This is a genomic window from Mycobacterium sp. MFM001, from assembly GCF_003402475.1.
GTDB lineage: Bacteria > Actinomycetota > Actinomycetes > Mycobacteriales > Mycobacteriaceae > Mycobacterium.
Window position 1 is genome coordinate 1 of record NZ_BFAB01000001.1, and the last position, 114,167, is coordinate 114,167.

Sequence of the window (114,167 nt, forward strand, 5' to 3'; positions counted from 1 at the left end):
TGCGGCGACTCGGCGCGGCCGGCCGGCGCCAGCGGGCGGCTCGGTGCGGCGTTGCGGCGTCCGGCCGGCGCCGGAGCCGCAGCCTGCTGCGGCACGGGGGGAAGCACCCGCAGCAGGTCGTTGAATTGGCGTACGGTGCGCAGGCCTTCGTCCCACTGGGCGCGGGTACTGGTGATCGGCATGCTGACCAGCGTCCAGTTCTCTTCGTTCCACATGATCTCGGCGCAGTCCGGCGCGCTGTGCGCGAAGGTGACCATCCGCCGGTCGCAGGCGCGCCGGGCGGCGTCGAGGTTGGTCGAGTACACCATCCGCGGCCCGATCGCCCCGAGTAGCCAAATGTCGTTCTCCCGAGGCTCTTTGAGGCCCTTGAGCCGCACGTCGACGACGACGTTGGTGCCCACCTTGCGGTGCAGCGCGATCACGGTGGCGACTTCTTCGAGGTCGAAGATGAACACCGCCTCGCCGCGGATCTGGCCCAGCACGACGTTGCGGGCCGGGATGTCGCCGACCGTCGACATGATGCCGCGCTTCCAGCGCTGGACGATCTCGGTGTTCTCCGGTTCGTAGTCGAAACCGTGTGAGCGCGCCCAGGACTTACGGCGACGGCCCCGCCCGCGGCGCCGATCGATGTCGACGTACAGCAGCACCACCGCGCCGACAAAGCACAGCGCGGACAGCGTGAACCAAAGCGGGACCATCGGGCCTAGCGTACTTGCTACTGCCCCGGAATCACGAATGCTTGCAGGTCACAACCCCGTCACACCGAACGTCGACTTGTTGGGCGATTTCCGTGGGAAATGCCGCAACAAGTCGACGTTCGCGCTCAACCCAGGATCAGCGACTCGCCGTCCGGGCTGACGTTGACCGGCACGGTGTCGCCGTCGTGGACGTCGCCGGACAGCAGCATCTTGGCCAGCTGGTCGCCGATCGCCTGCTGCACCAGCCGCCGCAGCGGACGCGCCCCGTACACGGGGTCGAACCCGCGCTGCGCCAGCCAGCGCTTGGCCTGCAACGAGACCTCGAGGGTCAGCCGCCGCTGCGCCAGCCGCTTGCCCAGCTGCTCGAGCTGGATGTCGACGATCTGCACCAGCTCCTCGGGATTCAGGCCCTCGAAGATCAGCACGTCGTCGAGCCGGTTGATGAACTCCGGCTTGAACGTCGCCCGCACCGCGGCCATCACCTGCTCCTCGGTGCCGCCCGACCCCAGGTTGGACGTCAGGATCAGGATCGTGTTGCGGAAGTCGACCGTGCGGCCCTGCCCGTCGGTCAGCCGGCCCTCGTCGAGAACCTGCAGCAGCACGTCGAACACGTCCGGGTGGGCCTTTTCGACCTCGTCGAACAGCACCACCGTGTAGGGCCGGCGGCGCACCGCCTCGGTCAGCTGACCTCCCTGGTCGTAGCCGATGTAGCCGGGCGGCGCGCCGACCAGCCGGGCCACCGAGTGCTTCTCGCCGTACTCGCTCATGTCGATGCGGACCATCGCGTGCTCGTCGTCGAACAGGAAGTCGGCCAGCGCCTTGGCCAGCTCGGTCTTGCCGACGCCGGTGGGGCCGAGGAACAGGAACGATCCGGTGGGCCGGTTGGGGTCGGCGACCCCGGCCCGGCTGCGACGCACCGCGTCGGAGACCGCCTGCACCGGCTTCTTCTGCCCGACGACCCGCTTGGCCAGCTCGTCTTCCATCCGCAGCAGCTTGGCCGTCTCGCCTTCCAGCAGCCGCCCGGCCGGAATGCCCGTCCACGCCGACACCACGTCGGCGATGTCGTCGGGTCCGACTTCTTCCTTGAGCATGACCTGCTCACGGGCCTCGGCCTGCGGCAGCGCGGCCTCGAGCTTCTTCTCGACCTCGGGGATCCGGCCGTAGCGCAGCTCGGCGGCCTTGGCCAGGTCGCCGTCGCGCTCGGCGCGCTCCGACTCGCCACGCAGGGTCTCGAGCTGCTCCTTGAGCTCGCGGACGGTGTCGATGGCGCTCTTCTCGTTCTGCCAACGGGTCGTCAGCTCGGCCAGCTTTTCCTTGTGGTCGGCGAGCTCGGCGCGCAGCTTCGCCAGCCGCTCCTTGGACGCCTCGTCCTCTTCTTTGGCCAGCGCCATTTCCTCGATCTCGAGGCGCCGGACCAGTCGCTCCACCTCGTCGATCTCGACGGGCCGCGAGTCGATCTCCATCCTCAAGCGCGACGCGGCCTCGTCGACCAGGTCGATCGCCTTGTCCGGCAGGAACCGCGCGGTGATGTAACGGTCGGACAGGGTGGCCGCCGCGACCAGCGCCGAGTCGGTGATGCGCACACCGTGGTGCACCTCGTAGCGGTCCTTCAGCCCCCGCAGGATGCCAATGGTGTCCTCCGCCGACGGCTCACCGACGTAGACCTGCTGGAAGCGCCGCTCCAACGCGGCGTCCTTCTCGATGTGCTTGCGGTACTCATCGAGCGTGGTAGCACCGACCAGCCGCAGCTCGCCGCGGGCCAGCATCGGCTTGATCATGTTGCCGGCGTCCATCGCGCCCTCGCCGGTAGCGCCGGCGCCGACGATGGTGTGCAGCTCGTCGATGAACGTGATGATCTGCCCGGCCGAATTCTTGATGTCGTCGAGCACCGCCTTGAGCCGCTCCTCGAACTCACCGCGGTACTTCGACCCGGCCACCATCGAGCCGAGGTCCAGCGCTATGACCTTCTTGTCGCGCAGGCTCTCCGGCACGTCGCCGGCGACGATGCGCTGCGCAAGGCCCTCGACGATCGCGGTCTTACCGACACCGGGCTCACCGATCAGCACCGGGTTATTCTTGGTGCGACGGGAGAGCACTTGCACGACGCGACGAATCTCGTTGTCGCGCCCGATAACTGGGTCCAGCTTCCCTTCACGGGCACGCGCGGTCAGATCGGTGGAGTACTTCTCCAGCGCCTGGTAGGTGGCCTCCGGCTCCGGGCTGGTGACCCGGGCGCTGCCGCGCACCTTGACGAACGCCTCCCGCAGCGCTTGCGGGGAGGCGCCGTGGCCGGTCAGTAGCTTGGCGACGTCCGAGTCGCCGGTGGCCAGCCCGACCATCAGGTGCTCGGTGGAGACGTATTCGTCGTCCATCTCGGTGGCCAGCTGCTGGGCGGTGGTGATCGCCGCCAGCGACTCGCGGGACAGCTGCGGCTGCGTGGTGGCCCCGCTGGTCTGCGGCAGCCGGTCGAGCAGGCGCTGCGCCTCGGCGCGGATGGTGGCGGGCTCGACGCCGACAGCCTCCAGCAGCGGCGCGGCGATCCCGTCGTTCTGCGTCAGCAGCGCCAACAGCAGATGAGCGGGCCGGATCTCGGGGTTGCCGGCAGCCGATGCCGCCTGCAGCGCCGAGGTCAGCGCCGCTTGAGTCTTGGTTGTCGGGTTAAAAGAGTCCACGACACCTCCATTCCGTACAGGTAAAAAATGCTTGTCGCGATGTTCAACGCCGTCAAGGTTGAGTCTGTTCCGCTCAAGTCTAGCTATTTTGACACGATGTGGGCCTTCGCTGCGGATCGCGGGCGATGCCGCAGAATGAATCGCTATGTCGAGCTATCCGCCGCCGATGCCACCCCAAGGGCCGCCGATGCCACCTCAGGGGCCGCCGGCTCCATATCCGCCGCAGGGGCCCTACCCGCCGCAAGGCCCGTATCCGCCGCAGGCGGGATACCCGCCCCAGCCGGATTGGCAACAGCCGCCTGCGTGGCCGCCGGCGCCGTCGGCCGCGCCGGACTGGATTCCCAGCCCCGCCGGATGGCGGGCGCCGCCACCCGGTGTGCGCCGGCGGAACCGGATCGTGTGGATCGTCGGCGGCATCGTCGCCGTCCTCGCGGCGGTGGCCGTGGCCGTCGCGCTCATTGCAACGGTCGGCTCCTCCAAGCCGAAGTCGGACGACGAGCAGATCCGCGCGTTGATCAGCCAGGCCGCGGACACCAACAGCTCCGACGTCTCGGCGTTTCGCCGTCTGTGGTGCACCAAGATGCAGCAGATCATCGACCAGGTGAGCCAGGCCCATCCGGACATGAAGCCGCCCGGCGGCGGCACATCGCACGGACCGATCACGGTCAAATCCGTTCAGGTCAACGGCGATAAGGCCACCGCGGTGATTACCGGCACGGTGAACGGCAGAACCCGCGACTCCCAGATGACCTTCGCCAAAGAAAACGGCGAATGGAAGCTTTGCCTGTAGCCGAGTCGGGTTAGCCGTCGAGCACTTCCCCCAGTTGGGCCGCAATGCGTACCCAGCCCTTGCCCATGATGGCCCGGGAGCGCTGCTGCACATCGTCGTCGGGATCAAATCCGCTGTGCCGCAGGATGACCCGCGTGCCGCGGCCTTCGGGACGCAACGTCCAGGTCACCAACCACGCCGCTGGTTGGTCCGAGCGCGCGTCGGCCCAGCTGATCGCAAGCTGTTCACATTCGACCACGCCGAGCACCTCGCAGACGATCTCGCCGGAGAACCCCACCGACGGCATTGGCTGGCCGTGAAAGCTGAACCGCGTGCCGACCACCGGCGCGAACCCACTCGGCTCCATCAGCCACCGCGCCATCAGCTCCGGCGTCGTCAGTGCCTGCCACACCCGCTCGGGCGGATGAGCGTAGAACTGCTCCACCTCGATCACCCGTGTGCCGTCGGCAATCTCCGTCATCGATCCTCCTCGGCCATCTCGTCGAGCACCCCACCCAGCGCGGTCAACCGGTTGCGCCAGAACCGTTCGTAGGGGCTCAGCCACGTCGAAATCGCCTGCAGTGGTTCAGGATTGACCCGGTAATGGCGAAACCTGCCATGCTTGTCCTCGGTCACCAATCCGCAGTTCCGCAACACCTTCAGGTGCTCGGACACACTGGGCCGGGCCATGTCGAAACGCTCAGCGAGGGTGACCACACTTCGCGGGCCGTCGAGCAGGATGTCGAGGATGTCGCGACGGGTCGGGTTGGCCAGCGCCGCGAAGACGACGTCGGTGCTGCTTGCCTTGGCGCGTGACGGCATGCGCCGATGTTAGGTAGGATTTTTCCTACCTGTCAATGGTAGGGTTCTGACGTGGCAGGCGGCTGGGGTTCGGAGCTGACCGGTCTGTTCTCGCTGGCCCTGGTGATCGCTCTCTCGCCGCTGTCAATCATCCCTGCCGTGCTGATCCTGCAGACGCCGCGGCCGCGGCCGAGCAGCCTGGCGTTCCTCGGCGGCTGGCTGCTGGCCTTGGCGGCGCTGACGGCCCTGTTCGTCTCTCTATCCGGTCTGCTGGGCGGGCTCCACAAGTCTCCGCCGGTGTGGGCGTCGTGGCTGCGGATCGTGGTGGGCGCCGCGCTCATCGTCGTCGGCGTCATCCGGTGGCTGACCCGTCATCGCCACACGGATGCGCCTCGCTGGATGCGATCGCTCGCCAACCTCACTCCCGGGCGGGCGGCAATCACCGGGGCGCTGCTGGCCGTCGTGCGCCTCGAGGTGCTGTTGCTTTGTGCCGCAGCCGGTTTGGTGATCGGCAGCGCCGGGCTGGGGCTCGCCCGGGCTTGGACGGCTGCGGCCTTCTTTGTCGCCGTCGCCGCGTCGACGGTGGCGATACCGGTGCTGGCCTACGCCGCGGCGGGCGATCGCCTCGACGACCCGCTGGCTCGGCTCCAGGACTGGATGGAGCGCCACAATGCGGAGATGCTGGCGGCCCTCCTGCTGGTGATGGGATTGTTAGTGCTGTACAAAGGAATTCACGGCATCTAGCCGGCGGGGGCCGGCTGATCCGGCGCCTCGTGGCGGGCCGTTTTGACGGGTTCCTGGCGCTGGCCGAACAGATATGGATAGGCGATGCCGGCGATCGCCCCACCGACCAGTGGCGCCAGCCAGAACACCCACAGCTGTGCGGGCGCGCCGTCGCCGTTGAAGAAGGCGACGCCGGTGGAGCGGGCCGGGTTGATCGACGCGTTGGAGATCGGGATCGCCACGATGTTGGCCAGGGCCAACGTGAGTCCGATGGCCAAGCCTGCGAAGCCGTTTGGCGCCCGGTTGTCGGTAGAGCCGAGAATCACGAACAGGAACATCGCCGTCAGCACGATCTCGGCAAGTATCACGGCACCCAGCGAGTAGCCGCCGGGCGAGTGTTCGCCGTAGCCATTTGCGGCCATGCTTCCCTTCGCGGTGAAACCGGCCGTGCCGCTGGCGATGAAGTAGATCACCAGGCCTGCGAGCAGGCCGCCGATCACCTGAACGACCCAATACGGAAGCAGCGCTTTCCATTCCATCCGGCGTGCCAGCGCCGCGCCCAGCGTGACGGCCGGATTGAAGTGTCCACCGGAGATGTAGCCGAACGCGTACACCCCGGTCAACACCGTCAGACCGAACGCGAGCGCCACACCGAGATAGCCGATCCCGACCGATATTCCGTCATCGAGGACTTCGGCGGCGAAAACCGCGCTGCCGCACCCGCCGAGCACCAGCCAGAAGGTCCCGAGTAGCTCCGCCAGTAGCCTCTGGAGCATCGTTGAACCAGACATGTGATACCGCCTTCGCCATTGAACGGGTATGCCTTTTCGGCAGGATCACATAGTTCGGTGGCGGCGCACTCGGCCGTGGCCGAATCGTTCTTCGATAGATACGAAAAGGGTCGGTCGGCGAACGCGCCTAAAATCGTCGCCCGTGGGCCTAGAAGACCGGGATGCGCTGCGGGTATTGCATGCCGCCTTCAACGAGGAGGCCGCACGCGATGCCAGCAGCCTGATCGGCCGCTTCTACACCCGCTGGTTTTCCCTCGACGTCGCGCTGCGGGACATGTTCCCGCCGGACATGGCGGGTCAGCGGGCCGCATTCGCGCACGCGATGGACTGGGTATACGGCGAACTCGTCGCGCAGCGGGCGCAGGCGCCGGTGGCGTTTTTGGCTCAGCTCGGCCGTGATCACCGCAAATACGGCGTGGCTGCCCAGCATTACGAGACCTTGCGGCAGGCGTTGTATGCGACGCTGCGCGACGAGCTGGCCGAGGCCTGGACCGACGCGGTCGACGAGGCGGCGCGGCAGTCGCTGAACCTGATCACCGGGGTGATGAGCGGCGCCGCCGACGCCGAAGACGGCCCGGCGTGGTGGGACGGCACGGTGATCGAACACCTGCGGGTGTCGCGCGACCTCGCAGTGGTGCGGCTGCAGCTGGACCGCCCGCTGCACTACCACCCGGGCCAGTACGTCAACGTCGCCGTGCCGCAGTGCCCGCGGCGGTGGCGCTACCTGACGCCGGCCATCCCGCCGGATGAGGGCGGCGCGATCGAATTCCACGTGCGGGCAGTGCCGGGCGGCCTGGTCAGTACCGCAATCGTCGGCGAAACCCAGCCCGGTGACCGGTGGCGGCTGTCCAGCCCGCACGGCGCGCTGCAGGTCGACCGCGACGGCGGCGACGTGCTGATGGTGGCGGGCAGCACGGGCCTGGCGCCGCTGCGCTCGATCGTGATGGACCTCGCCCGCTGGGCGGAGAACCCGCGGGTGCACATGTTCTTCGGCGGGCGCTATCCGTGCGAGCTCTACGACCTGCCCACGCTGTGGCAGATCGCGGCGCACAACCCGTGGCTGTCGGTGTCGCCCGTTTCGGAGTACACCGCCGACCCGCAGTGGGCCCGGGACTACCCGGACGTGACACCGCCGCGGGGTCTGCACGTGCGCCAGACCGGCCGGCTGCCCGAGGTGGTCACCCGATACGGCGGCTGGGGTGACCGGCAGATCCTGATCTGCGGCGGGCCGGCGATGGTGCGCGCCACCAAGGCGGCGCTGATCGCCAAAGGGGCGCCGCCGGAGCGCATCCAGCACGACCCGCTCTCCAGCTAGCCTGGGCTGCATGCAGATCGTCACGTTGCGCGACCCGTCGGCGCCTGTCGAGGCGCAGTTCGTGCCGGAGGCCGGGATGATCGGCGTCTCGCTGACCGACTCCGGAGTGCAGCTGCTCGGCCAGCGCCGCGGCCTGGACGCCTACGTCGCCGACGGAAAGACGATGGGTATCCCGCTGCTGTATCCGTGGGCGAATCGGTTGAGCGGACGCAGTTACGACGTCGACGGCGAAGAAGTCACGTTGGCGCCCAACACGTTTCGGACCGACCCGAACGGGTTGCCCATCCACGGAATGCTGGCCGCCTATCCGCGCTGGCGTGTGGTGGCGCAGACGGACAACGAGCTCACCGCCGAAGTGGATTTCGGCGCCGACCCAGATCTGCTGGCCAGCTTCCCGTTTCCGCATCTGCTGGCGCTGACCGTGCGGTTGTCGGAGCGTACGCTCACCGTGCGCACATCGGTGACTCCCACCGCGGACAAGCCCGTTCCGCTGTGCTTCGGCTTTCACCCTTACTTGCAACTGCCCGACGCGCCGCGCAGCGACTGGATCATCGAGACCCCGCCGCTGCGCCACCTGGGGCTCGACGAGCGGGGACTGCCCACCGGCGAGTCGACTGCCCAGCAAGCTCTCACGGAGCCGTTGGGCGACAAGACATTCGACGACGGCTACGACCAGGTTCCCGACGGTGCGGTGTTCGCAGTGTCCGGCGGCGGTAGGCGCATCGAGGTTCGCTTCGACCAGCGGTATCCGGCGGCGCAGATCTTCGCGCCGCCGGGCGAGGACGTGGTGTGCTTCGAGCCGATGGCCGCGCCCACTGATGCGCTGCGCCGCGGCGGTTATCGGGTGGCGCGGCCGGGCGACTCGGCCGTCGCCCAGTTCTCGATCCGAGTGTGAGGGCGCGAGGACTTCCCCCGCGAGACAGAAGTAGTGGTTGTGCAAATGGGAAAAGCACAACCCTGGCTTCTGTTTCGCGCCCGAAGCGGGCGCAAGTTAGCGCCGCGGCCGCCAGACCACGACCGCGGTGCTCTTGGGCACCACAGCCAGGTCGCGCCGCTGGTTGGCGCGCAGCGCCTCGATCTCGGCGGCCATCTCCTTGAGACGGGCCTGTAGCGCCTCGACCTGATTGGTCAACTCGATGATGCGTTTGATGCCGGCCAGGTTGACACCCTCGTCCTGGGAGAGCCGCTGCACTTCGCGGAGCAGTTCGACGTCTCGCTGCGAATACCGCCGTCCCCCACCGGAACTGCGCTGCGGGCTGACCAGGCCGAGCCGGTCGTAGGTGCGCAGTGTCTGCGCATGCATGCCGGCCAGCTCGGCGGCCACCGAGATCAGAAATGTCCGGGAGTCTTGCTCTTTGGAGTTCTTGGCCATCAGCGATTACCTGCCCATCCGGCCCGCGGGTCGAAGCCGCTGGCCCGCTCGGCAGCGGCATAGGCCTCCAACGCTTCCTTCGCGGAACTGTCCAGATTCGGTGGGACTGCGACCTTTACCGTGACCAGCAAGTCGCCGTTGCCGCCACTGCGCTTGGGCACGCCGCGGCCACGCACCCGCAGGATACGGCCGTCGGCAGTGCCCTTGGGCACCTTGACCCCGACCCTGCCGTCCAGCGTCGGCACCGAAAGCGTTGTGCCCAGCGCCAATTCGCTGAAGCTCACCGGAATGGTCACGGTCAGGTCGTCGCCGTCGCGTCCGAACACCGGGTCCGGCCGCACGTGCACGGTGACATACAGGTCACCCGACGGGGCACCGCGCAGACCGGCCTCGCCCTGACCGGCCAGCCGGATCCGTTGCCCGTCCTCGACGCCCGGCGGGATGCGCACGTTGATGGTGCGGGTGCGGGTGGTGACACCGGTGCCCTTACATTCCGAGCAGGGGTGCTCGATGATCGACCCGCTGCCGCGGCAGTCGGTGCAGGGTTCGGAAAAGCCGAAAGCCCCTTGGTTGCGGCTGATTACCCCCGAGCCATTACAGGTGGGGCACACCTTCGGGCTGGTGCCCGGCCGCGCCCCGCTGCCATGGCAGTTAGTACACGGCGCCGGGCTGGTCAGCCGCAACGGCATCGCCACACCCTTGGTGGCCTCGACGAAGCTCAGCTCCGCTTCGGTCTCCAGGTCGTTGCCGCGCCGCGGCCGGCTCGGCCGGGGCGCCGACGCCCCGCGTCCGAACAGGCCGCCGAACAGGTCGCCGATGTTGCTGCCGCCGGTGCGGCCGGCGGCGTCGAACAAGTCGCCCAAGTTGAACTCGGCGCCGTCGCCGCCCATGCCGAAGCCGCCGAATCCGCCACCGCCGCCGCCGTTGAATCGCCGGCCAAATCCGCCGCCGGCGAACAGGCGTCGGGTTTCGTCGTATTCCTTGCGCTTGGCCGGATCCGACAGCACGCTGTTGGCCTCGGAGACCGCCTTGAACCGGTCCGCGGCGCGCGTGTTGTTCGGGTTTCGGTCGGGATGCAGCTCGGAGGCCAGCTTGCGGTAGGCCCGCTTGATCTCGTCCTGGCTGGCGTCAGGGGAGACGCCCAGCTCCTTGTAGAAGTCTTTTTCGACCCACTCGCGTTGGGCCATTCCGCGTCACCCCCTCTCACCTTCCTGGAGTTGTGTGTTTATTAAACCTTCCGTCAATTCTCCGACGGTTCCGATTCTGTGTTCTGCTCACCGCTATTGGCGTCAGCCGGCGGCTCCGATTCGACAGCGGCCTCGTCGGCGACAGTGTCGACGACGCCGACCATTGCGTGGCGCAAGATCTGGTCGCCGAGCTTGTAGCCCTGCCGCATGACGTGGCCGATCACCGGCTTGGAACCTTCGGCTCCGTCGCCCTCATGCTGGACGGCTTCGTGCAGCGCCGGGTCGAAGTCGTCGCCCTCGGCGCCGAACGCCGTCAACCCCAACCCGTTCAGCGCACTGGTCAGCTTGTCGGCGACCGAGCGCAGCGGACCCGACTCCAGATCACCGTGGCTGCGCGCACGATCGAGATCGTCGAGCACACCCAGCAATTGGCTCACCACCGCTGCTTTGGCCCGGTCGGCTGCGGCCTGCTGGTCACGCAGCGCGCGCTTGCGGTAGTTGGCGAAGTCGGCGTGCGCCCGCTGCAGGTCGGCGGTCAGCTCGGCGACCTTGTCGGCGGCGTCGGGCGCCGCCGAAGCCGTCGCAGCTTCCGGAGCCGGCCCGCTGGGGGCCGGCTCGGAAGCTGCATGACGTACCTCGCCGGTTTCCGGGTCAATCCGCCGCTTGTCGGTGACCGTTACCTGTTCGTGTGGATTGCCTTCCGTCACTTGGCCTCCCGGTCATCGTCGACCACCTCCGCGTCCACAACGTCGTCGGCACTGCCGGCCGTCGCGCCGGCTCCGGCTCCGCCTGCGCTACTGTCGGAGCCCTGCGCGGCCTGGGTGGCCTCGTAGATCGCCTGGCCGAGCGCCTGCGACTCCTGGCCGAGCCTTTCCATCGCGGACTTGATCTCCCCGATGTCGGTGCCCTCCAGCGCCTTCTTGGCGTCGGCGACCGCGGCGTCGACCTTGTTCAGCGTGTCCTCGGGCACCTTCGAGCCGCCCTCGGCCTCACGCTGCTCCTTGACGAACTTCTCCGTCTGGTAAACCAGCGTCTCGGCCTGGTTGCGGACGTCGGCCTCCTCGCGACGCTTGCGGTCCTCCTCGGCGTGCGCCTCGGCGTCCTTGATCATCCGGTCGATCTCTTCCTTGGACAGGCCGGAGCCTTCCTGGATCTTGATCGTGTTCTCCTTGCCGGTGCCCTTGTCCTTGGCGGTGACGTGCACGATGCCGTTGGCGTCGATGTCGAAGGTGACCTCGATCTGCGGCACGCCGCGGGGCGCCGGCGGGATACCGGTCAGCTCGAAGGAGCCGAGCAGCTTGTTGTGCGAGGCGATCTCGCGCTCACCCTGATAGACCTGGATCTGCACCGATGGCTGGTTGTCGTCCGCGGTGGTGAAGGTCTCGCTCCGCTTGGTCGGAATCGTGGTGTTGCGCTCGATCAGCTTGGTCATCACGCCACCCTTGGTCTCGATACCGAGGCTCAGCGGCGTAACGTCAAGCAGCAGAACATCTTTCACCTCGCCCTTGAGCACACCGGCCTGCAGCGCGGCACCCACGGCGACAACCTCGTCCGGGTTGACGCCCTTGTTGGGCTCCTTGCCGCCGGTGAGCTCCTTGACCAGATCGGTCACCGCGGGCATCCGGGTCGAACCACCCACCAGCACCACGTGGTCGATCTGCGACACCGAGATCCCGGCGTCCTTGATCACCTGCTGGAACGGGTTGCGGGTGCGGTCCAGCAGATCCTGGGTGATCTTCTGGAACTCCGCACGCGTGAGCTGCTCGTCGAGGAACAGCGGGTTCTTGTCCGCGTCGACGGTGATGTAGGGCAGGTTGATCGACGTGCTGCCCGAGCTGGACAGCTCGATCTTGGCCTTCTCGGCCGCTTCCCGCAGCCGCTGCATGGCCATCTTGTCCTTGGTCAGGTCGATGCCGCTGGTGCCCTTGAACTTGTCCACCAGCCAGCTGACGATCCGGTCATCCCAGTCGTCGCCGCCGAGGTGGTTGTCACCCGAGGTGGCGCGGACTTCGACGACACCGTCGCCGATCTCCAGCAGCGAGACGTCGAAGGTGCCGCCACCGAGGTCGAAGACCAGGATCCGCTGCTCCTTCTCGCCCTTGTCCAGGCCGTAGGCCAGCGCGGCCGCGGTCGGCTCGTTGACGATCCGCAGCACATTGAGGCCCGCGATCTGGCCGGCCTCCTTGGTGGCCTGCCGCTGGGCGTCGTTGAAGTAGGCGGGCGTGGTGATCACCGCGTCGGTGATGTCCTCACCGAGGTAGGCCTCGGCGTCGCGCTTCAGCTTCATCAGAATCCGCGCGCTGATCTCCTGCGCGGTGTACTTCTTGCCGTCGATTTCGATGGACCAGTCGGTGCCCATGTGCCGCTTGACCGACCGCACGGTGCGGTCGACGTTGGTCACCGCCTGGTTCTTGGCGGGCTGACCGACCAGTACCTCACCGTTGCGCGCGAACGCGACGATCGACGGAGTGGTCCGGGAGCCCTCGGAGTTGGCGACGACGACGGGGTCGCCACCCTCCAGAACTGAGACGACGGAGTTGGTGGTCCCGAGGTCGATGCCGACCGCACGAGCCATAGTGAATCCTCCCTGATAGTCGAGCTTCTATTGCACTACGCTGAGTGAACCCCGCTCAAGACTGCTCCCGCTGCCGCGGTGCTGTCAAGCCAGCAGTTGAGCCTGGTTCACTCAAGTTATCGATGTGGTCAACGGCGCGACCGCATGGTTTGTTCCCGGCCTGGCGACCAATACCGGACGGCGTCCGCGACACTGTCGGATACCCTTTCCACCAGCCCGTTCGGCGGGTCTGCCCACGTGGCAGCGATGCGCCCAGTCACGACGATAGGAATCCGATGCCACCGCTGCCCGACACACCGGCCCCGGCCGTACCGGAGTCGGCCGCCGATCGCCTCACACGCGAGAACGCGGGCTATCACCACGATCTGCGACCGCGGCAGCTGCAGATGATCGCGATCGGCGGCGCCATCGGGACGGGGCTGTTCCTGGGCGCCGGCGGGCGCCTGGAGTCCGCGGGACCCGGCTTGTTCCTCGTCTACGGGATTTGCGGCGCCTTCGTGTTCCTGATCCTACGGGCGCTGGGCGAATTGGTCCTGCACCGCCCGTCGCCGGGCTCGTTCGTGTCCTATGCCCGCGAATTCTTCGGCGAAAAGGCGGCTTTCGTCGCCGGCTGGATGTATTTCCTCAACTGGTCGATGACCGGGATCGTCGACTCCACCGCGATCGCCAACTACTTCCACTATTGGTCGGCGTTCCACGCGGTCCCGCAGTGGACCCTGGCATTGATCGCGTTGATCGCGGTGGTGTCGGTGAACATGATCTCGGTACGGATCTTCGGTGAGCTGGAGTTCTGGGCCGCGCTGATCAAGGTGCTGGCGCTGATGACGTTCCTGGTGGTGGGAACCATCTATTTGGCCGGGCGCTACCAGATCGAAGGCCAGGACACCGGTTTGCGGCTGTGGACCGACAACGGCGGCTTCTTCCCGACCGGCCTGTTGCCGGTGGTCCTGGTCACCTCCGGCGTCGTATTCTCCTATGCCGCAGTCGAACTGGTCGGCACCGCGGCGGGCGAGACGGCAGAGCCGGAGAAGATCATGCCGCGTGCCATCAACTCGGTGGTCGCCCGCATCGCAATCTTCTACGTCGGGTCGGTCGCGCTGCTGGCGCTGCTGCTGCCGTACACCGCCTACAAAGAACACGAAAGCCCGTTCGTGACGTTCTTCTCCAAGATCGGCTTCAACGGCGCCGGCACCCTGATGAACGTGGTGGTGCTGACCGCGGCGTTCTCCAGCCTGAACGCCGGGCTGTATTCCACCGGCCGGATTCTGCGTTCGTTGGCGATGAACGGCAGCGGGCCGAAGTTCACCGCGCGCATGTCGAAAAGCGGTGTGCCCTATGGCGGAATCCTGCTGACCAGCATGATCGGGCTGTTCGGTGTCGTGCTCAACGCGGTCAAACCGGGGCAGGCCTTCGAAATCGTGCTCAACATCGCCGCCCTGGGCGTCATGGCGGCCTGGGCGACGATCGTGCTGTGCCAGATCAGGTTCTACCGGTTGGCCAAGGCGGGAAGCATGCAGCGACCCCGGTTCCAGATGCCGTTCGCGCCCTACAGCGGTTACGCCACGCTGGCGTTCCTGGCGGGCGTGCTGGTGCTGATGATCATCGACCACCGCCGCGGCCCCTGGATCATCGGCGCCCTGGTGATGGGCGTCCCTGCGCTGATCATCGGCTGGTACCTGGTCCGCAACCGGGTGCTGGCCGCCGCCCAGGAGGTAGAGCAATGAGCCGCAACCGATATGCCGCCACTCCGCCGCTGCTCGGAATGGCGATGGTGCTGCTCGCCATCGCGGTCGTCGCAGTCACCGCGTATCTGCACGTCGGCTGGTTCTCACTGGTCGGCTACGGGACTGCCGCGGTGATCGCGGCGGCGGGCTTTGTGCTGGCGTTCCGCGACTTCTCGTGACCTGGCGTTTGTAACAGAGCATGCGCTCTGTTATGTTCACGGTGTGCCCCGCCCCCGTGTCCACGACCCCGATCGGGTGCTCGACGCTGTCGAGTCTCTGACGGCGTCGTCGGGCCCGGCCGCGGCGACCATTCGCGCGGTAGGCGCCGCTGTCGGGGTTTCCAACGGCGCGGTGTACCACACGTTCGGCTCGCGCGCCGGCTTGATGGGACAAGCGTGGCTGCGCGCCGGACGCCGATTCCTCACGCTGCAAACCACATTGGTCGACCAGGCGCTGGCCAAACCGAGCCGCCGGTCCGCTACGGAGGCCGTAGTGGCCGCGGCCGAAGCACCGGCGGTGTTCGCCGAGCAGTATCCGGATTCCGCCAAGCTGCTGTTGACGGTGCGCCGCGAGGAGTTGCTCGACTCGGACCTGCCTGACGAAATAACCGCTGAACTAAGAGATCTCGACCAGTCACTGGTCGGTTTGATGATCCGGCTCGCCGCCGGCGTCTGGGACCGCAAGGATGCCCGCGCTGTCGACGCCATCACCACGTGCATCGTCGACTTGCCGACCGCCATCTTGTTGCGCCGAGACCGCCTGGGCAACACGACGGCCCGCGAGCATCTGCGCGCGGCCGTGCGGGCGGTCCTGGCCGTCGGACCACCACCGCTGAAAGGGAAAACCGATGGGAATTAGCCTGCGTTACGAAGACAAGATCGCCGTCCTGGACCTCGGCGACGACGAAAACCGTTTCTCGCCCGGCTTTCTCGACGAGATGGACTCCCGGCTCGACGAGATCGTCACCGGCGGGGCGCAAGGTCTGGTCACGACAGCGAGCGGTAAGTTCTACACCAACGGACTGGACCTCGACTGGCTGGGCGCGCACGGCGAGCAGACCCAGTGGTATGTCGGGCGGGTGCAAGGCATGCTTGCGCGGATGCTGACGCTGCCCATTCCGACCGCGGCAGCGGTAGTGGGCCACGCATTCGGCGCCGGTGCAATGTTGGCTGTGGCGCACGACTTTCGGGTTATGCGAGCCGACCGCGGCTACTTCTGCTTTCCCGAAGTGGACATCCGCATCCCGTTTACTGACGGCATGGCGGCGCTGATCCAGGCCAAGCTCACGCCGCAGTCGGCGGTCGCCTCGATGACGACCGGTCGGCGTTTCGGCGGCACCGACGCCCAAGCCCACGGGTTGGTCGACGCGACCGCCTCCGAGGGTGCGGTGACCGAAGCCGCGCTCGAGCTGCTGCGCCCGCTCGGCGGCAAGGACGCCGGCACGCTGGGCGCCATCAAGCAGACCATGTTCGGCCCCGCCGTGCAGGCGCTGACGGCGCCGCAGTCGGGTTGAGCCTCATCGAGATCGCGACGCGGAAGCCGTCGCGCCGACGTCCTCTGGGTCATCCCACAGCAACAGTTGGCGAACCGCCGGTCGTGACCCGTAGGGCTGCAGCATTTGGCTGGCCGGACGCGGGCGTACCCGCAGCGGCCACCAGAACCATCGGCCGAGCAGCGTGGCGATCGTCGGAGTCATGAACGAGCGCACGATCAGCGTGTCGAACAGCAGACCCAGCGCGATCGTGGTTCCCACTTGGGCAAGAATGATCAACGCGCTGAAGGCGAACGACGACATCGTCGCGGCGAACACCAGACCGGCAGACGTCACCACCGAACCCGAGCCGGCCATCGCGCGGATGATGCCCGTCTTCAGCCCGGCATGGATCTCCTCTTTGAACCGGGAGATCAGCAGCAGGTTGTAGTCGGATCCGACGGCCAGCAACAGAATGACGGCCAGCGCCAACACAACCCAATACAACTGGATGCCGAGGATGTCCTGCCAGACCAGGACGGACAACCCGAACGATGCGCCAAGCGACAGCGCCACGGTGCCGACGATGACGATGGCGGCGACCAGGCTTCGGGTGATGATGATCATGATCAGCAAAATCAGGCTCAGCGCGGCGATTCCGACGATCATCAGGTCGTATTTGACCGAGTCCTGAATGTCTTTGTAGGTCGCCGCGGTTCCCGCGAGATAGATGTGGGAGCCCTCGAGAATGGTTCCCTTGACGGACTCTTTTGCCGCGTTCTTGATCAGGTCGACGTGCTTGATGCCCTCCGGCGTGGCGGGGTCACCGTCATGGGTGATGATCATTTCCGCGGCTTTGCCATCGGGCGACATGAACAGTTTCACACCGCGCTTGAAATCGGGATTGGAGAAAACCTCCGGTGGCAGGTAGAACGAATCGTCGATTTTGGCCTTGTCGAAGGCCTGTCCCATCGCGGCCGGGTTGTCGTTCGCGAACGCCGACTGGTTGTTGATCCCGGAGTTGGTGGCGTAGTTGGACAGTGTCAGCGCCAGATTCGTCATCTGGCTCTCGATCTGCGGCGGTATCAGCGCGACCAGTTGCGGCTGGAGCGCATCGAGCTTGTCCAACGACGCGGTGATGTTCTGGAACTGGTCCGTGAGTTCGTCGATGCCATCAATTGCGTCGAAGACGGACCTCAGCGCAAAGCAGACCGGAATGTCGTAACAGTGCTTCTCCCAGTAAAAGTAGCTGCGGATCGGCCGGAAGAAGTCGTCGAAATTCCCGATCTTGTCGCGCAGCTCGTCGATGACGGCGATCGTGTCGTGGAAGCTTTGGGTCTGTTCGTGTGTCGCTGCGGCACTTTGCTTTTGGAGCGCATATTGCTGTTGCAAGATGCCGACGGTTTTCCTCAGCTCGGCCGCTTGCTTGAGCAGATCGGCCGCGCGGTCCTTCTGGTATTCCAGGTTCATGACTTGACCGACGCTTTGCTGGCTGAGTTGAAACGGAATCGAGCTGTGGTCCAGCGGCGTTCCCAACGGCCGCGTGATTCCCTGCACCTTCGCGATGCCCGGAGTGTGGAAGACGTTTTTGGCCACGCGCTCCAAGACCAGCATGTCGGCCGGGTTACGCAGGTCATGATCCGCCTCGACCATCAGCAGCTCGGGATTCAGCCGGGCCTGCGAAAAGTGGCGCTCGGCGGCGGCATAACCGACCTTGGCCGGCGTCGCCGCCGGCAGGTAAGGCTTGGAATCGTAACTGGTCTTGTAGCCCGGCAACGCAAGCAGACCGATCAGCGCGACAGCGATCGTCACCGCCAGAATGGGTGCCGGCCAGCGCACGATCGCAGTGCCGATGCGCCGCCACCCCCGCGTCCGCATCAAGACCTTCGGTTCGAGCAGGCCGAACCGGCTGCCCACCGCAAGCATTGCCGGCGCCAGGGTCAGCGCGGCCAGAACCGACACCAGCATCCCCACCGCGGAGGGAATGCCCATCGATTCGAAATAGGGCTGGCGGGCAAACTTCAGACAGAATACCGCCCCGGTGATGGTCAGGCCCGAGCCCAAGACGACGTGGGCGGTGCCGTGAAACATGGTGTCGAAGGCCGTTTTTCGATCTTCCCCCGCTCCGCGCGCTTCGTGATAACGGCCCAGCACGAAGATCGCGTAGTCGGTGCCCGCGGCGATGGCCAGCAGCGTGAGGATGTTGACCGAGAAAGTGGACAGCTCAATCAGATTGAGGTTGCCCAGGACGGCCACGACTCCGCGCGCCGCAGCCATTTCGATGAGGACCGTGATGAGGACCGTCAGCGTTGTGACGACGGATCGATAGACCCAGGCCAACATCATCACGATCACCAGGAAGGTGATGAGCGTGACCTTGAGGATTCCCTTGTTGCCCACCTCGAATTGATCGGTGATCAACGGCGCCGCGCCGGTGACATAAGCCTTGACGCCCTGCGGCGAGGGGGTGTGCTCGACGACGTTGCGGACGGCGTCGACGGATTCACTGGCCAACGCGTCGCCTTGGTTACCGGCGAGATACACCTGGACCAATGCGGCCTTGCCGTCGTTGCTTTGCGAGGCCGACGCCGTGAGCGGATCCCCCCAGAAATCCTGGATGTGCTCGACGTGTTTGGTGTCCTGCTCGAGCCGGTGGATCAAGGTGTCGTAGAACTTGTGGGCATCGTCTCCCAGCGGCTTGTCGCCTTCCAGCACGATCATGGCCGCGCTGTCGGAGTCGAACTGTTGAAACACCTTGCCGATGTGTTTCATCGCCTTAAGGCTGGGCGCGCTCGGCGAACTCATGCCCACCTGGTGTGCTTGCGCAACGGCTTCCAGCCGCGGTACCGCGATGTTCGTGAAGGCGGTCAGGCCCAGCCAAAACAGGATGATCGGCACCGCGAGCCGACGGATGGTGTGCGGCAGCCGATTTCGCGGGGCGTGGTGGGTGCTCATCCGGATTTGTCGAGGCAGAAGGTGTAGGCGTTCACTGCGTTCACGGTCCTCTCGTCCTTGACCTCGTCGTTGATGATGATGCGGCAGCCCAGTGTGCTGCTGTTGCCTTGTGCCGTCAGGTTGGCGATGACGGCCGGGTCGGTGGTGATGGCCTCGTACCGCCACGGCAGCGGGACCCGGTCTACGCGCTGCGGCGCGGCATGGATGTCTTGGTAGTTGATGGTGGCCACCGACCCGGGGTCACCGAAGACCTCATAGACCACGTGTTTGGGGTTGAACGGGACGCTGTCGTTCAGCACGCCGGCCGGAGTCGACGTGTCATTAGTTCGACCCGAAGATGCCGTGCAGTCGGTAGACGCCGAATCCCGCCAGCGCCACGACTGCGACCGTGATCAGCACTATCCACCAGCGCTTAAGCACGCGGGTAAGTGAAAACCGTTTCACCCGTAGCCCTTCGACGCTGGGACCGCGACTTCTGGCGTAGACAGTACGGTACGGGACCGGACCGCACAAGAGACGATGTCGTTCACACTACGGAAACCGGAGACTTTATTTCAGCGACCGGGTCAGGCTGGGGATCATCACATTGTCGACCAGGGTCGGTACGGTTTCGGCGGTGGGCGGATTGCCGGGGATGATGGACCGGAAGATGAGATAGCCGGGCAGTAGATCCCAGAGTTCGTCGCTGATGGCGGCTTCCTGGATTTCCCCGCGCTCGACCGCCTCCCGCAACACATGACGCATCAACGCTTTGCGCTGCTCGACGAACTGCTGCTGCATGACGTCGTTGAGCGCGGGATTGCGCGAGATTTCGACCAGGACCGCGCGGATGGTGGCGGCGTGCTGGCCGACCTCCTGGCACACGATTTCCCCCAGCCGCAGCAGGTCACCGCGCAGTGTGCCGGTCTCCGGCGGAACGGCGACCTGGCGAATGCCCTCGATGAAGGCTGCCAACACCAATTCGGCCTTCGACGGCCATCGCCGGTACACGGTCGCCTTGCTGGCGCGAGCGGTGGCCGCGACGGCGTCCACGGTCAGCCGGTCATACCCGTGGTCTTGCAGCAATTGCAGCGTCACCGCCAGCAGCTCAGCCTCCCGGGACGACCACGGCGACTCGGCCGCAGCATCGGCTGACTGGGTCACAGCGCCCACGATAGAGCCGCCCCGGTAGTACCGTCCAGTACCGTACCGCCCGGACTCAGGTCGGTTCGTCGATGTCGCGCCCGGTGGCCAGGTCGCTGCAGTCGACATGCTCGACGTCGTCACGCCCGCTGAGATACGCACCCGCGCCGCTGTCCCCGCTGACGGCGGCCAACACCGCGGACCAATGCCGGCGGGCCAGCACGACGGGATGGCCGGGCCGGTCGCCGAAGTACGCCCGGGCCAGCCCTGCGCGAGATGCCAACGCGCGCTGCAGGACTCGGGCCACCACGTCGGCCCCGACATCGGGGGTGTCGACGACGTGCAGCACGGCATAGTCGGCCTGGCTGCGGTCGGCCTGCGCCAAGCCGGCGCGCACCGACGCGCTCAAGCCCTCGTCCCAATCGCAGGCGGTCACCGCGGTCACTCCGGGCGGTGCCGGGACGTCGGCCGCCCCGAGCACAAGCACGACGTCGTCGCACCCGCCGTCGCGCAATGCCCGCACGGCAATGTCGAGCCAGCCGTCGACCAGCACCTTGGGCTTGCCGTAGCGCCGCCCGGCGCCGGCGGCCAGCAATACGCCGGCGGTTCTCATGAGACGTCGTGATGGATGCGGCCGTCGACCTCGGTCAGCGGGCGCCCGCCGCCGCCCCAGCAGCGGGCGATGATCTCCGCGACGATCGACACCGCGGTCTCCTGCGGGGTGCGGGCGCCGAGATCCAGGCCGATCGGACTGGCCAGCCGGCTGAGCTCGGCGTCGGTCACTCCGGCGGCGCGCAGCCGGGCCAGCCGGTCGTCATGGGTGCGGCGCGACCCCATCGCGCCGACGTAGCCGACGGTGGGCAGCCGCAGCGCGACCTGCAGCGCCGGCACGTCGAACTTCGGGTCATGGGTGAGCACGCAGATCGCGGTGCGGGCGTCGATCGCGCCCCGCTCGGCCTGCGCGCGCAAGTAGCGGTCGGGCCAGTCGACAACCACCTCGTCGGCGGCGGGGAATCGGGCCGCCGTGGTGAACACCGGGCGGGCGTCGCAGACCGTGACCCGGTAGCCGAGGAAGGCGCCCTGGCGCGCCAGCGCGGCGGCGAAGTCGATCGCGCCGAAGATCAGCAGCCGCGGCGGCGGGGCGTGGCTGGCCACGAAGACCTCCATGCCGGCGTCCTGCCGCTCGCCGTCCGGCCCGTAGGTCAGCACACCGGTGCGCCCGGCGGCCAGCATGCCGCGAGCGTCGTCGGTGACGGCGTCGTCGGCCCGCGGCGAGCCGAGCGAGCCGTCGACCGAATCGGCGGTGATGACCAGCCGGCGTCCCGGCCAGGCCGGGTCAGGGTGGGCGATCACGGTGGCGACGGCGGTCGGTCGGTGTGCGGCGACGCGCTCGGCCACGTCCGGCAGTTGCGGAAAGGTGCTGCGCGACACCGGTTCGACGAAGACGTCGATCTCCCCGCCGCAGGTCAGGCCGACGGCGAAGGGGTCGTCGGCGCCGACACCGTAGCGCTGCAGCGCGGGCCGCCCGGTGCGCACCACCTCGGCGGCCAGCTCGTAGACCGCCGCTTCCACGCAGCCGCCGGACACCGAACCGGTCACCGTGCCGTCCGGCGCCACCACCATCGCCGCGCCCGCCGGCCGCGGCGAGGACCCGAGCGTGCGGACCACGGTGGCGACACCGGCGGTGCCACCGGCTCGCCAGATCGCCGTCAACTCCGGCAGTACGTCACGCACCGTGGCCCTCTCGACTGCGGTAACCGGACTCTCATATGATGACATTTGTCTTCTCATCATGCGATAACGGCGTTGGAGCGATAGCCATGACGGACACCGTCTCGCCCCGGTACGCGGGCACTCGGGTCCCGCGGGTGGAAGACACCCGGTTGCTCACCGGCCGCGGCACGTTCGTCGACGACGTCACCCGGCCCGGGATGCTGCACGCCTGTTTCGTGCGCAGCCCGTTCGCGCACGCCCGGATCAACGGGATCGACGCCTCGGCAGCGCTGGCGCTGCCCGGGGTGCGGGCGGTGTTCGTCGCCGCCCACCTCAACCCCGACGTCCGGGAGGCCTGGCATGCCGTCGCCGGCAAGGACGTCCCGGACACTCCCCGCCCGCCGCTGGCCGACGGCGAGGCGAAGTTCGTCGGCGACCCGGTGGCGCTGGTGGTCGCCGAGAGCCGCTACATCGCGGAGGACGCGGTCGAGTTGGTGGAGGTGGACTACGAGCCGCTGCCGGCCGTCGCCGACTTCACCGCCGCGGTGGGCTCGGAGGTGGTGGTCCACGAGGCATATCCCGACAACGTCGCCGGTGGGATGGCCGGGGCGCCACCGGACGAGGAGACGTTTTCTTCGGCGTCCTGCGTCGTCGCCGAGAACGTCTACCAGCAGATCTACCTGCCTGTGCCGATCGAGACCCGCGGCATCGTCGTCGAATGGGCCTCTGCCGCAGACGAACTCACCATCTGGGCGTCCACCCAGACACCACACGAGCTGCGCGCGTTCGCCGCACGGCTGCTCGGCATTCCGGCGCAGCGGGTCCGGGTGATCATGCGCGACACCGGCGGCGGCTTCGGCCAGAAGGTAGTGCCGATGCGCGAGGACATGTGCATCATGCTCGCCGCCCGCAAAGTGCCCGCCGCGCTGAAGTGGATCGAGGACCGCCGCGAGAACCTGATGTCGGCCGGGCAGGCCCGGCACGTAAACGGCACGGCCCGAATGGCTTTCGACGACGACGGCGCCATCCTGGCCGCCGACATCGACTTCGTGCAGGATGTCGGGGCGTATCCCACGCCGTATCCGGTGCTGACCACGGCCGCGATCGGCATGTTCTTCCCGGGCCCGTATCGGGTGCCCAAGGCCAGCTTCAACTACAAGACGGTGTTCTCCAATACCGCCGGGCTGGTGGCGTACCGCGGGCCGTGGCAGTACGAAACGCTGACCCGAGAAATCCTGCTCGACATCGCCGCGCGCAAGATGAGCATGGATCCGGTGGAGTTGCGGCGGCGTAATCTGTTGCGCCGCGACGAGATGCCGTACTTCAACCCCAACGGCATGCCGTACGACCACGTCGCGCCCAGCGAGACCTTCGAGCAGGCGGTGAAGATCCTCGACCACGAGGGCTTCCGCAAGGAGCAGCGTGACGCGCTGGCGCAGGGACGCTATCTGGGACTTGGGTTTTCGGCGTACATCGAGCCGACCGGCGCGGCCACCGGACACCTGGCCACCGAGGGCGCGACGATCCGCATCGAGCCGACCGGCAAGATCAACGTCTATGTCAACGGCGGCTCGACCGGCAACAGCATCGAGACCACTGTCGTGCAGCTGACCGCCGACGCGCTGGGCGCCGACATCGACGACGTCGCTTGCATCCAGGGCGACACCGCTGTCACGCCGTACGGGGCGGGCACCCAGGGCAGCCGCAGCGGCCCGATGACCGCCGGGGCGGTCCACGAGGCCGGCACCATGCTGCGCAACCAGCTGGTCGCAATCGCAGCGCACTACCTCGGCGTCGCGGAAACCGATGTGGTCCTGGCGAATTCGCACGCCGCTGCCGGTGAGAAAAGCGTCAGCTTCGCCCAACTGGCGTACCGGGCCTACTACGAGCCGCAACAGCTGCCGCCGGGCACGTCGGCGTCGTTGGAGGCCACCGCGCGGTTCACTTCCCAGGCGCCGATCCACTGGGCCAACGCCACCCACGCCTGCACCTGCGAGGTCGACATCGAGACCGGCCACGTCACGCTGTTGCGCTACATCGTCAGCGAGGACGTCGGCCCGATGATCAATCCCAATGTGGTGGAAGGCCAGATCGCCGGCGGCACCGTGCAGGGCATCGGCGGCGCGCTGCTGGAAAACCTGGTCTACGACGACGAGGGCAACCCGCTGTCGTCGACGTTCGTCGACTATCTGCTGCCGACCGCCACCGAAGTGCCGCCGATCGAATTCGGCCACGTCGAAATCCCCGGCCCGGGGGTCGGCGGCTACAAGGGCGTCGGCGAGGGCGGGGCCATCGGGTCGACGCCGGCGGTGATCAACGCGATCAACGACGCGCTGGCGCCGCTGGGTGTCACGCTGACCCGCCTGCCGGCCAGCCCCGCGTCGATCGTGTCGCTGATCGAGCAAGCCAGGAAAGGATTCTGAAGAGGTGGAGCTCAACAACGAATTTCGGGTCGCGGTGCCGGCGGCCAAGGCATGGGAGGTGCTCACCGACGTCGAGCGCGTCGCGCCTTGCCTGCCCGGCGCCACCCTGCTGAGCGTCGACGGCGACGAGTTCACCGGCGCGGTCAAGGTCAAAGTGGGGCCGATTACGGTGTCCTACAAGGGGACTGCGGCGTTCCTGGAAAAGGATGCGACGGCGCAGCGGGTGGTGCTCAAGGCCGACGGCAAGGAGACGCGCGGCAGCGGCAATGCCGCCGCAGTGGTGACAGCTCAGCTCAAAGACCTCGGCAACGCGACCGACGTGGTGATCACCACCGACCTGACCATCTCGGGCAAGGCGGCACAGTTCGGCCGCGGCGTGCTGGCCGACGTGGCCACCAATCTGATCGGGCAGTTCGCCAAGCGCCTGGAGGCCGACGTGTTGGGATCTGCTGAAACGTCCACTCCGGCAAGCACTTCCGCGGAGCAAGCCGATGCTGATTCGGTTGACCTGCTCAAGGTGGTCGCGCTTCCGCTGGCCAAGCGGGCGCTGCCGGTGCTGGCAGGGGTGGCGCTGGGCGCCGCGATCGGATTCGCGCTGGGCCGCCGCAGATGAAAGCCGCCCCGTTCGCCTACCATCGCCCCGACACGGTCGACGAGGCAGTACAACTGCTCGGCGAATACGGCGACGACGCCAAAATCCTGGCCGGCGGGCAAAGCCTGGTCCCGATGCTCGCCATGCGACTCACCTACTTCGAGAACCTGATCGACATATCCCGCCTCGACGAGTTGCGGTGCATCGACCTGATCGACGACGAGGTGCGGATCGGCGCGGCGACCCCGCACGCCTTCGTCGGCATGGACGACGAAGTGGCCGACTCGGTTCCGCTGTTGACGCTCGCCACCCCCCACATCGGGCACTTCCAGATCCGCACCCGGGGCACGCTCGGTGGTTCGATCGCGCACGCCGATCCCGCGGCCGAGTATGCCGCCGTCGCATTGGCACTCGACGCGCAGATGGAGGCGGTCTCGCCGCGCGGCCGTCGGCGGATTCCCGCCGCAGAATTCTTCACCGGGCTCTGGGAGACGTCGCTGGCGTCCGACGAAATCTTGACCGCAGTGCGGTTTCCGGTCTGGACCGGCCGCTGCGGCTACTCGGTCCACGAATTCGCCCGCCGTCACGGTGATTTCGCAATCGCGGGTGCGGTAGTGGCCGTCGAGGTCGACGACGACCGGGTGACGCGGTGCGCGATCGGGCTGCTGGGACTGGGCTCCACGCCGCGGCGAGCATCGACGGCCGAACAGGCCGTCGTCGGCAACGTGGTGGGCGAGTTGACACCGGAGGAAATCGGCGGGCTCGCGGTGGACGGGCTCGACGACATTCCCGCGGACCTGCAAGGGTCGGCCGAATACCGCCGCAAGGTCGGCGCCACGATGGTGGCGCGGGCGTGGACCCAGGCCAGCACGGAGGCGCTCGATGCATGAACAGTCGGTCCGGCTGTCCGTCAACGGCACTGACATCAAAGGCCACGTCGAACCGCGCATGACGCTGGCGGATTTCCTGCGCGAAAAGTGTGGCCTCACCGGCACCCACCTGGGCTGTGAACACGGCGCCTGCGGCGCCTGCACGGTCTTGTTGGACGGCCAGGCGGTGCGGTCGTGCTTGATCTTCGCGGTCCAGGTGGACGGCATGGAAGTGACGACGGTCGAGGGAGTGGCCTCCCCCGGCGGGGAGCTGTCACCGGTGCAGAAGGCGATGCGCGACTGCCATGGTCTGCAATGTGGTTTCTGCACACCGGGTTTCGTCATGTCGATCACCGCGCTGCTGCGCGACAACCCCAATCCCAGTGACGCCGAGATCCGCGAAGGGCTGTCCGGCAACTTCTGCCGCTGCACGGGGTATCAGGGCATCGTCAACGCCGTGCACCGCGCGGCCGACGCCGGATTAGCTCGTCAGACCGACGGCTGACGCGAAAGCCCTTAATTCGCGCGGGATGTCGGATCCGGCCGGCTGGTAGGCAATCTCGGTGACGCCGAGTGACGCGAGATGATCGAGCTTCTCCGTGATCTGCGCGGGGCTGCCGGTCAACGCCGTCGAGCTGGCGAACGGGAGCAGGTCGGCGACATGCGGCTCGTCGCGCGGGTTCGCCTTCACCAGATGCCCCTCGTGGATCGCGAGATGCCGCTCGTTCTCCGGGTAGGCCCCGATCGCTTCACGCCATACACGCCCACCGGGTAGCGCGTCGACGGCATCGGCGCCGCCGCGTTCGTACACGGCGTGATACATCACCACCGCCCCGGGCCCCGCGGCGTCGGCGACCCGCGGCGAGGTCAGCTCCTCGCCGTCGTCGAGCACGGTGCCGAACGCCAGCAGAGCGCGCCACGGCGACACCTTGGCCGCGTCGGGTTGGGGCAGCGCGGCGGAGAATACGCCGTCACCCAGTTCGGCCGCGACGGCCAAACCCTTTGGGCCGTCGGCGCCGATCAGGATCGGCACGTCGATCGGCCGCTCGGCACCGAAGCCGGGAAGCTGCAGCATGCGTATCGTCGCGCCCTCCCATTCGGTGGTTTGGCCCGCGAGAAGAGCCCGCAGGCAACGGACATACTCGGCGACCTGCCGCCACGGCATCGGCCGCTTGCCGAGCGCGAACCGACCGGTGAAGCCGGAGCCGATCGCCACGGCCACCCGTGCAGGCGCCTGCGCGACCAGCTCGGCGATCGCGGCAGCGTTCGCCATCGGATGACGCAGGCTGGGCACCAGGACCCCCGGCCCAAGGCCGATGCGCGACGTGCGCTCCGCGCACCGGCTGAGCACCATCCACACATCGGGGAGGATGGCCGGCGAGTCGTAGAGCCAGGCACGCTGGTAGCCAAGGGTTTCGGCCAACTCCACATGCGCCGGAGTCTCCGACGAGGTTGCGAACGCGCACGATATGTCCATTCGTCGGACACTACTGAACCGTGGCGCGCACGATGAGCGCATGAACTCTGGACTGCACACCGACGTCGACGAAATCGCCGACGGCATCTTCCGGCTGTCGACATGGGTGCCGGGTATCACCGAACACGGTTTCACGTTCAACCAGTTCCTGCTGACCGGCGAGCAGCCGTTCCTGTTCCACTGCGGCATGCGCCAGCTCTTTCCGCTGGTGTCGCAGGCCATCGCGACCGTGATCCCGCTGGAGCGGTTGCGCTGGATCTCGTTCGCACACATCGAGGCCGACGAATGCGGTGCGATGAACATGCTGTTGGACGCCGCCCCACACGCCGAAGTCATCCACGGACCGCTGGCGATCATGCTGTCGCTGACCGACATGTGCGACCGGCCTCCGGTGGTGGCCCCCGACGGCGACGCGCACGACATCGGCGGGCACCGGCTGCGGTTCATCGCGACGCCGCACGTGCCGCACAACTGGGAAAGCGGGCTCTGGTTCGACGAGACGACGTCCACGCTGCTGGCAGGCGATCTGCTCACCCACACCGGAAAGTGCCCTGCATTGACCGAATCTGATTGCGTCGCACCGGCTTTGGAAGCCGAGGCGTTGTTCCATGCCACCGGTCTCACCACGAACCTGGCACCCACGTTGGAGCAGTTGGCGCGGCTGCAGTCGACCACGTTGGCGCTGATGCACGGCGCGTCGTTCACCGGCGACGGCGCCGGACAGCTGCGCGGCCTGGCCGAGGGCTACGCCGCCATGGCCGGCTGATTCCCGCGGGAGGCGCGTCACTGCAGTCACTTGCGTCACTTGGGCCGTAGGCTGTGGCGTGAAATGTCCAGGCTTACGTGTGCACTGGCCGGCGGATGGTTGCTGACCGCCGGCCTCCTGGTTGCCGGGTGCGGTTCCACCGTCGACGGCAAGCCCGCGGCCGCCCCGGGCGCCGGGCCAACCGAGCCGTCATACCCCAAAGCCAGACCGCCGACGGCCAAGCCGTCCCAGCCGGCGTCGCCGAGCCCGTCGGCCCCGGGCGGTGCGATTCCACTGCCGCCCGGCCCGGACGGATACGTCTTCATCGAGACCAAGTCCGGGCAGACGCGCTGCCAGATCGCCAAGGACAGCGTCGGCTGCGAAGCGCCCTTCACCAACTCGCCGATGCAGGAAGGCGAGCACGCCAACGGCGTCAGCGTCACCGCCGGCGGGGACGTGAACTGGGTGCTGGGCAACCTCGGCGACATCCCCACCGTCACGATCGACTACCGCACCTACGACGCGCAGGGCTGGACGATCGCGGCCAGCCAGAGCGGCACCCGCTTCACCAATGACCGCACCGGCCACGGCATGTTCGTCAGCATCGAGAAGGTCGACACGTTCTAAGCCCGCATAGTCTGTCGGTCGTGGACTTCCGCGTATTCGTCGAACCTCAGCAAGGTGCAAGCTACAAGACCCAGCTCGCCGTCGCACAGGCCGCCGAATCACTGGGCTTCTCCGCGTTTTTCCGGTCCGACCACTACGTGGCGATGAGCGGCGACGGGCTGCCCGGCCCGACGGATTCGTGGGTGACGCTGGGTGGCATCGCCCGGGAGACGTCGTCGATCCGGCTCGGCACCCTGGTCACCTCGGCGACCTTCCGCCGTCCCGGGCCGCTGGCGATCTCGGTCGCCCAGGTCGACGACATGAGCGGTGGACGCGTCGAGCTGGGGCTCGGCACCGGCTGGTTCGAGCGGGAGCACCGGGCGTACGGGATCCCGTTTCCGCCGTCACGCGAGCGATTCGCCCGGCTGACCGAACAACTCGAACTCATCACCGGACTGTGGACGGCGCCACGCGGGGAGACCTTCGACTACGCAGGCACCCACTACGCGCTCAACGACTCGCCCGCATTGCCCAAACCGGTGCAGCGGCCGCATCCGCCGATCATCATCGGCGGCCTGGGGGCAAAGCGGACGCCGCTGCTGGCCGCGACGTTCGCCGACGAGTTCAACGTTCCGTTCGCGTCGCTGGACACCGTTCGAACCCAGTTCGGGCGAGTCGCCGAGGCGCTCGAGGCGAACGGTCGGTCGGCGGATTCGATGATCTACTCGGCGGCGTTCGTGCTGTGCGCCGGACGCGACGACGCCGAACTCACCCGCCGGGCAGCCGCCATCGGGCGGGAGCTCGACGAGATGCGGACCAACTCGCCGCTGGTGGGTACGCCCGGCGAAATCGTCGACCGCCTCGGTCCATTCGCCGAGATAGGCGTGCAGCGGGTGTACATGCAACTGCTCGACATGTCGGATCTCGAGCACCTGCACCTGTTCGCCGACGAGGTCATGCGGCAGCTCTGAGTAGGATCGACACGTGGCCCGCTACGGTCCCCAGGACGATCCGAGCAAACAGCCGACGCAGATGGCCGAGGCGCAACACCCAACCGGCCCTATCGAATCCGCCGACACATCCGAGCCGCAACCGCCTCCCCCCTGGTACCGCAAGCGATCGCTGCTGGCAGCCTGGGCCACGCTGGTCGCGATCCTGATCGTGCTGATCATCTACGGCCTGATCCAGCTGTCCACCGGTGGCGGCGGCGGTCCCGCCACCACCACCTCGACGACCACCACCACCCCGTCGACGACAGCCAGTACGACCACCACAACCACGCCCCCGTCGAGCAGCACCGAAGAGGCGCCGCCGCCGGCAACCAACGCTCCCGTCGCGCCGCAGCCCGGGCGGCCGCCACCGGCCCACCACGAGCCGCCCCACATACCCAAGCTGCCGCCGTTGCCGCCGCTGCCGTCGACGATCACCCTGCCGCACACGGTGATCACGCTGCCGCCGCACATCTGACGCGGTCGGCCCGCGTGGCACCAGCGTTTTTGCGGTCCCGATAGCTACCATCAGCGACCGTGGCAGGCTACGAACCCCCAGGCAACGGCGGCGACGAGCCGACCCAATACGGCCCCAATTACGGCCAGGGCGGCTACGGCCAAAGTGGTGAGCCGACCCAATACGCGCCGAACTACCGCGAGAGCGGCGAGCCGACTCAGTACGCGCCCGACTACGGCGGCTACGAACCGGAACCGGCATACGACGAAGGCGAACCGGAGCCGCCAGTCGAAACCGCCTCGTGGTATCGCAAGCCTGCGGCGCTGGTCGCCTTTGGTGTGGCGGTCGCAGCCCTGATCGCCGTGATCGTTTGGGGCATCCTGCAGTTGACGAGCGGACACGGGAAGGCTCCGGCCACCACAACGTCGTCGACGACCAGCACGACCACCACGACGTCGGGACCCACCACGACGACAGCTGCGCCCGTCGTTCCGCCCACCACGACCGCGCCGACCACCACGACGGCGCCGACAACGACGACGACAACGACGACAACCACCACCACGACCACGACGACCACCACGACAACGACAACAACCACGACCACCACCGCACCAACGACGACGGACACCACCACCACCACCACGGCGCCACCGGGAGCTTTCACCCCGCCGTCGGTGATCACGTTGCCGCCGATCACGCTGCCGCCCGGGCTCTGAACCGATACGATCCCTTCCCGTGAGGGGGAGTGAACCACCTGACGACGGCGGACGGGACGACTCGTTCATGCGCGCCGACGATCCGTCACCGTGGTACCTCAAACCGTGGGCGCTGGCGGGCTGGGGCCTGCTGGTCGTCTTCCTGATCGCGGTGATCATCTGGGGCCTTGTCGTGCTGGCAACCGGCGGCGGAGGCGAAGCGCCCTCCCCCACAACGACGACGACAACCACCACGACCACGTCATCGACCACCACGACGACAACAACAACCACAACCACCACAACCACCACGACCGTCGAACCGACAACCACGGCCCCGCGATGGACCACGCAAGCCCCGGCGCCGCCGCCTGTGACCAGCGCGCCGAAGCATCACTGGTGGGACGATCTACCGCCCATCCACGTCCCCGGTGTCAACCCGTAAGGCGCTGTGCGCCTTGATATTCGGCGACGATCGCCTCGGCGCTGGGCAGCAAAGCATCTCTTCGCCGTTTGACGCTGTTGGTCGCGAACGCGGACCTCGAGGCCCACGGAAAACACGAAGCGAACTCCCAAGCTGAAGAGCGTCCGGGCGGTCAACTGACGCGGCCGCAGGATTAGGAAGCCCCGCATCGGGGGAACCGGTTACGGGGGAATCGTCGATGAGGCCCGGACCCGTCCGCCGCCACTATGGGGTACCGGCGCCGACGATCACCACACAACCGATTACACAGGGGTTTTGCTGCATATGACCGACGCGCTCGGATTGTCCGTCGGGATGGCCAACCTGGTCGCGGCTCGAGTGGGCAGCGCGCCGGTGACGCGCCGATCCGTGCTGACCTTGTTCGGCCACCGGCCACCGGAAGTAGGGACTCCGGAGGACAACCCGAACCTCGCCGAACCCGGCCTGGTGTTGAGCGGGTTCGTCGAGCAGATCGGCGCCCCGACTCCGCTGATCGCTCCCGACGGATCCAGCCACAGCAGCGAGGCGCTGGCGGTCGAGGCGCTCGACGCGATGGCCCGCACCGTCGGCTACGGGGCACCGGTGGCGATCGCGGTCCCGGCGCACTGGAACCCCACCACCGTCGGCGCACTGCGAGAAGCATTGGGCACCAAGCAATCCCTTACCGGTGGTGTGCCGCCGACGGTGATCTCCGACGCCACCGCAGCGCTTGCCGCGCTGTACGCCAAGCCCGGCTTCCCCACCGACGGGATCGTGGCGCTGTGCGACTTCGGCGCCGGCGGCACCAGCGTCACACTCACCGATGCGGCGGCGAATTTCCACCACATCGGCCAAACACTTCGCTACCCGGGCTTCTCCGGCGACCGGATCGACCAGGCCATCCTCAGCCACATACAGGCACGTGTCGCCGCTCGTTCCGACGCGGCGGGGACCGCGCCGGTCGGCACGCTGTCTCGGCTGATCGAGGAATGCCGGCGCGCCAAGGAACAACTGTCTGCCGCGACGGTCGCGGTCATCCCGGCCGAGATGCCCGGTGCGGCCGACGACGTCCGCTTCTTCCGCACGGAATTGGAGCGCCTGATCGCCGACCCGCTGGGCCGGTTCGTCAGCAATGTCGAAGACATCTTGCGGCGCAACCAAATTCCGCCGGCAAGGCTGGCCGCGATCGCGACGGTCGGCGGTGGTGCGTGTATCCCGTTGGTCACCCAACAACTCGAGCAGCGGTTACAGGCACCAGTGGTCACCACGCCACATCCGGCACTGAGCGCCGCGATCGGCGCGGCGGTGCTCGCGGAGCAGAAATCGTCCGCCCCTGGGCCCAACGGCATGGCTGCTCCGACCGGCGCGCAGGCCACCGCGCTTGCCCCGGGCGGTGCCGCCGCGGCCCCGACCGACTTCGACGCCCCCGTCCCGACCGATGTCGCGCCCGCGGCGTGGGCGGCGGGCGCGGCCGCTGCGGCTGCCGGCGAATCGGTCGACGACGGTGCCCCGTCGGCGACCTACCGCGCGCTGGCCTGGTCGCAGGAGGCCTCCAGCGGCGAGGAGCCACTGCCCTACAACGGCGAGGACCACAGCGGTGAATACGGCCGCAGCATGACGGCCGCTCCGCCGCCGGTGCCGTCCGAACCCGCCCCTGCCGACTACGCCGCTGCACCCGAACCGTCGCGGCGACACAAGCGCTCGGGTGCCTTGTTCAGCATGGTCGCCACGGCCGCCTTGGTCGCGCTGCTCATAGCCGGTGTGGTGGTGTTCAAGTTGAGTTCCACCGACCACGGACCCACCGAAAAGCCCACACCCACGCCGAGCACACTGCCCAGCGTCGGCTCGCTGCCTCCCGCGCCGCCGCCGGCGACCGCCACCGAAACACCGTCGAACCCCAGTCCCACCGAGTCCGCGGTCCCCCCGCCGCCGCCCACGACCACCGAACCACCGACAACCACCAGGACCACGGTGCCCACCACCACAACCACGGTGCCCACGACGACGACCACGGTGCCGACCACGACGACCACTCGCCCGTCAACCACTTACCCCACCACGACCACAACCCCGCCGACCTTCAGCTATCCCATGTATCCGCCGGTGAGGCCGCCCAGCACGACGGCTCAGGTCCCGCCGTTGGTACCGGTCCGGCCGACCTATGGTCAGTAGTCGCGCATTGAAGTTAGGGCAACCTTCGTCGCGGTCAATACCCCGAAGATGTCACTATGAGCAGGCCAAGCAGGCCTGAGCAGGCACGGCCAGATGGTTACCAGCCAGTAACATTGGATAAGTTACCGCTCAGTAACGCCAGAATTGGAGAACCGCTCCGTGGAGACGCAGACGCTGATCAGACTGGTAGTCGGCCTCGGCATGACGGCCATTGTGCTGCTGTTCGCCGCCCGACGGGTGGGCTGGCTGACCAAACTCATCCTGTCCGGCCAACCGGCCAGCGGTCGCACCGACGAGGTCGGCGCACGCATCGAGGTCGAGGTGGCGGAGGTGCCCGGACAACGCCGCCTGCTGAAGTGGACCATTCCCGGCCTGGCCCACTTCTTCACCATGTGGGCGTTCTTCGTGCTGCTGACCGTCTACATCGAGGCATACGGTCTGCTGTTCAGCCCGCATTTCCACATCCCGCTGATCGGCACCTGGGACGGGCTGGGCTTCTTGCAGGACTTCTTCGTCGTCGCGGTGACACTGGGTATTGCCACGTTCGCGGTCATCCGCATTAAGCGGAACCCCAAGGAGCTCGGCCGCACGTCCCGCTTCTACGGTTCGCACACCGGAGGCGCGTGGCTGATTCTGTTCATGATCTTCAACGTCGTGTGGACTTACTGCCTGTTGCGTGGCGCGGCGTCATACCTCGGCAACCTGCCCTACGGCAACGGGGCGTTCCTGTCCCACCTGTTCGGCAGGATAGTGAGCCCGCTCGGGCACACCGGCAACGAGATCCTGGAGACGGTGGCGCTGCTGCTGCACATCGGCGTCATGCTCGCGTTCCTGATCATCGTGCTGCACTCCAAGCACCTGCACATCTTCGTGGCACCCATCAACGTCGCCTTCAAGCGACTGCCCGACGGGCTGGGCCCGCTGCTGCCGATCGAGGCCGACGGCAAGCCGATCGACTTCGAAAACCCGCCCGACGAGGCCGAATTCGGCCGCGGCAAGATCGAAGACTTTTCCTGGAAGGCGATGCTGGACTTCGCCACCTGCACCGAGTGTGGGCGCTGCCAGTCGCAGTGCCCGGCGTGGAACACCGGGAAACCGTTGTCGCCCAAGCTCGTCATCATGGACCTGCGCGACCACTGGATGGCCAAGGCGCCCTACATTCTCGGTGAAAAGGAAGCCGACGCGGAGGGCGGTTACATCGAATCCGGCCGCGGCGAGGGCCACCACGTCCCCGAGTCCGGATTCGGCCGGGTGCCCGGCTCCGGGCCCGAGCAGGCCAACCGTCCGCTGGTGGGCACCGCCGAGCAGGGCGGGGTGATCGACCCCGACGTGTTGTGGTCCTGCGTGACGTGCGGCGCCTGCGTCGAGCAGTGCCCGGTGGACATCGAGCACATCGACCACATCGTCGATATGCGCCGCTACCAGGTGATGATGGAGTCGGAATTCCCCTCCGAACTCTCGGTGCTGTTCAAAAACCTTGAAACCAAGGGCAATCCGTGGGGTCAGAACGCCGGCGACCGCACCAACTGGATCAGCGAGGTCGACTTCGATGTCCCGGTCTACGGCGAGGACGTCGAGAGCTTCGACGGCTACGAGTACTTGTTCTGGGTGGGTTGCGCCGGCGCCTACGACGACAAGGCAAAGAGGACCACGAAGGCCGTCGCCGAATTGTTGGCCATCGCCGGAGTGAAGTACATGGTGCTCGGCACCGGCGAAACCTGCAACGGCGACTCTGCGCGCCGGTCGGGTAACGAGTTCTTGTTCCAGCAGCTGGCCCAGCAGGCCGTCGAGACACTCGACGGGGTGTTCGAGGGTGTGGAGACCGTCGACCGCAAGATCGTGGTCACCTGCCCGCACTGCTTCAATACCCTTGGGCGCGAATACAAACAGCTGGGCGCCAACTACACGGTGCTACACCACACCCAGCTGCTGAACCGGCTGGTGCGCGACAAGAAGCTGGTGCCGGTCACGCCGGTCGACGGCAACGGCAACAGCCCTTCGATCACCTACCACGATCCGTGCTACTTGGGCCGGCACAACAAGGTCTACGAGGCGCCGCGTGAGTTGATCGGCGCTTCGGGCGCGACGCTGACCGAGATGCCGCGTCATGCCGATCGCAGCTTCTGTTGCGGCGCAGGTGGTGCGCGGATGTGGATGGAAGAGCACATCGGCAAGCGGATCAATCACGAGCGGGTCGACGAGGCGCTGGCCACCGGCGCCACTACCGTCGCCACCGCATGCCCCTTCTGCCGGGTGATGGTCAGCGACGGTGTCAACGACCGCGCCGAGGCCGCCGGACGCGAAGACGTCGACGTGCGCGACGTGGCCAACCTGCTGCTGGAGTCGATCGACCGCAGCAACATCACGCTGCCCGCCAAGGGAACCGCCGCCGAAGAGGCTGCCAAGGCCGCACCCAAGCCCGCTCCGAAGGCGGAGGCGGCGCCCGCGACCACGGCGGCACCGGCCGAAAAGCCCGCTGAGACTGCCGAACCCACGGGGGAAAAGGCGACCAAGGCAGTCACCGGTTTGGGCATCGCCGGCGGCGCCAAGCGACCCGGCGCCAAAAAGACCGCCGCGCCAACGCAATCCGCGGCAGCTCCGGCCGCCGAGGAAGCCAAAGCCCCCGCCGCACCGGCCAAAGGGCTGGGCATCGCGACCGGAGCCAAACGGCCCGGCGCCAAGAAGGCTGCTGCCCCAGCACAACCGGAGGCCGCGAAAGCGCCGGCTGCCGAAGAGGCAAAGGCGGAAGAGGCCAAAGCAGAAGAGGCCAAAGCGCCTGCCGCACCGGTCAAGGGGCTGGGCATCGCAGCGGGTGCCAAGCGACCCGGCGCCAAGAAAGCCACAGCGCCGGCTGCCGAGCCGAAGAAGGAGCCGGAAGCAAAGCCGGAACCGGAATCTCAGGCCGCGCCCGCGGCCAAGGAAGCCGACGGCGAAGCCAGCACGCCGCCGGTCAAGGGGCTGGGTATCGCGCGCGGCGCCCGCCCGCCGGGCAAGCGGTAACGCGTCTACCCAGCGCCACCGCGGAGGTCGGCGTCCGACGGCGCGTACTCTGCCGACTCCGCGATGATGGAGGACGGGTTGGCGTGTTCGACACGGTTGGCCGTGCGGACGTGTGTGAACGGCTCGTCGACGGTTTCGCGGGTTCCGAAGAACGGCAGCAACATCGGCACGTCCATGGCGTGGTTCGGGACCTCGACCACGACGAGGGTCCTCAACACCGGATGATCCGAAACCAAATCCTGGACGGCACCTATAGAGGCGAACCGACTCTCCGTACACAGGACGCGCGCTCCGCCGGGGCCCCAGCCATGAAGCTCTCCCGCCTCCGATATGAACCCGCCCGGATCCTGCCACAAGGAAACCTGAGGCGGGTAGCACGAGTGAACGTCCTGCACCATTCGATGGGTGACGACAACTGCCTCCACCGACAGCCGTACCAGCCGGACGGTTCTGGAGTCGACGTCGACCACCCGTTTGAGCTCTCCCGTTTGTCCTGGGGCAAGAAACGCGTCGTCGTAAGGCGCGGCTAAGACTGTGGCGTAGAGCAGCGTGGAATCGCGGGGCACGGCAGGCGTTTCGCGGTAGTCACCTCTTTTAATGCGCCCGTTGGGATTCAGGCTAGCGAGCAGGGTGTCGGTGGTGGCGGGCTCCGTCGGCGTCCCGACGGGATAGGAGGTGACGCGCACGAGCGCTGCATGCAGGTCCGCCTGGACCGAACCACGGTTGTGCAGAGTCACTTTCGCCAACAGGTGGACGTTCGGACCGGTCGAGCCGATCGGCGACAACTCGGTACTGACGTCGACGAGGGGACGTGACGCCTGAGGCATGTAATCGGTCTGCATCCAGAACTGCACCAGACCGATCAACGGGAAAAGCGCGACCACGACGGCAGCGCCCTTGGTGACGGCGGTACGCGCATAGCGTCCGAGGTAGAGCACCCAGATCAGCGCTATGCCGCCGATCATCAACGCAACGCCCGTTATCCCCAGCAGTTGACTCACCGGACTGCGCTGGTCGACCAGCCACACGTACGCCGCCAAACCCGCAATAAAGATCTGGCTCACCATCGCGGTGATTAAGGCGTTACCCGAGCCTCTGACGATCTGCCCGAACGCCAGCGCGCAGGTAACGCCGATCCCCAGCAAGAGCGCCGAGCCGATCAGATCCCACGCGGAGCTCGTCAGCGTCGCATTCCAGACCGCCAGTGCCAGGACGATCGCCGCGTCGACGCCAATCCAGCAAGCGAGCAGGATCCGAAGCGATCTGCGCAAGCTGCGGACAGTGACATCGGGTTCCGATGCTTGTCCGCCGACCGCCACGTGGTCGTCCGTCGCGTGATGGCCGTCTCCACCAAGGTTTGTCTCGAGTTTGAGCTTCATCGCTGCGCCTCACATGTTCGGTGATGGCGGCACTCTACGGCGGCACAGCAACCCACCGCGTGAGTAATTGGCTACCTGTTTTCCTGGGCTTATCCGGCTTTAGCAAATTTCCAGTGGACGGCCATGGCACCATGGTGGACGTGACTACGCATCAGCTGCCCTGGTCTGCCATGGGCCACCAGCCGCGGCAGCGCACGTTCGCGCAGTCGTCGAAGCTGCAAGACGTACTCTACGAAATCCGCGGCCCGGTGCACGATCACGCCGCGAGGTTAGAGGCCGAAGGCCATCGCATCCTCAAGCTCAACATCGGCAACCCGGCACCGTTCGGATTCGAAGCACCCGACGTGATCATGCGCGACATGATCCAGGCACTGCCGTACGCGCAGGGCTATTCGGACTCCAAAGGCATCCTGCCGGCGCGACGTGCCGTCGTCACCCGTTACGAACTCATCGAGGGCTTCCCGCGATTCGACGTCGACGACGTCTATCTGGGTAACGGGGTCTCGGAGCTGATCACTCTTACCCTGCAAGCGCTGCTCGACAACGGCGACCAAGTATTGATTCCCGCGCCCGATTATCCGCTGTGGACGGCGTCGACCTCGCTGGCGGGCGGCACCCCGGTGCACTACCTGTGCGACGAGACGCAGGACTGGCAGCCCGATATCGCCGACCTGGAATCCAAGATCACCGAACGCACCAAGGCGCTGGTGGTGATCAACCCGAACAATCCGACCGGCGCCGTCTACAGTCGCGAAGTCCTCACGCAGATGGCCGATTTGGCGCGCAAGCATCAGCTGCTGCTGCTTGCCGACGAGATCTACGACAAGATCCTCTACGACGACGCCAAGCACATCAGCATGGCCTCGGTAGCGCCGGACGTGTTGTGCCTGACGTTCAACGGGCTCTCGAAGGCCTATCGGGTGGCCGGGTATCGGGCCGGCTGGTTGGCAATCACGGGACCCAAAGACCACGCCAGCAGCTTCATCGAAGGCATCCACTTGCTGGCGAATATGCGGTTGTGCCCGAATGTTCCTGCGCAGCATGCGATCCAGGTGGCGCTGGGTGGGCACCAGAGCATCGAGGATTTGGTGTTGCCCGGCGGTCGGCTGCGTGAACAGCGCGACGTCGCCTGGACCAAGCTCAACGAGATCCCCGGCGTCTCCTGCGTCAAGCCGGCCGGCGCGCTGTACGCCTTCCCCCGGCTGGACCCCGAGGTGTACAACATCGAGGACGACGAGCAACTTGTGCTGGACCTACTCCTGCAGGAGAAGATCCTGGTCACCCAGGGCACTGGATTCAATTGGCCCGCACCGGATCACCTGCGGATCGTGACGCTGCCGTGGGCGCGTGACCTCTCGCACGCGATCGAGCGACTGGGTAACTTCCTGGTCAGCTACCGCCAGTGACCTCGGGGCAAAACACTTCCCTGGCGATGTCCGCGAAATCGGCTGCAGTATCAGGTGTCAGGTCCGGCGATCCTTCGACGATGTCCGCAACAACCTGCTCTTCACTTTCGCCGCGCTCCAGTCGTGAGCAAACGCGGTGCGCATCGTTGACCGCAACATCGGTCGACCGGGATAGTTCAATGCCTTCGCTGGACAGCAGCCACAGGAACCGGCCATCTTTGTCCATCGCGTGCGGCGAGGTAGCAGCCGGTGAAGTCGACGTCGACTCCGTCGGCGTGGGATGGTCACGTTTCCAGTAGGAAAACGACACTGCGCCAACGACGATGAGGGCGATGACCAGCGCAACCAGAACAGCTCCGCCGCGGATCGGCTGCGGGTTGGGTGTTGTCGTCATCCTCAGCGCTGTTCGAGCAACTGCAGCAGATAGTCGCCGTAGCCGGATTTGACCAGGCTCTCCGCGCGACGCGCCAGTTGCTCGTCGTCGATGAAGCCCATCCGCCACGCCACTTCCTCCGGCACGCCGATCTTCAAGCCCTGCCGTCGTTCCAGTGTGCGGACGTAGTCGCTGGCGTCCAGCAGAGAATCGAATGTTCCGGTGTCCAGCCAGGCCGTGCCGCGCGTGAGTACCTCGACGGCGAGCCGGCCCTGGTTCAGGTAGATCTGGTTGACCTCGGTGATCTCGTATTCGCCGCGCGCCGACGGCTTTAAGCCGCGGGCGATCTCGACCACGTCGTTGTCGTAGAAGTACAACCCCGGCACCGCGTAGTGCGACTTGGGCGTGGCCGGCTTTTCCTCGAGCGAGAGCGCGATGCCGTCGTCGCCGAATTCGACCACTCCGTAAGCCGACGGGTTGGCCACCCAGTAGGCGAAAATTGCACCACCACTGATGGTTTGGAAACGGCGCAGGTTGGTGCCCAGACCCGGGCCGTAGAAGATGTTGTCTCCCAACGCTAATGACACCGAGTCCGTGCCGATGTGGTCGGCGCCGATCACGAATGCCTGGGCCAGGCCGTCGGGCCGGTCTTGCACCGCGTAGCTGATGTTGATACCGAATGCCGCGCCGTCGTCGAGCAGCCGGTGGAAGCCAGGCGCATCGTGACCGGTGGTGATGACCAGGATGTCGCGGATACCGGCCGTCATCAACGTAGACAGCGGGTAATAGATCATCGGTTTGTCGTACACGGGCAGCAGCTGCTTGCTGACGCCCATGGTGATCGGATAAAGCCGTGTGCCCGAACCGCCGGCCAAGATGATTCCGCGCATCAGCTACTCCTCAGTCGACCAGGTCGGCCTCGGTGAGCTCGGTTGCCGCCAAAGCCGATTCCAGGTCATCATGCCGGAACACCGAGGTGACGTGATCGTGAACGACCCGAAATGCCGCCGCCGCAGCGCCGTTGGCGCCCTTGAGTTCGACGACGACGACGCCGTCGTGCACGAACATCCTGCCCAGCTCCGCGGTCTGGGCGCGCTCGGTGGCCCATTTCCGAAGCGCCTGATGGCCCTGCCCGGCACCATGCGCGTCGCCGACTTCGATGTCATCGCTGGACAGCGCGATCAAGGTGTCGATGTCCGACGTGTTGAGGGCGTCGTGCCATGCCAGCACGGTGGCGATTTCCGATGTCGTCATGATCTGCAACGTACCGCGCCGTCTAGAACGGCGTGTGGTCCAGCCAGTTCTGCCACACCGCGGAGTCGCCGAACACCGCGATATCGGTGTCGGCGACCGCAACTCGTCGAGTGACGGCCAATAGCAGGTCGGTGGCGGGTCCGCGCAGCGCCACCGTGCCCTTGCCGTGGTCGTGTGACCAGGTGATGTGTCCGCCGTCGGCGCGGAGGGTCCATTCGCCGGCCTCGCCGAGGCCGTCGTCGGTGGCGTGCAGATGCACGGTGTCGCCCGCGTGAAGAGGGGCCCCGTCACTGCCGGCTTGGAGCGTCGCCCGCTCCAGCCACTCGGTGATGGCGTCGGCCGCCAACTCGGGCGCGAGGGTGTAGTCGAGGCCCACGGCGAGCGCGGCGTCGGCGCGGTGGACGGCGGCCTCGTGCACCCGGCGGCGAATCCACCACTGCGCCGGGCGCGTCCCCAGGAATGTCCACACCGGGGTATCCGCACCGACTTGCTCGACGGCGTCGACCAGCAGCTGCGCGCCGCCGTGCAGCCAGGAGACAGCGCCGTCGGGATCCGGCGGCGGCTTACCTTCCTCGACGTCGCGGGGGTCGAGGAAGTGGTCGAGCCGGTCGCGGACGATCTGCGCCGCCCAGCGGTCTCCGCGGCCGACGTGGCGGAACAGCTGCCGCAGGCTCCACTCCGGACACGTCGGCACCGGGGTCGACGGGTCGGCGCTGCGGATCACCTCACCGAAGGCGTGGTTTTGCTCGAGCAGTGCTGCCACGTAGTCCACGCGGTCAGGTTACGCGCCGCCCCAGGCAGTACATCCGCCAACCCGCCTGCTGCCAGCGGGCGACGTCCAGGCAGTTGCGGCCGTCGACAATCACCTTGGCGCGCACCCGATCAGCAAGCTCGCGGGGGTCGAGGTCGACGAATTCGCGCCACTCGGTGAGTACCAGCACGGCGTCGGCGCGTTCGCACGCCTCGGCCACCGACACCGCATAGTTGAGGGTGGGAAACACGCGGTGCGCGTTGTCCAGGGCCTTGGGGTCGTAGACGTTGACCGCGGCGCCGTTGAGCTGGAGTTGGCCGGCGACGTTCAGCGCCGGCGAGTCACGCACGTCGTCGGATTCGGGTTTGAAGGCGGCGCCGAGCACGGCGATGTTGGCACCCAGCAGCGAGCCGCCGCAGGCGGTGGTGGCCAATTCGACCATCCGGGTGCGCCGGCGCATGTTGATGTTGTCGACCTCGCGCAGGAACGTCAGCGCCTGGTTGGCGCCCAATTCGCCGGCGCGGGCCATGAATGCGCGGATGTCCTTGGGCAGGCAGCCGCCACCGAAACCCAAGCCGGCGTTGAGGCATCGCCGACCGATGCGCGGGTCGTGCCCGAGCGCGTCGGCCAGCATCGTGACGTCGGCGCCGGCGGCCTCGCAGACCTCGGCGACCGCGTTGATGAACGAGATCTTGGTTGCCAGAAAGGCGTTGGCGGACACCTTGACCAATTCCGCGGTCTGAAGGTCGGTCACCAGAAACGGCACGCCGGCCTCCAGCAGCGGCCCATACAGGTCACGTACCGCGAGTTCAGCGCGCGTCGAATCGTCTTGCACGCCAAGGACAATGCGGTCGGGCTGCAAGGTATCGTGCACAGCGAATCCCTCGCGCAGGAACTCGGGGTTCCAGGCCACTTCGACGTCGACGCCTTGTGGTGCGATGGCGTGGGCGCGTCGGCCCAGTTCAGCCGCCGTGCCCACCGGCACAGTGGATTTGCCGACGATGACGGCGGCCCGCGTCAGTCGTGGCACCAATTCGTCGATGACGGCGTGTACATGACGCAGGTCGGCGCCGTATTCGCCCTTCTTCTGCGGGGTTCCGACGCCGAGGAAGTGCACGTCGGCGAATTCGGCGGCCATCTCGTAGTCGGTGGTGAACCGCAAACGGCCCGCGGCGATGTTGTCGCTCAACATCTTTCGCAGTCCGGGTTCGTAGAACGGGATGTCACCGCCGGCTAGCTTGGCGATTTTGCCGGGATCGATGTCGACGCCGACGACATCGTGCCCTAATTCGGCCATCCCGGCGGCGTGGGTAGCACCCAGATAGCCCGTGCCGAAGACGGTGCATCGCATAACACCGTGTGTAGGCGGCCGCGACGAGCTAACCGTGTCCGGTTACCAAGCGACAGGCGAACGCCAGATGACAGTTTGCTGCGTTCGGCCATCGCCGCGTCGACTGTGCGGTTTCATACGCCCGCGTCGGCGTGTCGCGTATGAAACCGCACAACCGGCCGGAGCTACAGGCCCGGGATGCCGGGGATTCCCGGAACGCCGGGGATTCCGCCGCCGCCACCATGGCCGCCACCATGGCCGCCGCCGTGACCTCCGCCACCACCATGGCCGCCTCCGCCGCCACCCGGGATGCCCGGAATGCCGCCGCCGCCGGGGATACCGGGAATCCCGCCGCCCCCGACCCCCGGGCCGACGGGAACTGGGACGGGGACGGGGACCGGCGCAGCCGGAGCGGGTGCCGGCGCTGGTGCCGGAGCCGCGGGCGCGGGAGCGGGAGCCGGGGCTGCGGGAGCAGGAGCGGGCGCCGCGGGAGCAGGAGCGGGCGCTGCCGGTGCCGGAGCTGCCGGGGCCGGCGCGGGAGCCGCGGGTGCCGGGGACGGCGCTGCGGGGGCCTGCGGCGCCGCGGACGGCGGAGGAGGCGCGGCCGGCGGCGACTGCTGCGGCGGCGCCTGATTGCTCGGGACCACCATCGGGTGCCCGGGATTCGGCTTCTCACCGACTGACGGGCGCATCGTCATCAGCAGCGCAACCGCCAGTGCGACGACGCCGACCACAAAGACCGCGGCCACCGCGCTCGCCACCAGCGCCGCGGGCCGGCGTCCCCGCTTACCGGCCTCGGGAAATGCGCCGGTCTGCACGTCCTGCTGGTTGGCGTAAGCGGTGGGGGCGTTGGCTTCGTCATCGGCGACGGCGCTGTAGGCGAGGGCTTCGCCGCCGTCGGGCCTGGCGGCGTCATCAAGTTCGGGGCGGTAGCCCGGCGTCACGGCATAGGGGTCGATCGCGCCGGTGCCGGGGTCTTGCGCATAGGCCAGCGCGGCGGTCGACGACGAGAACAACGGCGCATGCGCCGATGCCAGCGCCGCCCCGCGGGCCAGCGCCGTCTCGGGCTCTTCAGGGGCGTTCACCGGCAGCGACGTCGTCGCCTCCAGCTGGGGTTTGAGGGGCGCGATGTCCACTCCGGAGCCGACCATGAACAGCCCGTCGGGCCGCGATGGCAGCGTCTGCATATCGGCGACCAGGGCTGCCAATTCGCCGGCGGTGTCGCCGCTTTTCAGCGGCTCGCGGCGCACTTCGGTGATCGAGCCGTCGGCGGAATCGACGATGGCCATCGTCGCGGTGTCCGGTTCGAGGAACAACAGCCCGGTCCGGCCGTAGCCCACCGAGCTGCCGACCGATTGCGCCAGCGCCGCCGCGGCCAGAAACGCCGACACCAGCATGACGTTTTCGACCTTGTGGGCGGCCAGGGCGTCCCGCAGGGCGGCTGCCTCCGCCTGGTCCGTCCAGGTCACCCCCGTCGACATGAGCTCATAGCCGCCCTCGGCGGCGCCTTCGCGGGTTCCCAGGATCGCCGAAACGACCTGTTCGGGTGCGGTCTGCGGTGCTGAGCCGCCGTCGACGTCGAAGTCCTCCTGCTCGACGGTGACACCGTCGCCGTTTTCGCCTTCGACCAGCAGCATGCGAACCGTCGAGGGCGCCATCGACACACCAAGTACGGTCTCCATTTCCCCTCCAAATTCAATGCCGCCAAGTGTTGGGTTAGGAATACCCGTTTTCGGCGGCCAGGCGCTTAGAACCCGATGCCGAGGTTGAGCCCGGGAGCCAGCGGAACCTTGATGCCCGGGGGGCCTCCGCCGTGGCCACGGCCACCGCCGCGGCCATGGCCCCAGCCACCACCGCCGTGATCACCGCCCCACGGTTGGACCGGCGGCCCCGGCGGCGGCGGGGCAAGAATTTGGCCCAGCTGCGGCAACACCGGCGGAGGTGGAGGTGGCGGCAGCGCAGGCGGAGGCGCAGGGGCAGGAGCCGGGGCTGGCGCGGGCGCCGCCACGGGAGCCGGGGCGGGTGCAGGAGCGGGAGCCGGGGCCGCAGCCGGCGGGGGTGCCGGTGCCGGTGCCGGCGCAGCTGTCTTGGGCGGGGCGGGCGCCGCAGCCGGCGGTGGCGTCTTCGGCGGCGCGGGCGCGGCCTGTTTGGTCGGTGCGACGACGTTCTGGCCGAGGCTGGGCCGCTGGTTGACGGTCGGCCGGATGCTGACCGCCAGCGAAATCACCAGGGCCACAACGCCGACGACGAAGATCGTCAGCACGCTCATCGCGGTCAGAAACGGCTTGCGAGCGGACTGCTCGGCCGCTGCGGCCCGAAAGTCCAGCATGCCGGAGTCAAGGATCTCTTCCTCGCCGGTGAGGTCGACGTAGGCGTCTGGGCCCTCGGCGGTGTAGGCGTCGGCATCCTCGTCGGGAATGGCGCTGTAGGCGAGGGCCTCGCCACCCGAGTCGACGTCAGCCGCGGCCAGGTAGCCCGGAGAAACGGCATACGGGTCCACCGCGCCGGTGCCGGGGTCCTGCGCGTAAGCCAGCGCGGCGGTCGACGACGAGAACAACGGCGCATGCGCTGATGCCAGCGCAGCGCCCCGGGCCAGCGCCAGGTCCGGCTCCTCCGGAGCGCTGAGCGGAAGCGTCGTCGCCGCCTCCAGCGCCGGCTTGATCAGCGGGATGTCCACCCCGGAACCGACGACGAACAATCCCTCGGGCCGCGATTCCAAGCGGTCGGCGCTGGCGGCCAGCTTGGTGATCTCGGCGACGGCCTGGTCGTCGTCCTCGGGGAGGGGCCGGCGGCGCACCTCGGAGACCGACCCGTCGGAGGAGTCGACCACCGCAAGGGTGGCGGTGTCCGGCTCGATGAACAACAGCGCGGTATTGGAGTAGTTGGTGGCGGTGCCGACGGCCTGGGCCAGCGCGGCCGCGGCCAAAAACGCCGACACCAGCATGACGTTTTCGATCTTGCGGGCGGCCAGCGCGTCGCGCAGAGCGGCGGCCTCGAACTGGTCGCTCCACGTCACGCCAGTCGAGGCCAGGTGGTAGCCGCCCTCGGCAGCGCCCTCGCGGGTGCCCAGGATGGCCGAGACCACCTGATCCGCGGCAACAGTGTTTGCCGGCCTGCCGTTCGAGGTGACGTCGAAGTTGTCCTGGTCGATGGTGACACCGTCGGCGTTCTCGCCTTCTACCAGCACCATGCGGACCGTCGACGGTGCCATCGACACACCGAGTACGGTGTCCACTACTTCCTCCTAAGTAGTTTGCTAGCCGCTCGCGGTCCGGGCAGCGCAGTACATGCGTCTCTTGACCCTGATACTTCGACCCTACCTGCCGACGCTTAAAGCAACCTGGCAGCCGGCGGCCGTGCCTAGGTCGATTTGATGAAGTTTTGGTACGAGCGGGACGGCGTCGGCCCCCGCTGACCCTGGTACTTCGAGCCGGCCCGGGCGCTGCCGTAGGGGTGCTCGGCGGGGCTGGTCAGCCGCAGGATGCACAGCTGGCCGATCTTCATTCCCGGCCACAGCGTGATGGGCAGGTTGGCGACGTTGGAGAGCTCCAGCGTGATGTGTCCGCTGAAACCCGGATCGATAAATCCCGCGGTCGAGTGGGTCAGCAGGCCCAGCCGCCCCAGCGACGACTTGCCCTCCAGCCTGCCCGCCAGGTCCTCGGGCAACGTGCACAGCTCCAGCGTCGACCCCAGCACAAACTCGCCGGGATGCAGCACGAACGGCTCGCCGTCGACGGGCTGCACCAGGCTGGTCAGCTCGTCCTGCTGCTGGGCCGGGTCGATATGCGTGTATCGGGTGTTGTTGAACACCCGGAACATGCTGTCGAGGCGGACGTCCACGCTGGACGGCTGAACCAGCGTGTCGTCGAACGGGTCGATGCCCAGGCGGCCGGCGGCGATTTCGGCTCGCAGGTCGCGATCGGAGAGCAGCACGCGACGAGCGTATCCCCGGCATCCCTGGTGTGGATGAGCGACGCCGCGCTGGATGCTAGCCTTTCCGATCAATCGCGCCGATGTAGTTCAATGGCAGAACATCAGCTTCCCAAGCTGAGAACGCGGGTTCGATTCCCGTCATCGGCTCCAAGTTGAGCCGGGCGAACGGCGTTCGATTGTCCCCGATTGAAACTGTTGCCGGCTGCTTCAAAGTATCGCCTTTCGGTGTGGCCGCCGCGAGATGCCCGTCAGCGGCGAATCGGCGACCCACCATCGCGAATGCTCCGGCGGTAGGTCGGGCAGCGACCGTCTACTGGGTTCTCCCAGACCACACCGACCTAAGCGAGCGACAGCAAGGTGTATTGGCGCAGGAATACCTCGCTGACAGGGGCGTTGTGTTTTTTGTGTTTATGCAGGAGGATAGTTCCATGGAGACAATGCTTAAGACAGGTGAAGTCGCTCGGTTGCTCGGCGTCTCGCGCCAGCATGTCGCCAATCTGTGTGACCGCGGCGAGCTCGACTACGTTCGTGTAGGCGCTCATCGACGTGTCCCGCGCCGCGAAGTCGACCGTCTCGTGGGCAACCAACTCACGCGCGAAGAAGAAAAGTCGTTGCGGCTACATCAGGCGTTGTTGACACAAATGCTCGCTGAACCAAACGCTGTGATATCGAAGGCTCGCGACAACCTCGATCGCTGGACCAGCATGCATCGTCCTGACGGAATGACCGTGCGCTACTTCGAAGAGTGGAAGCGAGTGCTCGACGACGGTTTAGACGCGATTGTGGAGGTCATTAACAGTCCCTCGCAGGAGGCGCGGGAACTACGCCAAAACTCTCCGTTTGCCGGCGTATTGCCCGAGGAGACGAGACTGCGAGTCCTGCGAACCTTCAAGGATCACTGGAATCGGGAGCACAAGCGGGCGCTAGCAGGGTGAACCGACAGCAACTGGCTCATCTGCTCCGTTCGGCATGCAATATCGCCCATGATGCGGATGTGCTTGTGCTTGGCTCGCAGTCGATCCTTGGGTCGTTTGACGAAGCGGACCTCCCTCCAGAAGCCACGGCCTCCCAAGAGGCTGACATAGCCTTCCTTGATGATCCGGGGAGGAACAAGGCGGATGAGGTCGAGGGCGCCATCGGCGAGATGTCAACGTTTCATGAAGAACATGGCATCTACGCCGAGGGTGTCCACATCGATGTGGCCACGCTGCCCGAAGGGTGGCAGGACCGCCTCGTAAGTTGGGAGCTTCAATCCTCGAAGCCTGCTAGGCCGCGCTTTCTCGATCCGCACGACCTTGCGATCTCAAAACTTGCTGCTGGGCGGCCAAAGGACCTCGATTTCGTCCTGGCGCTGATTCGTGGCGGACTCCTAGATGCGGCGGTAATTCGGGAACGAACTTCCAGGCTTCCTGCGGAGACCGATCCGCGTATCGGCGAGCGCATTGAAGCGTGGTTGGACTATTACTGCCGTAAGAAAAAGTAGTCGGGATGCCCTGGCAAGGTTCAAGCGGTATGGGAGGTGTTCGGGCCGTCCCGAAGCGCGCTTTTCGGAAGGTCGATTAGATCGAGCGGCCGCTTCGTCCGGCCCCAGTTCCAACGTTGTTCGCCGTAGCCGAAACGTGACGAAGCCTTGACCGAATTGCTAACGCGCCCTTGCGCTTCCGCCCGCCAGGCCAGCCCTACCATCTATTACAACTTTGTCAAATGAAAAGGAATGGGGCCATGCGTGCGGGTCTCCGGTGCGTTCTTGCGCTGATCGGGACCGCTGCGACGGTGGTTGCCGGGCCGGCCGACGTAGGCCTGGCGGCGACGAGCCAGTCGTATCGGTTCGCGGTCGCATCGGTTCTACCAACTGGGGGCCAAACCGTGGGTGTCGCCCACCCCGTCGTGGTGACTTTCAGCGCGCCCGTTGCCAATCGACCCGCTGCCGAGCGCGCCATTCAAGTCAAGTCGGCGCCCGCGATGAGCGGCCATTTCGATTGGCTCGAGGACGACGCGGTGCAATGGGTGCCCGACCGATTCTGGCCGGCGCACAGCACCGTGGCGCTGTCGGTCGGCGGCGTGGCCACGGAGTTCAAGACCGGCCCTGCCGTCGTCGGCGTTGCCGATATCGCGGAACACACCTTCACCGTCACCATCGACGGAGTGGGGGCCGGACCGCCGCCGCCACGACCGGCCCCGCATCACCGGCCTCACTGGGGCGAAGAGGGAGTGCTGCTGGCCTCGATGGGTCGGCCGGAATACTCGACGCCCGTCGGCACGTACACCGTTCTGTCCAAGGAACGCTCGGTGATCATGGATTCGAGCAGCGTCGGCATCCCGGTTACCAATCCCGACGGTTACCGGCTCCCGGTGGAGTATGCGGTACGCATCACCAAGCGTGGCCTGTTCGTGCATTCGGCTCCATGGGCTGTCCAATCATTGGGCTTTGAGAATGTCAGCCATGGCTGCATCAGCCTGAGTCCCGCGGACGCCGAGTGGTACTACAACACCGTCAACATCGGCGACCCGGTGATTGTGCAGGAATCGGGAATAGAACGACCACGGCGGCTTGCCCCAGCAAGCACCGCACCGAGATGACTTACGCTGTAAGCGTTTAGCGTTTCCAAACCCGAGTGGCCAGTGCTATGCGGTTGAGCCTACTTGCCGTCTGGCGATCTGATAAGCGTTGCCAGACGTGTCCTGCACCATTGCCCGGCGATCACCATACGGGGTGTCCAGAGGCGGCTCGATCATCACCGCACCGGCATCTAGCGCCACCCTGTATGTCGCATCGACGTCGTCGACGTACACGTAGAGGAACGCTGGAAAAGGCTCTCGCTGACCGGCTTCCGACACCAGGACCAGCGAGTCCCCGATGCACACCTCCGCTGGCCGATCCGCTTCGACGTGGCCCGTCGCCCCGAACACCCTCCGCAGGAAGGCGACCACACCGGTTAGGTCGTTAACCACCATCCGCGGCGTAACCGAGTGGTACCCAGGTGGAGGAACGGACGCGGCGGCTATGGCGCTAGTCTCGCACGGGTCTCTCGGATAACCGGTAGGAGAACACGATGGACCAGCAGCAGATCGATGACGAACTGTCGACGCCCGGCGCGCAGAAGTTGCTCGCGTCAACGTCGTCCGCTCACCTCGCCTACATCGGGAACGACGAGACACCTCGGGTCGTTCCCGTCGGATTCTTTTGGACTGGAACGCAATTCGTTATCGCCACGGCCACAACTGCGCCGAAGGTCACGGCGCTGTCGGTTCGCCCGGCCGTTGCGCTGGCCATCGACACAGGCGACACCCCCGAGCAGGCGCGAGCCCTCTCGGTACGCGGGCAGGCGAACGTCCAGATCGTCGACGGCCCAGTCGAGGAATACCTCGCCGCGGCCAGGAAAGCCATGGACGCCGAAGCAGCAGCCAAGTTCGAGCAGGATGTCCGCGAAATGTACGACCAGATGGCGCGAATTGCGATCACGCCGAACTGGGTGCGCTACTACGACTTCGGCGCCGGCCGCATGCCGCGATTCCTGAAGGATCTGGCCGAACGAAATCAACCCTGAAGCAGGGCTAGCTGGCCGTGTCCGAAGGACCGGGCGCAACCGGTTGGCCGGGTACCGGCCCGCCGGCCGGCGCCGGACCAGTCGGGTCACCCTTGCCCGCGTAGGTCCCGGACATGTCGACGAGTGGAGCACCAGCTGGCGCGCCGCCAAGCGCAATCAGCGGAGCACCAGCCGGGATCACCGGAGCCACCGGCACGGGAGCACCTGCCGGAACCGGAGCACCCGCAGGCACCGGCGCGCCCACTGGGACGGGAGCGCCCACCGGAACAGGCGCACCCGCGGGGACGGGGGCACCCGCAGGCACCGGTGCCCCCACCGGCACAGGTGCGCCTACAGGAGCACCGACGGGCCCGGGCACAGCCAGCGGAACACCAGCCATGTCGGTGAGCGGAGCGCTGGCCGGGCCGCACGAACCTGCGGCACCAGCACCGGCTCCAGCTCCGGCGGCGGCCGCCGCCGGACCACCGGCCGCGACATCGCCCGACATCCCCTGGACGCACGCGTAGCCACCGCCCGTTATCAGCGGCGCCGCCGCCGCAACCGGACTCAACGCTACAGCGGTCCCCCACAACCCAGCGCTGGCAATGACTTTGATGCCCAATCGATCAAAGCGCATCATCACCGACTCCTTCATTCGCGCTCCGAGAGTTCCACAGCCAACTGGTGGTGCAGAACCGCATAGCCATACCGATGTCGCGGTTAGACGACCGTCCAATTGTTAGCAGTCGGTGTGCCACACGAAACGCGGCGCGCGGCGCCGTTTCCAAAAGGTGACCTTCGGCCGTCGTTACCGAACCGGCTGAGGCGCGCTCAGCGAATGTAAACCTCGTTGCCGGTGGGGTATCCGCCGCCGGTGGTGGTGATGTGGACGTGGTCGTAGTGGCCGTATCCGGACCCTTGCGGGCCGTTCGGTGTGTAGTACGTGCCGCGCCAGATCGCATCTTGGATCCCGAACCGGTCGGCGTTTTGGAGCACGAAAGCGACGATCTGGTTCCCCAGCGCGATGCCCTCGTCGCTGCCGGGGTTGGGAATCATCACGTCGAGCGCCAACCCGTTCGGATGCCACCGCAGCGCATCCGGTCGGACACCGCCGATGGTTTGAATCTCGGGGAAGATCGCGCTGATGGTGCGCTCCACCAAGATCGTCCTGACCTGTAGCCCGCGCTCGGGAGCCTTTCCCGGTGGGAGCAACTCCGGCGGACGCTCGTGAACCACCCGCATTCGCGATGCCGGCATCGACTCGCCGGAATCCGGCGCGCCGGACTGTGCCGACCGATTAGGCGCTGCCGCCACGACCTGCAGGCAGCATGGCGCGTCGGCAACCGGTGCGGCCTCGCCGCCGGCCCCGGGTGGGCGAGCGCTGCCGGCCACGGCAAAGAAGACGGCGGCCGGGCCGATGGCTGCAGCCATGACAGCCGGCGTCTTTCGGCGCTTCTTGGCTAATCGGTGCCTCCCCATGGTCGAACAGGATACGAGCAAATGGAGGAATAGTCACAATCGGGTAACGGTCGCCACCTGACGGGCTCTTTGCTCCACTCGCAGACCGGCCCAGCTACCGACCGTCTGCGCAGGTCAGGCGGCTATTCCGCCGGACGGGTTTTTCGGCCGCAACCCAGGTGGCACGCTCGAGGGCATGACCGAGCAGCTGCCGCAGCCCCGCTTCCTCGACGACCGGTTGGCCCACTGGACCGACACCAAGCCCGACGCCGAGGCGTTCACCTACCTCGACCGCACGTGGACCTGGCGGCAGTGGAACGACCGGGTCAGGCGGCTCGCCGGCGCATTGACTGAGATGGGCATCAAGCGCGGCGACGTCGTGGCGTTCCTCGACAAGAACCACCCGGCCTGCGTCGAGCTGACAATGGCCGCGGCATCGATCGGCGCCGCCAACGCGATCATCAACTTCCGGCTCGCCGGCGACGAGCTCGACTATGTCATCAACGACTGCGGCGCCAAGGTGCTGATCGTCGGCAGCGAGCTGGAACCGACCGTCGACAAGATCCGCGACAAGCTCACCAACGTCGAGCACATCATCGAGGTCACGCCCAACGGCGGCGACGACGACGAGTATGAGGCGCTGCTCGCGAACGCGTCACCGGTCCAACGCGGCGCCGACGTCGAACCCGACGACGTGTGCATGGTGATGTATTCGTCCGGAACCACCGGCCGCCCAAAGGGAGTCGCGCTCACGCAGGCAAACGTCTTGGCGCACACCGTCAATGCGCACGAGGGGTGGGACTTCGACGAGGGCGACAAGAACATGGTGTCGATGCCGCTGTTCCATGTCGGCGGCTCGTCCTACGTCCAGTTCGGCATCTACGACGGCGTGCCGAGCGTGATGACCCGCGACGTCGACGGCGCGTCGCTGGCCGGCGCAATCCTGCAGGGCGCCAACCGAACTTTCCTGGTGCCGGCGGTGCTGGCCAAGGTATTGGAATCCGGCGAGGACGCGATCAAGCTCTTCGGCCAACTCAAGACGTACTGCTACGGCGCCTCGCCGATGCCGCTACCGCTGCTGCGCGCCGCGTTGAAAGCGTGGCCGAACACCGACTTCATTCAGGTGTACGGGCTGACCGAAGTCTGCGGCGTCATCAGCCATCTGATGCCCGACGCGCACCGCGATGAAAGCCATCCCGAGCGGCTGGTCAGCGCCGGCACCCTGATCCCGAACGCCGAGCTGCGAGTCGTCAACCCGGACACGCTGGCCGACGTACCCACCGGCCAGCCCGGCGAATTGTGGTTCCGCACACCACAATTGATGAAGGGCTACCTAAACCGGCCGGACGCGACGGCCGAAGCAGTCACCGAAGACGGCTGGTTCCGCACCGGCGACATCGGCCGCGTCGACGACGACGGCTACATCTACGTCGAAGACCGGCTCAAGGACATGATCATCTCCGGCGGCGAGAACATCTACTCGATCGAGGTCGAGCGGGTGCTCGCCGAACACCCGGCAGTGATGGAGGTTGCGGTGTTCGGCGTGCCCGACGAACGCTGGGGCGAATCCGTGAAGGCCGTCGTCACGTTGGAAGGCGAGGCAACCGAAGCCGAGCTGATCGACTGGGCACGCGAGCGGCTGGCGCACTACAAGTGCCCGAAGAGCGTCGACATCAAGGACGAGCTGCCCCGCAACCCCACTGGAAAAATCCTGAAAAAGGATCTGCGCCAGCAATATTGGCAGGGCCGCGAGCGGGCGACCGTTTAGAAGACGCGTATCCAGTCGATGAGCATTTCCGCGGGGTAGCTCCCGCCCGCCGGGTCGCCGCCGCCCGAACCACCAACCGCGAGATTGAACACCGGAAACATCGTGTAGTCGGGGTCGTTGAACGGCCACTTGCGGATCGGATCGTTGAGATCTTCGATGCCGGTGGCCGGGACGCTGAAGTATGGCTCGGCTCCGTCGACGTAGTCTTCCCAGAAGTAGAAACCGGTTTGATTCCAGGTGACCCGCCAGTTGTGCCAGTTGCCGTCCACCCCGATCGGCTGGGTCTCGAAAGCGGTGCCGAACGGATCCGCGTGGACGGTGGTTCCGGAAGGCCATGTCCCGTTGCCATACCACTCGACGAGGTCGACTTCGCCTTCGCGGCCGGGGAAGTCGTTGGACAACCAGAAGGCGGGCCAGCAGCCGGCGGTAAGGCAGTTGAGCTTTATCCGGGCCTCCCACGTCGTCCCGATCCCTCCCCGCCAATTGCCGCTGACGAGACCGCCGAAATAGGTGTCGCCGTCATGTGTGGCGCGTAGAACCAGGTTGGACTTGCCGTCGAGGAACACGTTTTGCCGACTATCCCGGTACTGGTACCAGAATTCGGGTCGATCGAAGCCCACCGGGTTCTTGATCGGGGTCCGGTAGTTCGACACCGCCCAGTTTCCACCGGGGGCGGAACCGGCCGGGCCGTCGAACTCGTCGTGGAATAGGTAACCCCCGGTTGTGGCGCCAGGTGCCGGTGCAGTTGGTCGCGACGGATGAGCCCGGGCCTTGGGGAGAGGCGCTGCGGCTGCCACGGCGCCGATCCCGAACATCAACATCACGCTGCGACGATCCATCCCTGCACCACCCATCGATCGAGCCCACACGCCGGACGGGTACATACCCGCGGGAACAACTCTCAAACGGTGCTATGAAACCATGCGCCGGCCGGGCTGCGCATCCGAATCCGGCGGCGCGCCGCGGCCGATGTCGCCGACGTGGGGTTACGACGTCTGGTCGGAATCGTCGAGGACGCTGACCGCGATGCCGTACGGCAGGAACCGAACCCGGCGCGCCGGGTCGGTGTTGTTCTTGTTCGCGCGCAACGCATCCAACTCGGTCGCATAGACCTCTTCGACGCGGGCGCCGCCGTTGGCGTCGACGGTGTAGATCGCCCACACCCCGTCGCCTGCTTCTCCGGCGGTTTCGGGTCGTGGTCGCGCCCGTCGGGTGAACTCGTCGATGAAGCCGGTCCATCCGGCCCGCTCGTTCGTGAGCAATCTGCCAAACGCGTCCCGCAGACCCTCGGTTGCTTCGCGAAGCACTCGTTCGAAGTCTTCGGGGTCAAATCCGAACGGACCGTTCTCGCTCATGGCAGTTGCTCCTACGGTCCCGGCGGAGGCGCCGGCGGCGGTGGTGGGTTGATCGGGATCGGCACCGTGACGAACGGCAGGTGCAGATACATCGTCATCGGCGGCATCTGCGGCGCGGGCGGCGCCGGCGGCGGCGCGGCCGGGGGTGGTGGCGGCGGCGCAGCCGGGGGCGGCGCTTCTTGCGGTGCGGCCGGCGGCACGTAGGCCGGCGCCTGCCGTGGCGGCGCCTGGTGAACCGGAGCCGGGTTGGCCACCCGCTGCGGCGCCTGACGCACCACTGGCGCCGGCTCGGTGATGGTTTCGGGGGCCTGCGACGACGGTGCCGGCGGCGGTGGCGCGGCCGACGGCGGCGGAGGCGCCGGTGGTGGTGGCGCGGCCGGCGTAGAGGGCGCGGCCGCGGCAGGCGGCGGCTTGGGCGGCGCCTGCTTGGTGGGCACCGCGACGCTTCCGTTCGCGCTGGGCGGCTGCTGCCCGACGGTCGGGCGGACATCGGCGGCCAGCGAAATCACCAGCGCCACAACGCTGATGAGGAGAAGCGCGGCCACCCCGCTACCGATCACCAGCAGCGGCCGGTGCGGCCGGCTTTCGACGTCGTCGTCGTCCTGGACAGCGCTGTAGGCGAGGGCGCCGGTGTCGACCACGGCATCGGCGCACACGTCGAGATAGGCCGGCGCAAGCACGTCCCGGTTCACCTCGCCGGTTCCCGGGTCCAGCGCGTACGCCAGCGCGGCGGTCGACGAGGCGAACAACGGCGCGTTCGCCGACGCCAACGCCGCGCCATGAGCCAGCGCCATGTCCGGCTCCTCGGCGACGCTGACCGGGATCGCGGCCGCCACTTCCAGGTGGTGCTTGATCGGGAAGATGTCCACGCCGCAACCGACGATGAACACGCCGCTCGGGCGTGTCTCCAGCCCGTCCAGGCGCTCGACCATCGTGGCCAGATCGGCGGCCGCCTGCCCGGTATACGGCGAGCACGTCACCTGCTGGCGGTGCAGGTTGACGATCGAACCGTCGGAGGTGTCCACGACGGCCAGGGTGGCGCTTTCCGCCTCGACGAACAGTAAGGCGGTGTACTCGTAGCCCAGTGCGTGGCCGACGGTTTGGGCCAGCGCAGCCGCTGCGAGCAGCGGGGACACCAGCATGACGTTTCGCAGGTCGCGGGTGGACAGTGCGTTGCGCAGCGCGCCGACTTCTCTGGGGTCGGTCCAGGTCACCCCGGTCGACATCAACCGGGAGCCGCCCTCGGCGGCGCCTTCCCGGGTACCGAGGATGGCCGCAATCACCTGCTCAGGCGCACTCGCCGGCGCTGAGCCGCCGACCTCGAAGCATTCTTGTTCGACGACGACGCCGTCGGCGTCTTCGCCTTCGACGAGCACCATGCGGACCGCTGTTGGTGCCATCGACACACCAAGAACGATGTCCACGACTCCTCCAAAGTCCCTTGCTGGCCACGGTCTGGCGGAGGAGTGCGCCGCGCCGGCCGCCTACCTACTTCGTCGCCGCTGTGCTGTGCGGTGTTACTTCACGGGCTAGCTGGACGGCGTCAGCCCCGCCGAACCGGGCAATTCCACCCTACCCGGCGTCAACCGCCAGGGTTCAAGAACGGATTCTGCGGAGCCGGGGCCTGATTCTGCGGCACCTGGACCGGTATCGGGACCGGCACCAACGGAATGGTCAGGTATTCCGTGGTCATCGGCACCGTGGTCGTGGTGGTGGTCGTGGTCGACGATGGCGGCGGCGTGGTGGTTGTGGTCGTCGTCGTGGTGGTTGTGGTGGTCGTCGTCGGTGGCTGTGTGCTGGTGCTGGGCGGCGGCCGGTATGTCGTGGTCACCGGCGGCGGGGGCGGCGGAGGCGCCTCGGTGGTGGGCGGTGGCGGTGCGACGCTGGGCGTCGGTGCGGCGCTGGGCGGCGGGGGCGCCACCGGGCTGGGCGACGGCGGCTGGGAGCTCGGCGGCGGAGGAGGCGCGGAGGGGCGGCTGGTCGGCGCGGGCGGCGCCTGGTGGCCGGTGGTGCTGGTCAAGGAGTACGCCACCCCGCCGGTTGCGAACATCGCGACCAACGCGCCGAGGCCAAGCAGTAGCTGTGCCAGGCGGCCTCGTCGCCGCGGCTCGTCCGGCCGCAAGGTGGGCAGGTACTGAGACGGTGGGGCGCCCCCGTCGTCGTACGGATCGCCGGTGTAAAACAGCGGCTCGTCGCCGGCGTCGTCGGCCTCCGACCAGGCCAGTTCCGCCTTCGGAAGCGTCGATGACGGCTCCTCGTCGAAAAACGCGCCGTCGGTGGGGATTCCGAAAGAGCCGGTGCCGAAGCCGCCGGTCGGGGCGTCGAATGTGCCGGTGTTCGCGGCGAAGGTGCCGGTCGCGGTGCTCGCCGCTGCGGCCATTGCCGTCGCCGGCTCGGCTTGGTTTTCTTGCTGCTCGCCCGGCTCGCGTGAAGAAAGCATCACCGCACCGACCGCCATGGCCAGTGCCGGCTTGACCGCGGTCACCACGGACAATTTGGCATGAGACGAAAGCCGTTGGGCCACAAGAGGGATGCTGGCGCCGCCGCCGGCCATCGCCACCGCCGCGAGCTCGTCGCGGTCAATCTTGTTCCGGGACAACGCTTCGTCGAATGCGGAGAACACACCGCCCAGCCGATCCTCGATCAGCCTCTCCAGCTGGGCTCTGCTCACCTGGACAGTGGCGCGACGCCCGGGAAGTTCGGCGTCTACCGCGGTCACCGTCTCGGTGGACAACCGCTCTTTGGCTTTACGGCACGCCTCGCGCACCTGATCGAGTTGGCCCACGGCCGCAGTGCTCTCAGGGTCTGCCTGGTCGGTGTGGCCGACAGCATCCAGGACGTGAACCAGCAGTGCATCATCGATGTGCGTGCCGGAAAACTCGGCGTAGCGCAGTGTTTCACCGATGGGCGTAAAGCCGGAGCCGGCGTCGGCCAGCGTGATGTTGGTGCCGCCGCCGCCGAAGTCCAGCAGGCCGACCACACCGCGGACAGGCAGACGCGCACCAGAGTTCAGCGCAATCAATGCGGTGACGGCGTCGGAAACCAGCCGGGGAGCTATACCGCTGCGGACAAAGCCAGGGTGGGTGCGCAACGCGTCACGCAGCGCTTGCACGGCTTGCGGTTCCCAGTGTGCGGGAACGGCAATCGTGATCTCCGATGTCGAGGCGTCGGCCCCGGCCGCTGAGATCATCGCGTCCAGCGCCTCGACCAGCAACAGCGCCGGGTCGTGCGTCGATCCGTCGAGGGATACCACCGCGTCCGAGTGACCAATCCGCTCAACGAAGTCGCTGACCACTGTGCCGGTCCCGGTGGGATCCGTGTTGTCCGTGGGCACGCCGAGTTGCGGTGTGCGATGGGGAAATAGGGTCAACATGGAGCGGCGCGTGACGGGTGGACTCCCGTTACGCACCGCGACGAGGTTGGTGGTCCCGATCGATAACCCCAACGGGTCGTACATAAAGTGAATACCTTGCGTCGTGAGCGGTCGGCGGCCAGCGTTCACCATAGCTGCGGTTGGGGCCCATCAAGGCCAGCCACATCGCGGTTGGTATCCGGTCGATGCGGTTGTGTCACCGAAGTGAGACAGTGCGCACCGGTGCGGCGACGCTCATGACCACCGGGCCGCGCGGATGCAGCGTGATATCGGCGCGCGGGCGCACGACCGTACCGGGCAGCAGATCCAGGCGGGCCGACTGTGCCAGCGTGGCCAGCGCCATCGTCGCTTCCAGCTGCGCAAGGCCGGCACCCACGCAGATGCGGCGACCTCCGCCGAACGGCAAGAACACGTACCGCGGCCGTTTCGCCGCCTCGTCGGAGAGGAATCGGCGTGGGTCGAATCCCTCGGGGTTGGGCCAGAATTCGCGGTGGTGATGCAGCAGGTAGGGCGAAATCGCCACGGTGTCACCGGGGGTCACCTCGACACCGGCGATGTTGTCGGCGGCGACCGCGTCGCGCTCGATGGTCCATGCCGGCGGATACAGCCGCATGGTCTCGGACACCACCGCCTGCGTCCATTCCAGTGATGCCATGTCGTCGGCCTGCGGGTCTTTGTTGCCGACCACTTCGTCAACCTCGGCGACCAACCGGTCGCGCGCTGCCGGATAGCGCGACAACAACGTCAATGCCCACGTCAGTGTGTTGGAGGTGGTTTCGTGGCCGGCCAGCACCAACGTCATCACCTCGTCCTGAATCTCGTTGCGGCTCAATGGCTCCTCGTCCGCTTCGGCGGTGAGCAGCAGATCCAGCAGGTCGCTGGGCTCGTCGTGCGGAGTGGCGATGCGCGCGTCGACGATTCGGGTGACCAGTGAATCCAGCGTGGTCGCGGCACGACCGGCACCGGGGATCAAGTGCTCGGCCAGCCACCGCGCCCGCTGGGGCGAGCCAACGCCGGACAGCGCAATGCTGGCCATCACCGCGGCGCTCTGCAGCCGGGCAACCGCACGCCCCACGGGCTGGGCGTCGGCGGCCAGGTCGATACCGAACAGCACCCGCCCGATCACCTGCATAGTGAGTGTCCGCATTTCGTCGGCCACGTCGACGGTGGTTCCCGGCGCCCACTGGTTCGCCCGGTTCCGGGCGGCCGCGACGACGGCCGGGGCGAACGATTGCACGTGGCGGTGGCTGAACACCGGCTGGACCAGGCGGCGGTGCCGCTGCCAGGTCCGGCCCTCACTGGTCAGCAGGCCGTCGCCGAGAATCGCCTTCAGCGGGCGGTAGGTGAAGGCCTTGACGTAGCGGTCCTGGTGCGCGACGAGCAGGTGTTCGGCGTGTTCGGGGTGGCTGAGCAGGAAGTAGGTGTGCTTGGCCGTCAGGGGGATTCGCACGGCGTCGCCGTAGTCGCGGTGAAGCGCGATGTAGGCGGCCAGTGGGTCGCGCAGCATCTGCGCCCAGTACCGCAATGATTGGCGGCGTGACGGCCCGGACACCATACTTCGGTATGATACAGCTGTCTTAAGACATTTGTGCAAGGAGTTTGATGGGCAACCGCGAGGCCCTGCTGGAAGCGGCGATCGTGTGTCTTCGCGAACACGGATTCGGCGGCACCCGTGCACGCGATCTGGCGAGCACCGCCGGGGTCAGCCTCGGCGCCATCCGCTATCACTTCGGTTCGACCGAGGCGTTGTTGAATGCGGCGATCGTCGAGAGTTCTCGACGGTGGATCAAAAGCTTTCAGACCTCGATGGCGGCGGACGCAGAGACCGGTGTCGCCGATGCGGCCGACGGGTTGTACGACGTCTTCGAGGCGCACCGGGAACTGCTGGCCGGCTTCGTCGAGGCATTCGCGCACGCGCAGCGCTCCGAGCACGCCCGACGCGAATTAGCCAGCTACTACGACGAATTCCGCCGTGATATCGCGGCGGCGCTGGGTGGCGGTTCCGGCGCCGAGTCGGTGGCGTCGATCCTGCTCGCTCTTGTCGACGGGCTGATGGTGCAGTGGATCCTCGACCCGTCGCGGCGTCCGGAACCAGATGTGCTGCGACGGGCGGTCGGCGCCTTGGCGGCGGCCACGCGTTGACTCTGCGGTTATGGCGCAAAAGTTCGAGAGGCCCGCGCCGTGGACGCAGAATGAATTCAGACCACAGTGAGCGGTAGTGATCGCCGCGGCTGGAACTGGAACGTCGAACCGCCGCTGACCTTGGCCACCGACACCTCCGGCAGTTCCTTTGCCGCGGTGTCTGTTTCGGCGAATTCGGCAGTCCAGTCGGTGCTGGTCCCGCTGGCCTGCACTGCGACGTATGGGTCCACCGCGGTGGCGATCGCCTGCAGCGGCTGCGTCGACTCGGGCGAGCACAGCGACATCCAGGCACCGTCGTCGTGGGCCGGTGAATGGCGGACGACCAACCGGTCCGTCACATCTGCGTCGACGTAGCCAGCAGGATTCAGCAGCGGATGTAACTCCAACACCTTGAGAACGCCCTCGACGCCGGCGGGCAGCGACAGCGCCCGGTGAATGCGTTCGGCGCCGAGTCCGGCCACGCCGATCAACTGGCGAGTGCCCACGGAGGCGGCCACATCATCTGTGCAGCGAGCCCGCACCGCGATCGCAAACGACAGATACAACAGATGCATCTGCAGGCAGACCTCGTCGGCCATGCGCACCAGCGCCGAATGCGAAAAGGCGCCGAAGTCCAGGTCGGACACCAGCGGGCCCGAGTAGTCGGGCTGGCCTTCCTCAGACCGATTGACATCCGGGAGTTCCCATGTGGCAGCGCGGGTTTGGCGCACGACGCCCAGCGCCGGAATACCCTCGGCAGGCGGATACGACTCGTCGATGATCACCGTCCACGCACAGTGCGGATGCCGGTCCGACGGCTCCCGCGGCGGCCGATGGATCGGCCGCATCTGCGCGCGCGGGTTGGTCGCCACCGCGGTCGCGTCGAACGTCGGGTCCTCGATCGTGTGGCACATGCCGAAGACGTACTCGTCGCCCATCGGCTCCACGTCGAGCAGCGCGCCGCAGTGGTCGAGATGGAATTCGCCGTGCCAGCGGTCGTGAACGGTGTAGCGGAAATCCATGAACTGTGGCGGCGCGCCGATGTCGAGCTGCAGGCCCTTGAAGATGGTGGGCACGTCGTCGCCCTCGTACTTGAGAGCCCGCTGCATCCGTTTGGTGTAGACCGGGCTGGCGCCGGCCCACTCCTCGATCGCGATCTGCAGCATCTCCTCGCGACCGAATTCCTGGATGCACCACGCCATGCCGGACCGGTCGATCATGTGCCCGATCAACAGCAGCTCGGGAACCAGAACGGCAAGCTGCTCACGGGACAGCCGCGCATAGCGAGATCGACTCACCTGCCCAAAAATAGTCATGACTATGTTATAAAGTCAACAATGTCCATTACCGCAGGTGCCGCCCCTACCAGGCAGACGACCGCGCCACGCAAACGCGGCGACGACACCCGCGCAAAGATCATCGACGAAACGGTCCGCTGCATCGCCGAGGAGGGCTTCGGCGCCGCCACCGCCAAGCACGTCGCCGAACGCGCCGGCGTGACGTGGGGGGTCATCCAGTACCACTTCGGCGACCGCAACGGACTGCTGATGGCCGTCGTCGACGACGGCGTCGCCAAGCTGATCGAATCGCTGTCGTCGGCCGACGTCGGCGAGCTGCCGCTGCGCGAGCGCATCGAGGTCGTCGTCGACACCGCATGGAGCTGTTACGCCAGCCCCACCTCGCTGGCCGCCTTCGAGATCCTGCGGGCCACCCGCTGGAGCTCAAGGCGGCATCTCGTCGAGATGAACGACGCGATCAATCAGTTGGGCCGGCTGATTACCGACGATCCCGCCAATGACGGTGTGGCCGAGGTGATTTGGGCCGCACTGCGCGGTGTGGTGTTGGCACAGATGATCATGGGCGTGCCAGTCGACTGGCAGCGAGAACGCCGCGCGCTGATCGACATGGTGACGCACTATCTCCAGCGCTGTGCTCCAATGTCGTGATGAGCTCCCACGACGACATCGCAGCGATCAAGCAGGTCAAGTACCGGTACCTGCGCGGGCTGGACACGAAGCACTGGGACGACTTCGCCGCGACCCTCACCGAGGACGTCCAAGGCGACTACGGGTCGTCGGTCGGCGAAGAGCTGCATTTCACCAACCGCAACGATCTGGTCGACTACATGCGTTCGGCGTTGGGCCCGAACATCATCACCGAACACCGGGTGACCCACCCCGAGATCACGGTCAACGGCGACGAGGCGTCGGGTACCTGGTATCTGCAGGATCGTGTCATCGTCGCCGAGTTCGACTTCATGCTGATCGGCGCGGCGTTCTACCGCGACCGCTACCGGCGCACCGCCGACGGCTGGCGGATCTGCGCGACGGGATACGACCGCACTTACGAGGCGACAATGTCGTTGGCGGGCCTCGACTTCAAGGTGAAACCCGGTCGCGCGCTGGCTTAGACCACCGCGAGTGTGAACGACGCGACGCGACACGCCGAAAGCCTGCCGCACAATTCACAGTCGGGGGCGAAGCACCTACTTCGTGATCGCGATCAGCGCGCCGGGTCGCAACCATCGGATGATCTGCACCAGCGTGTTGTCGTCGATCGCCACGCATCCCGCGGTCGGTCCGCCGTCGGTGGTGTGGAAGAAGAACGCGGCGCCGTCGCCGGGGACCTTGGCCTTGTTGACGCCCATCACCACCGCGTGTTTGTACTGCGGGATCTCGAGATTCTCGCTGGCGTTCGTGTCGAACGGGCACTGCGCTTTCTGACAGACCTGCATGGTGTTGAAGGTCGGGCTGTGGTCGTCGCCGTTCCACCAATGGTTCGGGCCGACCTGCGTGTACGGCAGTCCACCACCGGGATTCGGTGCAGTGCCGAACGCGGAGTCCAGTGAATAGACCCCCATCGGTGTGGCGGGGTAACCGCTCTTGGCCTTGGGCGCCAAACCCGCCGACCCGACGTGAGTCGGGATCCCGACACCGATGGGCTGCCAACCGGTGGCGGTGCGCTGGTAGACGTCCATCTTGGCGTTCGAACCGCCTACTCCCACAACGGAAACCACTTGGGTGGCGTTGCCGACGGACGGCGCGAACCACGGCGTACCGACCGCAGCGCCCGGGGGTGCGCCGGCCACCATCACGCAGGTTGCGCACAGCGCAGCGCAAAGCGAGCCCAGTAGTCGGCGCATCGTTTCATCGTCAACGCCGAACAATCTCAGCGTCAAGTAAAGGTTTAGCCTCGATCCGGTCACTGCCCGGCCGCGACACAGCCGTCGCGTCCCGCCGATCCCAGCTTTCGTCTATATGATCGGCAACCGATGTCCTTGTCCAGCAATGACAAACGTTGACAGCGTCGTCTTCACAGCACATTGATCGCGAGGTTTATGAGAGCACGAGATGACGCAGTCTGACGGAGGCAACACGACCCGGCTCGCCGTGGTGAGCGGGCCGAACGAGCTGCCGCTGACGGTCTGGCTGGGCTCGGCGATGTACACCTTTCCCGCCGAACGCGACGTCATCGTCGGCCGCGATCGTGACTGCGACATCTGTCTGCACGACGGCAACCCGGCCGACCTGACGCTGATTTCGCGCATTCACGCGATTCTGCGGTTCGACGACGGGCGGTGGGTCGTCGTCGACAAAAGCCAGAACGGGGTGTACGTCGACGGCGTACGCGCCCCGCTGATCCGTATCCGCGACGGTCAGCACATCACACTCGGCAGCCCGCATGGACCGCGGCTGACATTCCGCGTCGCCACGTCCACCGCGCCGCCCGAACCCCGCAACCCCCGCACGCTACGCAGCCTGCCCACGCCGACACGGCCTCCACTACGACGCACCGGACCCCAAACCCGGACCAGCGAACCGGTTTTCAGGGAGCGCACCACGCGGCTGCGGCGAGCGCCGCGAACGGAATCCGCACCGGCGGGTTCGGCGACCATCGGCCGCGCGAAGACGAACAACATCGTGGTCAACGACGCGTTGGCATCCCGGGTGCACGCGGTGCTGGTGTCCACCCCGGCCGGCCTCGAGATCCGCGACAACCACAGCAGCAACGGCACATTCGTCAACGGCACGCCGATCACCTGCACGCTGCTGCGCGACGGCGACGTTGTCACCGTCGGCAACACCGACCTGGTGTCGACGGGTCACACCCTGGTGCCGAGAACCGCGCAGGCGCGCAGCAGCGGACTCACCACCCAGGGCCTGGCGCTGACCATTGACGGTCACCAGTTGTTGACCGACGTGTCGTTCACCGCGCGGCCCGGGACCCTGACCGCGGTGATCGGGCCATCGGGCGCGGGCAAATCCACCCTGGTCAAGCTGATCGGCGGTACGACCCAGCCCACCGCCGGCGTGGTCACATTCGACGGGCACGACGTGCATGCCGAGTACGCGTCGATGCGTTCCCGTATCGGAATGGTCCCCCAAGACGACGTGGTGCACCGCCAGCTCACCGTCGAACAGGCACTGGGATATGCCGCCGAACTGCGGCTGCCACCGGACACCTCGGCCGAAGACCGCCGTCAGGTGGTCAAACGAGTCCTCGACGAGTTGGACCTGACCCCGCACCGAAAGACCCGTGTTGACAAGCTTTCCGGCGGCCAGCGCAAGCGCGCGTCGGTGGCGATGGAACTGCTGACCGGCCCGTCGCTGCTCATTCTCGACGAGCCGACCTCGGGGCTGGACCCGGCGCTCGACCGGCAGGTGATGACGATGCTGCGCCGCCTCGCCGACGCCGGCCGAGTGGTGATCGTGGTCACCCACTCACTCACCTACGTCAACATGTGCGACCAGATCCTGCTGCTGGCGCCCGGCGGCAAGACCGCGTTCGCCGACCCGCCCGCCGAAATCGGGCCGGCGATGGGCAGCACCGACTGGGCCGACATCTTCGCCCGGGTCAGCACCGACCCCGACGGCGTCCACCAGGCCTTCCTGGCACGGCATCCCGCCGCCCCGCGGCGACCGCCGACACCCGGCGCGGCGCCGCTGGGGACTGCGCCACGCACTCGTCGGCGGCGACAGGTTTTCACGCTGGCGCGCCGGCAGACCCGGCTCATCGCCGCCGATCGCGGCTACTTCGCGTTCCTGGCGTTGCTGCCGTTCGTGTTGGGCACATTGTCGCTGGCGGTGCCCGGCAGCACCGGGTTCGGCCATGCGCCACCGGATTCGGACGAACCCAACTCGATCCTGATCCTGCTCAATATCGCCGCGGTGTTCATGGGGACCGCGCTGACCATTCGCGACCTGGTCGGCGAGCGGCTGATCTTTCAGCGCGAACGGGCAGTGGGCCTTTCGGCGACGGCGTATCTGGCCGCCAAGGTCGTCGTGTTCAGCGTCGCGGCGGTGGTGCAGACCGCGATCGTCACCGCGATCATGGCCGTCGGCAAAGGCATGCCGACCCGTGGCGCGGTGGTGTTGGGCCATGGCCCGGTGCACGCGGTCACCGAGTTGTACGTGACGCTGGCGCTGATGGCGATCGTCTCGGCGATGGTGGGCCTGGCGTTGTCGTCGCTGGCGCGCTCCACCGAGCAAGTGCTGCCGATGCTGGTGGTGGCGATCATGGTGTCGATGGTGATGGCCGGCGGGTTGATTCCGGTGACCGGCCGCATGGGCCTGGACCAGGCGTCGTGGCTGCTGCCGGCGCGGTGGGGTTTCGCCGCCTCGGCGTCGACGGTCGATCTCCACACCATCGAGCCGCTGGTGCCTGCCGACCGATTCTGGACGCATTCGCCCCACTACTGGGCGCTCGACGTCGGAATGCTGGCGCTGCTCGGAATCGTTGCCACCTTGTTCGTGCGGTTCCGGCTGCGGCTGCGTGTGCACAGCGCCAAAAGCTGAATACCGGTTTCGCGCAGCGGCGATACCATCGGCCAATGTCGGACTTGCCGCCCGGCCGGTATTCGCAGATCCTGGTCGGTCACGTGTGGCCGTCGGGGTCGAACATGGCGCTTCTGGTCGATGCGTCGGCCGACTGCGGCAACGTCGCAGCCGCCTACCATGAACTGCGAGAAAGGCTGTGCCAGGCGTGGTTTGGGCTCCTGGCCGACCAGGCTGGCGTCACCGCCGACGACGTCCACGACGCGTTCCGGCGCGGCGAGGACCATGCCCGCAGTGTTGCCGAGAAAAACGACATCAAAAGGGCAGCCTTCGATTCCGCGCACAACGCGGTCCGTGAACTCCGCGCGGAGCTCAGCAATATCGCCGAGGACGGCGACAGTCGGATCCGGCACATCGAGGGCGGTAAGGATTCTGGCGCCGCCAAGCTCGACGGTCTCGTCGGCGTGGTGCTGGACTGCCAGAGCCGGGCCAGCGCCAAAGCCGCGATGTACAGCCAGGACATCCTCGACGCAGTCCAAAAGGTGCTCGACGCCGAGGGCATCGACCAATCTGCTCGCCAGTTCGCCGCGGCGCATGGGATCGAGACCATATTCACGCGGCCGGCGGTGAGCCGCGATCAGCTGACCGCGCTGTTGCGCGAGCCGACATGACCCCTGAGCTGCGCGCCTCACCCACGGGTTACGCCGCTGCCGCCGCGGCGAATACACCCCCGCCACCGATCCCCCCGACCGGCATCCCCGACCCCGGCTCGATCGTCGACAACCTGCTGGCAACGCTGGGCACGGCGGCCAACCTCGGTGTCCCGTCCGATTTCGCCGACGCGCAGGCCGGCCAGGAGGAGCGCGACCTCAAAGCCACCGACGCTGCGGCCAAATTCCCTGCCAATGAACAGGATTCCGCGTCGCAGCTGGCCGCGTTACCGCAGCTGGCGTCCGGCCTCGCGGGCGCAGTCGCCGGGGCGCTCGGCGGCGTGTTGCAGCCGCTGAGCCAGGCCCCGCAGCAGGCCGCCCAGCAGGCCATGCAGATGGGCATGAGCGGCCTGCAGGGCAACGCCGCCATGGACAGCGATATCGCACCCGAGGAAGTGTTCGACGGTCTGAACGAATTACCCAGCGGCGGTGGCGGTTTGGACAGTAGCGGATTCGGCGCCACCGTGCCGACGGCGGTGCTCGGCCCGCCGCCGGCCCCGTCGGCCGGGACGTTCCCGGCGTCGTCGCCGACTGTGCCCGTCGCGCCGGTCCCGTCGGAACCGTCGGCTCCGAGAAGCGGCACGGGCGCCGTACCGATGATGCCTCCGGCCGCCATGCCCGGTGCGCGCGGCGCGCCCAACGACCTGAAGCCCGATACCAAGCGCGTCGTCGTTCCCACAGTGCGCAACGGCGCTCCGGTGCAAGGACGCATCACCACGCCGCTGCCCGAAGTGACCAAGCGAGTGGCGGGCAAGCCGATCACGGGCGACGAGCGCTAGCCCCGGCGGCGTGGTCATACTGGGCGCATGGCGGTCTTTGTCCGAAGGCTGTTCGGTATCGGCAAGCTGCCCGCCGACGTGCGCGCAGAGATCGAAGCCGAAGGAGTGATCTTCCTCGCTGACTACGTCGCGGTGACCCGGCGGTTCAGCGGCACCATCCCTGGGCTGCGCTCGTCGCACAGTGTCGCAAGCTACGTCGGGTCCGTGGCGTTCACCGCGGAGCGCGTCCTGGCAACACTGTCGTCGCTGCCGAAGCTGGCCGGCCCCACCGTCGACGTGCGCTGGGACGCGCCGCAGACCGGGCCGGCGACCGCGCGGATCGCCTCCACGGGCCTAGAGGTCGAACTCGACGTCGGGCAGGTCGACCCGGCGTTCGACGGGCATCTGTCGCTGCACTACAAGACCGCCATTCCCGGAGATGTGCTCGCCGGTTTGCCGCGCCGGTCGCTGACGTTCGACGTGCCGCCGGAATACGTGTTCCGCGCGGTCGGCGTCACGTACCGGCCGTAGCCGACAGGTCCGGCCACGGCGGGCGGCGCAGCACGGCCAGGCAGCCGATCACCGCGGCGAGCAGGCCGGTGATCACGCCGATCAGCCCGATTAGGTTGGCGTCGACGGCCGCCACCCAGGAAGCCCTGTCCCCGCGGACGACGAACACCCCCAGCGGGGTGGCGGTGGAACCGCGGACCTTGGCTACCGGGATGACGGTGGCGCCGTCGGCGGTGCTGTACGGCTCGCCGTACACACGCCTGCCGGCGCCGTTGGTTGGTAATTGATCGAGCGACTCAGGAAACTTCATCGTGGGACTCCTCTCCCGACGCCCAGCAGACACAGAATCGCACTGTTGAGCCGCCGATCGTGCGAGTCTGCGTCTTCTCACCGGTCGGCGGGTTTCTACGATGGCCCCTGTGAATGATCACGCGTTCAGCCCGCTCGAGCGGCAGACCGTCTATCGCGTGATCTGCGAGCGGCGCGACATGCGCCGCTTCGTGCCGGACAGCGCCGTCCCCGAGGATGTGCTGGCGCGCCTACTGCAGGCCGCGCACGCCGCGCCCAGTGTCGGGCTGATGCAGCCGTGGCGGTTCATCCGCATTACCGACGACTCACTGCGACGACGCATCCACGCCCTGGTCGACGAGGAGCGGCTGCTCACCGCTCACGCGCTGGGCCGGCGCGAACAGGAATTTCTGGCGCTGAAGGTCGAGGGCATCCTTGACTGCGCCGAACTGCTGGTGGTGGCTTTGTGCGACGGCCGAGACGCCCACGTCTTCGGGCGGCGAACCCTGCCGCAGATGGATCTGGCGTCGGTGTCGTGTGCAATCCAAAACCTTTGGCTGGCAGCGCGATCCGAAGGGTTGGGGATGGGCTGGGTGTCGCTGTTCGACCCGCAGCGGCTGGCGGGGCTGCTGGGCATGCCTGCTGACGCCGAGCCGGTGGCCATACTGTGTCTGGGCCCGGTACCCGATTTTCCGGACCGGCCGGCGCTTGAATTGGACGGCTGGGCGTTTGCCCGGCCGCTGGCCGAGTTCGTGTCCGAGAACAGCTGGGGAGGTGACGGCGATCAGCGACAGTGACGAAACAGCCGACAACGTATTGGTCGTGCATTGGCACGACCTTGGTCGTTATCTGGGCGTCTACGGCCACACCGATGTCTCGAGTCCCCGGCTGGACCGGCTGGCCGACGAGGGCATCCTGTTCACCCGGGCGCATGCCACCGCTCCGCTGTGTTCGCCGTCGCGCGGATCGCTGTTCACCGGCCGCTACCCGCAGAGCAACGGGCTGGTCGGCCTGGCCCATCACGGCTGGGAGTACCGCTCCGGGGTGCGTACCCTGCCGGACATTCTTTCCGAAGCCGGTTGGCACTCAGTGCTTTTCGGCATGCAGCATGAGACGTCGTATCCGTCTCGGCTGGGTTTCGACGAATTCGACGTGTCGAACTCCTACTGCGAGTACGTGGTGGAGCGGACCGAGCAGTGGCTGCGTGAGCGTGACCGGAGCCGGCCGTTTTTCTTGACGGCCGGCTTCTTCGAAACTCACCGGCCCTATCCGCGGGACCGCTACGAACCGGCCGACGCAACCGCCGTCGCGCTCCCCGACTATCTGCCCGACACCGGCGAAGTCCGCCAGGACATGGCCGACTTCTACGGCTCGATCAAAACCGCCGACGCCGCGGTCGGCCGGATCCTGGACACGTTGGCCGCCACCGGTCTCGACGCCAACACCTGGGTGGTGTTCTTCACCGACCACGGCCCGGCGTTTCCTCGCGCGAAGTCCACGTTGTACGACGCCGGCACCGGCATCGCCATGATCATACGACCGCCAACCCGAATGGGTTTGGCGCCAAGGGTTTACGACGAGATGTTTTCCGGCGTTGACCTGGTGCCCACACTGCTGGGTCTGCTCGGCCTCGACGAGCCCGACGACATCGAAGGCATCTCCCACGCCAAGGCGCTGCTGACGCCGGACGACACCACCCCGGTCCGCGAACACGTCTACACCGGCAAGACCTATCACGACTCGTTCGACCCGATACGGGCCATTCGCACAAAGGAATACAGCTACATCGAGAACTACGCTCACCGGCCTCTGCTGGAGCTGCCGTGGGACATCGAGGAAAGCCCGTCCGGGCACGCCGTCGCACCATTGGTCACCGCCCCGCGACCCGGACGCGAACTCTACGACCTACGCAAGGATCCGTCCGAGACCAACAATCTGCTGGGCAGCGACGACACCGGTCACGCCGATGCGATCGCCGCGGATCTGGCTGTGCTGCTGCATGAGTGGCGTCAGCAGACCGGCGACGTCATCCCGTCGGACTTCGCGGGTAGCCGAATCGCGGCCCGCTACACCGAAACCTATCTGCGGATCCATGCCAAGGTGCCGACCAGCCGGTCGGCGATCGCCGCCGACCGCGGCATCGAAGACGAGGTGAAGAAGTGATGTCCTCAGTGCCGACGTCGTATCTGGTGCTCGCCTCGCAACGCAGCGGCAGCACGCTGCTGGTGGAATCGCTGCGCGCGACCGGATGTGCCGGCGAGCCGCAGGAGTTCTTCCAGTACCTGCCCAGCACCGGCATGGCCCCACAGCCGCGGGAATGGTTCGCCGGAGTCGAGGACCCCACGATTCTGCGGCTGCTCGATCCGCTGGAGCCGGGCACACCGGACACCGCGTCCGCAGTGGCATGGCGTGAGCACATCCGCAGTTCCGGCCGCACACCGAACGGGGTGTGGGGCGGCAAGCTGATGTGGAACCAGACGTCGCTGCTGCAGGAGCGGGCTGCGGGGCTGCCCGACCGCACCGGGGATGGCCTGCGCGCCGCGATCCGCGACGTCATCGGCAGCGACCCGGTTTTCGTGCACGTGTACCGACCGGACGTCGTCTCGCAGGCGGTGTCGTTTTGGCGGGCGGTGCAAACCCGGGTCTGGCGGGGCCGGCCCGACCCGGAACGGGATTCCCGGGCGGTCTACCACGCCGGGGCGATCGCCCACATCGTCACGATCCTGCGGGAGCAGGAGGCCGGCTGGCGCAACTGGTTCGCCGAGGAGCAGATCACCCCGATCGACGTCGCCTACCCGGTGCTGTGGCGCAACCTGACCACGATCGTCGCCTCGGTGCTCGAGTCGCTCGGGCTCGATCCGCGCCTGGCGCCCGAGCCGGTGCTAGAGCGCCAGGCCGATCAGCGGTCAGACGAGTGGGTGGACCGCTACCGCGCCGAGGCCGAGGAACTGGGCCTGCCGCAATAGCCGCTGCGTTACTTGCTGCCGACCTGAGCGACGACGAACACCCGCCGGAACGGGAAGAACGTGGTGCCGTCGGGCCGGGTCGGATAAGCGTCGGCGAGCAGTGGAATCAGGTCGGCGCGGAACCGCTCCCAGTCGGCGTCGCTGAGCCGCTCACGCACCGGCAACAGCGCGGTGCCGCTGATCCAGTCCAACACCGGATGCTCGCCGCGCAGCTGATGCAGGTAGGTGGTCTCCCAGGCATCCACGCTGCAGCCGGCGTCCATCAGCAGCTCGGCGTAATAGGTCGGCGCGTGGACCACCGCGCCGACCCGAAACGGCACGTCCCGCAACGCCTTTGCGTACGGCTCGCGGCGGGCCAACGCGCGCACCGCGGCGTGCGACGGGGTCTCGAAGTTGCCGGGCATCTGGGCGGCGATCCACGACCCGGCGGCCAGTTGCCCCGCCCAGCGGACCATCAGGTCCGGATGCTCGGGCACCCACTGCAGGACGGCGTTGCTGAGCACCACGTCGGTGTCGCGCTGCGGCGTCCAGTTGCGAAGATCGGTGACCGAGGCGTCGACGCCCCGCTCCCGGGCGGCGGCGACCATCTCCGGTGAGTTGTCCAGCGCCTCGATCGCCGCGTCCGGCCAGCGCCGGGCCAGCTGCAGTGTCAGGTTGCCCGGCCCGCAGCCCAGGTCGACGACACGGCGCGGACGCTCGGCGCCCACCCATGACAGCAGGTCATAGAAAGGGCGGGCGCGCTGATCCGCAAAGGCCAGGTAGACGTCCGGATCCCACATGTGTGTCCTCCCGATCAACGGCCCGTGTGCCGACTGATATAGACACAACGTAGACGAGTCGAGGTGGAGATGACTGACGAAGACGACGCCGCCAGTGTCCGACGCATCTGGTCCGCCTTGGGCTTGCCCGGAATTGTCGACGTACACACCCATTTCATGCCGAAATCGGTGATGGACAAGGTGTGGAACTACTTCGACTCGGCCGGTCCGATGGTCGGCCGGCACTGGCCCATCACCTACCGGGCCGACGAAACCCGTCGGGTCGAGATGCTGCGGCAATTCGGGGTGCGCGGCTTCACCGCACTGGTCTATCCCCACAAGCCGCAGATGGCGGCCTGGCTCAACCAGTGGGCCGCCCAGTTCGCCCAATCCACACCGGATTGCCTTGCCACCGCGACCTTTTACCCCGAACCCGGCGCCGGCGACTACGTCGAGGCCGCGATCCGCGACGGTATCCAAGTCTTCAAGGCACACATTCAAGTTGGCCGGTACGAGCCGAACGACCCACTGCTCGACCGGGTTTGGGGACTCCTCGAGGACGCCGGCCTACCGGTCGTCATTCACTGTGGGTCCGGGCCGGTACCGGGCGAATACACCGGACCGGAGCCGATCCGTCGCCTGCTGCGCCGCTATCCGCGGCTGCGGTTGATCGTCGCGCACATGGGAATGCCGGAATACGCCGAATTTCTGGACATCTGCGAGAGGTCGGCCGACGTGCGGTTGGACACCACGATGGCCTTCACCCCTTTCGTCGAGGAACAAATGCCGTTCCCGTCGTCCCAGCTGCCCCGGCTGCGGGACTTTGCCGACCGCATCCTGTTCGGCAGCGACTTTCCCAACATTCCCTACCGCTACTCCGACGCGATGCGCTGGCTCACCGAATTGCCCGGTATCGACGACAACTGGTTGCGCGCCGTGTTCTACGAGAATGCGGCTGAGTTGTTCGCAAGACGCGAACCTTGAGTTTGGTTTTCCGTCGAGTGTGCGGTTCTATACGCCCGCAGCGGCGCGTCGCGTACGAAACCGCACACTCGACGCCATTTCACGTTAGACGGCCGCGTGCCGCGGCCGCGACTGCCGCGCGACCGTACTGGGCCAGCGCAGCTGGCCGAGGAGACCGTCGGGCAAATCGGCGTGCCCGTCGAGCCTGTCGGTGGACGTCGGGTCCAATGCCACCAGCGACGGCCGGTGGTTACCGGCTTGCGGCGTCAGCCCGGATATCGGTGCGCCGCCGGCAGGATGGGCATTGGTGCGGAACGCGCACGCAACCGCCAGAGTCTGGTCGCCCGCCGCTCCGGAGATTTCCAGCGCGGTCCATGTTTCGCGGGCCGGATACGACCTGATCACCGCGAGCGTGTCGAGCAGCGTCTCGTCGGCCTTGACCCGATATGCGGCAACGTAATCGCCGCTTGCCTCCCGCATGCCGCGCCAGGTTTCCCGGGCGGGCCGCGCGAACAGCGTTGGGACGTCGTCGGGTTCCACCGGGCTGGCCGCCCAGCCGGTCTCGCGGAGGTGGTCGGCGAGCCGGCGCACCGCGACCTCCGCGGTCTTGTGCAACGGAATGCCCGACGAGCGGGCCCGCAGCGCCACGAGGTTGTCGGCGGCCGACAGGGTCAGCCCAATCCAGGTGTCCCGCTGCGGCACACCGTTGTCGTCCCCGGTCTCCCGGCTGGTGACACGGACCGCGTCGGCCCGGATGCCGTAGCGGTCCAGGTATCGCGCAATCAACGGCAGCGGCAGCAGGTCGGGTTCGCCGTCGGGCGGGTTGACGATGCGCAGCAACGCGGTAGTCCGCACGTCGACGCCGGACTGCCGGGGCCGGCCGCGCATGTGGTTGCGGCGCAGCATCGCCAGTCGGCGGCGCAGCATCGTCGTGAAAAACAGTCCGCGCCACCAGGCCAGCAGTATCACCACCGCGGCGATCGCGATGCCCACGACCCAGCGCTCCCGCGGGGTATGCCACGGGTAGGCCATGACTGCGGCCACCACGGCCAGTAACACCAGGCTGATCCGCCCGGTCAGTGACTGCCTCACGAGCTGAGCTCCTTTCGACGGCGTGCCGCGATGGCGGCAGCGCCCACGACGGCCAGTGCGAACGCCGCGGTTCCGATTCCTGCGACGATCAGCGGGGTGTAATTCTTCGGTGCCGGTTCCGGCGGCGCCGCGAGCGGTTTCGCCGGTGCCGCATCGGATTTGGTGCCGGCGGGCAGCTCCCATGTCAGGGCCGCGACCGCGTCCACGCTGCCGGCGCCGACCACATTGGACGGCGCGCGCGCCCCGTTGTGCGCGGTTGCGGTCAGCCGGTGCATCACCTGCTCGGCGGTCAACTCGGGATACTTGCTGCGGACCAGGGCCGCCACCCCGGCCACATACCCGGCCGCATAACTGGTGCCGCTCAACGGCATCAGTTGCTGACGCTGGTTGGGCAGCCCGTTGGCGAGGCCGCCGTCGTCGCGGTTGCTCACCGACACGATGTTCTGGCCCGGCGCCGCGATGCCGACCCACGGGCCGGCCATGGTGAATTTGGACGGCTGGCCGTCCGGCGCCAGCGAAGCCACCGAGAGCACGTAGGGCTGCCACCACGACGGGATCGACACCGACGTGACACCCGCCCAGTTGCGGGGGTCGTCGGGCCGGCTCATGTCGGTGAGCGGGTTGGATTCGCATGCGGTGCCGCCGGTCATCGAGCCGGTCGGCCCACTGTTGCCGGCGGCCGCCACGATCACCGCGTCCTTGTCGACGGCCGCGTACCGGATCGCCGCACCGAGTGCCCCCTGGTCGACGCTGCGGTCGGTGGGCAGGCAGGTGACCGCCGAGATGTTGATCACCCGCGCACCGAGGTCGGCGGCGTGCACGATGGCCCGGCCCAACGCCGTGACGTCGAAGGTCACTTGCGCGATTGTCGGGTCGCCGCCCGGCATGCGCGGCGAGAACTTCGCCGATGAGGTGCGCAACGACAGCAGCCGCGCCCCGGGCGCGACCCCGGCGAAGCCGTCGTCACCGGGCTGGCCGGCGATGATCCCGGCAACCAGCGTGCCGTGCCCGTCGCAGTCGGTGAGGCCGTCGCTTGATTCCAGATAATCGCCACCGGCTTCGACGGCGGGCAGCCGAGGCCCCGGCCGCACCCCGGTGTCGAGGACGGCCACCAGTTGGCCGTCGCCGCGCGAAATCCGCCACGCCGCAGGCAGATCCATCAACTGCTGATTGGGGGTGGCGACGCCGGGATCGGTGCCGGGGATGACGCCGGAGGTGCTGCACTCGCCGCGTTGCTCCATCGGCTGCACCGGCCCGGGTGCCCCGTTCGGCGGCTGGGCGCCGGGGTCGACCACCGGCGGAGTGATCGCCGCGGCCGGTGGGCAGGACCATACCGCCGCAACCAGAACCGCGGCGGCACAAGCGAATCCGGCACGGATCATCGATTGAGCACCCAGCTGAACAACCCGACCAGATAGGCCATGACGGGGATCAGCGACGCATCGATGCCCGACGCGACGAAGCCCACCACCCGGCGCAGCGGCAGCGAATAGGTCTCCGGCTCGGCGATCGGCGGATTCAGCGCGACCACCACCCACGCCAGCACCAGTGCCGCCAGTACGAGCACCGCGCACAGCGCGGCGACGTAGCGACCCGTCGCCGTGTAGAGCACGAGCAGCGCCACGGTCAGCAGATACGGCTGCGCCAGCAGCCATGCCTTGCAGGCCGCCGAATCCCACACCCGGGCCCGCAGCGCGGCCGCCGCCGCGGTTGCCGCGACCACGTACCAGCCCCACACCGCGAGCGTCTCCGGCCGTAACGCGATGGCCACCGAGCCCAGCACGCTGAGCAGTACCGCACCCGCGATGAAGCCGGTCTGATGCGCGTCGCTGATGCGAACCCGGCGCGGCAGGTCCTCGAGCACCCGCGTCGACGGAGCCGACGGGGTGGGGTCGCCGGGCGCCGGGATGACCGGCAGCGGGAACCGTGCCCACAGCGCAGACAGTTGGGCGGCCTCGATGGTGACGAACAGCGCCACCACGATCAGCAGGCAGCCCAGAGTGAGCATCGGCAGCTGCCACAGCGACGCCGCGCCGGCAGCCAGCAAAACACCGACCCCGAGAACTGCTGTGGCGGTGAAGAATCCGGTGGCGTGCTCGCGTTCGCGGCGGGGAAGGATGATGCTGATCAGCGACCACGCCGCAACACCCGCGGCCGCCAGCATCACCTGCGCCGGTCCGAAGGAGCCGGGTACCGCCAATGTCAACGCCGCCGCGGTCGGCACCAACGCGACCGCGGACAACGCCGTGCTGGCCGACGCCGACCGTGCCGCCAGTCCGGCGATCGCGGTGAGCACCGCGATCACACCGGCCGCGATCAAACCGGCGGGCGCGCCGGTCACCGCGTGGTGAGCCACCGCCAAACCCGTTGCGGCGACGACCAACCCGACAACTGCGGCCAGCGCGCCGCGCTGAATGTGCGCGATGCCCCACGGCTTGAGCCGCGAGGCGGAGAAGATCACCGCGGCATCGGCGATGTCCTCGACGATGCCGGGGGCAGCCGGGCCGGGCGGTACCGGTTGCAGCGCCAGCAGGTCACCGTCCACGACGCCGACGGTGTCCAGGCTGGCGTCCAGGCTGAACGGCGCGCCGCCGATCGGGGCGAGGCTGAGCCGCGCGGGGGTGGGCGTGTCCGCGGCAGGCTCGCCGTCAGTGACGTCGGCCTCACCGTCCAGACCGGTGGGAACCACCAAACGCTGGACCGCGGGCAGGATTTCGCGCAGCGGCAGCTCGGCCGGCAGGGCCATCTCGGTCAGCCTGCTGTCGGCGAGGATGGCGACCCGGACGATCGGCATCACGGCGCTGGACATCAGCGGGTCCTCAGGATTTGGTGGGACATGGATTCTCTTTCTCTTTCGTGAAACGTGTTAATCCGCTTGGCTAATGGGGGGTGGGCACGCTGAAGTCTCTGGACAACCGCTTACCCGGGAACCATTGACCGTCGGGCAGGGTTGCGGTCAGTTGTTCGACCGCCATGGCGATCGCGAACGGTGCGCCCGGGCGAAACGTCGAGACCCACTCACCGTCGAAAGCGCGCGACGGGCTGACCAGCACCCGGCCCGCCGTGGTGTCGACAATGCTCATCCCGACTTCGCTGGTGGCGTGCCGGCCGTCGTGGTGGCAGCCGGCGACGATCTCGACATAGCTGCGCGGACCGGTGAACACCGACTCCACCACCGGCCGCGCCGACTCCGGGATGCCCAGGTATTCAAGAACTTCGGTGAGCGGCTCGCCGTTGCGCAGCCGCTCGTCGGCCCTGGCGCCCACCCGGGCGGGCATGCTGAACTCGTCGAAGCGGGCCGGCGGTCGGTGCGCCAACCCGACTCCGAGCACGGGTACCAGCGCCCGCGCGTCGTCGATTTCCATCGACGTGAACGTCACCAGCTGCGCGTTGCGCAGCGCGACAACGGTTTTGTCGCCGCGCCGCGCAATGATGCCGCGCAGCATCTCCCCGGGCCCGGAGTCGTTGGCGGGTCCCACGTAGCGCAGGTCCAGCCACCGCTCCGGGAAACACACCACCCGGATCCAATCGGCCACCGCCGGGTTGACCACGCCGTCGGCGGAGAGCAGACCCATCTGGACCAGTTCGCTACTCTGCCGCTCGACGAATGCGCCCCGTTCGCCGGCGTCGGTGTAAGGCGTGGTGATCGCCAAAACCCACGGGAAGGTGCCCGCTCCAACGGTTTCGGCGATGAACCACGCCTGCTCGACCGTCAGCTCGACGGCGTTAGGCTCGTTGCCCATCTAACCTTCGCTCCGGTTAGCCGCCCCATTTGGCGGCTTCGGCCTGGTCGCGGGCCAGCATCGACACCGTGTTGGTCTCGTGCGTGCCGGCCATCGCGTGATACGCGCGCACCAGATCGGCCATCGCCTGATTCCACTGCGCCTGCCACGCCTGATACGTCATCCCGGTATCGCCCTGCCACGCCGCCGACAACGCCGCCTGCTCACTGGCGATATCGGCCCCCAACCCCTGCATCGTCGCCGCATAAGAAGCCATGTCCCCGGCATGGGCCAGCATCGCCGGGTAGTTGTACATAATCTGCGACATCTGCGTTAACCCCTCTCAGAACCCGGTGTACGTGCTGGCTGCCGCGGCATCAGAGGCCACATAGGTGCCCGCCGCATCACCCAAATTGGCCTGCGCAATATCCAGCAGCGCATTCACCTTCGCCGCCACCTCCACAAACCGGGCATGGGCGGCCTGAAACGCCGCCGCAGACTCCCCGACATGAAACGCCTGCGCCGAGACCGCCTCCTGCTCGGCCTGACCGATCGTCGAGCGCATCAACCCCGCCTTAGCCGCAAACGCCGACTGCGACGCCACCAACTGCGGAATATGGGCATCCAACATACTCATTTCTCACATCCTTTCCTCACCGACTACCACTCATTGCGAAACACCTGCGGTCTCAGTTGTGTTCTCCCCCTTTGCCGTTGGTGTGGCTAGCTGACTCCGATTCCCAGGTGCCGGGAACCATCGGCATCGTCGGACCGCCGCCGTATTCGTCACCGGCGAGCGTCGCCAACCCCGATGCTGCGGCGGTCGTTTCTTTGCCCACCGTGCCGGCGAATCCCAACCGTCCGGCACCGTTCCCGGAGGTCATGGTCTCCGGCTCGGCGCCGGGGTCGAAATCGGTGTCCATGTCGGCGAATTCGTCGGCGTAGTCGTGCAATGCCGCTCGGCGGCGCCGCCGTGCGCGTGCCTTCTCGCGACTCGACACCCCTACCGCGGCCGCGGCCGGAACGTGCGCGGCCGGCGCCTTGGTGCCCTCGCGGTCGCGCAGGGTCGGACCCGGTCCGCCATCGGGGTAGATACCGCCTACCGCGTAGGCGAAGGCGGGTGCCGCCGGCGCGGCGGCAGGTGCCGCGCCCGCTGCAGCGGTGCCCGTGGCCGGCGCGGATCCAGGTGCGACCGAGGCGGGAACACCGGGGGCCAAAGCGGCAACCGGCAAGGCGCTCGACGGGGCGGTGCCGGCCGCGGCAGGTGCCCCGACCACCGCCGGCACGAGGTCCGGTGCCGCCGGGGCGTCGGTGGTCATCAGTGCGCTGACGCCGAGACCGATGGCGAGCGGAAGGACGAACGGGGCACTGAGGATCATCGCCCACGTCGGCCAGCCGACGAGGTTCCAGAACACCTGGTAACCGATGAAGAACAGCAGCGGAAAATAGGTCACCCAGGCGGCGGGATTGGTCAGCAGTGTTTGAAGCAGCTGGCCGGGATTCTGGAACAGCTGCATCAGTTGGTTCCACATCTGGGTGAAGAAGTCCGACCCCGACGGTGCCTGGTTGGCGGCCTGCGTGACGCTGTTCGATTTCACCACCATCGGCGCCGGCGTGGTACGCGGCGCGGAGGCCAGCGCGGTGCCCGACACCGCGTGATAGGTGGCCATCGTGGTAGCGGCCTGGACCCACATCCGGACATAGTCCGCCTCGTTGAGCGCGATCGGAATCGTGTTGATGCCAAAGAAATTCGTCGCTACCAGGATCCCGTGGATCGCGTGGTTGGCGGCCAGCTCGGGCAATGTGGGCATCGCGGCCAGCGCGGTGGTGTAAGCCGCCGCGGCGACCTCGTGCTGGGCGGCCACCCCGGCGCTGTTCGCGCTGGCCTGCGTCAACCAGGCCAGGTATGGCAGGTGGGCGGCAACATACTGCTCGGCCGTCGGGCCTTCCCACGACCCGGCCTGCACCGCGCCCAACAGCGTGGTGAGTTCACCTGCAGCGGAAGCGTATTCGGTACTGAGCGAGGTCCATGCCGCCGCGGCCGCCAGCAGCGACCCGGGCCCAGGACCACTGCTGAGCAGCGTCGAATGCACCTCCGGCGGCGAAGCCATCCACACCGGCGCGGTCATAGTCAGCCGCCGGCAACCAGGTAGGTCGAGGCCGCAGCCGCGTCACCGGTGGCGTAGCTGACACCGGACTCTCCGACGCCCACACCGGCCCGGCCCAGTTCCTCGACGCCTTGGGCGGCTACCGTCGCGTGCTCGCTGCCCTGGGCGCTGAAGCCGGCAGCGGTTTGCAGCGAAACCGGGTCGGCCGCAGACGGTATCACCGCGCTGATCACGGGAGCCGCACTCGCGTGGGCAGCCGCCAGCTTGGCGGTGATCGCCTCCACCGCGGCACTGGTGGCGGCCAGACCCTCGGGAACAACTTGCAGCGTCATTGCAAATACTCCTTTCGACCGTCAACGGTCACTCCCTCGTCGACCAGGGGGTTGACCAACTGCACATATGTGGGACTATCGCTGTCGCCCAGCAGGATTGCTCGCCCGGCGGGCAACCGCTCGAATCGCTGACCACGGAGCTTGCCGCCGTCGGCCGGATTGCCGGACAGCATCAACGTGGTCGCCTGCAGGTCGTTGAACCGGCGCAGCAGCGGGCTGGTCATCAACGCGTGCGCGGACCCACTGGCGCGCGCGGTGATGATCACCCGCAGGCCCAGGTCGCCGGCCTCCGCCAGCAGCCCGATCAGGCTGGTCCACGGCCGCTGCCCGATGAACGGGCCGCTCATGGCCGGCGTATCCGGGATCTGGTCGACGTCGTCGATGATCAGGTAGTGGGTGTGGCCGCGGTATCTCCAGCCGGCCAACTCGTGCGGCGCCAAACCCGCCGGCGGGCGTCGCTTTTCGATGAGAGCCGACAGTCCCTGCATCGCCGGGATGACGCGGTCGATGTTGGTGGTGTACTCGTTGTCAGGGAACAGCGGCTCGTCGACCAGATGCAGCCGGCGGTCCAGCACCGTGAAAGCGACCTGCTCAGAGGTCGAGTGGTCACGAACGGTGCGGATGATGTGGCGCAGCAGCGTGGTCTTACCCGACTTGGTGTCACCGAACGCCATCAGCAGCGGGTTCTCGGCGAAGTTGACTTCGACTGCGGCCAAGTCCTCTTCGCGCTGCCCGATGACCACGCGGTCCGGGCCCCGATACACGGCGCCAACTTCGGTGGGCGCAAGGTTTTTCGGCAGCAGCCGCACCGCCGGCGCCGCGGCGCCCGGGTAGCGGGCGTTGACGGTGGCCACCTGATCCGACTCGGGAGCCGCGAACAAGAAGTGTTCGGCCGCCATCGTCAGCCCGCGGCCCGGCTGGTCCGCCGGCACCGACTCGGCCGGGCGGCGCAGCGCCCCGACCACCCGGACATTGCTGTCGCGGGAGTCGTGCAGCTTGAGTTCCAGGCGCAGCCCGAGACCGTCGCGCATGGCCAGCGGCACCTCCAGCCAGCTCGGCGTGGTGACGATCACGTGGATGCCGTAGGCAAGACCGACGTTGACCAGCTCAGTCACCTTGGACAGCAAGGGGTTACGGGTGTTGAACTGGTCGGTGTTGTCCCGGCTGAAGGCATAGAGGTTGTCGATGACCAGGAACACTTCGCCGAACCCGTCGTCGAGCCCCGAATCCTGCCGATGCCGGAACACCTCCCGCTGCTGACGGATGCGCAGCAGCTGCTCGAGCTCGCCGAAGGTACGACGGATGCGCTCGGGCTCCAGAGGCGACGCCACACTGCCGACGTGGGCCAAGTCCTCCAGCGCCCGCAGCTGCCCGCCGCCGTAGTCCAGGCAGTAGAAGCTCACTTCACCGGGCGCATGCAGGTTGGCGGCCGAGAGGATAAAGGTCTGCAGCGCAGTCGATTTGCCCGACTTGGCGCCGCCGTGGATAACCATGTTTCCGGCCGCCGAGCGCGCGTCGAACACCAGCGGGTCGCGGCGCATCTCGAACGGCTTGTCGATCTCGCCGAGGGGCCAGCGCCATTGTCCCTGCGGTATCGCGGAGCGGCTCAGCACCGACCTGAGCGGAATCGGCTCGTCGAGCGGCGGCAGCCACAGCTCCGGTGCGCGCGGCCCGTACCGGGCCAACTGGTCGCCGATGGTGGCGATCAGCTTGCGCGGCGGGCCGGCCGGCTCCTCCTCGTCGACGCCGGTGATCACCGTGTCCTGATCCGGCTCGACGCGCCCGGCGCTGAACAGCTTGGGCTCCGGAGCAGAATGCACCACAAGCGTTTTCGCCGCCTGCGGCGGATCGTAGATGCCGTCGACGTAGGTGCTGCGGAACTTGATCGGCGCCGCACCCGGTGCAGGCACCAAGAACCCCACACCCTTGTGCTCCTTGCCCGATTCGATGTGGTAGGCGTCCTCCACACCGATGATCTGCCGCGACACCGCCGGGCTGGCCACCTTCAAACCGATCCGGTAGGAGGTGTTCTTGTCGATGTCCTTGATCTTGCCGATGTCCAGGGTCTGCGACGCGAACAGAATGTGGATGCGGAACGAACGGCCTTTACGGGCGACGTAGTCGAACAGCTCCGCGTATTCGGGGTGGTCGGCCAGCATCAGGGTGAACTCGTCGGCAACCACGAACAACGTCGGGATCGGCGCCAGGTCGTGACCCGCCGCAATCGCGTTCTCGTACTCGGTGACCGAGTTGAACGCGCTGCCCTGCACGCGACGGCCTGCCTCCCGCAGCAACACCTCGCGGCGCGCCACCTCACCGCGCAGCGTGTCGGCGAACCGGTCGGCCAGTGACTTCTTCTCGGCCATGTTCGAGATCACCGCGACGACCTGCGGGAAATGCCGGAAGCTGTCCGCGCCGGCCTCACCCTTGAAGTCGGCGTAGATCACGATCAGCCGGTCGGCGGGGTGAGTTGTCAACAGCGACAACAGAATCGACATCAACGTCTGCGACTTGCCGGAACCGGTCATACCGATCATCAGGCCGTGCGGACCCATGCCGCCCTCGGCTTCGTCCTTGAGGTCGAAGATCAGCGGCTCGCCGGTCGCGGTGACGCCGATCGGGACCCGCAACTCGTCCTCGCGGCGCCGCGGCGCCCACAATGTCGGCACGTCAAGACGCGACGCATCCGGAATCCCCAGCAGTGTCGTGAAAGTGGCGCCGCGGGTGGCCGCCGACTGCAGCCCGCTGTGGGTGGGGTTGGAATCCCAGCGGGACAGCCGCCGCGCCAGATGCGCGGCCTCGTCCGCGCCGAAGGTGTCGGCGGTGTCGACGTAGCGCTGCCATCCGCCGGTCTGCCACCGATCGATAACACCGTGGGCGACACGCAGAATCGGCCGTTCGGGATCCGAATACTGCTCGCGGTGCGGCGGGGTGGCCGAACGGTGGATGACGGTGACTCCGGCCCATCCGGCCGCCAGCGTCGACGCGTTGACGTCGTAGTCGGGGTCGTCGACGACGACCAGCAGGTGCCGCAGCGCGTCGGCCGGACCACCGGTGAAGGCCGGCCGGTCGGCAAGCGCCGGACCCAGCTGTGCGGCCAGCTCGTCGATGTTGGTCGACAGGTAGCGCGCCGGCCCGACGCCGTCCACCTGACCCGGAATGTCCACGTGCGGAAGCCATTTCAGCCACGACCAGTCCGGCGACTCCAGGTCGGGCGTGGCCAGCGCGACGCCGAGCACCGTCGGGTCGTGCCAGGTCACCGCCTGGGCGATCCAGGCGCGCAACGCGCCCCGCACGTCGTCGGTGTCGCCGAGCACGGTGATCCGCGAAACCTTGGTCAAATCGATGCCGGCCGGCACGTCGCGCACCGTGCGCTGGGTGTCCAGCAGGCTGCGTAAAGCGCTGTGCGACACCGGCTCCAGGTCGATCTCGTCCGCGGTGTCGTTGACGCGCAGCGCGGTGGCCAGCGGTGCCGAATGCAGTCCGGCCCGCACCACCAGGAAGTCGTCGTCGGCCGGGTCGCGCTCCCATTGGCGCCGGGATCCGGGTATGGCGACCAGTTCGGCGGGGTCGGGATGCGACCATTCGGCGGCCGCGCGTTGCTCGGCGGCCTGGGCGCGGACGTTGTCCCGGACCACCGACAGGTAGCGCAGGTAGTCGGCGCGCTCGGCGTCGACTTCCTCGGTGCGCATCTTGTTGTCGGTGCCGCGGTACAGCGCTGTGGCGGCCAGCAACAACACGAACGGGAAGAACAAGGTCTGCGGGGAGATCACCCGCATCCCGGTGGCGACCATCGCGACGATCATCCCGACGATCAGGATGACGATCACGATGGGCAGCGCGCGTCGCAGCAGCGACGGCGGAATCGCCCGCGGCAGTTCCGGGGGCGCCTCGATGTTGATGGCTCCCTTGCGGCTCGCCGGCCGCGGCACCCGGCGGCGGGCCTCGAAGATCAGACGGCTCATCGGGTCTCCTCAGCTGAGGTCGTGCGACCGGGCCGCTTGTCGGGCGCCAGGCCGTCGTGGGCGAGCAGCGCATCGGCGCGCGACAGCGTCGGTCCAGGCGCGAACAGCGACAGCATCGACCACGGGATCGGAGTCGGGGGCGGGTTGAGGCCAAGAGCTTCAACGGTTTTGGAGTGACCGGTGGAACCGGCTTCGGTGTCGATGCCGTAGCGCACACCGGTGTCGGAGATCCAGAACAGCGACCCCGCGGCCGGCGACTCCGGACCGTGGCCGACGCTCTGGGCGAAGTAGCCGGTGCCGGGGGCCAGCGCGACACGCGTGGCGGTCCCGCCCGCGCCGGCACTGACCAGGTCCTCGGTGTGCACCGCCTCGGGCACCGGCAGCGCCGAGCCGGACAACAGCGTCAGCGAGTTGGTGGCGGCACCCTCCGGCTTGCTCCAGTGCGCGCACGTGACCGGATCACGGGCGGCGTCGACCAGGCTGATCCGCTGATCGGGATAGCGGGCAGTGTCCAGCGCCCGCGACACCGGCAGCTTGGCAACTTGGTCGGCGCTCAGCCGCGGCGGCTGGTCCAAACCGTAGGAGTTGGCGTTGCGCAGCATCGCGGCAAGGACCGCCGAAATCGGCTGCAGCCCATCGGGTAACACGGCGTAGTACAGCGGGGAGTTGTCTGCGGCGTAGGCGACGACGACCGCGCCGACCGGCGCCCCCACCGGCAGGGGGAACTGGGGCGGGCTGCCGGCGTCGGGAACGGCCGGGGCGGACAGCGCCGGGGCTTCGGGAATCGCGTTGAACAGACCGGCGGCTATCGTCCGCGGCGCCGGCACGTCGGTGCCGAAGCCCAGCGCGCCGGTGACCGCGCGGTCGGCCAGGTCGATCTTGCTGCGCCTGCCGTCCCACAACAGCCAGGTGCCTGCGTCGTTTTTGGTGAGCACGCCATGCCCGGCGGCCAGCGTCGCCGCGCGGGCGCCGCTGCTGTCCGGGGTCCCGGCGATCACCGTGACACCGGTGTCCGGACCGCTGACGGCGTCGCACACCGTCCAGTTGGCGTCCTTGTTGGTGTTTTGCACCATCCGCTCCGGCGCACCGGGGATACCGATCAGGTTGCCGCGCGGGAATTGGTCCAGCGCACTGCTTTTCACGGTGGTGGGGTTGACCGGCCGTCCGGCGATCAGCCGGGCCGACGTCAGGTTGAGCACGGGGTGCAGCCGGTCACCGACCCGCACGTACAGCGCAGCGCTGGACCGGTCGGCCAGCACCGGGTTGTTGGCCGGCGACCCGTTTGGCCGGATCAGCGAGAACACGAAGCAGCCCACCAGGGTGGTGGCCAGGATCAGCACGCCCATGACCACCGAGCGCGTCTGGGTGCGCAACGGGTCGACGAGCATGCGGGTGTCGTGCAGGGCCACGCCAGAAGCGATGCGGCGCATGACAAATCGCCATCCACTCACCTGGTGGCGGGTGACGAAGCCGCGACGGTAGACGACCTTGTCGGGGTTGTCGTTGACCGGGGTGCGCGACGAGAACGAGCGCCGTTCGTCGTCTGGCTCGCGGGCCGTCATGCCGGCACCGACAGGCCGAGGCCACGCAGCAGCGGCTCTACCGAGTTGGCGACGTCGTCGGCGGTGATCGTGATCAGTTCGTCGTCGGTGAACTCACCGGTTCCCGCCTGCTCCGAGTGATCCAATCGGAATTCTCTTTCTTCCTCGGACTTTTCCACGATGTTTCGGACGAACCGCCCGTTACCGGCGATGTCGAGGCTGCGCCGGTTCACCCCGTTGGAGTCGGGAGTCGTCGAGGAGGCCAGATGCGCGAACAGTTTCTCCAGATCGTCGAGCGCGGCCTTCTCGAAGGCGCTGTCACGTTGCTCGGCCATCTTGTGCGCGATCTCGACGAGTTCGCCCGGGTTGTACGACGGGAAGTCGATGCTGCGGGTGAACCGTGATCGCAGACCTTCGTTGGTGTCGAGGAACTTGTCCAGGTCGGCGCGGTATCCGGCGATGATGACCACCAACCGGTCGCGGTCGTTCTCCATCCGGGCCAGCAGGGTGTCGATGGCTACCAGGCCGAAGTCGTTCTTGGCGCCGGTGGCCACCAGCGCGTAGGCCTCGTCGAGGAACAGCACGCCATCCAGTGCGCTGTCGATGATCGCGTTGGTCTTGGCTTCGGTCTCGCCGATGTGCTGGCCGATCAGATCTGCGCGGTGCACCTCTTTGATGTTCTCTTTCTTCAAAAGGCCCAGCCCGCAATAGATTTTGGCGACGACGCGGGCGATGGTGGTCTTACCGGTACCGGGCGGTCCGGCGAAAACCAGGTGGTGGGTGCGCTGGGCGACCGTGAGCCCGCGTTGCTTGCGCACCAATTCCATTGCGACCGAACTCTTCAGCCGCGCCACCTGGTTTTTGACCTGTTCCAGTCCGATGAATTCGGCGAGCTGGCGTTCGGCCTCGGCGAGCAGCTCGGCCTTGCGCTCCCGGGACTCGGGGTCGATGAAGTCCTCGGCGCTGGGCTCCGTTTCTGGGTCCCACGGGTCGGTGCGCGCCTCGATCCGGGCCGCGGTGGTAGTGACGATCCCGAAGCTGGTGTCGGACAGGGCGTGCTCGATCTGCTCGTTTTCCGGGTTGGCCGCGTAGAGGTCCTGCAGGACTTCGCTTGCGGAGTCTTCGTCGACGTGCGCACGCAGCACCAGGGCTTTGGCCAGCGCGCCGTCGACCGCGGCGACGGCAACCGGACCGTCGGGTTCCTCCAGGTACGACAACGCCGGCGCGAACATGCCCAGCCGGGCCAGCGCAATGCCCAGCGTGATCTTGGCGGCGTGCGCGTACGTCTCGTCGAGGTCGGGATCGTTGACGACAGGGGTCAGCAGTTTGACGACGTCGGACCAGCGCTCGGCGCGGTAGTGGATGGCCACCGTGACCCACCGGGCGTCGCGCCAGCTCGGCCGTCGCTCGGTGATGTCGCTGACCAGCTTGTGTGCGTCGGCGTAGCGCCCCTCGGCGGCCAGGGCCGCCGCGTAGGCGAGGTGGAAATCGTCGGGGTCGGTGGCGCGAAAGCGTAGGTACAGGCCGGTGTCGTAGTAGAAGCCCAAGGCGCGCGGCGGCAGTTCGACGCGGCGCTGCAATATCCCGGCGGTGGGCGCGGTGCGCGAAACCGCTTCCAGCACACGGGCTGACAGGTCACCGGCAGCGGCCAGGCCTGTCCAGGCGTCGCACTGGTCGTAGGCGATGCGGGTCAGTGCGGTGAAGCCGGATCGGGCGGCGGCCAGGTCGGCGGGGCGCCGGCGGTCGTAGACCTGGAGCCCCAGTGCCCGGCAGCAGGTGGCGAATCGGCTGATGACGTCGTCGTCAACCCGGGCAGTTGCGGGCCGCGTCGCGAGCGTGCCGGTGTCAGCGCTATCCACGCCCCCGTCTCCTCCTGTTGTTAGTGCTACCTAACTTCGCTGAAGTTAGCATTGCATAAGCTAAGTGTCGAGACGCCCCTATTGGAGCAGCGAGTGGCCCCGACCACGAGACTGGCGGAACAAGACAGCCTCCTTCCGGCACCACACGTTGATGAAAACCATTTTCGATAACGCCTCGCCGGGACCATACCCCACGCCGACGCCCTCGATTGAACGGGTCTCACTATCAGTCGGTCTGCTGCCGTGTCGGGTTCCCCGGCTGAGCGAGCATCGCCCGGCCGGCTAGCCATCGCAGCGTTGACACGGCACGATCCTTCCACGCATCCGCGGGCACAACAGCCAATTTTCACAGCTGATACGGAGAAAACTGCACCAAATTTCCGCACCTACGGTCATAGAATGTCGTAGTACGTGCTATCTGGGGCGGCTTCGACCACCCGCATCGGAAGAGGTGTGCGATGACTGCGCCGATTTGGATGGCGTTCCCACCGGAAGTGCACTCCACGCTGTTGAGCAGCGGCCCGGGGCCGGGGCCGTTGCTGGCGTCCGCCGCCGCGTGGGACACGCTCAGCACGGAATACGCCTCGGCTGCAGACGAACTCACCGCAGTCCTGGAAGCGGTGCAGGCCGGCGCATGGGAGGGCCCGAGCGCGGAGTCGTATCTTGCCGCCCACGCTCCGTACGTGACCTGGCTGATGCAGGCCGGCGCGGACAGCGCCGCGACGGCCGCCCAGCAGGTGACCGCGGCAACCGCTTACCTGACCGCGCTGGCCACCATGCCGACGCTGGCCGAACTGGCCGCCAACCACGCCACCCACGCCGTGTTGGTGGCGACCAATTTCTTCGGCGTCAACACCATCCCGATCGCCCTGAACGAGGCCGACTACCTGCGGATGTGGGTCCAGGCTGCCACGACCATGACCGCCTATCAGTCTGTTTCGACGGCGGCTGTCGCCACGACCCCACGCAGCACGGCGGCGCCGCAGATCATGAAATCGGACATGAGCAGCGGCTCGGGCATGGGGAACGGCTCGGGCATGGGCGGAGGCATGGGCAATATGCCCGGTATGGGCACCACGCTGCCCACCACCCCCGAGCAGTGGCTACAGGCCATCTTCCCGCCGCAGTTCAATCCGTTTTTGCCGAACTCGTTCCAGATGATGCAGCCGAGTTTGGCGACCTTCCTCCCTCGCGCCGAAGCCATGCTTGCCAACTACGCGGGTAACCCGGTGCAATTCCTTGAGGCGGTGCTGCTGCTCGGCACCCAGTTCGTCGTACACCGCACGATGTATCTGATCTGGCTGATTCTCTACAACCCCGTGGGGTTGATCGGCTTTGTGCTCAGCAATCCGATCTACACCTTGGGGTTGACCGCGCCCATGGCAATGGCACCCATGGGAGCGGCGGGTGGATTCGCCGGGCTGGCCGGACTGGCCGGTGTGACGCCGCCGGCGCCGGTTCCCGTAGCGGCGGCACCTATTCCCGTCGCGACGGTGCCCCCGGTGCCGGCCGTCGGGCCCGCTGCTACTCCGAGCGCTGCGCCGACGCCCCCTGCTGCTCCGGCCGCGACGGCACCCGCACCCGTTACTCCGCCTCCGCCGAGCGCTCCCCCGCCTCCACCGCCGCTGACGGGGCCGGAAGCTACTCTCGGCGCGCAGAACCCGTATCTGGCGGGTCTTCTTGGGTGCGGTGCGCAGTCGAGCGTCCGCGGCAAGACGGCCAAGCCGACGTCCGAGGATGCCGCAACTCCGGCCGCGACGGCGGCATCGGCGGGTAAGGAGGAACAGACGCGTCGGCGCCGGCGTCCGGCACCGAAACGCATCGACCGCGGTTACCGCTACGAATTCCTGGATCCGAACGCAGAAACCGTGGCCTCGGATCAGGGCGCAGGACTGTTGGGTTTTGCCGGTACCGCCCCAAAGACCGCTTCGCAACGGGGATTGGCGACGCTGGACGACGACCGGTTCGGCGGCGGACCGACCATGCCGATGATGCCGGGCAGCTGGGACCCCGAGTGAGTCTCGTCCTCAGCCCTTGACCGCGCTGACCAAAGTGTTGCGGGCAATCATCGGCCCCGCCTCGGTACCCGGCTCCGGGACCGGTCGCCCGACTTTGCGTAGGTAGTCGCCCAGCGGGGTCGGCACCGCGGTCCAGCCGCGTTCATCGAACCACTGGTCGGCCGGTGCGCACTGCTCGTTGTAGACCAGCTGGAAGAACAACCGCTGCTCGCCTCGGGCGTTCGCTGCGCGTTCTTCCTCGACGGCGGCGGCGAACTCGTCGGGCGGCATCGGGGCACCATCCTCCAGGCCCACGTGGCTGCCGGGGGCAGCCAACGCATCGATTCCCGTGTACAACTGATGCTGCGCGTCGGCCGGAAGGTAGATCAGCAGGCCCTCGGCAATCCAGGCCGACGGCTTGGCCGGGTCAAAACCGCTGTCCCGCAATGCCTGTGGCCAGTCTTCACGTAGGTCGACGGCAACCTCGCGACGCTCGGCGCGTGGTTCTGCGCCGTGCTCGGCGAGCACCTCGCGCTTGAACTCCAGCACCTGGGGTTGGTCCAGCTCGAAGATCGTCGTCCCGTCGGGCCACGACAGCCGGTAGGCGCGGGAGTCCAGCCCGGCGGCCAGGATGACCGCCTGACGGACGCCCGCGTCGGCAGCCTGCCGGAAGTAGTTGTCGAAGTACTTGGTGCGGGCGCCTTGGAAGTTGACGAAGTGCTGACCGAAGTCGTCGGTCTTCAGTTGATGGTCGGGCACTTTGCCGTCGAGCACGCCGGCCCAGTCGCCACCCACCGCGCGGCAGAACACCTCGGCGAACGGGTCCACGGCCAGCGGGTCGGGCTTTTGCGCCTCCAATGCTCGGGCGGTCGCCACGAATAACGCAGTCGAGCCGACACTCGTCGTGATGTCCCAGGTGTCACCGTCAGTACGCATACCACCGACACTACTGAGCGCCGACTAGACCAGCGGCCGGCCCTTCTTGATCCGCCGGTCCAGATCCCACAGCAGCACGTTGAACGGGAACTTGCGGACGAACCGCGGCATCAGGTTGTTGCCGAACCGCAGCACGGCCATCAGCCGGTCGAAGCGGCGCTGCTTGACGGCATCCCACTCAAAACGCATCTCGTCGCGGAACCGTTGCGGCAGAAAGCCCGCGGTGATCAGCAGGCCGAAGCTGTCCAGCCAGCGCTGCACCGGCCCGGGCAGCGTCACGCCGGGCATCCGGCCCACGGCGATCGGATAGAGGTACTCGCGCACGGTGTCGTCGATGTGCACCTTGTCCAGCGACTCCTGCCAGTACCGGTCGAAGGCGGCGCGATCGGCCGGCCACATCTCCGGCGGCACCTGCAGTGTGGTGCCCAGCGCCATCCCCTCGCGATAGTGGCGCTCGGCCTCTTCGTCGTCCATCTCGCCGACGAAGATGCGGTAGATGTCGACCCCGCCCTTGTATAGGCAGGCACCGACCCAGAGCTGCAACTCCGGGTCGAAAGCGTTGTAGGACACCGGGCTTTCGTCCGTCGAGTACACCTGCGCGTGCGCACGGTTCACCGCCCGGCGAAACGCGGCCTTCTGTTCGTCGGTGCCGGCGCTGGCCACCGCCAGGTAGGTGAACGTGGTGCGCGCCCGCTTGATCGGATGCAGGTCGACCCGGCCGCTTTCCACCCGGCTCTCCACCACTCCGTAGCCGACGCCGGGGCGAGCCAATTGCATGATCACGTTGGCCGGGCCGGCCAGCAGCGCCACGCCCATCAGGCCGTCGTCCATCCCCGCCGTCCGCAGCCGACGCCCGCGCCGTTTCAACCGCGGGTCGGGCGGGTCGCTGACCGCACGCTCGACCTGCCCGATGGGTTCACTGATCGTCATCGCCACACCTGCCCGCTAATTGTGAGAACGCTTGTTTCCTGATATTGCCGTCCGGGCGACTTCGATGTCAAGATGGTGGCCATGGCCCTGGAGACGACGAGCGCGCGGCCCTACCGGGGCATCGACCCCGCCGAGCGGCTGGCCGCGCGCCGCAGTCGCCTACTGGCCGCCGGCCTGGATTTGCTGGGCGCCGATCAGCAGGATCCGGCCGAGCTGACCGTGCGGGGCGTGTGCCGTCGCGCAGGGGTGGCCGCCCGCTACTTCTACGAGAGTTTCGCCAACAAAGACGAGTTCGTCGGTGCGGTGTTCGACTGGGTGATCGCCGACCTGGCCGCCACCACCCAGGCTGCGGTGGCCGCGGCACCACCCGAGGAGCAGACCCGCGCCGGGATAGCCAACATCGTGCGCACCATCGACGGGGACCCGCGGGTGGGGCGTTTGCTGTTCAGCTCGCAGCCGGCCAACGCGGTGCTGGTGCGCAAGCGCGAAGAGTCCAGCGCGCTGTTCGCGATGCTGTCCGGCCAGCACGCCGGCGCCGCGCTGAGGATGCAGCGCAACGACCGGATCACCGCCACCGCGCATTTCGTGGTCGGCGGTGTCGGGCAAACACTGAGCGCCTGGCTGGCCGGCGAGGTGCGGCTGGATTCCGGGCAGCTCGTCGATCACCTGGCGTCGCTGCTCGACGAGCTGGCCGACCCGGCGCTGTACCGCGATTAGACGGGCACCCGGCGGTCGGCCGCCGTCTTCGGTACCGCCTTGGCGTCGCTACCGCTGAATTCCTTTGTCCAGCAGGCGAACTCGAGGGTGATGCCGTCCGGGTCCTGGAAGTAGAAGGATCGCACGTACACGCCGGGGTGCAGCGTCGCCGAGACCTGCATCTCGCTCTCGTCGTGGTTGAGCACCGGACCGACCCGCACACCCTTTTCTTTGAGCCGCTTTCGGTAGTCGTCGAACTTCTCGGCGGGGACGTGGAAGGCCAGATGGTTCATCGTGCTGACCGCGCTGGTGATCTCCCCGATCCCGGGGATGGCGGCCGGCGACGACACACCCGGCACCCGGTCGGGCGCGTCGGCGAACCAGAAGAACGCGACGCAGTCGCCGTTGCCTGCGTCGAAGAAGAAGTGCTGCCCCTGACCGCCGGGCAGGTCCAGCGATTTGATCAGCGGCATGCCGAGGACGTTGCTGTAGAAGTCGACGGTGCGGGCCATGTCCGAACACACCAGCGCGACATGGTTGATTCCGCCGAGTTCGAATTCGCTGTTGGGGTTGTGCGGCTTGATCATCTGCCGGGCTCCCGTCGGTCGGCACGCGTATCGCTGATCCGTGCACGAAGATCTGGATCTGAATCTAACATCAGATTCAGCTCTCTTCCAGGGGTCGCACGCGTCGCAGCGAGAGGAGGCGCCGCCGGTGTACACCGTGTCCGAGCAGCCCGGCCAGCGCGCCGAATTGCCCACACATCGCGGCCGCCGAACCCAGGCCGCGATCGACGCCGCTGCCCGGGCCGTCATCGCCCGCAAAGGGATACTGGCCGCCACCATCGCCGACATCGCGACCGAAGCTGGCCGATCGACGGCCTCGTTCTACAACTACTACGACTCCAAAGAGGCGATGATCCGCGAATGGGCTCTGCGGTTCCGCGACGAGGCCAATCAGCGCGCGAAAACTGTTGTCCAGCATGGACTTTCCAACCAGGCGCGGGCGCACGAAGTCGCGGCCGCACACTGGCACACCTATCGCAACCGGCTCGCGGAGATGATCAGCGTGTCACAGCTGGCGATGGTCAGCGACGACTTCGCCCAGTACTGGGCCGAGATCTGCGCAGTCCCGGTCTCTTTCATCACCGAAACGGTGCGACGTGCACAGACCGACGGGTACTGCGCCGACGACGACCCGCAGCTGATCGCGGTGGCGATCGTGGCGATGTTCAACCAGTTCTGCTACCTCCAGCTCAGCGGCGCTCGTGCGTATGTGGCCGGTGATCCAGACGACGAGGCTTGCATCAACACGCTGGCCAACATCTTCTACCGCGCCATCTACTACAAGGAGGTCCCGTGAGATGGCCACCCCTGGAGTGATTCGCGAGTTCATCGGACTGCCCTCGCCCACCGCGCGTCGGGCCGGCGCGGGCGGGAACCCCTGTCAGGGGCTGTATCACCGCGGCGTGGGTCGCAAGCCGAAGGTGGCAATGATCGCCACGCACTACCAGATCGACTTCTCCGAACACTATCTCGCGGACTATATGGCCACCCGCGGCATCGGGTTCCTTGGCTGGAACACGAGATTCCGCGGTTTCGAGAGCAGTTTTCTGCTCGACCACGCTCTGGTGGACATTGGGGTCGGTGTGCGCTGGCTGCGTGAGGTTCAGGGCGTGGAAACCATTGTGCTGCTGGGTAACTCGGGCGGCGGCTCGCTGATGGCGGCCTACCAGTCACAGGCGGTCGAGCCGAATGTCAGCCCGCTACCCGGCATGCGGCCCGCCAGCGGGCTGACCGAGCTGCTGCCGGCCGACGGCTACGTCGCCAGCGCCGCCCACCCCGGTCGTCCCGACGTGCTGACCGCATGGATGGACGCCGCCGTCATCGAGGAGAACGACCCCGTCGCCACCGATCCGGATCTGGACCTGTTCAACGAACACAACGGTCCGCCGTTCTCGAAGGAGTTCGTGGCGCGCTACCGCGCGGCCCAGGTCGCCCGCAACCACGCCATCACCGATTGGGCCGAAAAAGAGCTGAAACGGGTACGGGCCGCGGGGTTTTCGGATCGGCCGTTCACCGTGATGCGGACCTGGGCCGATCCGCGGATGGTCGACCCCACCATCGAGCCCACGAGACGCCAGCCCAACATGTGCTACGCGGGCATTCCGGCCAAGGCGAACCGGTCCGCACATGGCATCGCGGCGGCCTGCACGTTGCACAACTGGCTGGGCATGTGGAGCCTGCGGACCGCCCAGACCCGCGCCGAACCGCATCTGGCGCGCATCACCTGCCCGGCACTGGTCATCAACGCCGACGCCGACACCGGGGTCTTCCCGTCGGATGCCCAGCGGATCTACGACGCACTGGCCAGCACCGACAAGTCGATGTGCACGATCGACACCGACCACTACTTCACCACCCCCGGAGCGCGCAGCGAGCAGGCTGACACGATTGCCAAGTGGATTGCCAAAAGGTGGCGCTGAGAGTCCTCGCCCACTTCGTTCCGGGGGCTCAGGTGCTGGATTTTGTTGCGCCCGAAGCTGACTGGCTTGATATTCGGTGGTGTGCCGGCGACGACGACTTCTACCGCGAGCTGCCGCACGCCGAGGTGATCTGGCATGTGCTGCGCCCGCTTTCGGGGGCCGACCTGCGCCTCGCGCCGAAGCTGCGGCTGGTGCACAAACTCGGCGCCGGGGTCAACACCATCGACGTGGCGGCCGCGACCGAGCAGGGCATCGCGGTGGCGAACATGCCGGGTGCCAATGCGCCATCGGTGGCCGAGGGCACGGTGCTGCTGATGCTGGCCGCACTGCGCCGGTTGCCGGTGCTCGACCGGCTCACCCGCGAGGGCCGCGGCTGGCCGTCGGATCCGCAACTGGGCGAGACGGTGCGCGACATCGGCGGCTGCACCGTCGGATTGGTCGGTTACGGCAACATCGCCAAGCAGGTGGCGGGCATTGTCGCTGCGATGGGCGCGACGGTACTGCACACCAGCACCGGCGACGACGGATTGCCGGGCTGGCGCACGCTGCCCGACCTGCTCGCCGCCAGCGACATCGTCTCGCTGCACCTGCCGTTGACGGCCTCGACGCACCACCTGCTCCGCCGCGACGAGCTGGCCGCGATGAGGCCCGGCGCGGTGCTGGTCAACACCTCACGCGGTGAGATCGTCGACGAGGCGGCCCTGGTGGAGGCGCTGGACAGCGGACGGTTGGGCGCCGCGGGGCTCGACGTTTTCGCCGTCGAGCCGGTGGCACCGGGCAACCCGCTGCTGAGCCTGGACAACGTCGTGCTTACACCACACGTCAGCTGGTACACCGTCGACACGATGCGGCGCTACCTCATCGAGGCCGTCGCCAACTGCCGCCGGCTGCGGGACGGGCAGCAGCTGGCCAATGTAGTCAATCAACCGACCGGTTATTAGATTGAGGGGGACGAGGCCACCTAGGGAAGGCGACCAATGCCGATCGCGATTACTCCTGAGCATCAAGACTTGGCCGATTCGGTGCGGTCCCTGGTGGCGCGGGTAGCGCCGTCGGAGGTTTTGCACGCCGCGCTGGAATCACCGATCGACAATCCCCCGCCGTACTGGCAGGCCGCGGCCGAACAAGGCCTGCAGGGTGTGCATCTCGCGGAATCCGTTGGCGGACAAGGGTTTGGCATCCTCGAATTGGCGGTGGTGCTCGCCGAATTCGGCTACGGCGCGGTACCTGGCCCGTTCGTGCCGTCGGCGATCGCCAGCGCGCTGATCTCCGCGCACGACCCGGACACCAAGGTGCTGGGCGATTTGGCGTCAGGCGCGACCATCGCCGCCTACGCGCTGGGTCCCGGCCTGACCGCCACCCGCCACGGCGACGGGTTGGTGATCCGCGGCGAGGTCAGGGCGGTGCCCGCGGCGGCGCAGGCGTCGGTGCTGGTGTTACCGGTGGCCATCGACAGCGGCGAGGAATGGGTCGTGCTGCGCGCCGACCAACTCGAGATCGAACCGGTCAAGAGCGTCGACCCGCTGCGCCCGATCGCCCATGTGCGCGCCAACGCGGTCGAGGTCGGCGACGACGCGGTACTGAGCAACCTGTCGATGACCACCGCGCACGCGCTGATGTCCACGCTGCTGTCCGCCGAGGCCGTCGGCGTCGCGCGGTGGGCCACCGACACCGCCTCGGAATACGCCAAGATCCGCGAACAGTTCGGCAGGCCGATCGGCCAGTTCCAGGCCGTCAAGCACAAGTGCGCCGAAATGGTCGCCGACACCGAGCGGGCCACCGCGGCGGTGTGGGACGCCGCCCGCGCTCTCGATGAGGCAAGCCCTGCAGTCGAATTCGCGGCCGCGGTGGCGGCGACACTGGCCCCGGCAGCCGCTGTCCGCTGTACGCAGGATTGCATCCAGGTGCACGGCGGGATCGGGTTCACCTGGGAGCACGACACCAACGTCTATTACCGACGCGCACTGATCTTGGCCGCGTCTTTCGGCCGTCGCACCGACTACCCGCAGCGGGTGGTCGACACCGCGACCAGCACCGGGATGCGCAAACTCAACATCGACTTGGATCCGGACACCGAGAAGCTGCGGGAAGAAATCCGCGCGGAAGTCGCTGCGCTCAAGGCTATTCCACGCGAGCAACGCAATACGGCGATCGCGGAGGGCGGCTGGGTGCTGCCCTACCTGCCGAAGCCGTGGGGACGTGCCGCTGGCCCGGTCGAGCAGATCATCATCGACCAGGAGTTCGCGGCCGGGCGGGTCAAACGTCCGCAAATGGGCATCGCGACGTGGCTGATCCCCTCGGTCGTGGCATTCGGCACCGAGGAGCAGAAGCAGCGGTTCCTGCCGCCGACCTTCCGCGGCGAAATGATCTGGTGCCAACTGTTTTCCGAGCCGGGTGCCGGCTCCGACCTGGCCAGCCTCACCACAAAAGCGACCAGAACCGAAGGCGGCTGGCGCATCACGGGACAGAAGATCTGGACCACCGCCGCGCAGTTCTCGCAGTGGGGCATGCTGCTCGCCCGCACGGACCCAAGCGCCCCGAAACACAATGGCATCACCTACTTCCTGCTGGACATGAACAGCGACGGCGTGGAGGTCAAGCCGCTGCGCGAACTCACCGGTGGCGCAATGTTCAACACCGTGTTCATCGATGACGTGTTCGTTCCCGACGAGTTGGTGCTCGGCGAGGTGAACCGGGGCTGGGAAGTCAGCCGCACCACGCTGACCGCGGAACGGGTTTCGATCGGCAGCAGCGAGGCACCGTTCCTGGCCAACCTCGACGGCTTCGTCGAGTTCATCCGCGACGGGCAGTTCGACCAGGTCGCGCAGAACCGCGCCGGGCAGTTGATCGCGGAGGGGCATGCCGCCAAGGTGCTCAACATGCGCTCGACGCTGCTGACGCTGGCCGGCGGTGACGCAATGCCGTCGGCGGCAATCTCCAAACTGCTGTCGATGCGCACCGGCCAGGGCTACGCCGAATTCGCGGTGTCGACGTTCGGCACCGACGCCGCGATCGGCGACCCAGAGCAGCTGCCCGGCAAGTGGGCGGAGTATCTGTTGGCCAGCCGCGCCACCACGATCTACGGCGGCACGTCGGAGGTACAGCTCAACATCATCGCCGAGCGGCTGCTGGGCCTGCCGCGTGACCCGTAAACGGCTTGCGTTGCGTTGAGATTGCTGTCAGGGTCGTGATCCGGCGAAAACCACAGCCCTGAACGCAATCTCAACGAATCGGAGACAGCCATGAGCGACGGCGAGCGCGAGATCCTCGAGTCATTCCTCGATAACTACCGAGGCATCGTGGTGCGCAAGGTGTCCGGGCTATCCGACGCCGACGCCCGTCGTCACCTCGTTGCGTCGCCGACGACGGTGGGCGGGCTGGTCAAGCACCTGCGCTGGGCGGAGTACGGCTGGTTCGATCAGCTGCTGCAAGAGCGGGTCGACGACAATCGCCGCCTGCACGAGCGGTCCTGGGAATTCGAGTTCCTCCCCGAGGAATCACTGGACACGCTGATAGCGGAATACCAAGCGCAGTGCGAAGATTCGCGGCGCATCGCAGCCGAATATCCGCTTGAACACACCGTGCCGCACCGGCACCTTGGCCGTGTCTCGCTGCGCTGGATTTACCTGCACATGATCGAAGAGACCGCGCGCCACACCGGACAACTGGACATCCTGCGCGAACAACTCGACGGCGCAACAGGATTCGACGGCTAGCCGTTGTCGGCTTTCTGCTCTTTCTCGGATTTGCCGCCATCGCCATCGCCATCGCCGTCGACGTCCATCTCGCGCAGCTCCCGCTTGAGGATCTTGCCGGTGGGGTTGCGCGGCAGCTCGTCGAGGAAGATCACTTCGCGCGGCACCTTGTACTTGGCCAACTGATCCTTCACGTACTTCTTGACGGTGTCCTCGTCGATGTCGGCGCCTTCCTTCTTGACGACGAACGCGCGCAGCCGGTGGCCCCACTCCTTGTCCTCGACGCCAATCGCCGTGGCCTCCACCACATCCGGGTGCCCGCTGATGCAATCCTCGACTTCGGCGGGGAACACGTTCTCGCCGCCGGACACGATCATCTCGTCGTCGCGGCCGCTGATGTAGAGCAGGCCGTTCTCGTCGAAATAGCCGACGTCGCCTGACGACAACATTCCGTCGATGATCTGCTTGCCCCCGCCGCCGGTGTAGCCCTCGAACGGAAAGCTGGTGCCGACGAAGATCCGGCCCACCTCTCCTTGCGGCAGCTCTTTGCCGTTCTCGTCGAAGATCTTGACTCGCACTCCTTTGACCACCGGCCCGGCCGTCGACGAGTTGTATTGCAAGTGCTTGGGTTCCGCGATCGTGGCGAACGCGATCTCGGTGGAGCCGTACATGTTGTAGACAACCGGCCCGAAATCCTTGAGCGCCCGTTCGGCCACATCGGCGTTCAGCGCGGAGCCGGACACGAAGATGATTCGCAAGCTCGACATATCCGGCTTCTTGTCCATCTTTTCGACCGCATCGAGCATCCGCGCCAACATCACCGGCACGACAACGATCGCCGTCACTTTGTGCTTCTCGATGTCTTCGAGCACCTGCGGTGGCTTGAACTTGCGGTGCAGTACCAGCGTCGAGCCCAGGAACGCCCCGATGGTGGCGTGCAGGAAGCCCAGCGCGTGGAACATCGGCGCCGGCAGCGCCGTCACCTCGCCGGCCTTGAACGGAACATGCGACAGGATGCCGCCGATCGGCGCCAGGGTCGGCGGGGTGCTGCGGTTGGCGCCCTTCGGGGTGCCGGTGGTACCGCTGGTCAAAATGATGATCGACGAGTGCTTGCTCGCCTTGGGCGCGGGCTCCCCGCTGCTGCGTTCGATCAGATCGGCGAGCGTCTCGTCCGTGCTGCCCGAATCCTTGTCTGCGTCGGGGTTGGTGCCCAGCGCCCGCAGCTTGCCCAGCGGCGGGTCGGCCTTGCTGACGTCTTCGGTGTACTCGTCGTCGTAGATGATCAGTTTGGCGTCTTCGCGCTCCGACACCTCCTTGATCTGCGGGCCAGAGAACGAGCTGTTCAGCAAGATGATGCGGGCACCGACCCGGGCGCACCCGTACTCCGCGATGGCGAACCACCGGCTGTTGCGCGCCAGGATCGCGACACCGTCGCCGCCTTTGACGCCCTTGTCCAGCAGACCGTGGGCGACCGCGTTGGCGGCGTCGTCGAGCTCCTTCCAGGTGAACTCGCCGTCGTCGTCGATGATCGCCACCTTGTCCGGAGTGCGCCGCGCGTGCAGCGCCGGTAACATCCCGATCTCGCCCCACTTGCGGATGTCGTTGACCATCGCCGCCACGTTCTGCGGGGGCTCGATCGGGAACCCGCCCGCTTCGAAGATCTTGCGGACGTAATGCAGTTCGGCCAGGCCACGCGACGCATACTGCTGAGCTTTGGCCACGGCCCCGAACGGGTCTAACAGGTTAGGCATGCCCCCACCATATGTGAGCCACGTCGCACTTTGACGTGGAAAATTACGATGAACTCCATGGTCGGTCCGGTGACGCTCGAGCTGGGCGGCCGCGACGTTGAGGTCACCCATCCGGACAAGGTGATGTTCCCGGACCTCGGTTACACCAAACTGGACCTGATCCGCTACTACCTGGCCGTCGCCGACGGCGCCCTACGAGGCGTCGCGGGGCGGCCGATGATCCTGAAGCGGTTCGTCAAGGGCCTCGATCAGGAGGCGATCTTCCAGAAGCGCGCTCCGGCCAAGCGCCCGGACTGGGTCGACGTCGCCGAGCTGCGCTATGCGTCGGGCACCTCGGCCGCCGAAGCCGTCATCCACGACGCCGCCGGGCTGGCCTGGGCGATCAACCTGGGTTGCATCGACCTCAACCCGCATCCGGTGCTCGCCGAGGATCTCGACCACCCCGACGAGTTGCGGGTCGACCTGGACCCGATGCCTGGCGTGGGGTGGCCACAGATCGTCGACGTCGCCGCCGTCGCCCGCGAGGTGCTCGAGGATTACGGGCTGACGCCGTGGCCCAAGACGTCCGGGTCACGCGGCTTCCATATCTACGCGCGCATCGCGCCGCAGTGGACGTTTCGCCAGGTGCGTCTGGCCGCCCAGACCGTGGCCCGCGAGGTCGAGCGGCGCGCGCCCGAGCTGGCCACCGCCCGGTGGTGGAAGGAGGAGCGCCAGGGTGTGTTCGTCGACTTCAACCAGAACGCCAAGGACCGCACGGTCGCCTCGGCGTATTCGGTGCGGGCGACGCCGGACGCGCGGGTGTCCACACCGCTGCACTGGGACGAGGTCGCCGACTGCGACCCGGCGGCGTTCACGATGGCCACCGTGCCGGATCGGTTCGCCGACATCGGCGATCCGTGGGCCGAAATAGACTCGGCGACAGGCGGATTGGAGCAGCTACTGATACTCGCCGAAGAACTCGGCCCCGCCGAGAAAGCACCGAAGGGCGCGCGCAAACGAGCCGGGGCGGGTCGCCGCCAGTCCCCGATGCCGCTCATCGAGATCGCCCGCACCAAGACCAAGGACGAGGCGATGGCCGCCCTGGACACCTGGCGCGACCGCTACCCCGCTGCCGCCGACCGGCTGCAGCCGGCCGATGTGCTGGTCGACGGCATGCGGGGGCCAAGTTCCATCTGGTACCGGATCCGGATCAACCTGCAGCACGTGCCCGAAGACCAGCGGCCGCCGCAGGAGGAGCTGATCGCCGACTACAGCCCGTGGCCAACGCGTTAAACGCCCGCCGCGGCGCTGCATAAGAGAGAATCGCTGCATGCACGCGACTGGCCGGATTCTGGGTCGGCGCGAATTCCTGGGCGTGGCCGGCGCGGCCGGGCTGCTGGCAGTCGCGGCCTGCTCGTCGCGCAAGCCGGCCGGGCGCAACGCCGAAGGCGGTGGCCCCGTGACGGTCACGCACGTGTTCGGTGAGACAACCATTCCCGAACCGCCCAAGCGGGTGGTCAGCGCCGGCTACACCGGGCAGGACGATCTGCTCGCGGTCGGCGTCGTACCGATCGCGGTGACCAACTGGTTCGGCGACCAGCCGTTCGCGGTGTGGCCCTGGGCTCAGCCGAAACTCGGCGACGCCAAACCCGTTGTGCTGAACCTGGATAACGGCATCGCGGTCGATCAGATCGCCAAACTGAAGCCCGACCTGATCGTGGCCACAAACGCCGGCGTCGACGCCGACACCTACCAAAAACTCGCCGCGGTCGCGCCGACGATCGCGCAGTCCGACGGCGAGGCGTTCTTCGAGCCGTGGAAACAACAGGCAACCGCCATCGGCCAGGCGGTCTTCCAAGCCGACCAGATGAAGTCGCTCATAGACGGCGTCGACCAGAAGTTCAGCGCGCTGGCGGGGCAGAACCCGCACTTCAAGGACAAGAAGGTGCTGCTGCTGCAGGGCCGGCTCTCCCAGGACCAGGCGGTGGCGACGACGGGCTGGCGCACCGAGTTTTTGACTCAGATGGGCCTGGTGGTCAGCGACGCCGTCACGCCGTTCGCCGTCGATCCGCAGCGCGCGTTCATTCCCCGCGACAAGCTCCAGGGCGTGCTCGCCGCGGCCGACGTGCTCATCTGGACCACCGACGGAGAGGACGATCAGCGGGCGCTGCTGGCCGTCGCCGAAGTAGCGGCCCGCCAAAGTCAGAGCATCTTCACCACCAAGGACCAAGCCGGCGCACTCGCCTTCGCGTCGCCGCTGAGCTACCCGCTTGTGGCCGACCAACTGCCGCCGCTGATCACGAAAGCCCTTGGCGTCTAAGCATTTGCTAAGGCGGCTCTGGCAGTGCTCGAAAATTTCTGGCCGCCGCGCAAACCCGGAGTTACCGTCGAGTAATGAGCGTGGCAATGGATCTGACGGTGGCCAACACCGTCCTCGACTACGGCGATCGGGCGCTGCTGCTGGAGTTCGACAGCGCCGTCGAGGTGCTGGCGGCCACTGCTGCGTTGCGTGAGGCCGCACTGCCCGGCGTCGTCGACATCGTGCCGGCTTCCCGCACCGTGCTGGTGAAGCTCGCCGCCCCCCGCTACCAGGGGGTCGTTCGCCATCGCCTGCGCGGGCTGCCGGTGGACACCGACGCCGTCGAGACCGCACCGCCGGACGGAAACATCGACGTGGTGATCGATGTCGTGTACGACGGTGCCGACCTCGCCGAGGTGGCCGAGCACACCGGGCTGAGCACCGCGCAAGTCGTCAACGCCCACACCTCCACGCCGTGGCGGGTCGGATTCGCTGGTTTCGCACCGGGTTTCGCGTACCTCGTGGGCGGCGACGAGCGGCTCGTGGTGCCGCGGCGCTCCGAGCCGCGGCCGTCTGTACCTGCCGGCGCAGTAGGCCTGGCCGGCGAGTTCAGCGGCATCTATCCGCGTCGGTCCCCCGGCGGATGGCAGCTGATCGGCCACACCGACGCCGTGTTGTGGGATATCGACCGGCCCAATCCGGCGCTGCTGACGCCGGGTATGTGGGTCCAGTTCCGAGCGGCATAGGAGATACCGGTGACAACTTTGGAAATCCTGCGCACCGGGCCGCTGGCTCTGGTTCAGGACCTTGGCCGCGTCGGCCTCGCGCACCTGGGCGTCACCCGGTCCGGGGCCGCCGACCGCCGCTCGCACACCCTGGCCAACCGCCTCGTGGCCAACCCCGACGACCGCGCCACCATCGAGGTGACCTTCGGCGGTCTGTCGGCCCGGGTCCGCGGCGGCGACGTCGACATCGCGGTCACCGGAGCCGACACCGACCCGACCGTCAACGGAATTGCGTTCGGCAACAACAGCATTCACCATGTCCGTGACGGCGATGTGATCTCGCTGGGCACGCCGTACTCAGGCCTGCGCAGTTATTTGAGCGTGCGCGGCGGCATCGACGTGACACCGGTGCTCGGCTCGCGCAGCTACGACGTGATGTCGGCCATCGGGCCGCTGCCGCTGCAGGCCGGCGACGTACTGCCGGTCGGCGAGCACACCGACGAGTATCCCGAAGTCGACCAGGCGCCGGTCGCCGGGATCGCCGAGCACTTGGTGGAGCTGATGGTGGTGCCCGGCCCGCGCGACGACTGGCTGGACAATCCCGACGCGCTGGTGCACACGATCTGGATGGCCTCCGACCGCAGCGACCGGGTCGGGATGCGGTTGGAGGGACGGCCGCTGCAATACCGCTGGCCGGACCGTCAACTGCCCAGCGAAGGAGCCACCCGCGGCGCAATCCAGGTGCCGCCCAACGGTTTACCTGTCATCCTGGGACCGGACCATCCGGTGACCGGCGGCTACCCGGTGGTCGGCGTCGTCGCCGACGACGACATCGACAAGCTGGCCCAAGTGCGGCCCGGCCAGTATGTCCGGCTGCATTGGTCGCAGTCCAGGTCGCCGCTGGCGGCGGTTTCCGGCTCAGTGACGGCGAGCCCCTCGGGCTGGTAGACCCGTAGGTGTGCACACCCAGGTCCACACCGCCCGCCTGGTTCACACCGCCGATCTCGACGGCGAGACCCGGCAGCGCGCCCACCACATGGTCAGCGCGGCGTTCGCCGGTGAATTCAGCGACACCGACTGGGATCACGCGCTGGGCGGGATGCACGCCCTCATTTGGCATCACGGCGCGATCATCGCCCACGGCGCCGTAGTACAGCGGCGGCTCATCTACCGCGGCACGTCGTTGCGGTGCGGCTACATCGAAGCGGTAGCGGTGGCCGAAGAGTGGCGCGGCCAGGGACTGGCGATCGCGATCCTCGACGCGTGCGAGCAGGTGATCCGGGGCGGCTACCCGCTGGGCGCATTGAGTTCCTCGGACCGGGGGCGACGGCTCTACACCGTGCGGGGGTGGCTGCCGTGGGCCGGACCGCTTTCGGTGCTGGCGCCCAGCGGACCGACACGTACGCCCGACGACGACGGTTCGGTGTTCGTGTTCCCGGTCGGCATCAGCCTGGATACCTCCGCGGAGCTGATGTGCGATTGGCGCGACGGCGACGTCTGGTAGTCGTGACGCAGGCCACGCGCGGGCATATGAATCACACCGCGTCACATAGCCGGTGATCGGAAGTTCACACCGGGGTCACGCCGGAGAGCGTTTGGGCAACAAAGGATTCATAGCGTGGCGGCATGCCACGTTCGCACCTGATACACGACTGGGATCCCGAGGACATTGTGGCCTGGGAGGCCGGTAACAAGAACATCGCCCGCCGCAACCTGATCTGGTCGACGATCGCGGAGCACCTCGGCTTCTCGATCTGGTCCATCTGGTCGGTGCTGGTGCTGTTCATGCCGCAGGCCGTGTACGGCTTCTCGGCCGGCGACAAGTTCCTGCTGGCCGCCACCGCGACTCTGACCGGCGCCTTTCTGCGTATTCCCTACACCCTGGCGACGGCGACATTCGGCGGCCGGAACTGGACGATGTTCTCCGCCTTCGTGTTGCTGATCCCGACGACCGGCACCATCTGGCTGCTGGCTCACCCCGGTCTCCCGTTATGGCCGTATCTGGTGTGCGCGGCACTGACCGGGCTGGGCGGCGGGAATTTCGCCGCATCCATGACCAACGTCAACGCGTTTTACCCGCAGCGGCTCAAGGGCTGGGCGCTTGCGGTCAACGCCGGCGGCGGCAACCTCGGTGTGCCGGTGATCCAGCTGATCGGGCTGCTGGTCCTCGCTACCGCCGGCAACCGGCAACCGTACTGGGTATGCGCTTGTTACCTGGTCCTCCTGGCTCTCACCGGCGTGGGCGCCGCGCTGTTCATGGACAACCTCGACCACCACAAGATCGACGTCACCGCCATGCGGTCCATCCTGTCCATGCGCGACACCTGGGCCGTCGCACTGCTCTACATCGGCACCTTCGGCTCGTTCATCGGCTTCTCGTTCGCATTCGGCCAGATCATGCAGATCAATTTCGCCGCCAGCGGTCAGGGTGCCGCGCAGGCCTCCTTGCACGCCGCCCAGTTCGCGTTCCTCGGGCCGCTGCTGGGATCGCTGTCCCGGGTGTTCGGCGGCCGGCTCGCCGATCGGGTCGGCGGTGGCCGTATCACGTTGGCCGCCTTCACCGGAATGATTCTGGCCGCCGGCGTGCTGATCGCGGTCAGCACGTTGGACGAGAACAGCCGCGGACCCGCGACGGGCGCCACGATGGTCGGCTACGTCGTCGGCTTCGTCGCCCTGTTCGTGTTGTCGGGCATAGGAAATGGCTCGGTGTACAAGATGATCCCGTCGATCTTCGAGGCGCACAGCCGCTCACTGCAGGCCACCGAAATCGAACGCCAGCATTGGTCACGGGCCATGTCAGGGGCGTTGATCGGGTTGGCCGGTGCGATCGGCGCTCTGGGCGGTGTCGGCATCAATCTGGCGCTGCGCCAGTCGTATCTGAGCAACGGCTCGGCGACGGCGGCGTTCTGGATCTTCGTCTCGTTCTACGTCGGGGCGTCGATCCTTACCTGGGCGCGCTACGTCCGCCGGCCGGTGTGGGCACCTGCTACGGCGTCCGATATGGCGTCGCCGGCCGCCGCCTTTGCTCAAACGTGATCAACTGAAATACGTTGCGGCCGGCGTGCACTGCGCTGGTATCCACAAAGCGGGCCCGAAGGATACTGTGGTGCAACGACATTGCGCAACTCAACTATTTGCCAGCGTTCTTTCAGCTAACTGGGACAGAACTTTCAGCCCCTAGCGCCGGATCTGGCTTGACCCGGTTCGGGTCCTGATGTGAGATTGCCGCGTACAACGTTGCATGCCCCGATAAAGGGCGCTTGCCGCAAGCCGGAGATGTCGTGTGGCGGCGAACTCCGGCACCAGGGGTGTCGTGCACGCACCGGTTCGGTCGTGCCGGCACCCCTGTTAATGCAAAGGCGCACTTGGGATCCGAAAGGTTAAGACCGCATGGCTCGCTCGCATCACATCGCCGACTGGAATCCCGAGGACACTGTGGCCTGGGAAGCCGGCAACAAGGCCATCGCGCGTCGCAACCTGATCTGCACGGTGGCCGGCGATCACGTCGCGTTCTCGATCTGGTCGTTGTGGTCGGTGATGGTGCTGTTCATGCCGCAAGAGGTCTATGGCTTCTCACCTGGTGACAAATTCCTGCTGGCAGCGGTCGCGACCTTCGTCGGTGGCTGTGTGCGTATCCCGTACACGATGGGCATTGCGAAGTTCGGCGGCCGAAACTGGACTACCTTTTCCGCACTGGTGTTGTTGATACCCACCGTCGGGACCATCCTGCTGCTGGCGAACCCCGGACTGCCCTTGTGGCCGTACGTGCTGTGTGCGGCCGCCACCGGATTGGGTGGCGGCAATTACTCTGCCTCGCTGGCCAATGTGAACGCGTTTTACCCGCAGCGGCTCAAGGGCTGGGCGCTGGCGGTCAACGCAGGTGGCGGCAACCTCGGTGTGGCTGTCGTGCAGGCGGTCGGGCTACTGGTGCTCTCGATCGCCGGCAACCGGCAGCCCTATTGGGTGTGCGCGTTCTACCTGGTGTTGCTGGCGATCGTCGGTATCGCGGCGGCGCTGTTCATGGACAACCTCGATCACAGCATCGAGGTGGGCCACATCGGTTCGATTCTGCGCGAGCCCCACACCTGGGTGATATCGCTTCTCTATATCGGCACATTCGGCTCGTTCATCGGGTTCTCCTTCGCCTTCGGCCGCGTGCTCTACATCAACTTTCTGACCACCGGCCAAACCGCTGCCCAAGCATCACTGCATGTCGCGCAGATCGCGTTCCTGGGACCGCTCTTGGGTTCGTTGTCCCGCATCTACGGCGGCAGGATGGCTGACCGCATCGGCGGTGGCCGCATCACGCTGGCAGTATTTGGCGGCATGATCCTGGCGTCCGGGCTGCTGGTCGCCATCAGCATTTACGACGAGCACACCGGTTACGCAACGAGCACCGCTGCGCTGGTCGGGTACATCGTCGGCTTTATCGCCCTGTTCATCCTGTCCGGCATCGGCAACGGATCCGTATTCAAGATGATCCCGTCGATTTTCGAAGCCCGCAGCCGGGCTTTGGATGTCGGCGAGGCCGAACGCCGCCACTGGGCGCGGGACATGTCGGGCGCCCTGATCGGGTTCGCCGGCGCGGTGGGCGCGTTCGGCGGCGTGGCGATCAATCTTGCACTGCGCCAGTCGTATGCGAGCACCGGCGAGGAAACGGCTGCGTTCTGGGTCTTCCTGGCGTTCTACGTCGTGGCGTCGTTGCTGACGTGGGCCATGTATGTGCGCACGCCCGTTTCGGCGCCGCGGGTGCCGAGTGGAGAGATCGAACCGGCGCACGTCCGCGTGTGAGCGACGCCGCCCGGCTGTGACGACCGGGCAACTCGGCGGAAATTACCAGGTAACGCAGCGGCAATCTGCCGGGCTTACACACTTCATATGGTTCAACCAGACTCGCCACCCCTTGCCGGCTATCGGGTGGCGGTCACTTCCGCGCACCGCGCCGACGAGCTGTGTGCGCTGCTCCGCCGGCACGGAGCCACAGTCTGTAGTGCCCCGGCCATCACCAAAGTCGCCCTGCCCGACGACGACGAACTGCACCGCCACACCGAGGCGCTGATCGCCCGTCCGCCAGACATTTTGGTAGTGACAACCGGTATCGGATTCCGTGGCTGGGTCGCCGCCGCCGACGGGTGGGGGTTGGTGAGCCAGTTGATCGCCGCACTGGACAAGGCGCGGATCGTGTCGCGCGGACCCAAGGCGACTGGGGCGTTGCGCGCCAACAAATTGCTCGAGGAGTGGAGCCCGGAGTCCGAATCATCCCGCGAGGTACTGCATTACCTGCTTGAGTCCGGCGTGCACGGACGGCGCATCGCGTTGCAACTGCACGGCGCCAGCCAGGACTGGGATCCGTTCCCGGAATTCGCCGACGAGTTGCGCGCCGCAGGCGCCGAGGTGGTGCCGATCCGGGTCTACCGATGGAAGTCGGCACCGAGTCGCGAATTCGACCAACTGGTCACTCAGATAGCCCAGCGCCAAGTGGACGCCGTCAGCTTCACCTCCGCACCCGCGGTGGCAGCGACGCTGCAGCGTGGCCGCGAGTTGGGCATCGGCGACCAGTTGCTCGCCGCGCTGCGCAGCGAAGTGCGCGCCATGTGCGTCGGGCCGGTGACGGCGCAACCGCTGGTGCGGCTGGGCATTCCGACCTCGTCGCCGCAGCGGATGCGGTTGGGCGCGCTGGCCCGTCATATCGCCGACGAGCTGCCAATGCTGCGCTCCCGCACGGTGCAGGCCGCCGGGCATCTCATCGAGATCCGCGGCTCGTGCGTGGTGGTTGACGGCACCGTCAAGGCACTGTCACCGGCCGGAATGGCGACGCTGCGGATATTGGCCCAACGTCCGGGTGTGGTGGTGGCCCGTAGCGAGCTGTTGCGGGCCCTTCCCGGCAACGGCAGCGACACACATGCGGTCGATACCGCGGTGCTGCGACTGCGAACTGCCTTGGGCGACAAGAGCATTGTGGCAACCGTGGTCAAGCGCGGTTACCGGTTGGCGGTCGACGAAGAGTCGGGCGTGGCATGAGCCTGGTCCTGGTGGTCCACGGCACCCGCAGACCGGAGGGGATCGCCATGATCGGCGACCTCGTCGAGCAGGTCGGCGCGGTGCTGAAGCAGCGCGTGCACGTGGGATTCGTCGACGTGCTGGGTCCCACGCCCAGCGAAATACTGTCCGACCCGGCGGTCGCGGCCGAGCCGGCGATCGTCGTACCGGCGTTCCTGTCCCGCGGGTACCACGTTCGCACCGACCTGCCCTCGCACGTCGCCACCAGCTGTCATCCCGACGTCATTGTCACGCCGGCGCTGGGTCCCAGCCCGCAACTCGCGCGGATCGTCTTCCACCAAATGCGCGAATCCGGTTGGCGCCCCGGTGATTCAGTGGTTCTCGCGGCCGCGGGTACATCGGACAAGGCAGCGCGTACCGATCTGCGTACCACCGCGATGCTGCTGGCCACGCTCACCGGATCGCCGGTGGAGTTGGCGTTCGCCGCCACCGGTGAACCCAGTGTGGCCGAGGCTGTCGCGCAGGCGCGCAGCCGATCGGCTCGCCGAGTTGTAGTGGCCTCGTACCTACTTGCCGAGGGCTTGTTCCAGGAGCGGTTGCGGGATTCCGGCGCCGACGTCGTCAGCCGGCCGCTGGGCACTGACCCTGCTCTGGTGCGGTTGATCGCCGGCCGTTTTCAGGCCGCCCGCGCCTGCGCGCCGGTGTCACCGTAGCGGCACACCTGCACGATCCCGTCGATCACCCGGGTCGGGTAGACCGGCACCGCCACCGCGGGGTCGTCGAGGCAGCGGCCGTCGTCGAATGCGAAGGCCTGCTTGGCGATTGGTGATTGAACGACGGGCCGACCGCCGCGGTCGCCCACGATGCCGCGGGACATCACCGCAGCACCGGAGAACGGGTCGATGTTTCCCAGCGCATGCAGCGATCCGTCGTCGAGGCGGAACAGCGCCGCCTGCGAGCCGTCGTCGAGCAGCACGCCGACACCGCGGCCGGGGATGAGGTAGTCGTAGGCGCACGCCGCGGTCCAGGTCTTGGTCATGTCATCTACCAGTGTCATGAGATCTCCTTGGTGTCGTGCACTTTCACGCCGGCATCGTCGGCATACCGATGGAAACGGGGGCGGGCCGCTTACGCCCGTTGTATTCGGTGAAGGTCACTGTCGAGTCGACTGCGTCCGGGGCGTTGACGAAGGAGACGAACCGCGACAATTTGTCCGGATCCTCCAGGACGCCTTTCCATTCGCACTTGTAGTTCGCCACGTGCCGCGCCATTGCGGCTTCGAACTCCTCGGCGAGGCCCAATGAGTCTTCGCAGACCACCTCGCGCACGTGATCCAAACCGCCCTCGAGTGATTCGATCCACGGCGCGGTGCGCTGCAACCGGTCGGCGGTGCGGATGTAGAACATCAGGAACCGGTCGACGTAGCGGACCAGCGTTTCCTCGTCGAGATCGCCGGCCAGCAGCTGGGCATGCTTGGGCGTCATCCCGCCGTTGCCGCCGACGTAGAGGTTCCAGCCTTTCTCGGTCGCGATCACGCCGACGTCTTTGGCGCGCGCCTCGGCACATTCCCGCGCGCAGCCCGACACGCCCATCTTGATCTTGTGCGGTGCCCGCAGCCCGCGGTAGCGCAATTCCAGGTCGATGGCCAGCTGCACCGAATCCTGTTGTCCGTAGCGGCACCAGTCGCTGCCCACGCAGCTCTTGACCGTGCGCAACGCCTTTCCGTAGGCGTGCCCGGATTCCATGCCGGCGTCGACCAGCCGCTTCCAGATGGCCGGCAATTGGTCGACCCGTGCGCCGAACAGGTCGATGCGCTGGCCGCCGGTGATCTTGGTGTACAGCCCGAAGTCCTGGGCGATCTGGCCGATCAGGATCAGGTGCTCGGGTTTGATGTCGCCGCCGGGAACTCGGGGCACCACCGAGTAGCTGCCGTTGCGCTGGATGTTGGCCAGGAAGTGGTCGTTGGAGTCCTGCAGCGCGGCCTGCTCACCGTCGAGGATGTGGTCGGAGCCGGTGGACGCCAGGATGGAGGCGACGACGGGTTTGCAGATGTCGCAACCCATTCCGGTACCGAAGCGCTCCAACAGCCCCGAGAAGGTGCGGATCGACGTGGCGCTGATGATCTCGAAAAGCTCGGCGCGGGACTGGCTGAAGTGCTCACACAGCGCCTTGGACTGCTCGACGCCCTCGGCCTCCAGCAGCTGCTTGAGCAGCGGAACGCAGGAACCGCACGACGTACCCGCCCCGGTGCAGGACTTCAGGCCCGGCACATCGGTGCAGCCACCCGCAATGGCGTCGCACAGCTCGGCCTTGGTGACGTTGTTACACGAACAGATCTGCGCCGAGCCCGGTAGCGCGCCCACACCCAAAGCCGCTGCGCCGCCTTCGGATTGGGCCGGCGAGATCAGCGCCAGCGGATCGCCGGGCAGTTCCTCGCCGACCATCGGCCGCAGCACGCCGTACGCGGAAGCGTCGCCGACCAGGATGCCGCCGAGCAGCGTCTTGGCGTCGTCGGAAAGCACCAGCTTGGCGTAGGTCTGGTTCACCGCGTCGTTGACGACTACCTCGAGGCAATTCTCCGTCGTGCCCATCGCATCGCCGAAACTGGCCACGTCGACGCCGAGCAGCTTGAGCTTGGTCGACATGTCGGGCTCGGGGAATTCGGCCGCACCGTCAAGCAGTCGGTCGGCGACCACCTCGGCGGAGGTGTATCCGGGACCGACCAGGCCGTAGCAGCGGCCCTCGATAGCGGCCACCTCACCGATCGCATAGACGTTGTAATCGCTTGTCCGACAGGATAAGTCGGTGAGAACACCGCCGCGCTCGGCGATCGCCAGCCGTGCCGCGGAGGCCAGCTCGTCACGTGGCCGGACGCCGGCGGCAAAGATCACCACACCGGCGTCGACGACCTCGCAGTCCGACAGGTGCACGCGCAGCGATCGCCAGCCGTCCAAATGCTCGAAGGATTCGATCCAGTCGGTTTTCACGTCGAGATGCACCGAGATCCCGAGCTCGGCGATCATCCGCCCCAGCAGCGCCCCGCCCGCCTCGTCGAGCTGCTGGACCATCAGCCGCGGCGCCAACTCGACGATGTGGGTCTGCAACCCGAATCCGCGCAACGCGTTCGCGGCCTCCAACCCCAACAGGCCACCGCCGACCACCACAGCGGTCTTGGTGTGGCCGGCGTCGAGCGTGCGCTGGGCGTCGGCGCGAATGGCGTCGAGGTCGTCGAGGGTGCGGTAGACGTGGCAACCGGGCAGGTCGTGGCCCGGAACCGGGGGGACAAACGCGTACGACCCAGTCGCCAGCACCAGCTTGTCGTATCCGAACTCTTCACCGCTGCTGGTGACCACTTTCCGGGCGGCCCGGTCGATGTCGACGACGCGGGAGTTCAGCAGCAGCCTGACGCGCTCGTCGCCGGCGTAGTCGTTGCCGGGCAGGGCAAGTTGCCGGCGTTCCCAGTGCTCGGTGTAGGCGGTCAGGCCCACTCGGTCGTAGGCTGCGTCGGATTCCTCGGCCAGCACGGTGATTCGCCACATGCCGTCGGCGTCGCGGGCACGCAGCGCCTCGACGAAACGGTGGCCGACCATGCCATGCCCGACCACGACGACATCGCGAATATGGCCGTCGTCACAGCGATTTCGGGCTGAAGCCATGGCCCGAGGCTATGGAAGCGATGTTGCCGATATGTTTCGCCAACTTGGCCGCAAGCTGTGAGACTGTTTCGCAAATCTCTCCATTTTTGGTGGGACCCGTTCGCCGCCAGCGAACGCGCAGGTGGAACTTAAGCGTAGGCGACTCATGTTTACCTCAGTGACAGGCCGGCACGGTGTCGGCCGGATCACGACGAGGAGGACTCATGAGCAACGTCACACTGTGGTCGCGACCCGCTTGGGACACCGAGCGCCGGATGCGCGAATTCTTCGGTCCCGCAGCCGCGTCCGACTGGTTCAAGCCGCTCAACGGTTTTAGCCCCGCCGCCGAAATCGTCAAGGACGGCGACGACGCGGTGGTCCGCGTCGAGCTGCCCGGAGTGGACGTCGAGAAGGACGTCAACGTCGAGCTCGACCAGGGCCGCCTGGTGATCCACGGCGAGCGCCGCGACGAGCACGCCGAGGACAAGGATGGCCGCACTCTGCGTGAGGTCCGCTACGGCTCGTTCCGCCGGTCGTTCCAGTTGCCGGCGCACATCACGAGCGAGGCGGTATCGGCCTCCTACGACGCGGGCGTGCTGACCGTCCGGGTAGCGGGTGCTTACGCCGGTACGCAGGCCAAGCGCATCGCGATCACCAAGTAGCCAACAGACGCAAAGTCCCCCGCACGCACGGCGTGTCGGGGGATTTTGCGTCTGGTCGCGGTCAGGCCCAGCGGGCCAGGATCTCCTTGGCCCGGCTGGTCAGCGCGGCCTGGAAAAACGGGCCGAAGCTGACCCGTCCGACACCCAGCGGGCCGAACGATGCGGGGTCGTCCTGATCCGGCAGCGCAATCGCGTTGACCGGCAGCGGAAGCTCAGAGATCAAGCGCCGCAACGTATCCGGGTCGTGGCGACCCACCGGATACAGGACGTCTGCGCCAGCGGCCGCGGCCTCCTTCAGCCGGGCCACCGCCCGCTCGACGCGGTCCGATTCGTCGCCGTCCTTGCGCAGGAACAAATCGGTGCGCGCGTTGATCACGACATGCACTCCGGCCGCGTCGGCCGCCGAGCGCAGCGCGCCGACGAATTCGGCGTGCTCACTCACCGAGCGCAGCCGCTTGCCCTCGCTGTGCACGGTGTCCTCGATGTTCAGACCCACCGCCCCGACGCCGATCAGCCCGTCGATCAGCTGTTCCGCCGGCAGCCCGTAACCCGACTCGACGTCCACCGACACCGGGACATCCACCGCCGCGGTGATCTGCGCGACCCGGCCCAAAACGTCGTCGAACGACATGCCTTCGTTGTCCG

General features: G+C 67.2%; 107 protein-coding genes, 1 tRNA gene and 1 pseudogene (1 of these 109 running past the window's edge). 55 read left to right on the forward strand and 54 right to left on the reverse strand.

Translation table 11 applies throughout. The annotated features are described in order from the left end of the window. Positions 1 to 698, reverse strand: a 698-nt coding sequence (gene ttfA, locus MFM001_RS00005) for a trehalose monomycolate transport factor TtfA (RefSeq protein WP_116372347.1), incomplete at its 3' end; no start/stop codon positions are given. A gap of 125 nt (positions 699 to 823) precedes the next feature. Next, complete coding sequence (clpB, locus tag MFM001_RS00010) at positions 824 to 3,370, reverse strand: ATP-dependent chaperone ClpB (protein WP_116372349.1); 2,547 nt, start codon at positions 3,368 to 3,370, stop codon at positions 824 to 826. A 397-nt stretch (positions 3,371 to 3,767) separates the two neighbouring features. Between clpB and MFM001_RS24415 the strand changes: the two genes are divergently transcribed. Next, positions 3,768 to 4,160 (forward strand): hypothetical protein, encoded by a 393-nt coding sequence (locus tag MFM001_RS24415; RefSeq protein WP_160117978.1) that lies wholly within the window; start codon positions 3,768 to 3,770, stop codon positions 4,158 to 4,160. A gap of 10 nt (positions 4,161 to 4,170) precedes the next feature. Here MFM001_RS24415 and MFM001_RS00020 read toward each other — a convergent pair whose 3' ends face one another. Further along, on the reverse strand, positions 4,171 to 4,620 hold the full coding sequence (locus tag MFM001_RS00020) for an SRPBCC domain-containing protein (protein ID WP_116372353.1): 450 nt from the start codon (positions 4,618 to 4,620) through the stop codon (positions 4,171 to 4,173). Continuing rightward, positions 4,617 to 4,961: a helix-turn-helix transcriptional regulator gene (locus tag MFM001_RS00025; protein ID WP_116372355.1), complete on the reverse strand. Its 345-nt coding sequence runs from the start codon at positions 4,959 to 4,961 to the stop codon at positions 4,617 to 4,619. Before MFM001_RS00025 ends, MFM001_RS00020 begins: the two co-directional genes overlap by 4 nt. Before the next feature lie 51 nt (positions 4,962 to 5,012). Between MFM001_RS00025 and MFM001_RS00030 the strand changes: the two genes are divergently transcribed. After that, positions 5,013 to 5,684, forward strand: a complete 672-nt coding sequence (locus tag MFM001_RS00030; RefSeq protein WP_116372357.1) for a GAP family protein — start codon at positions 5,013 to 5,015, stop codon at positions 5,682 to 5,684. Here MFM001_RS00030 and aqpZ read toward each other — a convergent pair. Beyond that, positions 5,681 to 6,439, reverse strand: coding sequence for an aquaporin Z (gene aqpZ / locus MFM001_RS00035; RefSeq protein WP_238158815.1), 759 nt, complete (start codon positions 6,437 to 6,439; stop codon positions 5,681 to 5,683). The two genes, MFM001_RS00030 and aqpZ, sit on opposite strands and share 4 nt — an antisense overlap. A gap of 157 nt (positions 6,440 to 6,596) precedes the next feature. On the opposite strand from aqpZ, the gene MFM001_RS00040 reads away from it, so the two are divergent. Next, on the forward strand, positions 6,597 to 7,769 hold the full coding sequence (locus MFM001_RS00040) for an FAD-binding oxidoreductase (protein WP_116372361.1): 1,173 nt from the start codon (positions 6,597 to 6,599) through the stop codon (positions 7,767 to 7,769). A 10-nt stretch (positions 7,770 to 7,779) separates the two neighbouring features. Next, positions 7,780 to 8,664, forward strand: a complete 885-nt coding sequence (locus MFM001_RS00045) for an aldose 1-epimerase (RefSeq protein ID WP_116372363.1) — start codon at positions 7,780 to 7,782, stop codon at positions 8,662 to 8,664. A gap of 96 nt (positions 8,665 to 8,760) precedes the next feature. Here the strand turns inward: MFM001_RS00045 and MFM001_RS00050 are convergent, their stop codons facing one another. The 4 genes from MFM001_RS00050 to dnaK are packed head-to-tail and all read right to left on the reverse strand — an operon-like array spanning position 8,761 to position 12,903. Next, a complete protein-coding gene (locus MFM001_RS00050; protein ID WP_116372365.1) occupies positions 8,761 to 9,141 on the reverse strand; it encodes a heat shock protein transcriptional repressor HspR in 381 nt (126 codons plus the stop codon). Continuing rightward, positions 9,141 to 10,328, reverse strand: a complete 1,188-nt coding sequence (gene dnaJ / locus MFM001_RS00055; RefSeq protein WP_116372367.1) for a molecular chaperone DnaJ — start codon at positions 10,326 to 10,328, stop codon at positions 9,141 to 9,143. The genes MFM001_RS00050 and dnaJ overlap by 1 nt, the downstream gene beginning before the upstream one ends. A gap of 53 nt (positions 10,329 to 10,381) precedes the next feature. Then, positions 10,382 to 11,035 (reverse strand): nucleotide exchange factor GrpE, encoded by a 654-nt coding sequence (gene grpE, locus MFM001_RS00060; protein WP_116372369.1) that lies wholly within the window; start codon positions 11,033 to 11,035, stop codon positions 10,382 to 10,384. Further along, positions 11,032 to 12,903: a molecular chaperone DnaK gene (gene dnaK / locus MFM001_RS00065; protein WP_116372371.1), complete on the reverse strand. Its 1,872-nt coding sequence runs from the start codon at positions 12,901 to 12,903 to the stop codon at positions 11,032 to 11,034. Before dnaK ends, grpE begins: the two co-directional genes overlap by 4 nt. A gap of 275 nt (positions 12,904 to 13,178) precedes the next feature. On the opposite strand from dnaK, the gene MFM001_RS00070 reads away from it, so the two are divergent. From MFM001_RS00070 to MFM001_RS00085, 4 genes are read left to right on the forward strand one after another with little or no spacing between them, the layout of a single operon-like run. Continuing rightward, entirely contained in the window at positions 13,179 to 14,627 is a 1,449-nt protein-coding gene (locus MFM001_RS00070) for an amino acid permease (RefSeq protein WP_116372373.1), read from the forward strand. Continuing rightward, the gene (locus MFM001_RS00075; RefSeq protein ID WP_116372375.1) at positions 14,624 to 14,806 is read left to right on the forward strand and encodes a hypothetical protein; all 183 of its coding nucleotides are present in this window, start codon (positions 14,624 to 14,626) and stop codon (positions 14,804 to 14,806) included. Before MFM001_RS00070 ends, MFM001_RS00075 begins: the two co-directional genes overlap by 4 nt. Positions 14,807 to 14,849: 43 nt before the next feature. Next, positions 14,850 to 15,485 (forward strand): TetR/AcrR family transcriptional regulator, encoded by a 636-nt coding sequence (locus MFM001_RS00080; protein ID WP_116372377.1) that lies wholly within the window; start codon positions 14,850 to 14,852, stop codon positions 15,483 to 15,485. Continuing rightward, positions 15,475 to 16,140 carry an enoyl-CoA hydratase-related protein gene (locus MFM001_RS00085; protein ID WP_116372379.1) on the forward strand — a complete coding sequence of 222 codons (666 nt, stop codon included), beginning with the start codon at positions 15,475 to 15,477 and terminating at the stop codon, positions 16,138 to 16,140. The genes MFM001_RS00080 and MFM001_RS00085 overlap by 11 nt, the downstream gene beginning before the upstream one ends. 3 nt (positions 16,141 to 16,143) lie before the next feature. Here MFM001_RS00085 and MFM001_RS00090 read toward each other — a convergent pair whose 3' ends face one another. From MFM001_RS00090 to MFM001_RS00110, 5 genes and pseudogenes are all read right to left on the reverse strand, one after another. Then, complete coding sequence (locus tag MFM001_RS00090; protein WP_116372381.1) at positions 16,144 to 19,053, reverse strand: RND family transporter; 2,910 nt, start codon at positions 19,051 to 19,053, stop codon at positions 16,144 to 16,146. Further along, positions 19,050 to 19,497: pseudogene (locus tag MFM001_RS00095) on the reverse strand (MmpS family transport accessory protein). The gene MFM001_RS00090 and the pseudogene MFM001_RS00095 overlap by 4 nt, the downstream one beginning before the upstream one ends. A gap of 105 nt (positions 19,498 to 19,602) precedes the next feature. Further along, entirely contained in the window at positions 19,603 to 20,208 is a 606-nt protein-coding gene (locus MFM001_RS00100; RefSeq protein WP_116373481.1) for a TetR/AcrR family transcriptional regulator, read from the reverse strand. A 43-nt stretch (positions 20,209 to 20,251) separates the two neighbouring features. Further along, positions 20,252 to 20,788, reverse strand: coding sequence for an NTP transferase domain-containing protein (locus MFM001_RS00105; RefSeq protein WP_116372383.1), 537 nt, complete (start codon positions 20,786 to 20,788; stop codon positions 20,252 to 20,254). Next, complete coding sequence (locus MFM001_RS00110; protein ID WP_116372385.1) at positions 20,785 to 21,909, reverse strand: XdhC family protein; 1,125 nt, start codon at positions 21,907 to 21,909, stop codon at positions 20,785 to 20,787. Before MFM001_RS00110 ends, MFM001_RS00105 begins: the two co-directional genes overlap by 4 nt. Before the next feature lie 86 nt (positions 21,910 to 21,995). Here MFM001_RS00110 and MFM001_RS00115 point away from each other — a divergent pair, with 86 nt between their 5' ends. From MFM001_RS00115 to MFM001_RS00130, 4 genes are read left to right on the forward strand one after another with little or no spacing between them, the layout of a single operon-like run. Next, positions 21,996 to 24,311 (forward strand): xanthine dehydrogenase family protein molybdopterin-binding subunit, encoded by a 2,316-nt coding sequence (locus tag MFM001_RS00115; RefSeq protein ID WP_116372387.1) that lies wholly within the window; start codon positions 21,996 to 21,998, stop codon positions 24,309 to 24,311. A gap of 4 nt (positions 24,312 to 24,315) precedes the next feature. Further along, positions 24,316 to 24,924, forward strand: a complete 609-nt coding sequence (locus MFM001_RS00120; RefSeq protein WP_116372389.1) for an SRPBCC family protein — start codon at positions 24,316 to 24,318, stop codon at positions 24,922 to 24,924. Further along, the gene (locus MFM001_RS00125) at positions 24,921 to 25,793 is read left to right on the forward strand and encodes a xanthine dehydrogenase family protein subunit M (protein WP_116372391.1); all 873 of its coding nucleotides are present in this window, start codon (positions 24,921 to 24,923) and stop codon (positions 25,791 to 25,793) included. Before MFM001_RS00120 ends, MFM001_RS00125 begins: the two co-directional genes overlap by 4 nt. After that, positions 25,786 to 26,277 carry a (2Fe-2S)-binding protein gene (locus MFM001_RS00130; protein ID WP_116372392.1) on the forward strand — a complete coding sequence of 164 codons (492 nt, stop codon included), beginning with the start codon at positions 25,786 to 25,788 and terminating at the stop codon, positions 26,275 to 26,277. The genes MFM001_RS00125 and MFM001_RS00130 overlap by 8 nt, the downstream gene beginning before the upstream one ends. On the opposite strand, the gene MFM001_RS00135 is transcribed toward MFM001_RS00130, so the two are convergent. After that, positions 26,254 to 27,249 carry an LLM class flavin-dependent oxidoreductase gene (locus MFM001_RS00135; protein ID WP_116372394.1) on the reverse strand — a complete coding sequence of 332 codons (996 nt, stop codon included), beginning with the start codon at positions 27,247 to 27,249 and terminating at the stop codon, positions 26,254 to 26,256. The genes MFM001_RS00130 and MFM001_RS00135 overlap by 24 nt on opposite strands. Before the next feature lie 52 nt (positions 27,250 to 27,301). Here MFM001_RS00135 and MFM001_RS00140 point away from each other — a divergent pair, with 52 nt between their 5' ends. The 8 genes from MFM001_RS00140 to MFM001_RS00175 all read left to right on the forward strand — a co-directional run bounded on the left by MFM001_RS00140 (position 27,302) and on the right by MFM001_RS00175 (position 36,358). Further along, the gene (locus tag MFM001_RS00140; RefSeq protein WP_116373483.1) at positions 27,302 to 28,015 is read left to right on the forward strand and encodes an MBL fold metallo-hydrolase; all 714 of its coding nucleotides are present in this window, start codon (positions 27,302 to 27,304) and stop codon (positions 28,013 to 28,015) included. Between the two features lie 63 nt (positions 28,016 to 28,078). After that, positions 28,079 to 28,621: a hypothetical protein gene (locus tag MFM001_RS00145; protein WP_116372396.1), complete on the forward strand. Its 543-nt coding sequence runs from the start codon at positions 28,079 to 28,081 to the stop codon at positions 28,619 to 28,621. Positions 28,622 to 28,641: 20 nt separating this feature from the next. Next, a complete protein-coding gene (locus MFM001_RS00150; protein ID WP_116372398.1) occupies positions 28,642 to 29,571 on the forward strand; it encodes an LLM class F420-dependent oxidoreductase in 930 nt (309 codons plus the stop codon). Between the two features lie 13 nt (positions 29,572 to 29,584). Beyond that, positions 29,585 to 30,067: a hypothetical protein gene (locus tag MFM001_RS00155; RefSeq protein WP_116372400.1), complete on the forward strand. Its 483-nt coding sequence runs from the start codon at positions 29,585 to 29,587 to the stop codon at positions 30,065 to 30,067. Positions 30,068 to 30,126: 59 nt separating this feature from the next. Continuing rightward, complete coding sequence (locus tag MFM001_RS24550) at positions 30,127 to 30,765, forward strand: oligopeptide transporter substrate-binding protein (RefSeq protein WP_192886813.1); 639 nt, start codon at positions 30,127 to 30,129, stop codon at positions 30,763 to 30,765. Between the two features lie 19 nt (positions 30,766 to 30,784). Then, a complete protein-coding gene (locus MFM001_RS00165) occupies positions 30,785 to 31,189 on the forward strand; it encodes a hypothetical protein (protein WP_142760654.1) in 405 nt (134 codons plus the stop codon). Between the two features lie 303 nt (positions 31,190 to 31,492). Further along, entirely contained in the window at positions 31,493 to 33,358 is a 1,866-nt protein-coding gene (locus tag MFM001_RS00170; RefSeq protein WP_116372404.1) for an Hsp70 family protein, read from the forward strand. 201 nt (positions 33,359 to 33,559) lie between these two features. Next, positions 33,560 to 36,358: a heterodisulfide reductase-related iron-sulfur binding cluster gene (locus MFM001_RS00175; protein WP_371685110.1), complete on the forward strand. Its 2,799-nt coding sequence runs from the start codon at positions 33,560 to 33,562 to the stop codon at positions 36,356 to 36,358. A 5-nt stretch (positions 36,359 to 36,363) separates the two neighbouring features. Here the strand turns inward: MFM001_RS00175 and MFM001_RS00180 are convergent, their stop codons facing one another. Then, positions 36,364 to 37,737, reverse strand: a complete 1,374-nt coding sequence (locus tag MFM001_RS00180) for a hypothetical protein (protein WP_116372408.1) — start codon at positions 37,735 to 37,737, stop codon at positions 36,364 to 36,366. A 113-nt stretch (positions 37,738 to 37,850) separates the two neighbouring features. On the opposite strand from MFM001_RS00180, the gene MFM001_RS00185 reads away from it, so the two are divergent. Beyond that, positions 37,851 to 39,143, forward strand: a complete 1,293-nt coding sequence (locus tag MFM001_RS00185; protein WP_116372410.1) for a pyridoxal phosphate-dependent aminotransferase — start codon at positions 37,851 to 37,853, stop codon at positions 39,141 to 39,143. Here MFM001_RS00185 and MFM001_RS00190 read toward each other — a convergent pair. From MFM001_RS00190 to dcd, 8 genes are all read right to left on the reverse strand, one after another. After that, a complete protein-coding gene (locus tag MFM001_RS00190; RefSeq protein WP_116372412.1) occupies positions 39,127 to 39,537 on the reverse strand; it encodes a DUF732 domain-containing protein in 411 nt (136 codons plus the stop codon). The two genes, MFM001_RS00185 and MFM001_RS00190, sit on opposite strands and share 17 nt — an antisense overlap. A 2-nt stretch (positions 39,538 to 39,539) precedes the next feature. Continuing rightward, positions 39,540 to 40,406: a glucose-1-phosphate thymidylyltransferase RfbA gene (gene rfbA, locus MFM001_RS00195; protein ID WP_116372414.1), complete on the reverse strand. Its 867-nt coding sequence runs from the start codon at positions 40,404 to 40,406 to the stop codon at positions 39,540 to 39,542. Between the two features lie 10 nt (positions 40,407 to 40,416). Continuing rightward, positions 40,417 to 40,770 (reverse strand): nuclear transport factor 2 family protein, encoded by a 354-nt coding sequence (locus tag MFM001_RS00200; protein ID WP_116372416.1) that lies wholly within the window; start codon positions 40,768 to 40,770, stop codon positions 40,417 to 40,419. A 22-nt stretch (positions 40,771 to 40,792) separates the two neighbouring features. Then, entirely contained in the window at positions 40,793 to 41,542 is a 750-nt protein-coding gene (locus tag MFM001_RS00205; RefSeq protein WP_116372418.1) for a maleylpyruvate isomerase family mycothiol-dependent enzyme, read from the reverse strand. A 4-nt stretch (positions 41,543 to 41,546) separates the two neighbouring features. Beyond that, on the reverse strand, positions 41,547 to 42,872 hold the full coding sequence (locus tag MFM001_RS00210; protein WP_116372419.1) for a UDP-glucose/GDP-mannose dehydrogenase family protein: 1,326 nt from the start codon (positions 42,870 to 42,872) through the stop codon (positions 41,547 to 41,549). Positions 42,873 to 43,036: 164 nt separating this feature from the next. Beyond that, positions 43,037 to 44,533, reverse strand: coding sequence for a hypothetical protein (locus MFM001_RS00215; protein WP_192886814.1), 1,497 nt, complete (start codon positions 44,531 to 44,533; stop codon positions 43,037 to 43,039). 65 nt (positions 44,534 to 44,598) lie between these two features. Continuing rightward, on the reverse strand, positions 44,599 to 46,041 hold the full coding sequence (locus tag MFM001_RS00220; RefSeq protein ID WP_238158871.1) for a hypothetical protein: 1,443 nt from the start codon (positions 46,039 to 46,041) through the stop codon (positions 44,599 to 44,601). Between the two features lie 170 nt (positions 46,042 to 46,211). Next, on the reverse strand, positions 46,212 to 46,784 hold the full coding sequence (gene dcd, locus MFM001_RS00225; protein ID WP_116372421.1) for a dCTP deaminase: 573 nt from the start codon (positions 46,782 to 46,784) through the stop codon (positions 46,212 to 46,214). A 76-nt stretch (positions 46,785 to 46,860) separates the two neighbouring features. Here dcd and MFM001_RS00230 point away from each other — a divergent pair. The 4 genes from MFM001_RS00230 (at position 46,861) to MFM001_RS00245 (ending at position 49,364) form a co-directional block, all read left to right on the forward strand. After that, a tRNA-Gly gene (locus MFM001_RS00230) sits at positions 46,861 to 46,934 on the forward strand. 278 nt (positions 46,935 to 47,212) lie between these two features. Beyond that, positions 47,213 to 47,719, forward strand: a complete 507-nt coding sequence (locus MFM001_RS00235) for a helix-turn-helix domain-containing protein (RefSeq protein ID WP_116373489.1) — start codon at positions 47,213 to 47,215, stop codon at positions 47,717 to 47,719. Then, a complete protein-coding gene (locus MFM001_RS00240) occupies positions 47,716 to 48,267 on the forward strand; it encodes a DUF6036 family nucleotidyltransferase (RefSeq protein ID WP_116372423.1) in 552 nt (183 codons plus the stop codon). Before MFM001_RS00235 ends, MFM001_RS00240 begins: the two co-directional genes overlap by 4 nt. Positions 48,268 to 48,506: 239 nt before the next feature. Beyond that, positions 48,507 to 49,364 carry an Ig-like domain-containing protein gene (locus MFM001_RS00245; protein WP_116372425.1) on the forward strand — a complete coding sequence of 286 codons (858 nt, stop codon included), beginning with the start codon at positions 48,507 to 48,509 and terminating at the stop codon, positions 49,362 to 49,364. 45 nt (positions 49,365 to 49,409) lie between these two features. Here MFM001_RS00245 and MFM001_RS00250 read toward each other — a convergent pair whose 3' ends face one another. Then, positions 49,410 to 49,739 (reverse strand): glyoxalase/bleomycin resistance/extradiol dioxygenase family protein, encoded by a 330-nt coding sequence (locus MFM001_RS00250; protein WP_116372427.1) that lies wholly within the window; start codon positions 49,737 to 49,739, stop codon positions 49,410 to 49,412. 98 nt (positions 49,740 to 49,837) lie between these two features. Between MFM001_RS00250 and MFM001_RS00255 the strand changes: the two genes are divergently transcribed. After that, a complete protein-coding gene (locus MFM001_RS00255; protein ID WP_116372429.1) occupies positions 49,838 to 50,332 on the forward strand; it encodes a pyridoxamine 5'-phosphate oxidase family protein in 495 nt (164 codons plus the stop codon). Positions 50,333 to 50,339: 7 nt separating this feature from the next. On the opposite strand, the gene MFM001_RS24705 is transcribed toward MFM001_RS00255, so the two are convergent. Both MFM001_RS24705 and MFM001_RS00265 read right to left on the reverse strand, forming a co-directional pair. Then, positions 50,340 to 50,951 (reverse strand): hypothetical protein, encoded by a 612-nt coding sequence (locus MFM001_RS24705; protein WP_116373492.1) that lies wholly within the window; start codon positions 50,949 to 50,951, stop codon positions 50,340 to 50,342. Positions 50,952 to 51,142: 191 nt separating this feature from the next. Continuing rightward, positions 51,143 to 51,790, reverse strand: a complete 648-nt coding sequence (locus MFM001_RS00265; protein ID WP_116372431.1) for a hypothetical protein — start codon at positions 51,788 to 51,790, stop codon at positions 51,143 to 51,145. A 175-nt stretch (positions 51,791 to 51,965) separates the two neighbouring features. Here MFM001_RS00265 and MFM001_RS00270 point away from each other — a divergent pair, with 175 nt between their 5' ends. Beyond that, entirely contained in the window at positions 51,966 to 53,537 is a 1,572-nt protein-coding gene (locus MFM001_RS00270; RefSeq protein ID WP_116372433.1) for a long-chain-fatty-acid--CoA ligase, read from the forward strand. Here the strand turns inward: MFM001_RS00270 and MFM001_RS00275 are convergent. The 5 genes from MFM001_RS00275 to MFM001_RS00295 form a co-directional block, all read right to left on the reverse strand. Further along, positions 53,534 to 54,376 (reverse strand): family 16 glycosylhydrolase, encoded by an 843-nt coding sequence (locus MFM001_RS00275; protein WP_192886815.1) that lies wholly within the window; start codon positions 54,374 to 54,376, stop codon positions 53,534 to 53,536. The two genes, MFM001_RS00270 and MFM001_RS00275, sit on opposite strands and share 4 nt — an antisense overlap. Before the next feature lie 147 nt (positions 54,377 to 54,523). Next, positions 54,524 to 54,892, reverse strand: coding sequence for a hypothetical protein (locus MFM001_RS00280; RefSeq protein WP_116372435.1), 369 nt, complete (start codon positions 54,890 to 54,892; stop codon positions 54,524 to 54,526). 11 nt (positions 54,893 to 54,903) lie between these two features. Next, positions 54,904 to 56,316: a hypothetical protein gene (locus tag MFM001_RS00285; RefSeq protein ID WP_116372437.1), complete on the reverse strand. Its 1,413-nt coding sequence runs from the start codon at positions 56,314 to 56,316 to the stop codon at positions 54,904 to 54,906. A gap of 158 nt (positions 56,317 to 56,474) precedes the next feature. After that, entirely contained in the window at positions 56,475 to 58,349 is a 1,875-nt protein-coding gene (locus MFM001_RS00290) for an Hsp70 family protein (protein ID WP_116372439.1), read from the reverse strand. Between the two features lie 112 nt (positions 58,350 to 58,461). Continuing rightward, a complete protein-coding gene (locus MFM001_RS00295) occupies positions 58,462 to 59,820 on the reverse strand; it encodes a cytochrome P450 (RefSeq protein ID WP_116372441.1) in 1,359 nt (452 codons plus the stop codon). 47 nt (positions 59,821 to 59,867) lie between these two features. Here MFM001_RS00295 and MFM001_RS00300 point away from each other — a divergent pair, with 47 nt between their 5' ends. Continuing rightward, positions 59,868 to 60,407 (forward strand): TetR/AcrR family transcriptional regulator, encoded by a 540-nt coding sequence (locus tag MFM001_RS00300; RefSeq protein WP_116372443.1) that lies wholly within the window; start codon positions 59,868 to 59,870, stop codon positions 60,405 to 60,407. A 56-nt stretch (positions 60,408 to 60,463) separates the two neighbouring features. Here MFM001_RS00300 and MFM001_RS00305 read toward each other — a convergent pair whose 3' ends face one another. Further along, the gene (locus MFM001_RS00305; RefSeq protein WP_116372445.1) at positions 60,464 to 61,684 is read right to left on the reverse strand and encodes a hypothetical protein; all 1,221 of its coding nucleotides are present in this window, start codon (positions 61,682 to 61,684) and stop codon (positions 60,464 to 60,466) included. Positions 61,685 to 61,723: 39 nt separating this feature from the next. Here MFM001_RS00305 and MFM001_RS00310 point away from each other — a divergent pair, with 39 nt between their 5' ends. After that, positions 61,724 to 62,332 (forward strand): TetR/AcrR family transcriptional regulator, encoded by a 609-nt coding sequence (locus MFM001_RS00310; RefSeq protein ID WP_116372447.1) that lies wholly within the window; start codon positions 61,724 to 61,726, stop codon positions 62,330 to 62,332. Then, on the forward strand, positions 62,332 to 62,796 hold the full coding sequence (locus MFM001_RS00315) for a nuclear transport factor 2 family protein (protein WP_371684937.1): 465 nt from the start codon (positions 62,332 to 62,334) through the stop codon (positions 62,794 to 62,796). Before MFM001_RS00310 ends, MFM001_RS00315 begins: the two co-directional genes overlap by 1 nt. 75 nt (positions 62,797 to 62,871) lie before the next feature. Here MFM001_RS00315 and MFM001_RS00320 read toward each other — a convergent pair whose 3' ends face one another. After that, positions 62,872 to 63,528, reverse strand: coding sequence for a L,D-transpeptidase (locus tag MFM001_RS00320; protein WP_116372449.1), 657 nt, complete (start codon positions 63,526 to 63,528; stop codon positions 62,872 to 62,874). Between the two features lie 298 nt (positions 63,529 to 63,826). On the opposite strand from MFM001_RS00320, the gene MFM001_RS00325 reads away from it, so the two are divergent. Genes MFM001_RS00325 through MFM001_RS00340 form a run of 4 tightly spaced genes read left to right on the forward strand, consistent with a single transcriptional unit; the run spans position 63,827 to position 68,159 of the window. After that, a complete protein-coding gene (locus MFM001_RS00325) occupies positions 63,827 to 66,181 on the forward strand; it encodes an ATP-binding cassette domain-containing protein (protein ID WP_192886833.1) in 2,355 nt (784 codons plus the stop codon). A gap of 35 nt (positions 66,182 to 66,216) precedes the next feature. Next, the gene (locus MFM001_RS00330) at positions 66,217 to 66,831 is read left to right on the forward strand and encodes a hypothetical protein (protein WP_116372453.1); all 615 of its coding nucleotides are present in this window, start codon (positions 66,217 to 66,219) and stop codon (positions 66,829 to 66,831) included. Beyond that, complete coding sequence (locus MFM001_RS24425) at positions 66,828 to 67,649, forward strand: hypothetical protein (protein ID WP_160117980.1); 822 nt, start codon at positions 66,828 to 66,830, stop codon at positions 67,647 to 67,649. Before MFM001_RS00330 ends, MFM001_RS24425 begins: the two co-directional genes overlap by 4 nt. Positions 67,650 to 67,676: 27 nt before the next feature. Then, positions 67,677 to 68,159: a hypothetical protein gene (locus MFM001_RS00340; protein WP_116372455.1), complete on the forward strand. Its 483-nt coding sequence runs from the start codon at positions 67,677 to 67,679 to the stop codon at positions 68,157 to 68,159. On the opposite strand, the gene MFM001_RS00345 is transcribed toward MFM001_RS00340, so the two are convergent. Then, a complete protein-coding gene (locus tag MFM001_RS00345; protein WP_116372457.1) occupies positions 68,143 to 68,448 on the reverse strand; it encodes a hypothetical protein in 306 nt (101 codons plus the stop codon). The genes MFM001_RS00340 and MFM001_RS00345 overlap by 17 nt on opposite strands. A gap of 100 nt (positions 68,449 to 68,548) precedes the next feature. Between MFM001_RS00345 and bluB the strand changes: the two genes are divergently transcribed. From bluB to MFM001_RS00360, 3 genes are read left to right on the forward strand one after another with little or no spacing between them, the layout of a single operon-like run. Further along, positions 68,549 to 69,223, forward strand: coding sequence for a 5,6-dimethylbenzimidazole synthase (gene bluB / locus MFM001_RS00350; RefSeq protein WP_116372459.1), 675 nt, complete (start codon positions 68,549 to 68,551; stop codon positions 69,221 to 69,223). Then, positions 69,210 to 70,589 carry a sulfatase gene (locus tag MFM001_RS00355; protein WP_116373498.1) on the forward strand — a complete coding sequence of 460 codons (1,380 nt, stop codon included), beginning with the start codon at positions 69,210 to 69,212 and terminating at the stop codon, positions 70,587 to 70,589. The genes bluB and MFM001_RS00355 overlap by 14 nt, the downstream gene beginning before the upstream one ends. Then, a complete protein-coding gene (locus tag MFM001_RS00360; RefSeq protein ID WP_116372461.1) occupies positions 70,589 to 71,392 on the forward strand; it encodes a Stf0 family sulfotransferase in 804 nt (267 codons plus the stop codon). Before MFM001_RS00355 ends, MFM001_RS00360 begins: the two co-directional genes overlap by 1 nt. Before the next feature lie 8 nt (positions 71,393 to 71,400). Here MFM001_RS00360 and MFM001_RS00365 read toward each other — a convergent pair whose 3' ends face one another. Continuing rightward, positions 71,401 to 72,171 (reverse strand): trans-aconitate 2-methyltransferase, encoded by a 771-nt coding sequence (locus tag MFM001_RS00365; RefSeq protein WP_116372463.1) that lies wholly within the window; start codon positions 72,169 to 72,171, stop codon positions 71,401 to 71,403. Between the two features lie 69 nt (positions 72,172 to 72,240). Between MFM001_RS00365 and MFM001_RS00370 the strand changes: the two genes are divergently transcribed. Beyond that, positions 72,241 to 73,134, forward strand: coding sequence for an amidohydrolase family protein (locus MFM001_RS00370; RefSeq protein ID WP_116373500.1), 894 nt, complete (start codon positions 72,241 to 72,243; stop codon positions 73,132 to 73,134). Positions 73,135 to 73,218: 84 nt separating this feature from the next. Here MFM001_RS00370 and eccE read toward each other — a convergent pair whose 3' ends face one another. The 11 genes from eccE to eccA form a co-directional block, all read right to left on the reverse strand. After that, a complete protein-coding gene (eccE, locus tag MFM001_RS00375; RefSeq protein WP_238158821.1) occupies positions 73,219 to 74,205 on the reverse strand; it encodes a type VII secretion protein EccE in 987 nt (328 codons plus the stop codon). Then, the gene (gene mycP / locus MFM001_RS00380; RefSeq protein WP_116372465.1) at positions 74,202 to 75,587 is read right to left on the reverse strand and encodes a type VII secretion-associated serine protease mycosin; all 1,386 of its coding nucleotides are present in this window, start codon (positions 75,585 to 75,587) and stop codon (positions 74,202 to 74,204) included. Before mycP ends, eccE begins: the two co-directional genes overlap by 4 nt. After that, positions 75,584 to 77,014 (reverse strand): type VII secretion integral membrane protein EccD, encoded by a 1,431-nt coding sequence (eccD, locus tag MFM001_RS00385; RefSeq protein WP_116372467.1) that lies wholly within the window; start codon positions 77,012 to 77,014, stop codon positions 75,584 to 75,586. Before eccD ends, mycP begins: the two co-directional genes overlap by 4 nt. 70 nt (positions 77,015 to 77,084) lie before the next feature. Continuing rightward, positions 77,085 to 77,948, reverse strand: a complete 864-nt coding sequence (locus tag MFM001_RS00390; protein ID WP_116372469.1) for an ESX secretion-associated protein EspG — start codon at positions 77,946 to 77,948, stop codon at positions 77,085 to 77,087. 16 nt (positions 77,949 to 77,964) lie between these two features. Then, on the reverse strand, positions 77,965 to 78,255 hold the full coding sequence (locus MFM001_RS00395) for a WXG100 family type VII secretion target (protein WP_083130471.1): 291 nt from the start codon (positions 78,253 to 78,255) through the stop codon (positions 77,965 to 77,967). 15 nt (positions 78,256 to 78,270) lie between these two features. Continuing rightward, entirely contained in the window at positions 78,271 to 78,564 is a 294-nt protein-coding gene (esxG, locus tag MFM001_RS00400; RefSeq protein WP_116372470.1) for a type VII secretion system protein EsxG, read from the reverse strand. Positions 78,565 to 78,616: 52 nt separating this feature from the next. Continuing rightward, positions 78,617 to 80,056 (reverse strand): PPE family protein, encoded by a 1,440-nt coding sequence (locus MFM001_RS00405; RefSeq protein WP_116372473.1) that lies wholly within the window; start codon positions 80,054 to 80,056, stop codon positions 78,617 to 78,619. Between the two features lie 2 nt (positions 80,057 to 80,058). Next, positions 80,059 to 80,367, reverse strand: coding sequence for a PE family protein (locus MFM001_RS00410; RefSeq protein WP_116372475.1), 309 nt, complete (start codon positions 80,365 to 80,367; stop codon positions 80,059 to 80,061). Then, positions 80,364 to 84,332, reverse strand: coding sequence for a type VII secretion protein EccCa (gene eccCa / locus MFM001_RS00415; protein WP_116372477.1), 3,969 nt, complete (start codon positions 84,330 to 84,332; stop codon positions 80,364 to 80,366). Before eccCa ends, MFM001_RS00410 begins: the two co-directional genes overlap by 4 nt. Beyond that, positions 84,329 to 85,894: a type VII secretion protein EccB gene (eccB, locus tag MFM001_RS00420; RefSeq protein WP_116372479.1), complete on the reverse strand. Its 1,566-nt coding sequence runs from the start codon at positions 85,892 to 85,894 to the stop codon at positions 84,329 to 84,331. The genes eccCa and eccB overlap by 4 nt, the downstream gene beginning before the upstream one ends. Next, a complete protein-coding gene (eccA, locus tag MFM001_RS00425; protein ID WP_116372481.1) occupies positions 85,891 to 87,732 on the reverse strand; it encodes a type VII secretion AAA-ATPase EccA in 1,842 nt (613 codons plus the stop codon). Before eccA ends, eccB begins: the two co-directional genes overlap by 4 nt. 458 nt (positions 87,733 to 88,190) lie before the next feature. On the opposite strand from eccA, the gene MFM001_RS00430 reads away from it, so the two are divergent. After that, entirely contained in the window at positions 88,191 to 89,750 is a 1,560-nt protein-coding gene (locus MFM001_RS00430; protein WP_116372483.1) for a PPE family protein, read from the forward strand. A gap of 9 nt (positions 89,751 to 89,759) precedes the next feature. Here MFM001_RS00430 and MFM001_RS00435 read toward each other — a convergent pair whose 3' ends face one another. Both MFM001_RS00435 and MFM001_RS00440 read right to left on the reverse strand, forming a co-directional pair. Next, on the reverse strand, positions 89,760 to 90,665 hold the full coding sequence (locus tag MFM001_RS00435; RefSeq protein ID WP_116372485.1) for a class I SAM-dependent methyltransferase: 906 nt from the start codon (positions 90,663 to 90,665) through the stop codon (positions 89,760 to 89,762). A 24-nt stretch (positions 90,666 to 90,689) separates the two neighbouring features. Next, positions 90,690 to 91,595: an oxygenase MpaB family protein gene (locus MFM001_RS00440; RefSeq protein WP_116372487.1), complete on the reverse strand. Its 906-nt coding sequence runs from the start codon at positions 91,593 to 91,595 to the stop codon at positions 90,690 to 90,692. A gap of 72 nt (positions 91,596 to 91,667) precedes the next feature. Here MFM001_RS00440 and MFM001_RS00445 point away from each other — a divergent pair, with 72 nt between their 5' ends. After that, entirely contained in the window at positions 91,668 to 92,312 is a 645-nt protein-coding gene (locus MFM001_RS00445; RefSeq protein WP_116372489.1) for a TetR/AcrR family transcriptional regulator, read from the forward strand. Here MFM001_RS00445 and MFM001_RS00450 read toward each other — a convergent pair. Further along, positions 92,309 to 92,878: a VOC family protein gene (locus tag MFM001_RS00450; protein WP_116372491.1), complete on the reverse strand. Its 570-nt coding sequence runs from the start codon at positions 92,876 to 92,878 to the stop codon at positions 92,309 to 92,311. The genes MFM001_RS00445 and MFM001_RS00450 overlap by 4 nt on opposite strands. Before the next feature lie 136 nt (positions 92,879 to 93,014). On the opposite strand from MFM001_RS00450, the gene MFM001_RS00455 reads away from it, so the two are divergent. From MFM001_RS00455 to MFM001_RS00475, 5 genes are all read left to right on the forward strand, one after another. Beyond that, a complete protein-coding gene (locus tag MFM001_RS00455) occupies positions 93,015 to 93,653 on the forward strand; it encodes a TetR/AcrR family transcriptional regulator (protein ID WP_238158874.1) in 639 nt (212 codons plus the stop codon). A gap of 1 nt (position 93,654) precedes the next feature. Then, positions 93,655 to 94,776 carry an alpha/beta hydrolase gene (locus tag MFM001_RS00460; protein WP_116372495.1) on the forward strand — a complete coding sequence of 374 codons (1,122 nt, stop codon included), beginning with the start codon at positions 93,655 to 93,657 and terminating at the stop codon, positions 94,774 to 94,776. Next, positions 94,773 to 95,717, forward strand: coding sequence for a 2-hydroxyacid dehydrogenase (locus MFM001_RS00465; protein ID WP_116373504.1), 945 nt, complete (start codon positions 94,773 to 94,775; stop codon positions 95,715 to 95,717). Before MFM001_RS00460 ends, MFM001_RS00465 begins: the two co-directional genes overlap by 4 nt. Positions 95,718 to 95,753: 36 nt before the next feature. Further along, entirely contained in the window at positions 95,754 to 97,928 is a 2,175-nt protein-coding gene (locus MFM001_RS00470; RefSeq protein ID WP_116372497.1) for an acyl-CoA dehydrogenase, read from the forward strand. Positions 97,929 to 98,018: 90 nt separating this feature from the next. Then, on the forward strand, positions 98,019 to 98,492 hold the full coding sequence (locus tag MFM001_RS00475; RefSeq protein ID WP_116372499.1) for a DinB family protein: 474 nt from the start codon (positions 98,019 to 98,021) through the stop codon (positions 98,490 to 98,492). On the opposite strand, the gene fadD2 is transcribed toward MFM001_RS00475, so the two are convergent. Beyond that, on the reverse strand, positions 98,489 to 100,222 hold the full coding sequence (gene fadD2 / locus MFM001_RS00480; RefSeq protein WP_116372501.1) for a long-chain-fatty-acid--CoA ligase FadD2: 1,734 nt from the start codon (positions 100,220 to 100,222) through the stop codon (positions 98,489 to 98,491). The genes MFM001_RS00475 and fadD2 overlap by 4 nt on opposite strands. Positions 100,223 to 100,270: 48 nt before the next feature. On the opposite strand from fadD2, the gene ligD reads away from it, so the two are divergent. From ligD to MFM001_RS00525, 9 genes are all read left to right on the forward strand, one after another. After that, complete coding sequence (gene ligD / locus MFM001_RS00485) at positions 100,271 to 101,494, forward strand: non-homologous end-joining DNA ligase (protein WP_116372504.1); 1,224 nt, start codon at positions 100,271 to 100,273, stop codon at positions 101,492 to 101,494. A 37-nt stretch (positions 101,495 to 101,531) separates the two neighbouring features. Then, the gene (locus MFM001_RS00490) at positions 101,532 to 102,521 is read left to right on the forward strand and encodes an ABC transporter substrate-binding protein (RefSeq protein ID WP_116372506.1); all 990 of its coding nucleotides are present in this window, start codon (positions 101,532 to 101,534) and stop codon (positions 102,519 to 102,521) included. A 74-nt stretch (positions 102,522 to 102,595) separates the two neighbouring features. Further along, entirely contained in the window at positions 102,596 to 103,246 is a 651-nt protein-coding gene (locus MFM001_RS00495) for an allophanate hydrolase subunit 1 (protein WP_116372508.1), read from the forward strand. Positions 103,247 to 103,255: 9 nt separating this feature from the next. After that, positions 103,256 to 104,173, forward strand: coding sequence for a 5-oxoprolinase/urea amidolyase family protein (locus MFM001_RS00500; protein WP_116372510.1), 918 nt, complete (start codon positions 103,256 to 103,258; stop codon positions 104,171 to 104,173). Positions 104,174 to 104,183: 10 nt separating this feature from the next. Continuing rightward, on the forward strand, positions 104,184 to 104,729 hold the full coding sequence (locus tag MFM001_RS00505) for a GNAT family N-acetyltransferase (protein WP_116372512.1): 546 nt from the start codon (positions 104,184 to 104,186) through the stop codon (positions 104,727 to 104,729). A 122-nt stretch (positions 104,730 to 104,851) separates the two neighbouring features. Continuing rightward, positions 104,852 to 106,261, forward strand: a complete 1,410-nt coding sequence (locus MFM001_RS00510) for a NarK/NasA family nitrate transporter (protein WP_116372514.1) — start codon at positions 104,852 to 104,854, stop codon at positions 106,259 to 106,261. 354 nt (positions 106,262 to 106,615) lie between these two features. Beyond that, complete coding sequence (locus MFM001_RS00515; RefSeq protein WP_116372516.1) at positions 106,616 to 108,016, forward strand: MFS transporter; 1,401 nt, start codon at positions 106,616 to 106,618, stop codon at positions 108,014 to 108,016. A gap of 87 nt (positions 108,017 to 108,103) precedes the next feature. Beyond that, positions 108,104 to 109,246: a uroporphyrinogen-III synthase gene (locus MFM001_RS00520; RefSeq protein WP_116372518.1), complete on the forward strand. Its 1,143-nt coding sequence runs from the start codon at positions 108,104 to 108,106 to the stop codon at positions 109,244 to 109,246. Further along, a complete protein-coding gene (locus tag MFM001_RS00525; RefSeq protein WP_116372520.1) occupies positions 109,243 to 109,938 on the forward strand; it encodes a sirohydrochlorin chelatase in 696 nt (231 codons plus the stop codon). The genes MFM001_RS00520 and MFM001_RS00525 overlap by 4 nt, the downstream gene beginning before the upstream one ends. Here MFM001_RS00525 and nirD read toward each other — a convergent pair. Together nirD and nirB are read right to left on the reverse strand one after the other, a co-directional pair. Then, on the reverse strand, positions 109,902 to 110,282 hold the full coding sequence (gene nirD / locus MFM001_RS00530; RefSeq protein ID WP_116372522.1) for a nitrite reductase small subunit NirD: 381 nt from the start codon (positions 110,280 to 110,282) through the stop codon (positions 109,902 to 109,904). The genes MFM001_RS00525 and nirD overlap by 37 nt on opposite strands. A gap of 25 nt (positions 110,283 to 110,307) precedes the next feature. Continuing rightward, positions 110,308 to 112,881, reverse strand: coding sequence for a nitrite reductase large subunit NirB (gene nirB / locus MFM001_RS00535; protein WP_116372524.1), 2,574 nt, complete (start codon positions 112,879 to 112,881; stop codon positions 110,308 to 110,310). Between the two features lie 203 nt (positions 112,882 to 113,084). On the opposite strand from nirB, the gene MFM001_RS00540 reads away from it, so the two are divergent. Continuing rightward, on the forward strand, positions 113,085 to 113,522 hold the full coding sequence (locus MFM001_RS00540) for an Hsp20/alpha crystallin family protein (RefSeq protein WP_116372526.1): 438 nt from the start codon (positions 113,085 to 113,087) through the stop codon (positions 113,520 to 113,522). Positions 113,523 to 113,583: 61 nt separating this feature from the next. Here MFM001_RS00540 and MFM001_RS00545 read toward each other — a convergent pair whose 3' ends face one another. After that, positions 113,584 to 114,167 carry the 3' portion of an isocitrate lyase/phosphoenolpyruvate mutase family protein gene (locus tag MFM001_RS00545; protein WP_116372528.1) on the reverse strand. The gene runs 178 nt beyond the window's last position, so the window shows 584 of its 762 coding nt (coding positions 179-762); its start codon lies beyond the right edge, outside the window; the stop codon is at positions 113,584 to 113,586.

Bases quoted from the DNA above. Each gene is read 5' to 3' on its own strand.
- MFM001_RS00020 (WP_116372353.1), bottom strand. From the start codon at position 4,620: ATGACGGAGATTGCCGACGGCACACGGGTGATCGAGGTGGAGCAGTTC.
- MFM001_RS00025 (WP_116372355.1), bottom strand. From the start codon at position 4,961: ATGCCGTCACGCGCCAAGGCAAGCAGCACCGACGTCGTCTTCGCGGCG.
- aqpZ (WP_238158815.1), bottom strand. From the start codon at position 6,439: ATGCTCCAGAGGCTACTGGCGGAGCTACTCGGGACCTTCTGGCTGGTG.
- MFM001_RS00045 (WP_116372363.1), top strand. From the start codon at position 7,780: ATGCAGATCGTCACGTTGCGCGACCCGTCGGCGCCTGTCGAGGCGCAG.
- MFM001_RS00050 (WP_116372365.1), bottom strand. From the start codon at position 9,141: ATGGCCAAGAACTCCAAAGAGCAAGACTCCCGGACATTTCTGATCTCG.
- dnaJ (WP_116372367.1), bottom strand. From the start codon at position 10,328: ATGGCCCAACGCGAGTGGGTCGAAAAAGACTTCTACAAGGAGCTGGGC.
- dnaK (WP_116372371.1), bottom strand. From the start codon at position 12,903: ATGGCTCGTGCGGTCGGCATCGACCTCGGGACCACCAACTCCGTCGTC.
- MFM001_RS00070 (WP_116372373.1), top strand. From the start codon at position 13,179: ATGCCACCGCTGCCCGACACACCGGCCCCGGCCGTACCGGAGTCGGCC.
- MFM001_RS00075 (WP_116372375.1), top strand. From the start codon at position 14,624: ATGAGCCGCAACCGATATGCCGCCACTCCGCCGCTGCTCGGAATGGCG.
- MFM001_RS00085 (WP_116372379.1), top strand. From the start codon at position 15,475: ATGGGAATTAGCCTGCGTTACGAAGACAAGATCGCCGTCCTGGACCTC.
- MFM001_RS00090 (WP_116372381.1), bottom strand. From the start codon at position 19,053: ATGAGCACCCACCACGCCCCGCGAAATCGGCTGCCGCACACCATCCGT.
- MFM001_RS00105 (WP_116372383.1), bottom strand. From the start codon at position 20,788: ATGAGAACCGCCGGCGTATTGCTGGCCGCCGGCGCCGGGCGGCGCTAC.
- MFM001_RS00115 (WP_116372387.1), top strand. From the start codon at position 21,996: ATGACGGACACCGTCTCGCCCCGGTACGCGGGCACTCGGGTCCCGCGG.
- MFM001_RS00125 (WP_116372391.1), top strand. From the start codon at position 24,921: ATGAAAGCCGCCCCGTTCGCCTACCATCGCCCCGACACGGTCGACGAG.
- MFM001_RS00130 (WP_116372392.1), top strand. From the start codon at position 25,786: ATGCATGAACAGTCGGTCCGGCTGTCCGTCAACGGCACTGACATCAAA.
- MFM001_RS00135 (WP_116372394.1), bottom strand. From the start codon at position 27,249: ATGGACATATCGTGCGCGTTCGCAACCTCGTCGGAGACTCCGGCGCAT.
- MFM001_RS00145 (WP_116372396.1), top strand. From the start codon at position 28,079: ATGTCCAGGCTTACGTGTGCACTGGCCGGCGGATGGTTGCTGACCGCC.
- MFM001_RS00170 (WP_116372404.1), top strand. From the start codon at position 31,493: ATGACCGACGCGCTCGGATTGTCCGTCGGGATGGCCAACCTGGTCGCG.
- MFM001_RS00175 (WP_371685110.1), top strand. From the start codon at position 33,560: ATGACGGCCATTGTGCTGCTGTTCGCCGCCCGACGGGTGGGCTGGCTG.
- MFM001_RS00180 (WP_116372408.1), bottom strand. From the start codon at position 37,737: ATGAAGCTCAAACTCGAGACAAACCTTGGTGGAGACGGCCATCACGCG.
- MFM001_RS00190 (WP_116372412.1), bottom strand. From the start codon at position 39,537: ATGACGACAACACCCAACCCGCAGCCGATCCGCGGCGGAGCTGTTCTG.
- rfbA (WP_116372414.1), bottom strand. From the start codon at position 40,406: ATGCGCGGAATCATCTTGGCCGGCGGTTCGGGCACACGGCTTTATCCG.
- MFM001_RS00200 (WP_116372416.1), bottom strand. From the start codon at position 40,770: ATGACGACATCGGAAATCGCCACCGTGCTGGCATGGCACGACGCCCTC.
- MFM001_RS00210 (WP_116372419.1), bottom strand. From the start codon at position 42,872: ATGCGATGCACCGTCTTCGGCACGGGCTATCTGGGTGCTACCCACGCC.
- MFM001_RS00215 (WP_192886814.1), bottom strand. From the start codon at position 44,533: ATGGAGACCGTACTTGGTGTGTCGATGGCGCCCTCGACGGTTCGCATG.
- MFM001_RS00220 (WP_238158871.1), bottom strand. From the start codon at position 46,041: ATGGTGCTGGTAGAAGGCGAGAACGCCGACGGTGTCACCATCGACCAG.
- MFM001_RS00235 (WP_116373489.1), top strand. From the start codon at position 47,213: ATGGAGACAATGCTTAAGACAGGTGAAGTCGCTCGGTTGCTCGGCGTC.
- MFM001_RS00245 (WP_116372425.1), top strand. From the start codon at position 48,507: ATGCGTGCGGGTCTCCGGTGCGTTCTTGCGCTGATCGGGACCGCTGCG.
- MFM001_RS00250 (WP_116372427.1), bottom strand. From the start codon at position 49,739: ATGGTGGTTAACGACCTAACCGGTGTGGTCGCCTTCCTGCGGAGGGTG.
- MFM001_RS00255 (WP_116372429.1), top strand. From the start codon at position 49,838: ATGGACCAGCAGCAGATCGATGACGAACTGTCGACGCCCGGCGCGCAG.
- MFM001_RS24705 (WP_116373492.1), bottom strand. From the start codon at position 50,951: ATGATGCGCTTTGATCGATTGGGCATCAAAGTCATTGCCAGCGCTGGG.
- MFM001_RS00265 (WP_116372431.1), bottom strand. From the start codon at position 51,790: ATGGGGAGGCACCGATTAGCCAAGAAGCGCCGAAAGACGCCGGCTGTC.
- MFM001_RS00270 (WP_116372433.1), top strand. From the start codon at position 51,966: ATGACCGAGCAGCTGCCGCAGCCCCGCTTCCTCGACGACCGGTTGGCC.
- MFM001_RS00275 (WP_192886815.1), bottom strand. From the start codon at position 54,376: ATGGATCGTCGCAGCGTGATGTTGATGTTCGGGATCGGCGCCGTGGCA.
- MFM001_RS00280 (WP_116372435.1), bottom strand. From the start codon at position 54,892: ATGAGCGAGAACGGTCCGTTCGGATTTGACCCCGAAGACTTCGAACGA.
- MFM001_RS00290 (WP_116372439.1), bottom strand. From the start codon at position 58,349: ATGTACGACCCGTTGGGGTTATCGATCGGGACCACCAACCTCGTCGCG.
- MFM001_RS00295 (WP_116372441.1), bottom strand. From the start codon at position 59,820: ATGGTGTCCGGGCCGTCACGCCGCCAATCATTGCGGTACTGGGCGCAG.
- MFM001_RS00300 (WP_116372443.1), top strand. From the start codon at position 59,868: ATGGGCAACCGCGAGGCCCTGCTGGAAGCGGCGATCGTGTGTCTTCGC.
- MFM001_RS00310 (WP_116372447.1), top strand. From the start codon at position 61,724: ATGTCCATTACCGCAGGTGCCGCCCCTACCAGGCAGACGACCGCGCCA.
- MFM001_RS00315 (WP_371684937.1), top strand. From the start codon at position 62,332: ATGAGCTCCCACGACGACATCGCAGCGATCAAGCAGGTCAAGTACCGG.
- MFM001_RS00320 (WP_116372449.1), bottom strand. From the start codon at position 63,528: ATGCGCCGACTACTGGGCTCGCTTTGCGCTGCGCTGTGCGCAACCTGC.
- MFM001_RS00325 (WP_192886833.1), top strand. From the start codon at position 63,827: ATGTACACCTTTCCCGCCGAACGCGACGTCATCGTCGGCCGCGATCGT.
- MFM001_RS00330 (WP_116372453.1), top strand. From the start codon at position 66,217: ATGTCGGACTTGCCGCCCGGCCGGTATTCGCAGATCCTGGTCGGTCAC.
- MFM001_RS24425 (WP_160117980.1), top strand. From the start codon at position 66,828: ATGACCCCTGAGCTGCGCGCCTCACCCACGGGTTACGCCGCTGCCGCC.
- MFM001_RS00340 (WP_116372455.1), top strand. From the start codon at position 67,677: ATGGCGGTCTTTGTCCGAAGGCTGTTCGGTATCGGCAAGCTGCCCGCC.
- MFM001_RS00345 (WP_116372457.1), bottom strand. From the start codon at position 68,448: ATGAAGTTTCCTGAGTCGCTCGATCAATTACCAACCAACGGCGCCGGC.
- bluB (WP_116372459.1), top strand. From the start codon at position 68,549: ATGGCCCCTGTGAATGATCACGCGTTCAGCCCGCTCGAGCGGCAGACC.
- MFM001_RS00360 (WP_116372461.1), top strand. From the start codon at position 70,589: ATGTCCTCAGTGCCGACGTCGTATCTGGTGCTCGCCTCGCAACGCAGC.
- MFM001_RS00365 (WP_116372463.1), bottom strand. From the start codon at position 72,171: ATGTGGGATCCGGACGTCTACCTGGCCTTTGCGGATCAGCGCGCCCGC.
- MFM001_RS00370 (WP_116373500.1), top strand. From the start codon at position 72,241: ATGACTGACGAAGACGACGCCGCCAGTGTCCGACGCATCTGGTCCGCC.
- mycP (WP_116372465.1), bottom strand. From the start codon at position 75,587: ATGATCCGTGCCGGATTCGCTTGTGCCGCCGCGGTTCTGGTTGCGGCG.
- eccD (WP_116372467.1), bottom strand. From the start codon at position 77,014: ATGTCCAGCGCCGTGATGCCGATCGTCCGGGTCGCCATCCTCGCCGAC.
- MFM001_RS00390 (WP_116372469.1), bottom strand. From the start codon at position 77,948: ATGGGCAACGAGCCTAACGCCGTCGAGCTGACGGTCGAGCAGGCGTGG.
- MFM001_RS00395 (WP_083130471.1), bottom strand. From the start codon at position 78,255: ATGTCGCAGATTATGTACAACTACCCGGCGATGCTGGCCCATGCCGGG.
- esxG (WP_116372470.1), bottom strand. From the start codon at position 78,564: ATGAGTATGTTGGATGCCCATATTCCGCAGTTGGTGGCGTCGCAGTCG.
- MFM001_RS00405 (WP_116372473.1), bottom strand. From the start codon at position 80,056: ATGACCGCGCCGGTGTGGATGGCTTCGCCGCCGGAGGTGCATTCGACG.
- MFM001_RS00410 (WP_116372475.1), bottom strand. From the start codon at position 80,367: ATGACGCTGCAAGTTGTTCCCGAGGGTCTGGCCGCCACCAGTGCCGCG.
- eccCa (WP_116372477.1), bottom strand. From the start codon at position 84,332: ATGAGCCGTCTGATCTTCGAGGCCCGCCGCCGGGTGCCGCGGCCGGCG.
- eccB (WP_116372479.1), bottom strand. From the start codon at position 85,894: ATGACGGCCCGCGAGCCAGACGACGAACGGCGCTCGTTCTCGTCGCGC.
- MFM001_RS00430 (WP_116372483.1), top strand. From the start codon at position 88,191: ATGACTGCGCCGATTTGGATGGCGTTCCCACCGGAAGTGCACTCCACG.
- MFM001_RS00435 (WP_116372485.1), bottom strand. From the start codon at position 90,665: ATGCGTACTGACGGTGACACCTGGGACATCACGACGAGTGTCGGCTCG.
- MFM001_RS00440 (WP_116372487.1), bottom strand. From the start codon at position 91,595: ATGACGATCAGTGAACCCATCGGGCAGGTCGAGCGTGCGGTCAGCGAC.
- MFM001_RS00445 (WP_116372489.1), top strand. From the start codon at position 91,668: ATGGTGGCCATGGCCCTGGAGACGACGAGCGCGCGGCCCTACCGGGGC.
- MFM001_RS00450 (WP_116372491.1), bottom strand. From the start codon at position 92,878: ATGATCAAGCCGCACAACCCCAACAGCGAATTCGAACTCGGCGGAATC.
- MFM001_RS00460 (WP_116372495.1), top strand. From the start codon at position 93,655: ATGGCCACCCCTGGAGTGATTCGCGAGTTCATCGGACTGCCCTCGCCC.
- MFM001_RS00470 (WP_116372497.1), top strand. From the start codon at position 95,754: ATGCCGATCGCGATTACTCCTGAGCATCAAGACTTGGCCGATTCGGTG.
- MFM001_RS00475 (WP_116372499.1), top strand. From the start codon at position 98,019: ATGAGCGACGGCGAGCGCGAGATCCTCGAGTCATTCCTCGATAACTAC.
- fadD2 (WP_116372501.1), bottom strand. From the start codon at position 100,222: ATGCCTAACCTGTTAGACCCGTTCGGGGCCGTGGCCAAAGCTCAGCAG.
- ligD (WP_116372504.1), top strand. From the start codon at position 100,271: ATGAACTCCATGGTCGGTCCGGTGACGCTCGAGCTGGGCGGCCGCGAC.
- MFM001_RS00490 (WP_116372506.1), top strand. From the start codon at position 101,532: ATGCACGCGACTGGCCGGATTCTGGGTCGGCGCGAATTCCTGGGCGTG.
- MFM001_RS00495 (WP_116372508.1), top strand. From the start codon at position 102,596: ATGAGCGTGGCAATGGATCTGACGGTGGCCAACACCGTCCTCGACTAC.
- MFM001_RS00510 (WP_116372514.1), top strand. From the start codon at position 104,852: ATGCCACGTTCGCACCTGATACACGACTGGGATCCCGAGGACATTGTG.
- MFM001_RS00515 (WP_116372516.1), top strand. From the start codon at position 106,616: ATGGCTCGCTCGCATCACATCGCCGACTGGAATCCCGAGGACACTGTG.
- MFM001_RS00520 (WP_116372518.1), top strand. From the start codon at position 108,104: ATGGTTCAACCAGACTCGCCACCCCTTGCCGGCTATCGGGTGGCGGTC.
- MFM001_RS00525 (WP_116372520.1), top strand. From the start codon at position 109,243: ATGAGCCTGGTCCTGGTGGTCCACGGCACCCGCAGACCGGAGGGGATC.
- nirD (WP_116372522.1), bottom strand. From the start codon at position 110,282: ATGACACTGGTAGATGACATGACCAAGACCTGGACCGCGGCGTGCGCC.
- nirB (WP_116372524.1), bottom strand. From the start codon at position 112,881: ATGGCTTCAGCCCGAAATCGCTGTGACGACGGCCATATTCGCGATGTC.
- MFM001_RS00540 (WP_116372526.1), top strand. From the start codon at position 113,085: ATGAGCAACGTCACACTGTGGTCGCGACCCGCTTGGGACACCGAGCGC.